General features: G+C 73.6%; 97 protein-coding genes and 1 pseudogene. 52 read left to right on the plus strand and 46 right to left on the minus strand.

Features of this window, described 5'->3' with window-relative positions; translation table 11 throughout:
* The first annotated feature begins 774 nt into the window (after positions 1 to 774).
* The gene (locus AB0O53_RS32490) at positions 775 to 2,346 is read left to right on the plus strand and encodes a S8 family peptidase (RefSeq protein ID WP_350995917.1); all 1,572 of its coding nucleotides are present in this window, start codon (positions 775 to 777) and stop codon (positions 2,344 to 2,346) included.
* Between the two features lie 153 nt (positions 2,347 to 2,499).
* On the plus strand, positions 2,500 to 3,558 hold the full coding sequence (locus tag AB0O53_RS32495; protein ID WP_350995914.1) for a DUF2804 domain-containing protein: 1,059 nt from the start codon (positions 2,500 to 2,502) through the stop codon (positions 3,556 to 3,558).
* A 49-nt stretch (positions 3,559 to 3,607) separates the two neighbouring features.
* Here AB0O53_RS32495 and AB0O53_RS32500 read toward each other — a convergent pair whose 3' ends face one another.
* From AB0O53_RS32500 to AB0O53_RS32515, 4 genes are all read right to left on the minus strand, one after another.
* Positions 3,608 to 5,551, minus strand: coding sequence for a hypothetical protein (locus AB0O53_RS32500; RefSeq protein ID WP_365200417.1), 1,944 nt, complete (start codon positions 5,549 to 5,551; stop codon positions 3,608 to 3,610).
* Positions 5,552 to 5,607: 56 nt separating this feature from the next.
* Positions 5,608 to 6,051 (minus strand): STAS domain-containing protein, encoded by a 444-nt coding sequence (locus AB0O53_RS32505; protein WP_350995908.1) that lies wholly within the window; start codon positions 6,049 to 6,051, stop codon positions 5,608 to 5,610.
* Positions 6,048 to 7,118, minus strand: coding sequence for a cobalamin B12-binding domain-containing protein (locus AB0O53_RS32510; RefSeq protein ID WP_350995955.1), 1,071 nt, complete (start codon positions 7,116 to 7,118; stop codon positions 6,048 to 6,050). Before AB0O53_RS32510 ends, AB0O53_RS32505 begins: the two co-directional genes overlap by 4 nt.
* Before the next feature lie 77 nt (positions 7,119 to 7,195).
* Positions 7,196 to 8,854, minus strand: a complete 1,659-nt coding sequence (locus AB0O53_RS32515) for a PP2C family protein-serine/threonine phosphatase (RefSeq protein ID WP_403142596.1) — start codon at positions 8,852 to 8,854, stop codon at positions 7,196 to 7,198.
* A 272-nt stretch (positions 8,855 to 9,126) separates the two neighbouring features.
* On the opposite strand from AB0O53_RS32515, the gene AB0O53_RS32520 reads away from it, so the two are divergent.
* The 4 genes from AB0O53_RS32520 (at position 9,127) to AB0O53_RS32535 (ending at position 11,631) form a co-directional block, all read left to right on the plus strand.
* A complete protein-coding gene (locus AB0O53_RS32520) occupies positions 9,127 to 9,474 on the plus strand; it encodes an STAS domain-containing protein (RefSeq protein WP_350995905.1) in 348 nt (115 codons plus the stop codon).
* A gap of 67 nt (positions 9,475 to 9,541) precedes the next feature.
* Positions 9,542 to 9,973 carry an ATP-binding protein gene (locus AB0O53_RS32525; RefSeq protein WP_350995903.1) on the plus strand — a complete coding sequence of 144 codons (432 nt, stop codon included), beginning with the start codon at positions 9,542 to 9,544 and terminating at the stop codon, positions 9,971 to 9,973.
* Positions 9,974 to 10,064: 91 nt separating this feature from the next.
* A complete protein-coding gene (locus AB0O53_RS32530; protein WP_365200420.1) occupies positions 10,065 to 10,778 on the plus strand; it encodes a phosphatase PAP2 family protein in 714 nt (237 codons plus the stop codon).
* Between the two features lie 43 nt (positions 10,779 to 10,821).
* Positions 10,822 to 11,631 carry a phosphatase PAP2 family protein gene (locus tag AB0O53_RS32535; protein WP_365200423.1) on the plus strand — a complete coding sequence of 270 codons (810 nt, stop codon included), beginning with the start codon at positions 10,822 to 10,824 and terminating at the stop codon, positions 11,629 to 11,631.
* Positions 11,632 to 11,942: 311 nt separating this feature from the next.
* On the opposite strand, the gene AB0O53_RS32540 is transcribed toward AB0O53_RS32535, so the two are convergent.
* Both AB0O53_RS32540 and AB0O53_RS32545 read right to left on the minus strand, forming a co-directional pair.
* On the minus strand, positions 11,943 to 12,236 hold the full coding sequence (locus tag AB0O53_RS32540; protein WP_365200426.1) for a DUF1905 domain-containing protein: 294 nt from the start codon (positions 12,234 to 12,236) through the stop codon (positions 11,943 to 11,945).
* A 296-nt stretch (positions 12,237 to 12,532) separates the two neighbouring features.
* Positions 12,533 to 13,033: a MarR family winged helix-turn-helix transcriptional regulator gene (locus tag AB0O53_RS32545; protein ID WP_350995891.1), complete on the minus strand. Its 501-nt coding sequence runs from the start codon at positions 13,031 to 13,033 to the stop codon at positions 12,533 to 12,535.
* A gap of 101 nt (positions 13,034 to 13,134) precedes the next feature.
* Between AB0O53_RS32545 and AB0O53_RS32550 the strand changes: the two genes are divergently transcribed.
* The 8 genes from AB0O53_RS32550 (at position 13,135) to AB0O53_RS32585 (ending at position 21,093) form a co-directional block, all read left to right on the plus strand.
* Complete coding sequence (locus AB0O53_RS32550; protein WP_350995888.1) at positions 13,135 to 14,352, plus strand: PP2C family protein-serine/threonine phosphatase; 1,218 nt, start codon at positions 13,135 to 13,137, stop codon at positions 14,350 to 14,352.
* Between the two features lie 88 nt (positions 14,353 to 14,440).
* Positions 14,441 to 14,992, plus strand: coding sequence for a MarR family winged helix-turn-helix transcriptional regulator (locus AB0O53_RS32555; RefSeq protein WP_350995885.1), 552 nt, complete (start codon positions 14,441 to 14,443; stop codon positions 14,990 to 14,992).
* 169 nt (positions 14,993 to 15,161) lie between these two features.
* Entirely contained in the window at positions 15,162 to 16,454 is a 1,293-nt protein-coding gene (locus AB0O53_RS32560; protein ID WP_350995882.1) for a PP2C family protein-serine/threonine phosphatase, read from the plus strand.
* Positions 16,451 to 18,124, plus strand: a complete 1,674-nt coding sequence (locus tag AB0O53_RS32565) for a sensor histidine kinase (protein ID WP_365200432.1) — start codon at positions 16,451 to 16,453, stop codon at positions 18,122 to 18,124. Before AB0O53_RS32560 ends, AB0O53_RS32565 begins: the two co-directional genes overlap by 4 nt.
* Positions 18,121 to 18,579, plus strand: coding sequence for a response regulator (locus AB0O53_RS32570; RefSeq protein WP_350995877.1), 459 nt, complete (start codon positions 18,121 to 18,123; stop codon positions 18,577 to 18,579). Before AB0O53_RS32565 ends, AB0O53_RS32570 begins: the two co-directional genes overlap by 4 nt.
* A 22-nt stretch (positions 18,580 to 18,601) precedes the next feature.
* Positions 18,602 to 18,964, plus strand: coding sequence for an STAS domain-containing protein (locus tag AB0O53_RS32575; protein ID WP_350995949.1), 363 nt, complete (start codon positions 18,602 to 18,604; stop codon positions 18,962 to 18,964).
* 147 nt (positions 18,965 to 19,111) lie between these two features.
* Positions 19,112 to 19,873, plus strand: coding sequence for a restriction endonuclease (locus AB0O53_RS32580; protein ID WP_365200435.1), 762 nt, complete (start codon positions 19,112 to 19,114; stop codon positions 19,871 to 19,873).
* Positions 19,870 to 21,093, plus strand: a complete 1,224-nt coding sequence (locus AB0O53_RS32585; protein ID WP_350995871.1) for a phospholipase D-like domain-containing protein — start codon at positions 19,870 to 19,872, stop codon at positions 21,091 to 21,093. Before AB0O53_RS32580 ends, AB0O53_RS32585 begins: the two co-directional genes overlap by 4 nt.
* Before the next feature lie 21 nt (positions 21,094 to 21,114).
* On the opposite strand, the gene AB0O53_RS32590 is transcribed toward AB0O53_RS32585, so the two are convergent.
* Entirely contained in the window at positions 21,115 to 22,950 is a 1,836-nt protein-coding gene (locus AB0O53_RS32590; protein WP_350995869.1) for a glycoside hydrolase family 15 protein, read from the minus strand.
* A gap of 217 nt (positions 22,951 to 23,167) precedes the next feature.
* Here AB0O53_RS32590 and AB0O53_RS32595 point away from each other — a divergent pair, with 217 nt between their 5' ends.
* The gene (locus tag AB0O53_RS32595) at positions 23,168 to 25,291 is read left to right on the plus strand and encodes a protein kinase domain-containing protein (protein WP_350995867.1); all 2,124 of its coding nucleotides are present in this window, start codon (positions 23,168 to 23,170) and stop codon (positions 25,289 to 25,291) included.
* Positions 25,292 to 25,345: 54 nt separating this feature from the next.
* Here AB0O53_RS32595 and AB0O53_RS32600 read toward each other — a convergent pair whose 3' ends face one another.
* The 4 genes from AB0O53_RS32600 to AB0O53_RS32615 form a co-directional block, all read right to left on the minus strand.
* Positions 25,346 to 27,718 (minus strand): bifunctional serine/threonine-protein kinase/ABC transporter substrate-binding protein, encoded by a 2,373-nt coding sequence (locus tag AB0O53_RS32600; RefSeq protein WP_365200438.1) that lies wholly within the window; start codon positions 27,716 to 27,718, stop codon positions 25,346 to 25,348.
* A 58-nt stretch (positions 27,719 to 27,776) separates the two neighbouring features.
* Positions 27,777 to 28,370, minus strand: coding sequence for a DUF4291 domain-containing protein (locus AB0O53_RS32605; protein ID WP_365200440.1), 594 nt, complete (start codon positions 28,368 to 28,370; stop codon positions 27,777 to 27,779).
* An 80-nt stretch (positions 28,371 to 28,450) separates the two neighbouring features.
* Complete coding sequence (locus tag AB0O53_RS32610; RefSeq protein WP_350995859.1) at positions 28,451 to 29,578, minus strand: mechanosensitive ion channel family protein; 1,128 nt, start codon at positions 29,576 to 29,578, stop codon at positions 28,451 to 28,453.
* Positions 29,579 to 29,773: 195 nt separating this feature from the next.
* The gene (locus AB0O53_RS32615) at positions 29,774 to 31,051 is read right to left on the minus strand and encodes a PA0049 C-terminal domain-containing protein (protein ID WP_350995856.1); all 1,278 of its coding nucleotides are present in this window, start codon (positions 31,049 to 31,051) and stop codon (positions 29,774 to 29,776) included.
* Positions 31,052 to 31,227: 176 nt separating this feature from the next.
* On the opposite strand from AB0O53_RS32615, the pseudogene AB0O53_RS32620 reads away from it, so the two are divergent.
* The 5 genes and pseudogenes from AB0O53_RS32620 to AB0O53_RS32640 all read left to right on the plus strand — a co-directional run bounded on the left by AB0O53_RS32620 (position 31,228) and on the right by AB0O53_RS32640 (position 36,657).
* Positions 31,228 to 31,300 (plus strand): annotated as a pseudogene (locus tag AB0O53_RS32620).
* A gap of 72 nt (positions 31,301 to 31,372) precedes the next feature.
* Entirely contained in the window at positions 31,373 to 32,512 is a 1,140-nt protein-coding gene (locus AB0O53_RS32625; RefSeq protein ID WP_350995853.1) for a leucine-rich repeat domain-containing protein, read from the plus strand.
* Positions 32,509 to 34,188, plus strand: coding sequence for an ankyrin repeat domain-containing protein (locus AB0O53_RS32630; RefSeq protein ID WP_365200443.1), 1,680 nt, complete (start codon positions 32,509 to 32,511; stop codon positions 34,186 to 34,188). The genes AB0O53_RS32625 and AB0O53_RS32630 overlap by 4 nt, the downstream gene beginning before the upstream one ends.
* The gene (locus AB0O53_RS32635; protein WP_365200446.1) at positions 34,185 to 35,402 is read left to right on the plus strand and encodes an AAA family ATPase; all 1,218 of its coding nucleotides are present in this window, start codon (positions 34,185 to 34,187) and stop codon (positions 35,400 to 35,402) included. Before AB0O53_RS32630 ends, AB0O53_RS32635 begins: the two co-directional genes overlap by 4 nt.
* Before the next feature lie 16 nt (positions 35,403 to 35,418).
* The gene (locus AB0O53_RS32640) at positions 35,419 to 36,657 is read left to right on the plus strand and encodes a vWA domain-containing protein (protein WP_365200448.1); all 1,239 of its coding nucleotides are present in this window, start codon (positions 35,419 to 35,421) and stop codon (positions 36,655 to 36,657) included.
* 6 nt (positions 36,658 to 36,663) lie between these two features.
* Here the strand turns inward: AB0O53_RS32640 and AB0O53_RS32645 are convergent, their stop codons facing one another.
* Positions 36,664 to 37,395, minus strand: a complete 732-nt coding sequence (locus AB0O53_RS32645) for an alpha/beta fold hydrolase (protein ID WP_350995842.1) — start codon at positions 37,393 to 37,395, stop codon at positions 36,664 to 36,666.
* Positions 37,396 to 37,481: 86 nt separating this feature from the next.
* Between AB0O53_RS32645 and AB0O53_RS32650 the strand changes: the two genes are divergently transcribed.
* A complete protein-coding gene (locus AB0O53_RS32650; RefSeq protein ID WP_350995839.1) occupies positions 37,482 to 37,937 on the plus strand; it encodes a hypothetical protein in 456 nt (151 codons plus the stop codon).
* Here the strand turns inward: AB0O53_RS32650 and AB0O53_RS32655 are convergent.
* The gene (locus AB0O53_RS32655) at positions 37,934 to 39,454 is read right to left on the minus strand and encodes a hypothetical protein (protein WP_365200452.1); all 1,521 of its coding nucleotides are present in this window, start codon (positions 39,452 to 39,454) and stop codon (positions 37,934 to 37,936) included. The two genes, AB0O53_RS32650 and AB0O53_RS32655, sit on opposite strands and share 4 nt — an antisense overlap.
* A gap of 79 nt (positions 39,455 to 39,533) precedes the next feature.
* Here AB0O53_RS32655 and AB0O53_RS32660 point away from each other — a divergent pair, with 79 nt between their 5' ends.
* The 4 genes from AB0O53_RS32660 to AB0O53_RS32675 all read left to right on the plus strand — a co-directional run bounded on the left by AB0O53_RS32660 (position 39,534) and on the right by AB0O53_RS32675 (position 43,805).
* Entirely contained in the window at positions 39,534 to 40,253 is a 720-nt protein-coding gene (locus AB0O53_RS32660) for a VanZ family protein (RefSeq protein ID WP_350995833.1), read from the plus strand.
* 40 nt (positions 40,254 to 40,293) lie between these two features.
* The gene (locus tag AB0O53_RS32665) at positions 40,294 to 40,989 is read left to right on the plus strand and encodes a response regulator transcription factor (protein WP_350995830.1); all 696 of its coding nucleotides are present in this window, start codon (positions 40,294 to 40,296) and stop codon (positions 40,987 to 40,989) included.
* Positions 40,982 to 42,073 carry a sensor histidine kinase gene (locus AB0O53_RS32670; RefSeq protein ID WP_365200455.1) on the plus strand — a complete coding sequence of 364 codons (1,092 nt, stop codon included), beginning with the start codon at positions 40,982 to 40,984 and terminating at the stop codon, positions 42,071 to 42,073. The genes AB0O53_RS32665 and AB0O53_RS32670 overlap by 8 nt, the downstream gene beginning before the upstream one ends.
* A gap of 343 nt (positions 42,074 to 42,416) precedes the next feature.
* Positions 42,417 to 43,805, plus strand: a complete 1,389-nt coding sequence (locus AB0O53_RS32675) for an eCIS core domain-containing protein (protein ID WP_350995946.1) — start codon at positions 42,417 to 42,419, stop codon at positions 43,803 to 43,805.
* A 78-nt stretch (positions 43,806 to 43,883) separates the two neighbouring features.
* Here the strand turns inward: AB0O53_RS32675 and AB0O53_RS32680 are convergent, their stop codons facing one another.
* A complete protein-coding gene (locus AB0O53_RS32680; RefSeq protein WP_030850667.1) occupies positions 43,884 to 44,291 on the minus strand; it encodes a PPOX class F420-dependent oxidoreductase in 408 nt (135 codons plus the stop codon).
* A 189-nt stretch (positions 44,292 to 44,480) separates the two neighbouring features.
* On the opposite strand from AB0O53_RS32680, the gene AB0O53_RS32685 reads away from it, so the two are divergent.
* Entirely contained in the window at positions 44,481 to 45,842 is a 1,362-nt protein-coding gene (locus AB0O53_RS32685; RefSeq protein ID WP_365200458.1) for a hypothetical protein, read from the plus strand.
* Positions 45,843 to 45,849: 7 nt separating this feature from the next.
* Here the strand turns inward: AB0O53_RS32685 and AB0O53_RS32690 are convergent, their stop codons facing one another.
* Both AB0O53_RS32690 and AB0O53_RS32695 read right to left on the minus strand, forming a co-directional pair.
* On the minus strand, positions 45,850 to 46,335 hold the full coding sequence (locus AB0O53_RS32690) for a hypothetical protein (RefSeq protein ID WP_350995819.1): 486 nt from the start codon (positions 46,333 to 46,335) through the stop codon (positions 45,850 to 45,852).
* 277 nt (positions 46,336 to 46,612) lie between these two features.
* Positions 46,613 to 47,044, minus strand: coding sequence for a GNAT family N-acetyltransferase (locus tag AB0O53_RS32695; RefSeq protein ID WP_350995817.1), 432 nt, complete (start codon positions 47,042 to 47,044; stop codon positions 46,613 to 46,615).
* A gap of 94 nt (positions 47,045 to 47,138) precedes the next feature.
* On the opposite strand from AB0O53_RS32695, the gene AB0O53_RS32700 reads away from it, so the two are divergent.
* Positions 47,139 to 47,627 (plus strand): hypothetical protein, encoded by a 489-nt coding sequence (locus tag AB0O53_RS32700; protein ID WP_365200462.1) that lies wholly within the window; start codon positions 47,139 to 47,141, stop codon positions 47,625 to 47,627.
* A gap of 22 nt (positions 47,628 to 47,649) precedes the next feature.
* On the opposite strand, the gene AB0O53_RS32705 is transcribed toward AB0O53_RS32700, so the two are convergent.
* From AB0O53_RS32705 to AB0O53_RS32720, 4 genes are all read right to left on the minus strand, one after another.
* Entirely contained in the window at positions 47,650 to 48,327 is a 678-nt protein-coding gene (locus AB0O53_RS32705) for a glyoxalase (RefSeq protein ID WP_365200465.1), read from the minus strand.
* 75 nt (positions 48,328 to 48,402) lie between these two features.
* Entirely contained in the window at positions 48,403 to 48,783 is a 381-nt protein-coding gene (locus AB0O53_RS32710) for a toxin Doc (RefSeq protein ID WP_350995809.1), read from the minus strand.
* Positions 48,784 to 48,785: 2 nt separating this feature from the next.
* Positions 48,786 to 49,031 carry an antitoxin MazE7 gene (locus tag AB0O53_RS32715; protein WP_350995806.1) on the minus strand — a complete coding sequence of 82 codons (246 nt, stop codon included), beginning with the start codon at positions 49,029 to 49,031 and terminating at the stop codon, positions 48,786 to 48,788.
* 62 nt (positions 49,032 to 49,093) lie between these two features.
* Positions 49,094 to 50,134, minus strand: coding sequence for an ABC transporter permease (locus AB0O53_RS32720; RefSeq protein ID WP_365200469.1), 1,041 nt, complete (start codon positions 50,132 to 50,134; stop codon positions 49,094 to 49,096).
* Between the two features lie 108 nt (positions 50,135 to 50,242).
* Between AB0O53_RS32720 and AB0O53_RS32725 the strand changes: the two genes are divergently transcribed.
* On the plus strand, positions 50,243 to 50,875 hold the full coding sequence (locus tag AB0O53_RS32725; protein ID WP_365200472.1) for a TetR/AcrR family transcriptional regulator: 633 nt from the start codon (positions 50,243 to 50,245) through the stop codon (positions 50,873 to 50,875).
* 35 nt (positions 50,876 to 50,910) lie between these two features.
* Here AB0O53_RS32725 and AB0O53_RS32730 read toward each other — a convergent pair whose 3' ends face one another.
* Positions 50,911 to 51,330: a hypothetical protein gene (locus tag AB0O53_RS32730; RefSeq protein WP_365200475.1), complete on the minus strand. Its 420-nt coding sequence runs from the start codon at positions 51,328 to 51,330 to the stop codon at positions 50,911 to 50,913.
* A gap of 136 nt (positions 51,331 to 51,466) precedes the next feature.
* Positions 51,467 to 51,781, minus strand: coding sequence for a hypothetical protein (locus AB0O53_RS32735; protein WP_350995795.1), 315 nt, complete (start codon positions 51,779 to 51,781; stop codon positions 51,467 to 51,469).
* A 168-nt stretch (positions 51,782 to 51,949) separates the two neighbouring features.
* Between AB0O53_RS32735 and AB0O53_RS32740 the strand changes: the two genes are divergently transcribed.
* Positions 51,950 to 53,143, plus strand: a complete 1,194-nt coding sequence (locus AB0O53_RS32740; RefSeq protein ID WP_365200477.1) for a LuxR C-terminal-related transcriptional regulator — start codon at positions 51,950 to 51,952, stop codon at positions 53,141 to 53,143.
* Positions 53,144 to 53,279: 136 nt separating this feature from the next.
* Here AB0O53_RS32740 and AB0O53_RS32745 read toward each other — a convergent pair whose 3' ends face one another.
* The 7 genes from AB0O53_RS32745 to AB0O53_RS32775 all read right to left on the minus strand — a co-directional run bounded on the left by AB0O53_RS32745 (position 53,280) and on the right by AB0O53_RS32775 (position 61,013).
* Entirely contained in the window at positions 53,280 to 53,924 is a 645-nt protein-coding gene (locus AB0O53_RS32745; RefSeq protein ID WP_350995790.1) for a response regulator transcription factor, read from the minus strand.
* The gene (locus AB0O53_RS32750; protein WP_365200480.1) at positions 53,876 to 55,195 is read right to left on the minus strand and encodes a sensor histidine kinase; all 1,320 of its coding nucleotides are present in this window, start codon (positions 55,193 to 55,195) and stop codon (positions 53,876 to 53,878) included. The genes AB0O53_RS32745 and AB0O53_RS32750 overlap by 49 nt, the downstream gene beginning before the upstream one ends.
* 1 nt (position 55,196) lies before the next feature.
* The gene (locus AB0O53_RS32755; protein ID WP_365200483.1) at positions 55,197 to 56,060 is read right to left on the minus strand and encodes a CPBP family intramembrane glutamic endopeptidase; all 864 of its coding nucleotides are present in this window, start codon (positions 56,058 to 56,060) and stop codon (positions 55,197 to 55,199) included.
* A gap of 160 nt (positions 56,061 to 56,220) precedes the next feature.
* Entirely contained in the window at positions 56,221 to 57,243 is a 1,023-nt protein-coding gene (locus AB0O53_RS32760; RefSeq protein WP_365200485.1) for a GNAT family N-acetyltransferase, read from the minus strand.
* Complete coding sequence (locus AB0O53_RS32765; protein WP_350995780.1) at positions 57,240 to 58,505, minus strand: MFS transporter; 1,266 nt, start codon at positions 58,503 to 58,505, stop codon at positions 57,240 to 57,242. The genes AB0O53_RS32760 and AB0O53_RS32765 overlap by 4 nt, the downstream gene beginning before the upstream one ends.
* The gene (locus tag AB0O53_RS32770; RefSeq protein WP_365200489.1) at positions 58,502 to 59,725 is read right to left on the minus strand and encodes an ATP-grasp domain-containing protein; all 1,224 of its coding nucleotides are present in this window, start codon (positions 59,723 to 59,725) and stop codon (positions 58,502 to 58,504) included. Before AB0O53_RS32770 ends, AB0O53_RS32765 begins: the two co-directional genes overlap by 4 nt.
* A 34-nt stretch (positions 59,726 to 59,759) precedes the next feature.
* On the minus strand, positions 59,760 to 61,013 hold the full coding sequence (locus tag AB0O53_RS32775; RefSeq protein ID WP_350995775.1) for an ATP-grasp domain-containing protein: 1,254 nt from the start codon (positions 61,011 to 61,013) through the stop codon (positions 59,760 to 59,762).
* Between the two features lie 218 nt (positions 61,014 to 61,231).
* Here AB0O53_RS32775 and AB0O53_RS32780 point away from each other — a divergent pair, with 218 nt between their 5' ends.
* From AB0O53_RS32780 to AB0O53_RS32795, 4 genes are all read left to right on the plus strand, one after another.
* Complete coding sequence (locus AB0O53_RS32780; RefSeq protein ID WP_365200491.1) at positions 61,232 to 62,671, plus strand: coproporphyrinogen-III oxidase family protein; 1,440 nt, start codon at positions 61,232 to 61,234, stop codon at positions 62,669 to 62,671.
* The gene (locus AB0O53_RS32785) at positions 62,668 to 63,726 is read left to right on the plus strand and encodes a DUF1152 domain-containing protein (RefSeq protein ID WP_365200493.1); all 1,059 of its coding nucleotides are present in this window, start codon (positions 62,668 to 62,670) and stop codon (positions 63,724 to 63,726) included. The genes AB0O53_RS32780 and AB0O53_RS32785 overlap by 4 nt, the downstream gene beginning before the upstream one ends.
* Before the next feature lie 202 nt (positions 63,727 to 63,928).
* Positions 63,929 to 68,203, plus strand: coding sequence for an nSTAND1 domain-containing NTPase (locus tag AB0O53_RS32790; protein ID WP_365200496.1), 4,275 nt, complete (start codon positions 63,929 to 63,931; stop codon positions 68,201 to 68,203).
* 77 nt (positions 68,204 to 68,280) lie between these two features.
* Complete coding sequence (locus AB0O53_RS32795) at positions 68,281 to 68,652, plus strand: CU044_2847 family protein (protein ID WP_365200499.1); 372 nt, start codon at positions 68,281 to 68,283, stop codon at positions 68,650 to 68,652.
* Positions 68,653 to 68,664: 12 nt separating this feature from the next.
* Here AB0O53_RS32795 and AB0O53_RS32800 read toward each other — a convergent pair whose 3' ends face one another.
* The 3 genes from AB0O53_RS32800 to AB0O53_RS32810 form a co-directional block, all read right to left on the minus strand.
* Complete coding sequence (locus AB0O53_RS32800) at positions 68,665 to 69,231, minus strand: GNAT family N-acetyltransferase (protein WP_350995762.1); 567 nt, start codon at positions 69,229 to 69,231, stop codon at positions 68,665 to 68,667.
* An 82-nt stretch (positions 69,232 to 69,313) separates the two neighbouring features.
* Complete coding sequence (locus tag AB0O53_RS32805) at positions 69,314 to 70,762, minus strand: DUF7824 domain-containing protein (protein ID WP_350995759.1); 1,449 nt, start codon at positions 70,760 to 70,762, stop codon at positions 69,314 to 69,316.
* A 70-nt stretch (positions 70,763 to 70,832) separates the two neighbouring features.
* Complete coding sequence (locus tag AB0O53_RS32810) at positions 70,833 to 71,621, minus strand: ATP-grasp domain-containing protein (protein WP_350995756.1); 789 nt, start codon at positions 71,619 to 71,621, stop codon at positions 70,833 to 70,835.
* A gap of 252 nt (positions 71,622 to 71,873) precedes the next feature.
* Between AB0O53_RS32810 and AB0O53_RS32815 the strand changes: the two genes are divergently transcribed.
* A complete protein-coding gene (locus AB0O53_RS32815) occupies positions 71,874 to 73,517 on the plus strand; it encodes a purine-cytosine permease family protein (RefSeq protein WP_350995753.1) in 1,644 nt (547 codons plus the stop codon).
* A gap of 47 nt (positions 73,518 to 73,564) precedes the next feature.
* Here the strand turns inward: AB0O53_RS32815 and AB0O53_RS32820 are convergent, their stop codons facing one another.
* The 3 genes from AB0O53_RS32820 to AB0O53_RS32830 all read right to left on the minus strand — a co-directional run bounded on the left by AB0O53_RS32820 (position 73,565) and on the right by AB0O53_RS32830 (position 77,816).
* Positions 73,565 to 75,265, minus strand: a complete 1,701-nt coding sequence (locus AB0O53_RS32820; RefSeq protein WP_365200504.1) for a PKD domain-containing protein — start codon at positions 75,263 to 75,265, stop codon at positions 73,565 to 73,567.
* A gap of 287 nt (positions 75,266 to 75,552) precedes the next feature.
* Positions 75,553 to 76,716: an ALF repeat-containing protein gene (locus AB0O53_RS32825; RefSeq protein WP_365200507.1), complete on the minus strand. Its 1,164-nt coding sequence runs from the start codon at positions 76,714 to 76,716 to the stop codon at positions 75,553 to 75,555.
* Between the two features lie 182 nt (positions 76,717 to 76,898).
* The gene (locus AB0O53_RS32830; protein WP_350995744.1) at positions 76,899 to 77,816 is read right to left on the minus strand and encodes a LysR family transcriptional regulator; all 918 of its coding nucleotides are present in this window, start codon (positions 77,814 to 77,816) and stop codon (positions 76,899 to 76,901) included.
* Between the two features lie 78 nt (positions 77,817 to 77,894).
* Here AB0O53_RS32830 and AB0O53_RS32835 point away from each other — a divergent pair, with 78 nt between their 5' ends.
* The 4 genes from AB0O53_RS32835 (at position 77,895) to AB0O53_RS32850 (ending at position 82,190) form a co-directional block, all read left to right on the plus strand.
* Entirely contained in the window at positions 77,895 to 79,424 is a 1,530-nt protein-coding gene (locus AB0O53_RS32835) for an aminotransferase class I/II-fold pyridoxal phosphate-dependent enzyme (protein WP_365200551.1), read from the plus strand.
* A 107-nt stretch (positions 79,425 to 79,531) separates the two neighbouring features.
* The gene (locus tag AB0O53_RS32840) at positions 79,532 to 80,488 is read left to right on the plus strand and encodes an ABC transporter substrate-binding protein (RefSeq protein ID WP_365200511.1); all 957 of its coding nucleotides are present in this window, start codon (positions 79,532 to 79,534) and stop codon (positions 80,486 to 80,488) included.
* A gap of 117 nt (positions 80,489 to 80,605) precedes the next feature.
* Positions 80,606 to 81,013: a YciI family protein gene (locus AB0O53_RS32845; protein ID WP_350995738.1), complete on the plus strand. Its 408-nt coding sequence runs from the start codon at positions 80,606 to 80,608 to the stop codon at positions 81,011 to 81,013.
* Positions 81,014 to 81,020: 7 nt separating this feature from the next.
* Positions 81,021 to 82,190 (plus strand): RNA polymerase sigma factor, encoded by a 1,170-nt coding sequence (locus AB0O53_RS32850; protein ID WP_350995735.1) that lies wholly within the window; start codon positions 81,021 to 81,023, stop codon positions 82,188 to 82,190.
* Positions 82,191 to 82,203: 13 nt separating this feature from the next.
* Here the strand turns inward: AB0O53_RS32850 and AB0O53_RS32855 are convergent, their stop codons facing one another.
* The 4 genes from AB0O53_RS32855 to AB0O53_RS32870 form a co-directional block, all read right to left on the minus strand.
* Complete coding sequence (locus tag AB0O53_RS32855) at positions 82,204 to 82,761, minus strand: pyridoxamine 5'-phosphate oxidase family protein (protein WP_350995732.1); 558 nt, start codon at positions 82,759 to 82,761, stop codon at positions 82,204 to 82,206.
* Between the two features lie 214 nt (positions 82,762 to 82,975).
* A complete protein-coding gene (locus tag AB0O53_RS32860; RefSeq protein ID WP_350995729.1) occupies positions 82,976 to 83,959 on the minus strand; it encodes a deaminase domain-containing protein in 984 nt (327 codons plus the stop codon).
* A gap of 130 nt (positions 83,960 to 84,089) precedes the next feature.
* Positions 84,090 to 85,322 carry a serine hydrolase domain-containing protein gene (locus tag AB0O53_RS32865; RefSeq protein WP_365200515.1) on the minus strand — a complete coding sequence of 411 codons (1,233 nt, stop codon included), beginning with the start codon at positions 85,320 to 85,322 and terminating at the stop codon, positions 84,090 to 84,092.
* Between the two features lie 40 nt (positions 85,323 to 85,362).
* Entirely contained in the window at positions 85,363 to 86,259 is an 897-nt protein-coding gene (locus AB0O53_RS32870; RefSeq protein WP_365200518.1) for an alpha/beta hydrolase, read from the minus strand.
* A gap of 210 nt (positions 86,260 to 86,469) precedes the next feature.
* Here AB0O53_RS32870 and AB0O53_RS32875 point away from each other — a divergent pair, with 210 nt between their 5' ends.
* Together AB0O53_RS32875 and AB0O53_RS32880 are read left to right on the plus strand one after the other, a co-directional pair.
* Positions 86,470 to 87,201 carry a DJ-1/PfpI family protein gene (locus AB0O53_RS32875; RefSeq protein WP_365200554.1) on the plus strand — a complete coding sequence of 244 codons (732 nt, stop codon included), beginning with the start codon at positions 86,470 to 86,472 and terminating at the stop codon, positions 87,199 to 87,201.
* Positions 87,202 to 87,255: 54 nt separating this feature from the next.
* Entirely contained in the window at positions 87,256 to 87,489 is a 234-nt protein-coding gene (locus AB0O53_RS32880; protein ID WP_350995720.1) for a hypothetical protein, read from the plus strand.
* Between the two features lie 84 nt (positions 87,490 to 87,573).
* Here the strand turns inward: AB0O53_RS32880 and AB0O53_RS32885 are convergent, their stop codons facing one another.
* On the minus strand, positions 87,574 to 88,941 hold the full coding sequence (locus tag AB0O53_RS32885; protein WP_350995717.1) for an acyl-CoA synthetase: 1,368 nt from the start codon (positions 88,939 to 88,941) through the stop codon (positions 87,574 to 87,576).
* Positions 88,942 to 89,121: 180 nt separating this feature from the next.
* On the opposite strand from AB0O53_RS32885, the gene AB0O53_RS32890 reads away from it, so the two are divergent.
* Positions 89,122 to 89,610: an anthrone oxygenase family protein gene (locus AB0O53_RS32890; RefSeq protein ID WP_350995714.1), complete on the plus strand. Its 489-nt coding sequence runs from the start codon at positions 89,122 to 89,124 to the stop codon at positions 89,608 to 89,610.
* A 38-nt stretch (positions 89,611 to 89,648) separates the two neighbouring features.
* Here the strand turns inward: AB0O53_RS32890 and AB0O53_RS32895 are convergent, their stop codons facing one another.
* A complete protein-coding gene (locus AB0O53_RS32895) occupies positions 89,649 to 90,260 on the minus strand; it encodes an anthrone oxygenase family protein (RefSeq protein ID WP_365200522.1) in 612 nt (203 codons plus the stop codon).
* A gap of 250 nt (positions 90,261 to 90,510) precedes the next feature.
* On the opposite strand from AB0O53_RS32895, the gene AB0O53_RS32900 reads away from it, so the two are divergent.
* Positions 90,511 to 91,953, plus strand: coding sequence for an MFS transporter (locus tag AB0O53_RS32900; protein ID WP_350995709.1), 1,443 nt, complete (start codon positions 90,511 to 90,513; stop codon positions 91,951 to 91,953).
* A gap of 77 nt (positions 91,954 to 92,030) precedes the next feature.
* Here AB0O53_RS32900 and AB0O53_RS32905 read toward each other — a convergent pair whose 3' ends face one another.
* Both AB0O53_RS32905 and AB0O53_RS32910 read right to left on the minus strand, forming a co-directional pair.
* Positions 92,031 to 92,726: a response regulator gene (locus AB0O53_RS32905; protein ID WP_365200525.1), complete on the minus strand. Its 696-nt coding sequence runs from the start codon at positions 92,724 to 92,726 to the stop codon at positions 92,031 to 92,033.
* A 10-nt stretch (positions 92,727 to 92,736) separates the two neighbouring features.
* Positions 92,737 to 94,125 carry a sensor histidine kinase gene (locus AB0O53_RS32910; RefSeq protein ID WP_350995703.1) on the minus strand — a complete coding sequence of 463 codons (1,389 nt, stop codon included), beginning with the start codon at positions 94,123 to 94,125 and terminating at the stop codon, positions 92,737 to 92,739.
* 295 nt (positions 94,126 to 94,420) lie between these two features.
* Here AB0O53_RS32910 and AB0O53_RS32915 point away from each other — a divergent pair, with 295 nt between their 5' ends.
* The 3 genes from AB0O53_RS32915 (at position 94,421) to AB0O53_RS32925 (ending at position 96,187) form a co-directional block, all read left to right on the plus strand.
* Complete coding sequence (locus AB0O53_RS32915) at positions 94,421 to 94,855, plus strand: hypothetical protein (RefSeq protein ID WP_350995701.1); 435 nt, start codon at positions 94,421 to 94,423, stop codon at positions 94,853 to 94,855.
* Between the two features lie 67 nt (positions 94,856 to 94,922).
* Positions 94,923 to 95,963: a DUF8688 domain-containing protein gene (locus tag AB0O53_RS32920; RefSeq protein WP_365200529.1), complete on the plus strand. Its 1,041-nt coding sequence runs from the start codon at positions 94,923 to 94,925 to the stop codon at positions 95,961 to 95,963.
* 89 nt (positions 95,964 to 96,052) lie between these two features.
* Positions 96,053 to 96,187 (plus strand): hypothetical protein, encoded by a 135-nt coding sequence (locus tag AB0O53_RS32925; protein ID WP_365200532.1) that lies wholly within the window; start codon positions 96,053 to 96,055, stop codon positions 96,185 to 96,187.
* Between the two features lie 17 nt (positions 96,188 to 96,204).
* Here the strand turns inward: AB0O53_RS32925 and AB0O53_RS32930 are convergent, their stop codons facing one another.
* Complete coding sequence (locus AB0O53_RS32930; protein WP_365200535.1) at positions 96,205 to 96,555, minus strand: hypothetical protein; 351 nt, start codon at positions 96,553 to 96,555, stop codon at positions 96,205 to 96,207.
* A 69-nt stretch (positions 96,556 to 96,624) separates the two neighbouring features.
* On the minus strand, positions 96,625 to 96,780 hold the full coding sequence (locus tag AB0O53_RS32935) for a DUF6131 family protein (protein ID WP_266504640.1): 156 nt from the start codon (positions 96,778 to 96,780) through the stop codon (positions 96,625 to 96,627).
* Positions 96,781 to 97,028: 248 nt separating this feature from the next.
* Here AB0O53_RS32935 and AB0O53_RS32940 point away from each other — a divergent pair, with 248 nt between their 5' ends.
* Both AB0O53_RS32940 and AB0O53_RS32945 read left to right on the plus strand, forming a co-directional pair.
* Positions 97,029 to 97,208, plus strand: a complete 180-nt coding sequence (locus AB0O53_RS32940; protein WP_350995691.1) for a CsbD family protein — start codon at positions 97,029 to 97,031, stop codon at positions 97,206 to 97,208.
* Between the two features lie 292 nt (positions 97,209 to 97,500).
* Positions 97,501 to 98,931 carry an amidohydrolase family protein gene (locus tag AB0O53_RS32945; RefSeq protein WP_365200538.1) on the plus strand — a complete coding sequence of 477 codons (1,431 nt, stop codon included), beginning with the start codon at positions 97,501 to 97,503 and terminating at the stop codon, positions 98,929 to 98,931.
* Positions 98,932 to 98,967: 36 nt separating this feature from the next.
* On the opposite strand, the gene AB0O53_RS32950 is transcribed toward AB0O53_RS32945, so the two are convergent.
* Complete coding sequence (locus AB0O53_RS32950; RefSeq protein WP_365200541.1) at positions 98,968 to 99,276, minus strand: hypothetical protein; 309 nt, start codon at positions 99,274 to 99,276, stop codon at positions 98,968 to 98,970.
* Positions 99,277 to 99,403: 127 nt separating this feature from the next.
* Here AB0O53_RS32950 and AB0O53_RS32955 point away from each other — a divergent pair, with 127 nt between their 5' ends.
* The 5 genes from AB0O53_RS32955 to AB0O53_RS32975 all read left to right on the plus strand — a co-directional run.
* A complete protein-coding gene (locus AB0O53_RS32955; protein WP_350995682.1) occupies positions 99,404 to 99,745 on the plus strand; it encodes an avidin-fold protein in 342 nt (113 codons plus the stop codon).
* A 403-nt stretch (positions 99,746 to 100,148) separates the two neighbouring features.
* On the plus strand, positions 100,149 to 101,354 hold the full coding sequence (locus AB0O53_RS32960) for an acyl-CoA dehydrogenase family protein (RefSeq protein ID WP_350995679.1): 1,206 nt from the start codon (positions 100,149 to 100,151) through the stop codon (positions 101,352 to 101,354).
* A 73-nt stretch (positions 101,355 to 101,427) separates the two neighbouring features.
* On the plus strand, positions 101,428 to 101,886 hold the full coding sequence (locus tag AB0O53_RS32965) for an RrF2 family transcriptional regulator (protein WP_350995676.1): 459 nt from the start codon (positions 101,428 to 101,430) through the stop codon (positions 101,884 to 101,886).
* A gap of 153 nt (positions 101,887 to 102,039) precedes the next feature.
* Positions 102,040 to 102,141, plus strand: a complete 102-nt coding sequence (locus AB0O53_RS32970; RefSeq protein ID WP_350995673.1) for a putative leader peptide — start codon at positions 102,040 to 102,042, stop codon at positions 102,139 to 102,141.
* A gap of 324 nt (positions 102,142 to 102,465) precedes the next feature.
* The coding region (locus AB0O53_RS32975) for an ABC transporter substrate-binding protein (protein ID WP_365200547.1) at positions 102,466 to 102,827 on the plus strand (362 nt) is incomplete at its 3' end.

Below are 102,827 nucleotides of genomic sequence, written 5' to 3' on the forward strand. Positions count from 1 at the left end.
CACCATCCCCGGCCACCACCTCACCGACCTCCCCACACCACCCCACCACCAAGCCGCCCTCGCCACCCTCACCACCTGACACCCCCCACCACCCGGCCGAGCCACACCGTCGCCGCGCGCGACCGCGCCGGGCCGCTCACGAAAATTTCACAACTCGCCTCCCGGGTCCGGTCGTAGGCGATGCGCGCCGGCTTCGCAGCACCGAGCCCCCTCTCCCGGGCCGGGCGTCGATGCCGTCCGCAGGGGGCCTCCACGGACGTCGCCCCGCGCCGTCGGGTGCCGCCGGGGCAGCCCGTCGGAAGCGCGCCGTGGCTTGAATCCGTTCCGGGCGCAGGAGCGGTGGAGGGTGTCGCTCCGCCAGGAGACGTCCGGAAAGACTCAGGCAGGGGCGGCGGCGAGCCGTGACGGTGCGGGAAGGATCCCCCGTCGCGGCGTTCCGGGGCCACCGCCGCTTCCGGCGTGAATGCGCGCCCTCCGGGTCACCGCGGTTCGGGCAGCGCACACGATGGCGAATTGCGGTCGGCGCGCCTGCGGCACCCGGGCCGGGCCCGCGGGCCGTGCCCGCGTCATGTGCGGCACGTCTTTGCTCTTTCATGGCCGGAGCATGGCAAGGATGTTACGCGGCCGTCGGCCTCTTGTGGGCGAGCCAGGGGTGGGTCAACCTTTCGAGGGCAGAGGCGAGTTGACGGGTTGTCATGTGCATGGCCATGGCCTGTCCTGCGGTCGCCTCCGCTTCATCCCCGCAGTGCACCACCCATGAGGAGGACCCCCCACATGTCCGTGATGCGTCACACCCGCCGGAGGTTCGCCGGCATCAGCGCGACCGCCGTCGCGGCCCTCGCGCTCGGCGCGGCCGCCGCACTGCCCGCCTCGGCCGCCGACACCGGCGCCCAGGGCGTCATCGAGAACGCCGGCGCGGCCGGAAGCATCTCCGGCAGCTACATCGTGACCCTGAAGGACTCCGCGGCCCGCTCCACCGCCGACAGCGGCAAGGCCGTGGCGAAGCGGTACGGCGCGAAGATCGACCGGACCTACAGCGCGGCCCTCAACGGCTACTCCATCAAGGTCTCCGAGGCGCAGGCCAGGAAGCTCGCCGCCGACCCGGCCGTCCAGTCGGTCGTCCAGGACCGGGTCTTCACCGTGGACGCGACCCAGCCGAACCCGCCGTCCTGGGGCCTCGACCGGATCGACCAGCGCGCACTGCCGCTGAACCAGAGCTACACCTACCCGGACAAGGCGGGCGAGGGCGTCACCGCGTACATCATCGACACCGGTGTCCGCATCACGCACCAGGACTTCGGCGGCCGCGCCTCCTACGGCTACGACGCCATCGACAACGACAACACCGCCCAGGACGGCCACGGCCACGGCACGCACGTCGCCGGCACCGTCGCGGGCGGCGCGTACGGCGTGGCCAAGAAGGCCAAGATCGTCGGCGTCCGCGTCCTCGACAACAACGGCTCCGGCACGACCGCCCAGGTCGTCGCGGGCATCGACTGGGTGACCCGCAACGCCGTCAAGCCGGCCGTCGCCAACATGTCCCTCGGCGGCGGCGCCGACTCCGCGCTCGACACGGCCGTCCGCAACTCCATAGCCTCCGGCATCACCTACGGCGTCGCGGCGGGCAACGAGTCCACGAACGCCTCCACCAAGTCCCCGGCGCGCGTGACCGAGGCCATCACCGTCGGCGCCACCACGAACACCGACGCCAAGGCGAGCTACTCCAACTACGGCAACGTCCTGGACCTCTTCGCCCCCGGATCCTCCATCACCTCCGCGTGGGGCACCGGCGACACCGCCACCAACACCATCTCCGGCACGTCCATGGCCACGCCGCACGTGGTCGGCGCGGCGGCCCTGTACCTGTCGCAGAACACCTCCAGCACCCCGGCGCAGGTCCGTGACGCCCTGGTCGCGGCCGCCACCCCGAACGTGGTGACCAGCCCCGGTACGGGCTCCCCGAACCTGCTGCTCAACGTCGGTGAGGGCGGCACCGTCCCGCCGGGCAAGCGCTTCGAGAACACCGCCGACTACGCGATCAGCGACAACGCCACCGTCGACTCGCCCGTCACCGTCAGCGGTGTCGCCGGGAACGCCCCGGCGGCGCTGAGCGTCGCGATCGACATCAAGCACACCTACATCGGCGACCTCAAGGTGGACCTGGTCGCACCCGACGGCACCCTCTACAACCTGCACAACCGCTCCGGCGGCAGCGCGGACAACATCATCAAGACCGTGACCGTCAACGCCTCCTCCGAGGTCGCCAACGGAGTGTGGAAGCTCCGCGTGAACGACAACGCGAACCTCGACACCGGAAAGATCGACTCCTGGGCCCTGACGTTCTGAGCGCAGCGCGAGCAGTCGGCGCGTGACTCCTGAACCGCGGTGAACGGATGAACAGGCGGGGGCGACCACGGGGTGGTCGCCCCCGCCGCACGTTCCCGTCGCCGGGGCACGGGCCCCTCGACCGCCCCGCCCGCGGCCGCGTAGGGTCCGCGCATGGCCACGTACGAACGTGAGATCACCGGTCCGGTCGGCCTGTGCCGCCCCGACGGAAGGCTCGATCCCGCTGCGGTCGGCTGGTCCCGACGGCCCCTGCACCACGCGTCGATCCCGGGCTGGGGCCGTACCAAACGGTGGGAGTACTGGTGCGTCACGACACCGACGCACCTGGTCGCCCTCACCGTCAGCGACCTGGACTACCTGGCCCTGAACTCCGTCTACGTGCTGAAGTTCGGGCCCGGCCGGCGGCGCGAGTTCGAGCGGGCCGCGATCGTGCCCGGCGGCCGCGGCGTACACCTGCCCGACACCGTCGCCGGCTCCGCGGGGACGCGTCCCCTCGTCGTGGGGCCCGAGCGGCCCGTACGCGGCCAGGTCCGCATCGAGATCGGCGGGGATCCGGGCGGCACCCGGCTGAGGGCGCGCTGCGCGGGGCCCGGCCGGGTGCCCGTCGAGGTGGACCTGTACGCCGCGCTGCCGGACGGGCACGAGACCCTGTCGGTGGTCGTCCCCTGGAGCGAGCGGCGCTTCCAGTACACCTCCAAGCACACGGCTCGCCCCGCGTCGGGCACCGTCACCGTCGGGGACGACGTCCTGGAGTTCGGGGACGGAGCGTGGGCCGTACTGGACCACGGGCGCGGGCGCTGGCCCCGGAACGTGCGCTGGAACTGGGGGGCCGCTTCGGGGCGTACGGGCGGGCACACCGTCGGGATCCAGCTCGGCGGGCAGTGGACGCGCGGCACGGGCTCGACCGAGAACGCGCTGTGCGTGGACGGCAGGCTCACCAAGATCGGCCGGGAGCTCGTCTGGGACTTCGCCCCCGGCGACCCCCTGGCACCGTGGGCCGTCCACGACGGCCGGGACCGCCGGGACGGGCAGGTGGACCTGCGGTTCACACCGTTCCACGTACGGCGCGTCCGCACGGACGTCGGGCTGATCGGCAACCGTACCGACCAGTGCTTCGGGCATTACACGGGCACCGTCCGCGACGACGCCGGCAGGGAGATCGCGGTCGACGGGCTGCTGGGCTGGGCGGAGGACGTCCGCATGCGGTGGTAGCGGCCGGGAGGCCGGGGCCCGGAACCGGGCCCGGGCCCACGCCTGCCGGTCAGTCGCGGCCGCCTGCCCCTCCGTCGAGGGCCGTGACGGTGCCGCCGCCGGCGAGGGTGCCCGTCAGGGACACCGGGCCGTCCGGGCCGGTCCAGGGGGCGGCGAGGGTGCGTTCGGCCGTGCCGGCGCGGAGCGCACCGGTCGCCGTGATGCCCGCGATCTGCCGGCTCCCCGCGGCCAGCAGGTACCAGCGGCCGGCCGGGGAGCGCCAGCGGAAGCCCGCGAGGAGGTGCTGCCCGAACCGGCCGCAGGCGGCGGTGGACCGGGCCCGTGCCACGTCCTGCGGTGCTCCGGCCTCCAGGCGCAGCCGGACGGTGACGTCGCCGGGCCCGGCCCAGCCGGAGGCCCGTGTGCAGGACCAGACGGCACGGCCCGCGCCGTCGGGCAGTTGGGCGGCCGCGAAGTCCCAGACGTTGACGGCCCGGTACGCGCCCCCGCGCAGTTCGCCGAGCCGGCAGGCCAGCCGTGCCCAGGCCGCGCGGGCCTCGGGGCCGGTGGCTTCGCGCGGCTGGCGGGCGGGGACGGCGGCCGGGCCGTCCGGCAGCGGCGTGTAGGTCAGGTGTACGGGCGACAGCGCGCCGAGGTCGGTGAGGACGAAGGAGTGCTTCTCGACGATGCGGGTCGAGGAGGTGAGTTCGAGGACGGGCCAGGAGGCGCAGGGTCCGCCGGCCGGGGGGACTGCGGCCGGGGCGGTGACCCCGTCGGCGGCGACGGCGAGCGGGTGGCCCGTTTCGCCCGCCCGGAGCAGGTCGCGGGCGGCGGCCGTCGCGATCCAGGGGGCGAGGAGGTAGCGGGCCGAGGCCCCGTCGGAGGTCCGGGACAGAGTGAGGACGGCCGCCGTGGTGACCCCGGCTTCGTCGGTGCGGGTGACGTCGAGGGTGCGGCCGCCCCCGGAGCCGGTGGTGGTCTCGCCGTAGCGCACGACGCGGTCGCCGTCGCGCAGGAGCACCACCGCGCGGCCGTCCAGCTCACCGGCGTAGAGGAGTTGGGGCGGCCGCGCGGGCGGTTCGGCCGTGGTGCCGGGCGCGGTGGCGACCGGGGTCGTGCCCGGCGCGGCCCAGGTGCCGAGGGCCCGGGCCAGCAGGGCGCGGTCGCCGGTCCGGCCGCCGCGGGCGGGCCAGGCGGTGAAGTCGACCCGGGCGGTGTCGGACCACGCCTCGGCGGAGACGCGCTGGAGCCGGGCGGGGTCGAGCGACCCGGAGGCCGCGGGCCCGGCGGCCGGCCGGATGCCCGGATCCGGGCCGGAGCCGTGGACGGACAGCACCGTGAGGGTCAGCGCCAGGGTGGCGAGACCGGCCCAGCAGGCCCGTGCCCTGCGGCGCCGGCGCAGCAGGTCGGTGGGGCGGGCGCTGACCACGCTGGCGTCGAACTCCGGTCGCCGCAGGGCCTGGAGCAGTTCCGCGCCGACGGGCAGGGCGAGGGCCTCGCGTACGGCGTCCGCCGGATCGGCGGCCCCGGCCCGGCGGAGCAGGCGTTCGGTCGCCCCCTGCGGCAGGTCGTCCAGGTGGAGCAGGACGAACGCCGCCCGCATCGGTGCGGGGGCACTGCCGAGCGTCTGGGCGGCCTCGTCGATCCCGCCCGCGGGCGGCCACAGCCTCAGGCCCCACACGAACGGCGGGACGGGCGGCCGGCCGATGCGGGCCCAGGCGCCGCGGGCGGGTCCCGCCGGGACGAGGGTGGCGCGCAGGACGCGGGAGCGGACCAGCGCGAGATGCGGGTCGGGCTCGTCCGTGCCGCGGTCAGCCGGGGCTGGCGCCGCCGGTGTGCCGGCGCGGGGCAGGGCCCGCTGCACGGCCTTGTGGGCCAGCAGGACCCGGGTGTGCCGGCCCAGCGAGTCCGGGAGCGTCAGGTAGGCGAGCCGGACCAGTCGGGGGTAGTGCTCGACAAGGACCGCTTCGGCGTGTTCGACGGCGTCCGAGCCGAATCTCTGAGAGGTGCTCACGCCCGCGTCAAACGAGTGAATCCTGCGATGGTCACACACCGCGCCCGCGAACCCCGCTATTGCGGTGCAGGGCGGGGCTCCGGGGCGCCGGAGGGGGACGTGGGGTGGTTCTCCTCCCCCGGGCCGCCGCGCGCGGCGCCGGTGCGGCGCAGGGGCTGCGGGCCGGCGCCCGGTGCCGTGAGGTGGTCCAGGGTGCCGGTGATCTCCAGGATCCGGTCCAGCTGTACCGTCCGGCCGTCGATGTGGAGCCCCGCGCCCGCCTTGTCGGTCAGGCGCCGGACCATCAGCAGTGCCGCCAGGCCGCTGGAGTCGACGGACGACAGCCCGGCGCAGTCCAGCCGCAGGTCCCTCAGCCCGGGGTGCACGGCGAGGAGGCGGTCGACGGCGTCGATCAGCCGGTCGGCGTGGAGGTGGTCGAGGTCGCCGCTCAGCTCGACGTGCACGGCCTCGTGCGAGGAGGTGTACGTCAGGCCGAGCGGGGCGGAGGGCAGTCTCGTCATTCGGCGGTCCCGGCAGCGGTGAGGAGGGTACGGGTCAGGTCGGCGGCTCCGGCCCGCAGGGTGGCGGTGGTGCGGGGGAAGTCCCGCAGTTCCCGCTCCAGGAGCTCCAGGGCGGGCAGCAGGGAGGCGGCCGGGACGCCACGGGCGTCCAGGACGCCGGCGGTCCACAGCAGGAAGCCGCCGAAGAGGTCCTCGTCGCCGGTGTAGAGGGCGGCGGCCAGGAACTCGACGATGTGGGAGAGGTCCTCGGCGGTGCGCTCGCGCTGCGCCTCGCTGTAGGCGCGCATCGCCGGGTAGGCGTTCTCCAGCTGGTGGAACACGGCCCGGACCAGCCGCGGCCGGCTCCGGGCGACCAGCGTGTACTCCTGGTCGTCGAGGTGGGGCAGGTCGTCGACGGCCTGGTGGCCGGGCCGGGGCCGCGGCAGGGGGCCCCGGGCCAGGTCGTCGGCTGCGGCCCGCGCGTCGGGGGCCCAGGCGTCCGCGCCCAGCAGGCGGGCGTAGCGGCCTTCGGGCCCGAAGGCGGCGCCGCCCACGATCACGGGGGTGCCGACGGCCTGGCAGGCGGTGATGGTCGCGTGCGCGGCGGGCAGCCGGGTCGCGAGGGAGCCGGAGAGGGCCACGGCGTCCGGGCCGGTGCGGTGCAGGTGGGCCACGAGGTGCGGGGCGGGGACCTGCGCGCCGAGGTAGTCGACGCGCCAGCCCCTGATCCGCAGCACCTCGGCCAGGAGCCGGGCGGGCAGGGCGTGCCATTCGCCGTCGACGCAGGCCACCGTGACCCGGCCGCGCGTCGGTTCGGCGCGCGCCGACGGGTGCAGGGCGACGGCGGCGACGGCGCGGTCGTTGATGGCGGTCGCGGCGTGTTCCTGGGCGACGGTGATGCGGTTCGCCGCCCACTCCCGGCCGACCCTGCCCTGTACGGCCGCGATGACGTCGAGCAGGACGTGCTCCGCGCCCGCACCGTCGTCCAGCGCGCGCAGGACCGTGGCGACCGTGGCGGCCTCGTCGAACGCCATCACCGACTCCCAGACCCGTGCCCGCAGTTCCTCCGACGCGGAGGAGGAGAGCATGGCGGCGCAGGTGCCGGCGGAAGGAGCAGGGGCGGTCGAAGGAGCGGTGGCCGGCGCCAAGCCGGTGTCGGACGGGCTCACGCGGTGAACCGCCCGCGGGTGTGGCCGTCGACGGCGCTGAGGTGGTTGGTGCGCGGCGCCGAGATCACGACGACGGCCATGTCGTCGTGGCGGCCCGACCCCACCCACTGCGAGGTGAGCATCTGCACGTGCTCCACGACGGCCTCGGCGGGCATCGCCGCGCACTCCGCCAGGGCGCGGCGCAGCCGCTCCTCCCCGAACATCGCGCCGCCCATGGGCCCTCCCCGTGCCTCGCTGATCCCGTCGGTGTACAGCACGCAGGTGTCCCCCGGCGCCAGTGTCACACAGGCCGTCTCCGTGGTGATCTCGGGCAGCGCGCCGACCAGCGTGCCCTTCGTCCGGGCCTCCTCCACCCGGCCGTCGGAGCGCAGGATCAGCGGGGCGGGGTGTCCGGCGCTCGTCAGGCGCAGTCGCACCGCGTTGCCGTCCCGGGCGGCGGAGGCCAGCACCATGGTGGCGAAGCGGGTGCTCTCGGAGTTGAGCAGTGAGGTGTTGAGCAGGCTGAGGATCCGGTGGTGGTCGTCGGCCATGGGCAGGAGGGCGTGCAGCGTGTTGCGGATCTTGCCCGTCATCACGGCCGCCTCCAGCCCCTTGCCGCACACGTCGCCGAGTACGACGAGGGAAGCTTGGCCCTCGTCCGCGGCCGGGTGCACGTCGTAGAAGTCGCCGCCGACCCGCTCGTGGTCCTTCGACGGCCGGTAGCCGCCGGCGTACTCGACCCCGGAGACCTGGTGCAGCGGGGGCGGCAGGAGCTCGCGCATCAGGGTGTCGGTGATCGACGCCTGCTCCGCGTAGAGCCGGGCGGCCGACATCGCGGCGCCGGCCCGGGCGGCGAACAGGCGCGCGAACACCTCCTCGCCCTCCGTGAACGCGTCCGTCCCGTCGGCGCGCAGCAGTACCAGGGCGCCCGCGGGCACGCCGTGCCCGGGCAGGGGCGTGATGACGATCGACCCGACGGTGTCGAGGCCGTCCGGCACCAGCCAGGCGGGGGCGGCCGACGGGTCGAGCCAGCGCGAGGGTACGGGCGGGAAGCCCTGGAGCGCCTCGGCCAGACCCGGTACCTCCTCGGGGTCGACGGCCGCTCGGGACACCGCGGGGCTGCCCCCGCGGACGCACGACACGATCGGCAGCCCGGATCCGTGGAGGGGGGCGAACACCAGGGCGGCGTCGGCGAGGTGGTCGGCCGCCATCTGGGCCGTGACGTCCATGCACCGGTCGAGGTTGAGGGACGAGAGCAGCAGGTTGGAGGAGCGGACCAGGAACTCGGTGCGTTCCCGTTCCGTCCACAGGGCTTCGCGGGCCAGCCGGTGGTCGGTGTCGTCCACGAGCCACCACACGACCGTCCCGTCGTCACCGGGGGTCGGATGCGCCTCGTACGAGCGGTCGCCGACGGCTCCCCGGACGCTGCCGGTTCCGGCGGGCGGGCGCTGGGCGGGCAGGGGCGCGGTGTGGCGCGCGTGGGCCGAGACCAGCCATCCGGGGACCGCGTCCGCCAGGGCCGAGCCCGGGCGGGCGTCCGGGAACACCAGGCCGGCGGCCTCGTTGGCGTGGACCACGACGGCACGGGCGTCGGCCACCAGCACCGGGTAGGGGGCCTTGCTCCACGACAGGCCCTCGGCGGGCGAGTTCGGCGTCGTCTCGGTGGAAGGAACCAAACGTTGAAGGCCCGCTGCGCGGACCCCTCACCTCTTCATCGTGTTCATCACGTTCATCATGTCGGAAGGACCTGGAACAACCTCGGCACAACAGTTGTCCTACGGCAACCATCCTCCATGGGGCGTGCACCGTGCAACCGGGCCCGGTGCGGACGTGGTGTCGAGGGCTCACCCCCGCGGGTGCCGGAGCGCCGGAATGCCGGACAGCCGGATCATGTGCCGGTATGGAGACCCGGTCACCGGACCCCGCCGCGATGTAGGAGGATGTCCCGGTGACCGGAGAGGAAGCGGTCGTCACCACGACCACAGATCATGACGCGACCGTCATCAGCCTGCACGGCGAAGTCGACGAGGACGGCGCGCCGTTCCTGGCCCGCGCCCTCGTGCGGGCCGCGTCGGCCGGCCTGCCGCGCACGGTGGTGGACCTGTCGGGCGCTCCCTTCGTGGACTCCTCCGTGCTGCACGCGCTGCTCGACGCGCAGCGGGCGCACGCGGCCGCCGGGGCCCTGCTCGTCCTCGCCGGACCGCTGCACACCGCCGTCCGGCGCCTGTTCGAAGTCACCGGGTCCGCGCCGGCGTTCCGCATGGCGGACAGCGTGACCACCGCGATGACATGCTGACCCCCACCCCACGTTCCCGAACGGGTTGTCACGGTATGACCCGTGCCTCCATGGGCAGGCGATGAGCATGAACCCACCCCCGCCGTCCGAAGCCCCCCTGGGCTCGCAGCGGTGCCGCGAGGACGCCGTCGGCGACCGGCAGGCCGCGCCGCCCGCCTCGGCGGCGGCCGCCCGTGAGCACGTCCGCGCACTGCTGCTGCTCGCGGGCGTGGACCTCGACAGCGTCACCGCGGCGGACGCGCTGCTCGTCACGTCGGAGCTGGTGACCAACGCGATCCGGCACGGTGACGGGGTCACGGCCTTCCGGGCCGACATCGCGGACGACGTCCTGCGGCTGTCCATCGCCGATGCCAGCCCCCGCCTCCCCGCGGCCCGTACGGGGACGGTCGACCACCCCGGCGGGTACGGCTGGCCGCTCATCCAGCGGCTGGCGGAGCACGTCGACTGCAGCACCCGCCCCGACGGCAAGACGATCACGACGGCGCTCCGCCTGAGCTGACCCGTCCCGGGAGGGCCGCGGCCGTCCCGCTCCGCCGCCCGGCCACAGGGGCGGGCGCATCATCGGGGCGCGACGGGCAACAAGGGCCTCCATGACGACGGAGAACGGCGGGACCGCGAGGCTCTTGCGGCCCATGTGGCTCGTGACGGCCCAGACCACCTCGATGGTGCTGCTGGGTCTGTGGGTGACGCACGTGGCGGTCGGCCATGGGCCGCTCGCCTTCGAGGACCGATGGTCCGAGGCCTTCGCCGCGCATCGCAGCCCGGTCGGGAACGCCCTCACCGCGGGCCTGTCCCTGCTGGCCGATACGCGGACCGTCGTCGGTGTGACGCTGGTCTGCGTGGCCGCGCTGCTGGTGCTGCCGTCCGCCCCCCGGTGGGCGGAAGCCGTTTTCCTGGGCGCCTCGGTCGCCGTCCAGTCGGCGGTCTTCCTCGTCGTCACGTTCTTCGTGGAGCGTCCCCGCCCCGACGTCCTCCCCCTGGACGGGGCACCGCCCACGTCGAGTTTCCCCTCGGGGCACGTCGGCGCGTCCGTCGCCCTGTACGGAGGGCTGGCGGTCCTCGTGCTGAGCCGTACGCGCGGCCCCTGGCGGTACCTCACGGCCGGGGTGCTGCTGCTCGTGCCGGCCGCGGTCGGGCTGTCCCGGGTCTACCGGGGGATGCACCATCCGTCCGACGTGCTGGGCGGCCTGCTCAACGGCGCCGCGACCCTGTTCGTCCTGGGGTCCGCGGTGCTGTCCGGCGTACCCGAAGGCACCTCGCGCACCTCGCGCACCTCGCCCGCCGCTCCCGCCGCGCACCGCTGAGGCGACCGACCGCGCACCCGCACCGAAGGCAGGTACCACGCTCATGGCACAGTCCACGGCCCGTTCCCGACGCCTCGGCACCGTCCGGGCGGTGTTCGCCAGGCACGCGGGGCCCGACGCGGCGTTCGGCCGCAGACTGGTGCTGGCGGTGACGGCCACGGCCGCGGTGGCGGTGCCGTTCGCCCTGGCCCTCGTACTCGTCGAGTCCCGGTGGCCGCCGCTGTACCGGCTCGACCGGGCCGCCGCGGAGCGGCTGCACCGCACCGCCCTCGAACACCCCTCCTGGGTGCGCGTCCTGGACTTCTTCAGCGGTGTGGTGTGGGACCCGGTGACCATGCGGCTGCTGGTGGCGGGACTGGTGGTGTGGCTCCTGACCCGGCGGGCCTGGCGGCTGGCGATCTGGGCCGCGGTCACGGCGACGTCCGGGGCGCTGATCGGGTTCCTGGTCAAGAACGTGGTGGAGCGGGCCCGTCCGCATCTGCCGGAGCCCGTCGCCCACGCGCCCGGCTTCTCGTTCCCCTCGGGCCACGCCATGGCGGCCACGACCTCCTGCGCCGTACTCCTCATGGTGCTGCTCCCGCTGGTCCCCCGCGCCTGGCGGCCGTTGCCGTGGGCGCTCGCGGCCACCGCGGTCCTGGGCGTGGGCTACACCCGGGTCGCCCTGGGGGTGCACTGGGTGAGCGACGTCGTCGGGGGCTGGCTGCTCGGCGCCGCCGTGGTCACGGCGACGACGTTGGTCTTCGCGGCCTGGCGGGCCGACACCGGGCGCCCCCGTACGGCGGTGGGCGAGGGGCTGGAGCCCGAGGTCGCGTCCGCCGCCGACCCGGAGGGCCCTTCCCGCCATGCATCTTGACGTCTCCTCACATCTGTTGTGAACAGATGCGTTTGAAGGCGGGCTTTCGGGTCAGACGCGTGGTGTCGGAAGTCAACGGCTTCCGGTGCGGGCCCCACCGCACGGCGTCCCTTCCCCCCGGCGCCGTGCGGCCGGCCCGGCTGAACGACGGGCTGCCGCCGGACCCGTACGGCACCCGGACACCCCGCCCGCCCCGGCGCCTCCCGCGCCGGCGGGGCCGGTGTCCGGCGAACCCCCGGCGCCGGCGCTCGTACCGCCGCCCCCGGGCAGCGGGCCACCGGCGGCACCGGCCCGGAACTCCCCGATCCGCGTCAGCCCTGCAGGCGTACGGTCATCTCGACGGTGACCTCGTTCCCCGCCACCAGACCCATCGGCTTCCGAACGGCGTTCTTGACGGGCAGCCAGTACCCGCCGTCCTTCGGGAACAGCGACGTCTCGAAGGTGACTTCGCCGATGCGGGCCTCCACCGGCACGACGCCCCAGCCGTACGTGGCCATCGCGGCGACCTGCTGAACGTCGGCGGCCTGTTCTTCCGGGACGGGGACGAAGTAGAACGGCGCGGGTCCGCGCCACTCCACCACACGGCCGTCGAAGACGATGTGCACGGGTGTTCCCTCCTCGGGACGGCTAGGCCGTCTCTTTCGGATCTTGTCGGCCGAGCCCGCGTTGTCCGGTGCCGTGCATCGCAAGGCGGAGGAGCTCCTCGTGTACTGGCCGTACTCGGGAGCCCCGACAACCTGGGGGTCCCCCCGGACGGAGTCTGGGGGATGAGGTGCGGTGCCGGGCAGCGCGGGCCCGGCAAGATCCGAAAGAGACGGCCTAGGGGAGCGCGGTACGGCGGGCCCACCCTACGCGAGGGCCTGTTCCCGGTCCCGGGACCGTGCTCGGCCCCGGGCCCGGGTCAGGCGGTCCTGCTCGGCCAGGACTCCGGGGGCGCCAGCCGCAGCGGCTTCGCGACCGCCGCGCAGAAGTCCGCGAGCCCCGCCGCGAGCGCGGCGCGCGAGGCCTGCGGCATCGCGGCCATCGCCTCGGCCAGCACCTCCTGCCTGCGGGCGCGCAGCCGTTCGAGGTACGTGCGGCCCGCGGGCGTCAGCTGCAGGAGCACCTCGCGGCGGTCGTCCGAACCCGGGTGCCGTTCGAGGAAGCCGACGGCCTGCAGGCGGTCGCACAGCCGGGTGACCGACGGCGGGGCCGCCTCCAGCAGCCTGCCGAGCTCGCGCAGGTTCATCTGGTCGTTCCCCTCGACGAGGAACAGCACCCGGGCCTGAGCGGAGGAGACGGGCGGGGCGCTGGCGGTGTCCCGGCCGCGCTCCCAGACCACCTCCAACAGCTCGATCAGCTCGCTCATTTCCGCAACCGCCGACACGGCGGGCCGCGGGGAGCCGATCGAAGGCTGACTCATGTGACACTCCCTACCGGACGTACGCGCAGCCCTTCCCCGGCGGACCGGCGGCTTCGTCGTCCCCCATCTTGGCAGCTACGAGGAAGACAGGTACGGGTCCGGTGACTGAAGGCGAACGCGGCGGGGGCGCCGGGTACGTGGAACGCCTGCTGCGCGACGCGGCGCCGCACGAGCTGTTCGAGGAGGTCCGCGGCGTCCTCGTCCGCGACCACGGGGCGAGCGGCGCCGAACTGCTGATGGCGGACTACGCCTCCGCCCGGCTGCAGCCCGTCACGGCGCGGCCGTTCACGGCCGATTCCGTGTCGGCGTACAACAGCCCCGAGGGCCGGGCCTTCGGCGCCCAGGAGCCGCACGTGGTGTCCGGGGCGGACGGGACCACCGTCCATCTGCCGGTGAGCGTGCGCGGTGACCGGCTCGGGGTGCTGAGCGTCCGCTGTCCGGCCGGTGCCGGGGTCGGCGGGCTCCTCGGCCCGCTGCAGGACGTGGCGGACGCGCTGGCCCACGAGATCCTCGTCGCCGACCGCGACACCGACTTCTTCCTCCAGGCGCGCCGGGCCAGGCGTCTCACCCTGGCCGCCGAGATGCAGTGGGAACTCCTGCCCGGGCGCTCCTGCTCACGGCCCGAGTACGACCTCGGGGCCCAGTTGGAGCCCGCGTACGCCATCCACGGCGACAGCTTCGACTGGTCGGCCTCCGCCGACCACCTGACGCTCACCGTCAACAACGGCATGGGCGAGGGCATCGACGCGGCGCTGCTGACCAGTCTCGCCGTCAGTGCCCTGCGCAACGCCCGGCGGGCCGGCCTCGGCCTGGCCGACCAGGCGGCGCTGGCGGACCAGGCGCTCTACGGCCAGTACCAGGGGCGGCTGCACCTGGCGATGCTGCTGCTCCGCTTCGACCTGGACACCGGCGAGGTCGAGGTCATCGACGCCGGGTCGCCCCGGGTCTGGCGGCTGCGCGGGGGGACGCTGGAGCCCTTCGGCCTGGAGGCGCAGCTGCCGCTCGGGATGTTCGAGGACACCGTCTACACCTGCCAGCGCTTCCGGATGCTGCCCGGGGACCGGCTGTTCTTCCTGAGCGACGGCGTCTACGACGTCCTCTCGCCGGCGGGCGAGCGCTACGGCCTGCACGCCCTGGCCCGGGCCGTCACGAACACCCGGCTGCTGCCTCCCTCGCAGGTGCCCCGCGCCCTGCTGGAGGAGCTGCCGGGGTTCCGCGGCGGGGTGGACGCCACCGACGACGCGATGGTGGTCTGTCTGGACTGGCACGGCCGGCCCGGTACGGCCACGACGACCGGTACGGCGCCCGGCGAGCCGTGAGCGGCGGGCGCGGCGGCGCGGCGCGGTGGGCACGGCGGTGAGCAGTGAGCGGCGGGCCACCCGGACGGGACGGTGGCACAGTGGTGGCATGGCCCGTCCCGGCCGTTCCGGCGCACACGAAGACCCCGCCGCGGCCCTCGACGCCGCGGCGGAGCTCTTGGCGGTGCTGCACGCCAGGGGCCAGGACGGTGTGAAACCCGCCGTGTCGCCGTCGCAGCTGCGGGCGCTGCTCGCCGTCGAGGGGGCCGAGGGCATCAACCTGCGGACGTTGAGCGACGTGCTCGGTTCGCGCCCGCCGTCGGTCACCCGGCTCTGCGACCGGCTGGAGGCCATGGGGCTGCTGGTCCGCTCGCCCCGTCCGTCCAGTCGGCGCGAGGTGGAGGTGCGGCTCACCCCGCGGGGGCAGGCGCTGCTGGACGAGCGGCGGGCGATCCGGATGCGCGAGCTGTCGGCGGTGCTCGGCCGGATGGCGCCGGAGGCCGTGGACGCGCTGGTCGCGGGCCTGAAGGCGTTCCGGGAGGCGGCCGCGGAGTCGTACCCTGCCGACGGCACTTCCGCCGCCGGTCAGGCCTCCGCCGCGCCGTCGCCCCCGGGGCCGGCGACGGCGCCCGCACCGGGCCGGGTCCCGGACACCGCCTGACGGCCGACCGGTTCGCGGGGGCGGTACCGGAGGCGTCCGCACGCATGACAGAATCATTGAGTTCGTAAAATATTGCCTACCGGCAAATGATCACTCTAGGCTTACCCGACGCAACCAGGCGTCCGTCGGGCGTCCACCGTCCGATACGAGAAGGGGCAGACGCCACGCCATGGTGAGCATTTCCGGGCTGGGTGCCCAACGCCCGGCCGCCCGCACACCCCAGCAGGCGGTGATCCCGCCCCGGCAGGCGTCCTCCGGTCATCCGGACGACTCGCTGGCGCTGTGGAACGGCGTACCGCCGTACGTCCTGCTCATCGAGGACGACGAGGGCGACGCCGTCCTCGTCGAGGAACTCGTCGAGGACAGCGGGATCGAGGTCCGCCTCGGCCGGGCCCGTTCCCTGACCGACGCCCTGCGCCTGGTGGAGGCCGAGGCACCCGAGTGCGTCCTCCTCGACCTGCACCTGCCGGACGCACAGGGCCTGGACGGCCTGGAGAAGGTCCTCGCCGTGTGCGCCGAGGCCGCGGTCGTCGTCCTGACCGGCCTGTCGGAGGAACGGGCGGGGCTGACGGCCGTCGCGGCCGGAGCCCAGGACTACCTGGTCAAGGGGCGTCTGGAAGCGGACGTCTTCATGCGCGCCATCCGGTACGCGATCCAGCGCAAGCGCACCGAGCTGGCCGCCGTCGCCCTCCAGGCGGGCAAACTCCGCGCCGAGGAGAACGCGCGCCTCGAACGCGGCCTGCTGCCCACACCGCTGCTCCTCGCCGACGCGCCCGACGCCGTCAGCGTCTGCGCCCGCTACCACCCCGGGCGCGCCCAGACCCTGCTCGGCGGGGACTTCTACGACGTCGTCCAGACGCCCGACGGGGCCACGCACGCCGTCGTCGGCGACGTGTCGGGCCACGGCCCCAGCGAGGCGGCGCTCGGCGTGTGCCTGCGCGTGGCCTGGCGCTCCTTCGTCATGGCCGGCGCACGCGGAGCCGAACTGCTCGGACTGCTGGAGCGGATCCTGCTGGCCGAGCGCTCCGGTCCCGAGATCTTCGCCACCCTCGTCTCCCTCACCCGTCCCGGCGGCACCCACGCCGTCCACGTACAGCGCGCCGGCCACCCCGGATTCCTGATCCGCACCGCGGCCGGCGTGGAGCTGCGCACCGTCGCGGGAGGTCCGGCGCTGGGCATGGTGCCCGGCTGGGGCGCCGGCTGGCCCGTCACCGAGGTGCCCGTGGAGGCGGGCGGCGCCGTGATGCTCTTCACCGACGGCCTGATCGAGGGGCGCGTCGGCCCCGGCTCCGACCGCCTCGACGAGGCGGGCCTCCTGGAGATCGCCCGCCGGCACGCCGGCCTGCCCGCCGAACCGTTCGTCGACACCCTCATCCAGGAGGCGCAGGGCCTCGCCGCGGACTGGGGCGGCCTGGCCGACGACGTCGCCGTCCTCCACCTCGAATGGAACTCCCCCACGTGACCACCCCCGCGCATCCCCCCGAAACCCACCGAGGACGCACCCCGCAGCGCCACGGCCCCAGCCTCCAGGCCTGGCTGACCGGTGTGCTGGTCGTGCTCGCCCTCATGGTCGTCGGCACGGGCGCGCTCGGCGCCGCCCTCCTGTCGCACACGACCACGGCCGGGAACCGGCTCGTCGACGGGATCCTGCCCGCCCAGCGGGACGCCCTGCGGCTGGAGACGGCCCTGCTGGACCAGGAGACCGGGGTCCGCGGCTACCTGCTGGCCGACGAGCCCGCCCTCCTGGAGCCGTACCAGCGCGGCCTGACCAACGAGACCGCGGCCGCCCAGCACCTGGAGACGGTCCTCGACGGCGACACCGGCGTGCAGGAGGACCTGGCGGCCGTGCAGGAGGCCGCCCGGACCTGGCGCGAAGAGTTCGCGGCCCCCGCCATCGCCTCCGTGGAGAACGGCACCGCCCCGCCGTCCCTCCAGACGGGAAAGGACCGCTTCGACGAGGTCCGCCGCCGCATCGCCGCGCAGCAGACCCGCCTGGACCGCATCCAGGCCGAGGCCCGCACCACCTTCGGCGAGGCGCGCTCGCAGCGCGACCACATCCTGCTGGCGATCGTCGTGGCCTTCCTGCTGGCCGCCTCCGCCCTCGCCGTCCTGCTCCACGTGGGCGTGCTGCGCCCGCTCGCCCTGGTGCGGACCACTTCCCAGCGCGTCGCGGACGGCGCCTTCGACGACGAGATCCCCCTGCGCGGCCCCTCCGACCTGCGGGACCTGGCCGGGGCCGTGGAAGCGATGCGGCGCCGGACCGTCGCCGAGCTGAACGCCTCGCGGCGCAATGCCGAGCGCCTCGACCGCATCGCCGCCGAACTCGACGCCCAGGCGGTGGAGCTGCGCCGTTCCAACGCCGAGCTCGAGCAGTTCGCGTACGTGGCCTCCCACGACCTGCAGGAGCCGCTGCGCAAGGTGGCCTCCTTCTGCCAGCTGCTGGAGAAGCGGTACGGGGACCGGCTCGACGAGCGCGGCACGCAGTACATCGGCTTCGCCGTCGACGGTGCCAAGCGGATGCAGGTGCTGATCAACGACCTGCTGACCTTCTCCCGGGTGGGCCGGGTCCAGGACGCGCGGGAGACCGTCGCGCTGGACGGACCGCTGGACCGGGCGCTGCGCAATCTGGCCACCGCGGTGGAGGAGAGCGGCGCGGAGATCACCCGGCCCGACCGTCTTCCCGACGTGGTGGGCGACCCGACGCTCCTGACGATGCTCTGGCAGAACCTGGTGGGCAACGCCGTCAAGTTCCGCTCGCCCGACCGCCCTGCGCGCGTCGAGGTGGCCGTGGTCGACGATCCCGCCGCGGAACCGGGCTTCCGCACCTTCGCCGTCACCGACAACGGCATCGGCGTGCCGGCCGAGTTCGCCGAGAAGGTCTTCGTCATCTTCCAGCGGCTGCACGGCCGGGAGACCTACGGCGGGACCGGCATCGGCCTCTCGCTCTGCAAGAAGATCGTCGAGCACGCGGGCGGGCGCATCCGCATCGACACCGAGCACCAGGAGGAGGGCACCCGGATCGTCTTCACCCTCCCCAACGCTTCCGCCACGACCGCCTCCACCGCCCCGGCCGGCGACACGGCCGATACCGCGCCGCCCGCCCCCGTACCGACACAAGGAACCAGCCGATGAGCAGCCCCGCAGACCGGCCCCAGGCCACCCCCGCCGAAGTCCTGCTGGTCGAGGACGACGCGGGCGACGAGCTGATGACCCGAGAGGCCTTCGAGGACAACAAGATCGGCAACGTGCTGCACGTCGTGCGGGACGGCCTGGAGGCCCTGGACTTCCTCTACCGCCGCGGCGAGCACGCGAACGCCCCGCGCCCCGACCTGATCCTGCTCGACCTGAACCTGCCCAAGTACGACGGCCGGCAGGTCCTCGAACGGATCAAGACGGACCCGGACCTCAGCCACATCCCCGTGGTCGTGCTCACCACCTCCGCCGCCGAGGAGGACATCCTGCGCAGCTACAAGCTGCACGCCAACGCCTACGTGACGAAGCCGGTGGACCTGGACCAGTTCATCCGGGCGATCCAGCAGATCGACGACTTCTTCGTCACCGTGGTCAAACTCCCCCGCACAGGGTGACGAAGAGGAGGACGTGAGCAGCATGGACACGTACAGCGCCGAGGCGCGCAGCCAGGTCGAGACACGGTCGGACGGTGACGTGCGCATCGTCGTGATGGCCGGCGAGTTCGACATCGACAACGTGGCCGATCTGCGGATCGCGTTGAATCCCGCGGCGCCGGACGTCACCCGGTTCGTCCTGGACGTCGCCGCGGTGACCTTCGTCGATTCGGCGGCGCTCGGCATCATGTTGCAGCCCGCCCTGGACCGGCCCGTGGTCCTGGCGGGCACCGTGCCGCGCCGGCTGGCCCGGCTGCTGGAGCTCACCGGCGCCGACCTGGTCTTCGCCACCGCGCCCAGCGTGGCCGAGGGCACGGTCATGGTCGTCCCGCCCCGGCGGGGTTGAGCGGGCCTTAGGGGGTCCCCGACCGGTTTGAGAGCCGGAATCCCGGCCATACGGGCGTCGAACAGGCTTCGGCGTCCGCCGCGGTCCCCGTTCCGGCACCGGTCGGGGCGGGGACCGCGGTGTGCCGGGCGAGAGGGGGAGACAGTGATGACCACACCCGAGGAGGACGCGCCCGTGTCCGTACGGGGCACCGGTTCCGCGCGGCGGGCCGGGTCCCTGGGCCGGGACGCGGTGCTCGCGCTCGGGCTGCTCGGCACCGGCATGGCGGGCGTCGCGGCCTTCCTGAAGGCCGCTGCCGCCACGGACGCGGGCAGGCTGCCGGTGGCCCCGGTCGCCGCACTGGCCGTCCTGCTGCTCGGCGCGCTCCTGGCGAAGTGGAGCTTCGCCCCGGTCCGGCGCCGGGTGCGTGCCCCGCGGCCCACGGCGTACGCGGAACCGCCTGCGGAGCTGCCCGATGTCGGGTGCGACGCCCTCGACCACGCCGCGGTGGACGCCGACGGCTTCGAGCACACGGTGGCCGCCCTCTGCGCGCGGGACGGATGCACCTCGGTGGAGGTGGTCGGCGGCGCGGGCGACCTGGGCGCGGACGTCCTCGCGACGACGGCGGACGGACGGCGGGTGGTGCTCCAGTGCAAGCACTACGCCGAGGACAACCGGGTCGGCTCGCAGGACCTGCAGCGCTTCGGCGGAACCTGCTTCGCGGTCCACGGGGCCGATGTCGCCGTCGTCGTGACGACCAGTTCCTTCACCGCGCCGGCCGCCGAGTACGCCGACGCCTGCGGGATCATCTGCGTGGACGGTGACGGGCTCGCCGCCTGGACCGACCTCGGGGCGCCTCCCCCGTGGGAGGCGGCCGCCGACGCACCCGAGCCGTCCCCGTCCACCCCTGCCCGAGGAGCCACGTCATGACCAGCGCCGAGCACGGCAACACCACCACCCCGGCCGAGGGCGCGCAGGCACCGGGCGCCGGAGCCGACGAACGCATCCACCGCATCCGCCGCCGTCTGGAACGCCTCATCGGCATCGCCGCGACCGAGGGGAACTCCGTACGGCCGCTGCGCAACGGCGACGAGATCTTCGCCTCGATGCTGGACGCCATCGCCTCCGCGCGGCACACCGTCGACATGATGACCTTCGTCTACTGGCAGGGCGACATCGCGCGGCGGTTCGCGGAGGCGCTGGCCGAGCGGGCCCGTGACGGGGTGCGCGTACGGCTGCTCCTGGACGGCTTCGGCAGCCGGCTGATCGAGCAGGACCTGCTGGACCGGATGAGCACGGCGGGGGTGGACGTCGCGTGGTTCCGCAGACCCGCCTTCCTCTCGCCGCTCAAGCAGAACCACCGCTGCCACCGCAAGGTCCTCGTCGTCGACGAACGGACCGCCTTCACGGGCGGCGTGGGCATCGCCGAGGAGTGGTGCGGTGACGCCCGCAACCCGCACGAGTGGCGCGACACGCACGCCGAGGTCCGGGGACCGGCCGTCGACGGGATCGCCGCGGCGTTCGCCCAGAACTGGGCGGAGTGCCATCCCGAGCTCTTCGACGACCGGGACCGCTTCGTGACCCACGAGCCGGCCGGCTCCGCCGTCGTCCAGGTGGTCCGCGGCTCGGCCGCCTTCGGGTGGCAGGACATGCAGACGCTGATGCGGGTCGTCCTGGAATCGGCCGAGGAGCGCGTGCGCCTGGCGACCGCGTACTTCGCCCCCGACGACTACTTCGTCGAACTGCTGTCGGCCACCGCCCGCCGGGGCGTCACCGTGGAGATCCTGCTGCCCGGCCCGCACACCGACAAGCGGGTGTGCCAACTGGCGGGCCAGCACCACTACGAGGCGCTCACCGCCGCCGGGGTGCGCATCCACCAGTACCAGCCGACGATGATGCACGCCAAGATCATGACGATGGACGGGGTGGTCTCCCTCATCGGCTCGTCGAACTTCAACCGCCGCTCCCTCGACCACGACGAGGAGGTCATGCTGGCCGTCATGGACCCGGCCGTCACGCGGACCCTCGACGGGCACTACGACGAGGACCTCCGGTCGAGCACGCGCATCGCCCCGGAGCGCTGGCGCCGCCGCTCCGTCCTCCAGCGCGCCCGGGAGCTTTCGGTCCGGCCGCTGCGCCGCTTCCTGTAGCGGGCGGCGCTGCTGCCACCGTCAGCCCAGTGCGCGGTCGAGGTTGAAGGCGGCGCTGATCAGTGAGAGGTGGGTGAAGGCCTGCGGGAAGTTGCCCAGTTGTTCGCCGGTCGGGCCGATCTCCTCCGCGAACAGGCCGAGGTGGTTGGCGTAGGTGAGCATCTTCTCGAAGGCGAGGCGGGCCTCCTCCAGCCGGCCCGCCCGGGCCAGTGACTCCACGTACCAGAACGAGCAGATCGAGAAGGTGCCTTCGGGGCCGTGCAGGCCGTCCGGGCTGGCGGTCGGGTCGTAGCGGTAGACCAGGGAGTCGGAGACCAGGTCGGTGCCGAGCGCGTCCAGGGTGGAGAGCCACTTGGGGTCGGTGGGCGAGATGAACTTGGCCATCGGCATCATCAGGAGCGAGGCGTCCAGGACGTGGTCGTCCAGTCCCTGGACGAACGCCCGGCGTTCGGCCGACCAGCCGCGCCGCATGATCTGCCGGTAGATCGCGTCCCGGGACTCGCGCCAGCGGGGCAGGTCCGCCGGCAGACCCCGGCGGTTCGCCATGCGCATGGCGCGCTCCAGCGCCACCCAGCACATCAGCCGCGAGTACACGAAGTCCCGCCGGCCCGCCCTGGTCTCCCACACCCCCTCGTCGGGCTGGTCCCAGTGCTCGCACAGCCAGTCCACCACGGCACCGACCTCGTCCCAGCGGTCACTGCTGATCGGCTGTCCCCACTTGTCGTAGAGGTAGATCGAATCGATCAGCGCGCCGTAGATGTCCAACTGGAGCTGACCGGTGGCGGCGTTGCCCACGCGGACCGGCCCCGAGCCCAGGTATCCCTCCAGGTGGGAGAGCTCGTACTCGGGCAGTTCGGTACGCCCGTCGATGCCGTACATGATCTGCAGCGGGCCGGCCTCCCCGGTGCCGCGCAGGATGCCCCGCTCGGAGATGAACCCCATGAACGCCTCGGCCTCCGTGGTGAAGCCCAGGCGCAGCATCGCGTAGACGCAGAACGCGGCGTCGCGGACCCAGACGTAGCGGTAGTCCCAGTTGCGTTCGCCGCCGATCTGCTCGGGCAGGCTGGTGGTGGGTGCGGCCACGATCGCGCCGGTCGGCGCGTAGGTGAGCAGCTTCAGCACCAGGGCGGACCGGTTGACCATCTCGCGCCACCGCCCGTGGTAGCGCGAGCCCGCCAGCCAGTGGCGCCAGAACCGGACGGTCGCGTCCGCCTGTTCCTGTGCCTCGGCGCGCGGGCACGACCGGGGCGGGGCGTCGTCGCCGACCTGGTCGAGGGCGAACACGTTCGACTCGCCCTCGACGAGCTTGAAGTGCGACCACACGTCCTGGCCGTCGGTTTCCAGGGGTGTGGTGGCGGTCAGCGCGAGCGTGAGCGACGGGGAGCGGAACACCGCCGTGCGCCCTTCGAGGTGCGTGGTGTGCGCTTCGGCGCCGTAGCCGAAGCGGGGGGCGATCCGCGCCCTGAAGGGGAGGGTCCCGCGCACGCACACCACCCGCCGGATCAGCCGGTGGCGGTCTGCCTCGCGCGACTCGTCGACCACGGGCATGAAGTCCTGGATCTCCGCCACTCCGTCCGCGGCGAAGAACCGGGTGATCAGCACGTTCGTGTCGGGGAAGTAGAACTGCCGGGTGCGGGTCGGGACCTCGGCGGCCAGCTCGAACGCCCCGCCCCGATCGGCGTCGAGGATGGCACCGAAGACGCTGGGCGCGTCGAAGCGCGGGCAGCAGTACCAGTCGATCGTGCCGTTCGTGCCGACCAGAGCGGCCGTACGCAGATCGCCGATCAGTCCGTGCTCGGATATCGGGATGTAACGGCCGCCGTACCCCTGCTCGAAACCAGCCGTGCCGAACGCCATACCGCCCTCCCTGCCGCTGTGGCCGGGACCTGGGGATGAAGCACTGCTCTCCATGCTAGACCGCTGTGCGCGGCGGGGCCGGGCGAGCCGTGCTCACCGGGACGCCGCTCCCTGCGGGCATCCCGGGTCGGGTCGCGCGAGGACCCCGCTTGACTGGTGGTGGACGCGACGGGTAAGGAGAGGCTGTTCATTGCGCAAGGTGTGAAACGGGGGACATATGAAGCCGCTCGAAGCGGGCGATCCGACCTCGCTCGGCGAGGGCCGGTACCGGCTGGTGGGGCGGCTCGGCCAGGGGGGCATGGGTGTGGTCTACCTGGGCCGCTCCCAGTCCGGGCGTGCGGTCGCCGTCAAGGTCGTACGTCCCGAGCTGAGCACCGAGCCCGGCTTCCGGCGCAGGTTCGCCGACGAGGTCGCCGCCGCGCGGCGGGTCGGCGGCTTCCACACCGCGCCGGTGGTCGACGCCGACCCGGACGGGGAGCCGGCCTGGCTGGTGACGGCCTTCGTGCCCGGTCCCACCCTGCAGGCGGTCCTCGCGCGCGTCGGATCGCTGCCGCCGGACACGCTCACCGTCCTGGCCGCAGGCCTGGCCGAGGCGCTGGAGGCGATCCACCGGGCGGGCGTCATCCACCGCGACCTCAAGCCCGCCAACATCATCATCGCGGAGGACGGGCCGCGGGTCATCGACTTCGGCATCGCGCGCGCCCTGGACGGAACGTCCCTGACGCAGACCGGCCTGCAGGTCGGCACGCCGGGGTTCCTGGCGCCGGAGCAGCTCACCGGCACGCGGGCGCTCACCCCCGCGGTCGACATGTTCGCCCTGGGGGTGGTGCTCACCCAGGCGGCGGGCGGCGCGCCCTTCGGCGACGGCCCGTCCGCGGCCCGGCACTACAAGGTGGTCTACGAGGAGCCGGACCTGACCGCCGTGCCCGCCGAACTGCGCGCGGCCATCGCCGCCTGCCTGGCCAAGGACCCGGCCGAGAGGCCCACCCCGGCCGCCTTCCTCGACACGCTGACCGTCCGCCACCCGGACGGTGCCTCCTGGCTGCCGGAGGCGGCGACGCAGCTGCTGCCGCCCGCGGAACCGACGGTGCGGGCCACCACGCCGGACGGCCCCTCGGTCAGCCCGCCGGACGGCCGGTCGGGCGGCGCCCCGGACACCGCCCAGGACCCCGCGGCGGGCCGGACCGGACCGGACGCCGCCCCGCCCGCCGTCGCGGGGCCCCCTACGGAGCAGTCGCGGACCGTGACCGGCCCGGCCGCCCGGCTCTCCCCCGTCCCCGAGCAGGGGCCGGAGCCGGTTGCGCAGCCCGTTCCCCAGCCCGCTCCGCAGCCGCCTGCGCAGCCGGTTGCGGGGACGCCCCGGCGCCGCCGCGCGGCGGTGGCCGCGCTGCTCGTGGTGGTGCTCGCGGCCGGCGGGTTGTTCGTGTGGCAGCCGTGGAAGGGCTCGGCCCGGGACAACGCCAAGCCCCCCGCCGACCGGGCCACCGAATCCGCCTCCACCCCTGCCCCGTTCCCGACCGATCCCCTGCTGATCCGCCAGGACACCGCTCCGGGCTGGCCCGGGACGTGCCACAGCGCCATCGCCCGCCGGGACGTCGACAAGGACCAGCCCGTGCAGGTCATCGCCGCGGGCGCGGGCGTGTGCGACACCCTGCCCCAGTGGTCCCCCGACCGCAGGTCGTTCGCGTTCACCCGCACCACCTCCGAGGGCACGGCCGTCTGGACCGCCGACGCCGACGGTTCGAACGCGCGGCGGATCACCTCCATCGCCGGTGGCCGGGTGTCCTGGTCGCCGGACGGCAGCCGGCTCGCCGTACTGCGCAACAAGGACGGCGTACAGCAGCTGTTCGCGGTCACCGTCGCCGACGGCACGGCCCTGCAGCTCACTTCGGGCCGGGGCCCGGTCGAGGACCCCGCGTGGTCGCCGGACGGCAGGAGCATCGCCGTCTGCCTGCAGACGGAACCCGAGAACTGGCAGATCCACCTGGTCGACCTCGCCGACCCGAAGCGTGCCCCGCAGCAGGTGACCAGCCTGCCCCATCCGGCACTCGACCCGGTGTGGTCGCCCGACGGCACCACTTTCGCCTACACGGCCGGGACGTACGGCACGGGCACGCAGGGCGACATCCGCCTCGTGGACTCCGACGGCAGTGACGACCGTGAACTGGTCGCCACGGACGCCCACGAGATGGACCCCGCCTGGTCCGCCGACGGCACCTGGGTGGCCTTCGTCCGCGGCCCGTACGAGAAGCCGGTGATCTGGGCCGTGCGCGCGGACAAGTCCGGTGAGCGCTCCCTCACCGCCGACTCCGGTGCCGAGGGACATCCCTCCTGGCGCTGAGGACGTGGCCGGCGCACCGGGCCGGGGCCTGCGGACCCGGTGCGCCGGCGGGGGTCAGCGGGGGGCGGGGCCGCTCGTCGCGCTCACCCAGGTGCCGCCCTTCACGCCGTACACCGTCAGGGTGCGGTTGACCGGGTCGCCGGCCGCGTCGAAGGCGACGCGGCCCGTGACGCCGTCGAAGGCCAGCCCCGCCACGGCCGGCTGCATCGCGGCCCGGGCGTCGGACGGCAGGTTCCCGTCGTTGGCCTTCACCACGGCCTTGACCGCCTCGATGAGGGCCCAGGTCGCGTCGTAGGCGTAGGGGCCGTACCAGCCGGCCGCCTCCGGGTACCCGGCCTCCTGGTAGCGGGCGAGGAACGCCCGCCCCTGCGCCGACTCCTCGGCGGGAACGCCGATGTTGGTCGCGAGATCGCCCTCGGCCTTCGGGTTCGACGTGAGGTACTGCTGGTCGAAGATGCCGTCGCCGCCCATGACGGGGGCGGTCACCCCCGCCTGCTTGAGCTGCTGGGAGAGCGGCGCCGCGGTGTGGTAGTAGCCGCCGAAGTAGACGGCGTCGGCGCCGGAGGAGCGGGCCCTCTCGGCGAGGCCCGCGAAGGCGCGTTCGGCCGGATCGACCTGCTCGGTGCCGACGACGGTGCCGCCGAGCTTCTTGAGCTCGGCGGTGAAGCCGGTGGTGAGGGCGGTGCCGTGGGGGCTCGCGTCGTCGACCACGTAGAGCTTGGTCTTCTTCAGCCCGCCGTACAGGTACCGGGCGGCGTACGGCCCCTGGTCGACGTCCGTGCCGATGGTACGGAAGTAGGTGGAGTGCGGACGGGACGTGGTGCCCGCGGCCCAGTCGGGGCCCAGTGTCAGGACGGGGTCGGTGTTGCCCGGTGACACGTTGACCACGCCCGCCTGCGCGAGCGGCGCCACCAGGGTCCGGGCGACACCCGAGTTGAGGGGTCCCACGACCCCCAGCACCTGATCGTCGGACACGAACGCGGCAGCGTTGGAGGCCCCCTTGGCGGGGTCGGCCCCGTCGTCCAGTGCCTTGATCTCGAAGGTGACGCCGGGGACGTGCTCGGTCTCGTTGGCGGTCCTGACCGCCAGTTCGGCGGAGTTCTTGATACCGGCGCCCATCGGGGACAGCCCGCCGCTCAGGGGCGCGTCCACGCCGATCACCACGGTGACGGAGGAGTCCTTCGCGCCGCTGCCGGCCGCCCCGCCGCCGGGTTTGTCACCGCCCTGGGTGAGGGTCCAGGTCAGGACGGAGCCGGCGGCGAGCGTGGCCAGTGCCGTGCCCAGGATGACGGAGCGCCTGGTGAGGGCGCGCGCTGCCCGCTTGGGGGGCGTCGCCGGCTCGTCGTGCTCCCGCGTGGGGGTCTCGCCCAGGGTGACCGGCTCTTCGGCCGGGGGCGCGGGCGGTCCGGTCGGCCGGTCCGGGACGGGGCCGCCGCGGGGGTCGGCGCCGGACCCCGGGTCCAGGAGCGTCCGGGTCCGGTCCGCCGGGGCGTCCGGTGCGGGGGTGGACCTCGGGTCGGGGGCCGGCGCGGGTACGGGGGTGGAAGCGGGGGCGGGTTCGCGGCCCGGCTCGCGTCCGGGGGGTGCGTCGGTGCCCGTCGCGCAGGAAGCCAGCACCGATGCGATCATCTCGGCCGCTTCGGCCGCGCCGACGCGTTGTGCCGGGTCCTTGGTGAGGAGCGCGTCCAGTACGGGCGCCAGCGGGCCGGCGTGGACCGGCGGCCGGTGCGGGCGGGTGAACACGGCAACGGCGAGGGCGTGCAGCCCCTCCACGTCGAACGGCGGGCATCCTTCGACGGCATGGTAGAGGGTGGCTCCGAGGGCCCACAGGTCGTTGGCCGCGGTCGGACGCTTGCCCTCCAGCTGCTCCGGAGGCATGTACTGCGGCGTGCCGATGACGATCCCGGTGTGGCTGAGCCTCGTCGTGGCGTCCGTGAGGTGGGCGATGCCGAAGTCGGTGAGGACGACGCGGTCCTTGGTCAGGAGCACGTTGTCCGGCTTGATGTCCCGGTGGACGATGCCCGCGCGGTGCGCCTCGGCCAGGGCGTCGAGCATGACGGCGCCGATCTCGGCCACACGCCGCGCGGGCAGCCGGCCCCGGCTGCGGATGGCCGCGGCGAGGGACTCCCCGCGGATCAGCTCCATCACGATGACGGGCGCGCCGTCGTGCTCGACGACGTCGTGGATGGTGATGATCCCGGGGTGGCTGATAGTGACCGCCGCGCGGGCCTCGCCGGTGAACCGCCGGAGCAGCGCCGCACGGTCGCCGTCGTCCATGCCGGGCGGGAAGAGGATCTCCTTGACGGCGACCTCGCGCCCGAAGAGCTGCTGGTCGACACCCCGCCAGACCCGGCCCATGCCGCCTTGGCCAATGCGTTCGACCAGCTGGTACCGGCCGGCGATGAGTTCGGGATTCTGCTCGGTCACGCGCACACTCTAGATCCTGTTGAGCCGATCAGGTGACGAAAGAATGGCCTGATCACCCCTACGGTGTCGCCCGGACGCCGGGTCCGCGGTCCCGGTCGGGGCAGAGGGCCTCCAGTTCCCTCGGGAGGGGGTAGGGGCGCTCCGCGGGAAACAGTCTGCGGGCCTTGTCGGCATGCCCGGCCTGCATCAGGGCGGCGACCTTGCGGACCTGAGGGGTGAGGTCGGTCAGGCCGACGATCCAGTCGTCGGTGAACGTACGGATCAGGTGGCGGCCGATGCCGACCTGGATGCTGTAGTGGTTCAGTGCCGCTCCGCGGGGCGAACGCTCCGGGTCCCACTGGACGTGCACGGCCGCCCGGGCCACGGCCGCCGGGTCCGCGGTCGTGAGCACGGCCCGGGACAGGGCCTGCTCCCATCCCTCCCGGGTCATCCGCACTCCGAGGATGCGCTCCTGGCCCGGCTTGCGGGCCCAGTTGCTGCGGTGCATGAGCCACAGGAACGAGGGCTTGATCCAGGTCATCCGGTGGAACGAGAACGGTGCGACGAAGCGGCCCGCCCGCAGCGCGGCGTCGGCGATGGCCGGACTGTAGGCCTGGTAGACCACGATCGTGCGGGCGTCGTGGTCGGCGCGGATCTGGTACTGGGAGGTCACGCGACGTACCCTGCCGAGCGCTCCCCCTCCCCCGCAATCGGATTGTCCGCCGCCCGGAGGCGGCGGGCTCCGGCGGTCGGTCAGTTCCGCGTGTCCGTCAGTTCCGTCGGGGACGACGGGGACGACGGGGAGGACGTGCGCTGGTGGGGGACGGGGGCGTGCGGGAACAGCGCCGCGGCCTCGTCGTGCTGCAGGGCGATCGTGTGGGTCGGGGCCGGGATCGAGATGCCCTCCGTACGGAAGCGCTGGTGCAGGCGCTTGATGAACTCGTGCTTGATCCGGTACTGGTCGCTGAACTCGCCCACGCCCAGGATCACGGTGAAGTTGATGCGGGAGTCCGCGAACGTGTGGAAGCGGACCGCTCCTTCGTGGTCGGGGACCGCACCGTTGATGTCCGCCATCACACCGTCGACGACCTCCAGGGTCACCCGCTCGACGTGCTCCAGGTCGCTCTCGTAGCCCACCCCCACCTGGACCATGATCGAGAACTGTGCTTCCGGCTGGGTGAAGTTGGTCATGTTCGTCCGTGCCAGACGCCCGTTGGGGATGATGACCAGGTTGTTCGACAGGTTGCGCACCACGGTGTTGCGCCAGTTGATGTCGACGACGTAGCCCTCCTCGCCGCTGGTGAGCCGGATGTAGTCACCGGGCTGCACGGTCTTCGAGGCCAGGATGTGCACGCCGGCGAAGAGGTTGGCGAGGGTGTCCTGGAGGGCCAGCGCCACCGCCAGACCGCCCACGCCGAGGGCGGTGACCAGCGGCGCGATGGACACGCCGAGGGTCTCCAGGGCGACGAGGACGCCCATGACGAGCACCACGATGCGCGTGATGTTGACGAAGATGGACGCCGAGGCGGCCACTCCGGTGCGCGTCCCCGCCACCGACTGGACGAGGCCCGCGACGACCCGGGCCGTGCTGAGCGTGGCGATGAGGATGAGCAGCGCCGTCAGGGACTGGTTGACGAAGCCCGAGACGCGCGCGGTGAGCGGCAGCGTCGTGGCCGCCACCGCGGCGCCCGCGATGAGCGCGGCGCCGGGGGCGATGGTGCGCAGTGCGTCGACGATGATGTCGTCGCCGCGCCAGCGGGTGCGCTCGGCGTGCCGGCCCAGCCACTTCAGGAGGGCGCGCAGGAGCAGTCCGGCCGCGGCGCCCGCCGCCAGGGCGATGCCCGCGACCAGCCAGTCGTGCAGGACGAGATCCCGGTTCAACGGACCCCCTCCGCTGCGCGGCGCCGGCCGGTGGATGCGGCGGCGGGCGCCGCCGGCCGTCGTATGAGGTGTGTCGTCACCTTGTCACCTGTCAGTTCGTCGTGCTGTAAGCCGCGTTCGGGCGTGTGTACGCATCCGGAACGGGCTGCCATCCTGCCCCATGCCGGGGTGACGCACCGCAGGCGGGGGCGGTGACTAGCGCCGCACGGCGGCGTGTTCGAGGACCGCGCGGACCTCGGCGGTGATCGCGCTCTCGTTGCGTTCGAACTCGGGGCCGGTCAGTTGCCGGGGGTCGGCGGGGAGTCCGGTGAGAACGGGGGTGTGGAGGTGGCCCCCGGGCAGGTGCGGGGCGAGTTCGGCGCGCAGCCGGTTGGAGCGGTAGGCGACCTCGTTGGACAGGTAGCCGCCCCCGCCGCCCGCGACGGCGCGGGAGCCGGGCGTCGGCCCGTCGGTGCGGTCCACGGGGGCCGTGCCGCCCGCCGGTATCTCGGTCACGTCGCTGTTGAGGAGGACCGGGTACGGGGTCTGTACGGCGGCGGTCACGGCGGCGGCGGGGAGCGTGGTGCGGATGAACTCCGGGCCGGGGCCGAGGCCGGGGGCCGTCACCGGGCGTTCGCGGGTGCCGCCGGAGAGGGCGCGGGCGTTGTCGGGGTAGGGATCGGCGGAGCGCGCCCGTCCCGCCCAGTCCTCCAGGGTGAAGATGCCCGGGTAGCCCTGGCTGACGGTGGTGATGATGTCCGCCGCGCCGGGGCCGGCGGCCAGGTGCGGGGCGAAGGCCCGCTCCACCATGCCGGCGTCGAAGTCGGCGTACCGGACGGGCAGGACGACGGCCCGGATCTCGGCCCGGGTGCCGTCGGCGAGGGTGATGCGCCGTCCGTTGAGCTGGAGGGCGGCCGATCCGGAGGGGTTGGCGCGGCGGAGTTCCGCGTCGAGCCCGAAGGGGTCGAATCCGCTGATGAAGATCCTCCGTACGCCGGGTTCCGGCCGGAAGGCGTTGTCGGTGAGGCCGCGGGAGGCGTCCTCGAATCGGGCGCGGAGCGCCGCCTTGTCCGCGGGGAAGTCCGGCTGCCAGCCGGCGAGCGCTGCGGTCATCGCGAGCCGCGCCCAGTACAGCGGACGGTCGTCGCCGGGGGCGAGGTCACCGCCCGGGCGCTGGCTCTGGGCCCGCCGTACGGAGGCCTGCCATAGGGCTTGACCCCAGGTGTCGAGGAGCCGTTCGGCCTCGCCGCGGCTGCGCGCGGTGCACAGGGCGGCGGGGAAGCGCCGTACGAAGTCCGCGAGGCCGCCGCGTTCGACGAGGGCGGTGGTACGGGGGTCCGCGAGCCTGGACTGTTCGGCGTCGAGCGGTACCGACGCCGGGGGCCGGCAGCCGGCCGCGCCGTCGGCGGCGGCGTGCGCGGGCGGGGCGATCGTCAGGGGGAGGACGGTGGCGAGGAGGGCTGCGGCCGATGCCGCACGACGTAAGAGCATCATGCGATGTGACATTACATAGCACCCCCCACCCCCACCAGGCACACCGGCCGCAGCCGTCCGGACTGGCTCAACTACGCCGCTGACACGTCCGGTTCGGCATCAGAAGACCTAAGGCTCCCGGCGACCCAAACTGGTGATCGATTTTCGGCCGACGTGTGGGTATGATCGCCGCCAGCAAGGCCGTAGCGCAGAGGTCGTCGCGCCCACGCATCGAGCTGGAGGACGTCGGTTCGAATCCGACCGGTCTTGCGTCTACCTCCGCAGTACGCAGTACGTCGTGATGGACGCCGGGCACCGGCGAAGGAAACCGGTGGAGTGGTGATGACACAGCCGACACCCGTGCGGTGCCCCGCGATCGAGCACCCCGACCTGCCGCCGGCCGATCCGGCCGGCCTCGACCCACTGCTCGCCCGGCTCGCCGCCGACCGGCCCGTCGAGACCGATGAGACCTTCCCCCTCGGCACCCTGCGCGCCGACGGCCGCGTCGACCTCTGCAAGCAGGGTCTCGGCCCGGCCGGGGCGGCCCGGCTGCTGCCGGCCGCGGCCTCCTCCGCGCACGCCACCCACCTCCTCCTCGGCACCAACGCCATCGGCGACGCGGGCGCCCGCACCCTGGCCGAGGCCCTCGCCGCCGACGGCCACGGGCTGCACACCCTCTACCTCGGGTGCAACCGGATCGGACCCGACGGGGTGGGCTCCCTCGCCGGTGCCCTGGCCGACGACACCACCGTCCGCGCCCTCTGGCTCAAGCGGAACCCGCTGCACGAGGACGGCACCCGCATCCTCGCCGCGCTGCTGCGCCGCAACACCGCCCTGCGCACCCTCGACCTGGTCAACACCGGAATCGGCGGCGACGGCGTACGCCTCCTGCTCGACGCCCTGCTGGAGCGCGAACTGCCCCTGGAGCGGCTCTTCCTCGGCGGCAACGGCCTCGGCCCCGAGACCGCCCCGCTGCTGGCCGCCCTGATCCGCGAGGCAGGCGTGCGCGAGCTGTACGTCCCGGCCAACCACCTCGGTGACGCGGGCGTCTCCGTCCTCGCCGCCGCCGCGGCCGACTGCGCGCACCCGGTCCGCCTCGGGCTCGGCGGCAACGGGATCGGTGCCGCCGGAGCGCGCGCGCTGGCCGCCTCCCTCGGCGGCATCGAAGCGCTCGACCTCGGCCGGACCCTGTCCGAGCGCAGCCTCGGGGCCCCCGGCAACCACCCCGGCGACGAAGGGGCGTACGCCCTGGCCGAGGCCCTGCCCGGCAGCCCCCTGCACCGGCTGGAACTGCGCCACACCGGCCTGACCGGGCGGGGCGCGAAGCGCCTGCTCGCGGCGGTGCGCGAGGACAGCCCGCTGGAGTACGTGGGCCTGGGCCCCGGCCTCCCCCGCCGTGTGAAGCGGTCCTTCACCGAACGGCTGCGCCCCGCCCGGGCCGCCCACCCCGACGTACGCGCCATCGGCAGCGTGTACCGGTGAGCCCGGCGAACGCGGAACTCTGCGGCGCCTTCACGGTGGAGGACGCCCCGGCGTGGCAGCGGATCCGCCGCCACGCCGTGCCCGGTTGGATGATCGAGCGGGCCACCGCGCACCGGCTGGCCGGTGACTGGCGGGCGGCCTGCGCGGCCGCCGCCGTGGACATCGGTTTCGAGCTGTCCGACATCGAGGCCCGCCACGGCGCCGCCGTGGCCGGGGCCGTGGCGGAGGACCTGCGGCATCTCGCCCCGGACCTGCTGCGCTGGCACCTGCCCCGGCTCCTGGGCGGCCGGACCACCCTCGCCACCGACCTGCGGATCGTGCTCGCCACCTACGGCGGCCCCGGTGGGCCGGCCCTGTCCGTCACCACCCCCCTCATGTCCGAGGGCCCGCAGCGGCTGCGGCTGCACTGCGCGCCCGTCGCCGCCGAGTACAACACGTACACGGGGCGGGGCTTCGTCCCGGAGGACTGGACCGCGATCCGGCCGTTCTGGGACGCCCGTCACGCGTCCGAACTCGGCGCGCGCTTCGCCCAACCGGAGGGCCTCGCCGGGCGGATCGCCCGGCTGCGGGCCGCCGGGGACACGATCGGCGCCTTCGCGGCCGCGGGCATCACCTGCGACCTGACCGTCCCCACTCCGCGGTCGTACCAGCGTCCGGCGGACCCCGCCGCCCTCCTCGCGCAGCTCCCCGTGGACCTCACCCGGCTCGCGCCGGAAACCGTGCGGCTCGTCGCGGCCGGGGCGGGCGACCGGTACCGGATCCCCGTGAACTGGCGCTGCTCCCTCCTGCTGGAACCCGACGGGCCCGGCGCGCTGCGCGCCCGCGTCATCGAAGCGGCAGAGGCCGCCACCGTCCCGCTCCTGCCCCGGTACGCCTGGCAGCGGCTCCCCGATCTCGAACTGGTGCGGACCGGCCGGATCTCCCCGCGCGCACTCCACCCGCTGGTGGCCGCCGCGCTGTTCCCCGAGGCCGGCCCGGCGGCCGGCCCGCCCGGCCCCGAGGCGGGCGGGCCCGTACGGGTGCGCTGTCGCGGAGGGTGGCACGAGGTCCGCTCGCGGGGCGGCGTACTGGACGTGCCCCACACCCCCGAGGAGCAGCAGCGGGAGCGGGCGATGCGGGCCTTCGGCGGCGCGGTGTCGGGCTGCTTCGCCGTCCAGCAGATCTGGACCACGGGTGAGGGACGGCTGCCGCGCGGCCTCCGGGCCCAGCGGCACGAACTCTTCCTGCGCGTCCAGCACGGCGACACGCCCGGTGTGCTGGCGCTCCTGGACGCGGGGCTGGACCCCCGGGTCCGGGACGCCCGCCGGCGCGGACTGCTGCACGGGCTCCACCTGCTCGACCACGAGGTGCTGCTGCCGCGGCTGCTCGCGGCCGGACTCGACCTGGAGGCCCGGGACGAGGCCGGGCGCACCCCGCTGATGTCGGCGGTGCACTGGGGCGGTTCGGCGGACCTGGTACGGGCCCTGCTGGCGGCCGGCGCGCGGATCGACGTCATCGACGAGATGGAACTGTCGCTGTCCCAGGAGGTCCGCCGCTACAAGCGCACCGATCTCGCCTTCCTCCGGGACCGGGTCGACGAGGAGTTCCCCAGCATCGGCGCCGACTGGTTCGACGAGCACATGGAGTACCGGGAGGCAGAGGAGAACGAAGAGGACGAAGAGGACGACGACGCATGAGTGCGCAGACGCACCCGAACGGCAAGCAGGTACGGCCGGCCCGGGCCCTGGCCGCCGCCGACGCCTTGGGCGCCCGGCTGAGCGCCACCCGCACCGAGCCCGCCACCAACCCCCAACTGGAGGCTCTGGCACTGGCCGTGACGGCCAATCAGCCCGTGCTCCTGTGGGGTGAGCCGGGCATCGGCAAGTCCGCCGGCATGCAGCAGCTCGCCACCGCCCTCGGCGTTCCGCTCGAAACCGTCATCGCCAGCGTCCACGAGCCCTCCGACTTCGCCGGGCTGCCGATCGTCGGTGACGACCCCGCCACCACCGGGGTCCCGATGGCGCCGCCGGACTGGGCGGTGCGCCTGGCCCGCACCGGGCACGGGCTGCTGTTCTTCGACGAGCTGTCCTCCGCCCCGCCGGCCGTGCAGGCGGCCCTGCTGCGCGTGGTCCTGGAGCGCCGGGTCGGCAGCCTCGAACTGCCGGCGGCGGTACGGATCGTCGCCGCGGCCAATCCGCCCGCCAGCGCCGCGGACGGCTGGCACCTCAGCCCGCCGCTCGCCAACCGCTTCGTCCACCTCGACTGGACGCACGACCCGCGCACCGTCGCCCGCGGCATGGCCGGCACCTGGCCCGAAGTGGCCATCCCGGCCGTCGATCCCGGCCGGATCTCCGGGGCGGTCGCCCGGGCCCGCGGCGCCGTCTCCGGTTTCCTCACCGCCCGGCCGGGCCTGGTCCACCACATGCCGGCCGAGGCCGCCGGGCGGGGCCGGGGCTGGCCCTCGCCCCGTACCTGGGAGATGGCCCTGCGGCTGCTGGCCACGGGGGACGCGGCCTCGACGGGCCGGGAGGCGCTGGCCGCCGCGCTGACGGGCGCCGTCGGCGAGGCCGCCGGGATCGAGCTGCTCTCGTACCTCGAACACCTCGACCTGCCCGACCCGGACCGGGTCCTGGCCGACCCGGACGCCTTCGCCCTGCCCGAGCGCGGCGACCGGCAGCTGGCCTTCCTCATCGCCGTGGTCGCGGCCGTGCAGAGCGAGCTGACCCGCCCCCGGTGGGAGGCGGCCTGGGCGGTCCTCGCCAAGGCCGTGGACGCGGGCGTGCCCGATGTCGCCGCCCGCGCCGCCGCCGACCTCGCCGCCATGCGCGACCTCGACTGGCCGGTGCCCGCCGGCATCGACGCCTTCGTGGAGCTGCTCCGGCTGTCCGGCGCGCTGCCGGGCGGCGGCTGAGGCCGGGCCGTCCGCCGTGCACTCGGAACCCGCCCCGGACCCGGCCCCGCACCCGCGCGTGGTCCTGGACCGTGCGAAGCTGCTGGCCGCGCGCTACAAGGCGGCCGAGGCCCGCCCGTACCTCGCCTCCGCCCTGTACGCCCTGACGGTGGTCCCCTCGGCCCGGGTGCGCACCATGGGCGTCGACCGGCACTGGCGCTGCTACGTCTCTCCCGCTTTCGTCGAGGCGACCGGAGTCGTCGAACTGGCGGGGGTGTGGATCCACGAGGTGGCGCACCTGCTGCGCGACCACCACGGCCGGGCCGAGCGGCTGCCCGCCGCCGACCAGCGCGACCACGTCCGGGTCAACATCGCCCAGGACTGCGAGATCAACGACGACCTGCTCGCCGACGGGCTGGCGCTGCCCGAGGGCCGGATGGAACCCAGGCTCTACGGCCTGCCCACGGGCGGCCTGTTCGAGACGTACCTGCCGGGGATTCCCCCGACGCCCCACGGGCCGGACTGCGGTTCCGGCGCCCACGGCACCCCCGCGCCCTGGGAGCTGGGCGAGGGGGTCGGTCCCGCCCGGGTCGGCCGGGTCGAGGCGGAGGCGCTCCGCCGGCAGGCCGCCGAGGCCGTACGGGCCCACCGGCGCGCCCGGGGCCGGGTCCCCGCGGGCTGGGCCCGCTGGGCCGAGGAGCTGCTGGAACCGACCGTCGACTGGCGCCGGGCCCTGGCGGGGGCGGTCCGCGAGGCCGCCGCCTGGGCGGCCGGCGCGGTGGACTACACCTACCGCCGCCCCTCGCGCCGCACGCCGGCGCTCGGCGGCCGGGTGGTGCTGCCCAGTCTGCGCAGGCCGCTGCCGCGGGTGGCCGTCGTCGTCGACACCTCCGGTTCGATGGGCCCGGACGACCTCGCCGCCGCGCTCGCCGAAGTCACCGGCGTCCTGCGGGAGGTGGGCCTCGGCGGCAACCGGGTCGCCGTCCTCGCGTGCGATGCCGACGTGCACGCCGTGACCCGGGTGCGCAGTGCCGGGGAGGTGACCCTGGCCGGCGGCGGGGGCACGGACATGCGCGTCGGCATCGGGGCGGCGCTGGCCCTGCCCGACCGGCCGAACGTGGTGGTCGTGCTGACCGACGGGTACACGCCGTGGCCGGACGAGACGCCGTCCTGCCGGCTGATCGCCGCCCTGATCGGCGAGGATCCGCCCGCTCCCCCGCCGTGGGTGGAGTCCGTGCGCGTCACCGGCTCCGGCTCTGGCTCCGGCCCGGCATAGACCGGATCAGCAGCGCACCGGCAGGTCCAGGGCGAAGCGGCGGACGGCGTCGGTGAACGCCCCGGGATCGTCGAAGTTCGCGAGGTGTCGCGCCCGTGGGATCAGTTCGATGCGGGCGCGGCCGTGCGCGCGGGCGAACTCCCGCTCGCCGGAACGGAAGACGGTGTCCTTCTCACCGTTGAGGATGAGCACGGGGGCGTCCACGTGGCGCATCGCGTCCGCCTCGAAGCGGCCCAGGACCTCGCCCCAGGCGGCCGGCAGGGTGTGGAAGGCGTAGCCGGCGCGGATGGTCGCCCCCACGACCTCGGGAGGGTAGAGACGGCGCAGCAGCCGGTCGTTCCACCGGGTCAGCCGGTCCGCCGGGACGCGTGGGACGAGCCCGGCGACCAGCCGGTACGGGATCGCCCACGCACCGGTCGTGGAGACGCTGGCCCCCGCGAGGACCAGCCCCCGCAGCAGTTCCGGGCGGCGCCGTGCGAACTCCAGCGCGGCGTACCCGCCGAGGGAGTGCCCCACCACCAGGGCGGGGCCGCGGTCGAGGGAGTCCACCGCGGCCGCGATGACCTCCGAGGCCGCGGCCAGGCTCCAGGGCTCGGCGGAGCGGGAGCCATGACCCGGCAGGTCCACCGCGGCCACCGGGAAGTCCGCGCGGAGTGCGTCGAGTTGCGGGCTCCACTGTCCCGCGCTGAACCGTGTCCCGTGCACGAGGACGATGGGTGGTGCGCCGACAGCCGTCATGGGTCCCCCTTGATCCACGATCTCCTCGAACCCACCCTACCCGCGGGTCAGTTCGCGGACGGGCCCGGTGCGGCATGATGTGGATCATGACGCATCACCCCCACCTGCCGACCACCGAGTCGGCCGTCACCGCGATACGGTCCGTCGCGGCCGAGTACCGACGGGCCATGACCGTCACCGAGGACATCGGCGCCGACCGGACGTCCCGACGGAGTTCAGCGCCGCTGTTCTCCGTCACCGATCCCGACGGTTCCCTGCCCCACGAGGCGTTCGTGGAACTGGACGGCAGCCCGGCGGTCGACGTCCGGCTCTTCCCCGACGGCGACGCGGCGATCACGGTGGACGGGGTGGAGTTCCAGGACCTCCCCCGCGACTGCGTCCCGCCGTTCCTGACGGCCGTCTACGGCGGACTGGCCTTCGTCAAGGGCCGGTTCTTCCCTCCGGGCTACCAGCTCTGCGTCCCCCTCCCCGGCGACGAGACCTACAAGGAGCTCGTCCCGGGCGTCTCGCTCACACCCTGGCTCTCCGGCCGGGTCCGCTAGCGGGGCAGGTGCGCCAGGTCCAGCAGGGTGTGCAGGCGGGCGGCCGGTAGGCCCGGGTTGGCCGCGGCGCCCTCGGCCGTGGCCGGGTCGTGGAGCAGTTCCTCCAGGGCGTCCGCGGTGAAGAGCGGGTTGGCTGCGGCGGCCCGGCGGACCCGGTCGTCGGGGTCGGTGAGCAGGTCCGCGGGAGGCCGCCCGAGGGTCGGATCGGCGGCGGCCAGCGCCCGTACCTCCGGGTCCTCGTGGTCCAGCAGGTGGGCGAGGCCGGTCCGCGGCAACCGGGACTGCAGGAGCAGGTGGGGGCGTTGCCGGGGGCGGGCGACGAAGGCGGCGAGGACGGTTGCGGCGGGCGCCAGCGGGTGCCAGGAGGCCAGCCGGTGCCGGACCTCCTCGTGCGGGTCGGCCGCCAGCCGTGCCACCAGATCGGCGGGCAGCGCGGGCCACTTCGCGGCCGCCAGGCGCAGCATCACCTCCCCGGACTCGGCGCAGGCCCGGTACCAGTCCGGATCCGGCACCGTGTGCGGCTCCAGCACCAGGCAGAGGCAGTCGTGGGCGCTCTCACCCGTCTCGTGGTCGACGGCGCGGCACTCGGCCTGCGTGCGGGGCAGCGGTTGCACCCGGGCCCGGACGCGCACCCGCTCGTCGGGGTCCCCGGTGAGTTCGGCCCACACCGCCGGATCGAGGTCGGCCCGGGCGGCGACGCGCTCGCGCACCGCGGGGTCGGCGTCGCGGGCGAGCCGGGCGACGGCGTACGGGGGCGTGTGGGGGTTGCCCGCGACGGACCGGCGGAATTCCGGATCGGCCAGGGCCTCTTCGAGAACGGTCTCCGAGAGGGCGTAGTTGTTGAGGACCAGCCACCGGTAGTGGCCGGGCGCGGGGAAGACGGCCCCGATACCCGCCGGGTCCGCCGCGCTGACCCAGTGCTCGGCGGATTCCCGGACGTCCGGGTCGGGGTCGTCCAGCAGTGCCTGCCGCTCCTGGGCGGTCAGCATGTCCCACACGCCCGTCGCCAGGCCTCGTACGGCGGGGTGTTCGTGCCCGCGCATCCGGTAGCGGAAGGAGGTGGTCACCTGCCAGGAGGAGAGGAGTTCCTGGCGGACCTCGGCGGCCGTGAGCAGTTCGCGTTCGCCGCCGTCCTCGGCGGTGAGCAGGGTCACGAGGACGTCGTCCGGCAGCGGTCGCTGCTGGCGCGGACGCGGGCGGGGTCCCCCGGCGACCGTGGCGCGGACCAGGACGTGCGGGTCCGCGACCAAACGGCCGCGGACGGCGGGCGCGACACGGGCGTTGCGGGCCAGGGACCGGCGGACCTTGAAGTCCGGGTGTACGACCACCGCGTCCACGACCTCGTCGGGCAGCTCGCGCTCCTCGCAGAGGATCTGCCGGGCCGCTCCGGCGGCCGGGTCCAAGAGGCGCAGCAGGACCTCGGCCGGGGCCCCCGGGTTGGCCGCGACGCCGCGCAACCACAGGTCGGTCGGGGCGGAAGCGGAGGGGGCCGGGGAAGCGGCAGGCGATCGGGACATCGGGGCATCTTCGCGTGTATCGCGGGTGTATCGAAAACCCCATACGCCACGGCAACGGCCCTGCGTCTGGAATGGGGGCATGAACGATGACGCACCCCTGCCACGACCGCCCCGCCGCCGCACGCGCGGACTCCTGCTGGTCGGCCCGGCGGTCCTCGCCCTGGCGGGCGCCGCTTTCGTGCTGCGGGGGCCGCTCATGATGTCCGCTCCGACGTGCCTGGCCGGTCGGTGGCACGGCTGCTACGACACCTTCAACGGGGTGGTGCTCATGACGCTGGTCACGCTGCCGTTGGCGGTGCTGGTGGCGTGGGTCCTGGCGCGCCGTCGCCGTGCCGCGGGCCTCCCGTCGGCGTGGCGGCTGTCGCTGGCCGAGGTGGGCATGGTGCACGGAACGGTGCCGTGGGTGTGGATGATCCTGATGCCGGGCGCGGGGGCCGGCGTCGTCCCGGGCCGGGTGAGCCTCGTACCGCTGCGGGATCTGGTGACGATGGGGCCGCTCGGGATCGTGGGCAACCTGCTGGTCTTCGCCTCGCTGGGGTTCTTCGGTCCGGTGCGGTTCGCGGCGCTGGCGTCCGTACCGCGGGTCCTGGCGCTCGGGGCGGGCTGCTCGGTCCTGGTGGAGAGCGCGCAGTACGTGCTGTGGCTGGACCGGGTGTCGTCGGTCGACGACGTACTGGTCAACGCGGCCGGTGCCGCGCTGGCCGCGGTGGCGTCGCGCCGCTGGTGGCGCACGGCGGAGCCGGATCCGTCGGACGGTCCGCAGCCCGCCCCGGCACCCGCCGCGACACCGGCGGGCTGAGCATACGCGGGCGATATGGAGCGCAGCTTAGGCTTCCGACATGCGCGTATTGATCGTGGAGGACGAGCCCTACCTGGCCGAGGCCGTCCGTGACGGTCTGCGGCTGGAGGCGATCGCCGCCGACATCGCCGGCGACGGCGACACCGCCCTCGAACTGCTCGGCGTCAACTCCTACGACCTCGCGATCCTGGACCGCGACATCCCCGGCCCCTCCGGCGACGAGGTCGCCCGGCGCATCGTCGCCTCCGGCAGCGGCATCCCGATCCTCATGCTGACCGCTGCCGACCGCATCGACGACAAGGCCTCCGGGTTCGGGCTGGGCGCCGACGACTACCTGACGAAACCGTTCGAGCTGCGGGAGCTGGTGCTGCGCCTGCGGGCGCTCGACCGCAGGCGCGCGTACGCCCGGCCCCCGGTCCGGGAGATCGCGGGCCTGCGGGTCGACCCCTTCCGCCGGGAGGTGTTCCGCGACGGACGCTACGTCGCGCTCACCCGCAAGCAGTTCGCCGTGCTGGAGGTCCTCGTGGCCGCCGAGGGCGGGGTCGTCAGCGCGGAAGGACTGCTGGAACGGGCCTGGGACGAGAACGTCGACCCGCTCACCAACGCCGTACGCATCACCGTGTCCGCGCTGCGCAAGCGGCTCGGCGAACCGTGGATCATCGCGACGGTGCCCGGAGTCGGCTACCGCATCGACACCGGTACGGACACCACGGCCCCCGGCAGCGCGCATGCCTAGGCCGTCTGGGCGGCCGGGGTCGAGTGCCCGCCTGAAGCTCGCCCTCAGCTATGCCGGATTCCTCTTCGTCGCCGGCGCTCTCCTGCTCGCCGTGGTGTGGTGGTTCCTGCTGCGCTACGTACCGGACAACTCCCAGGGCCTTCTCGGGGTCTCGCCCAACCGCTACCTGCTCGTGCGCACCTTCGCCCCCGCCGCGGCCGTGGCGATGGCCTTCCTGCTCGTCTTCGGCCTCGTGGGCGGGTGGATCCTGGCCGGCCGGATGCTCCGGCCCCTCGCGCTGATCACGGATGCGGCGCGGGCGGCCGGGCGGGGCTCGCTGTCGCACCGGATCCGCATGGAGGGACGCCAGGACGAGTTCCGTGAACTCTCCGACGCGTTCGACTCGATGCTCGACCGGTTGGAGTCCCACGTCGGCGAACAGCAGCGGTTCGCCGCGAACGCCTCCCACGAACTGCGCACCCCGCTCGCGATCTCGCGGACGCTCCTCGACGTCGCCCGCAAGGACCCCGGGCAGGACCACGGTGAGCTCGTCGAGCGCCTGTACGCCGTGAACACGCGGGCGATCGGCCTCACCGAGGCCCTCCTGCTGCTCTCCCGCGGCGACCGCGGGAACTTCACCCACGAGGACGTCGACCTCTCCCTGGTCGCCGAGGAAGCCGTCGAGACGCTGCTCCCCCTCGCGGAGCGGCGTCGGATCACCCTCGACGTGACCGGCGGCGCGGCCCGGACCAGCGGCTCCGCGGAACTGCTGCTGCGGATGGTCACGAACCTCGTGCAGAACGCCGTCGTCCACAACCTCCCCGCCGGCGGCACCGTGGCGATCCACACGCAGGAGTACGGCGGAACGAGTGTGCTGCGCGTCGAGAACACGGGCCGCGCGCTCCCCGCGGACCTGGTGGCGACCCTCACCGAGCCCTTCCGGCGCGGAACGGACCGCGTGCGCGCCGACGAGCACACCGCCGGTGTCGGCCTCGGCCTGGCGATCGTGCACAGCATCGTCCGCGCCCACGGCGGCACCCTCGACCTCACCCCGCGTCCCGCCGGCGGCCTCGTCGCCACGGTCCGGCTCCCCGCCGTGACGTAAGCCCCTCTTTCGGATCCTGCCGGGCCCGACCGGTCTGCCTCAACGGGCACTCCCGTTGCACGGCCCGTTGTACGTCCGGGCAGAGACTCGGCGCCAGGGGGCGATCACGGCCTCCGCGTGGGCATGCTGGCTGATAATGCTTCAGAACCCCTGGTCAGGACGGGTGACCGGCCGCGGGGGTGTGATCCGGCAGCCGTGCGCAGCGGCTTCCCCGACGTACCGAAAAGGCGATCGCGTGAGTCCCAGGCACCCCCGCCCGACGCAGAAGACCGACGAGCAGTTGCTGCAGGCGACCCGGCGTTCCGCGGCCCCGCAGCAGGAAGCCGCGGCGCCCGTGGGGCTGATGGGGCTCCAGGCGAGTGCGGGCAACGCCGCGGTCGTCCAGATGCTGCGGCGGGCCGGTCACGGGCAGGACCAGGAACAGGAGCAGCACCGGCACACCGACGGGTGCGGACACCAGCAGTCCGAGCAGCCCGCGGTGCAGCGGTCCGCCGTCCACGACGTCCTGCGCGCGCCCGGACGCCCCATGGACGCCGCCACCCGCAGCGACATGGAGGCCCGCCTCGGTGCGGACTTCTCCGACGTCCGCATCCATGACAGCAGTGCCGCCAAGGCCTCCGCCGCCGAGGTGGGGGCCCGCGCCTACACCTCGGGCAGCCATGTCGTGATCGGCGCCGGCGGCGGCGACAAGCACACCCTCGCCCACGAGCTCACCCACGTCATCCAGCAGCGGCAGGGACCGGTCGCGGGGACCGACAACGGATCGGGGCTGAAGGTCTCCGACCCGTCGGACCGGTTCGAGCGGGAGGCGGAGGCGAACGCCAGCCGGGTCATGGCGCCGGGTCACCGGGCCGCCACCGCTGACGTGCAGCGTCATGCGGTGGCGTCGGCCTCGGCCTCGTCCGGTTCCCACCATGCGGTGCAGCGCGTCGCGAACCCGCAGGACCTGTTGACGGTCGAGCACTGGGAGAACCAGGCGGGACTGGGCGGATCCACCAGCGCCGCCGCCAAGTCCAGGACCAAGCAGATCGCAGCTTCCAAGAAGAACGCGAAGGGCTGGAAGGCCAGCAAGCCTCCGCGCAGGATCGATGATGTCATCGCGACGGTCGGCCCCAAGCTCCTGGCCGATCTGGCGAAGAAGCCTGCGGATTCCGGTCGGATGGAGCTGTTCCGCTCCATGAGCTTCGAGGAGGCCCACAGCGCCCTCACCTACTGGGGTGACACAGCCTCACGGGCCGCGATGATGGAGTACATCGAGGGCGGCGGGGGCACGGCGAAGGAGTTCAGGGAGAACGGGTTCTCCGGCCTGACGATCGGGGCCCACCTCGGGGACCAGGGCCAGGCCGATGCGTACTACAACACCCAGGGTGCTCCCTACGCGGTGCAGCTGAAGTTCACCCTGAAGCCCGGCGCCCACGAACTCCTCTTCAACCAGGACCACATGGCCCTCGGGCCGGGCTACAAGAACGACCTGATCCGCGAGGCGAACGGCGGCGGCTACCAGAACGCGAGCGCGAACGAGGGCACGCTGGGCGGCTACGTCGGCGTGAAGGCCGAGGACAACGAACCGTACAGTCTGGGCATCGCCCAGGGCGCCAACGGCAAGAACGGTCGTGAACTCGGCGCGAGCCAGCTGCTCTTCCAGCTGTTCGTCGAGAACGTCGAACTCGTCAAGAACAGGTCCGGGGAGGAACTGCCCGGCGCGGCCGCCCAGCAGGAACTGACCGCCTAGTCATGGCCCGCCGCGGATGCACCCGGGCCGGGTCGACCCCGGCCCGGGGACATCCGCCGGTCCCGCCCGGCTAGCCGGCTAGATCGAGCCGACGACCTTGCGGGGCGATACCCGGACCACGACACGTGTGGCGTCGTCGACGGAGGCGGGGTTGAAGTCCCGGTAGTCCTTGCCCGTGTACTTGCGCGAGAGCTCGTTGATCAGCTCCTGGCCGCCCTCCGTGGTCAGCTCGGCGGTGCCGCGCACCTCGGCGTAGGTGTACGGGGCGTCCGGCGGGTTGATCATCACGGTGATCCGCGGGTCGCGGCGCAGGTTCTGTTCCTTCCGACGGCCCTCGGTCGTGGAGATGAGCAGGTCGTCGCCGTCCCGCATGAGCCAGGTCACGGACAGTTGCGGGCTGCCGTCGGGCTGGATGGTCGCCACCGTCGCGAACATGGGGGAATCGTCGATGATGCGCTTCAGATCATCGGACAGTGCAGCAGACACGGCGCAAGCCTTTCCGGAAGGACGTCCCGTGCCCACGGCACGGAACCGACAACATCTGACCCTGGGTCACCATAGACCCGCAAGGGCGCGACCCAGCGTGACGGCACGGCGTGCGGTGCCGGTGTCGGTCCACCGACGGGTCCCGAGCCCCCGGGGCTCGAACCCGCGGGGCCCGGCTAACGTGGGCGCATGGTCCACCTCAAGCAGCCTCGCCTCTCGGGGCTGGGACAGAACCCGGCCGCCCCGACGGACGTCATGGTGCGCCTGGCCGCGCACCCGGCCGGTCGGTCCGGGCTGAGGACGCGCGAGGGCCGGCTGCCCGATGAGGTGGCCGAGGCCCTGCTGACGCACGGCGACAGCCGCTCGGCGGTGGCCCTGCACGGGCGCCGGGTCTCGCCGGCGATGCGCCGCCGGATCGCCGAACACCCCGACCCCGCGGTCCGGAACGCCTACGCGGACTTCGTACGGGACATGCTGGAGCGCGGGGTACCGATGGACTTCACGGACCTGGTGGAAGTACATGGCCGGTCGCCGGCCGAACTCGCGGCCGACCCGGACCCCTTGGTGCGCGCGACGGTGGCCGCGACCTGGGCGGACCGGCCCGTCCCGGTGCAGGTGGCGTTCCTCGCCGACCCCGATCCCAAGGTGCGGGCCGCGGCCACGCGTGCCGAGCGCCCGGGTGTCCCTCCGGAACACCGTGATCGCTGCCTGGCCGACCCCGCCGTACGGGCCAATGTCGCACGTCGTGTCCCGTTGACCCCCGACTCGTTCGCCCGGCTGCTGGCGACCGGGGACCAGGAGGTGCTGCACGCGGTGGCCGCAAACCCGTACCTGACCGCCGACATGGTGGCCGGGCTGCAGGACAGCGAGGATCCGGTCGTCCGCGTCGCGGTGGCCTGCAGCCGGCACGTCACCCCCGAGACCCGGGACCGGTTGCTCGCCGTGGTGGAGGCCGAGGAGGCGGCGGGCAGCGACGACGCCGCTCTCGCTCTCCGCTGGTTCCCCCCTGCGCCGGACTGGCTGCGGGACGCGCCGCTCGCCGAGCGACTGACCTACCTGGACTGCCCGCACCCGGTGTTCCGGCAGGTACTGGCCACAGGACGGGACCTGCCGGATCGGGCATGGCGGCGGCTGGACGACGACCCGGACCCCACGGTGCGGCGCAACGCCGCCCGTCGGCCGGACGCCCCGCCCGAGGTCCTGCTGCGGCTGCTCCGCGAGCACGGCGACGTCCACCACGTGCGACCGATGCTGGTGGACCACCCCAACTTCCCCCGTCGGGCCCTGCGCGGCTTCGTGGACGACCCCGATCCACGGGTACGCGTCCTCGCCCTGCGGGATCCCGATCTGCCCCTCGCGCAGCTGCGACAGCTCGCGGCCTGCGGGGAGCCGTTCCTGCGGGTCGGTGTGGCGGGGCATCCCGCGCTCGGCGCGGAACTGGTGGAAGAGCTGCTGGCCGACCCGGAGCCCGACGTCGCGCACGCGGCGGCCGCCCATCCCGTGCTCCCCCGGGCCCGGATGGACCGCATTCTCGCGCAGGCCGGCCTCTGACGGCCGGCTAACGCCCCTGGGGGCGGTCCGTCAACGCCGTGCCGCAGCCGCTGCAGTAACGGGCGTCCGCCTCGATCGCGTGCCGGTGGCACCGGCCGCACACCAGGTGCAGCGGGCACGGCTCGGGCGCCACGTCAGGGGTGGTCCGTCCGATGCTCATCCCGCGCCGCCTGTGGTGCACGGTCAGTACGAGCAGCCCCTCGGGGCCGGCCAGCAGCGCCCGCGAGGTGCCGCGCGGCAGCAGTCCGATGAATCCGGGGGCCAGCACGGACTTGGCGCCGTCCAGGGTGAGGGTTCCGCCGCCCCCGACGACGACCAGCATCACGTCGACCTCGTCCTCGACGTACGCCGCCCCGCCGGTCCCCGGCAGGTGGCGCACCAGGTTCGCGTCCAGTTGCCGGTCGGCGCCCTCAAGGCGCCACAGCGCGCCGCTCTCCCCCTGCGCCACCGCCGCGACCAGCCCCGCGACCGTTACGAACTCCGCCTCCCGCACAGCCTGTCTTTCCTTCACACCCGAGCCGAACCGCACCGCACCACACCCTCATGATCTCTCACCCGTCGCCCGGGCGGCGAATCACCGGGAGCCCGCGCGAGGGCGGCTCCCGTCAGGGGACGTCCGTGTACAGGTGCGTCCGGCCGGTTTCGAAGAGGGTGGCGGGCTCGGACGAACGGTCCAGGTGCTCGTCCTCGCCGCAGGCGGGCCGCCACCCACCGGGCTCAGGCATCCGAACCGTCCAGCCGGTCACCTCGGACTCTCCTCGCCCGCAACCTCACTGCCTGCCCAGCGCCATCCACCGCTCGGGCGCCTCCAGCGGGAGGAAGCCGATCTTGGCGTAGATCTCGTGCGCGTCCGCGGTGGCCAGCAGGACGCGGCGCAGGTTGTACGGGGCGAGGTGGTCGCGCACCGCGGTGACGAGCGCGGTACCGATGCCCTTGCCGCGCACCTGCGGGGAGATGTAGACGTCGCACAGCCAGGCGAAGTCGGCCTTGTCGGTCACCACGCGGGCGTAGCCGACCTGTTGGCCGGAGGCCCGCTCGTACACCCCGAAGTTCAGGGAGCCGGCAATGGCCCGGTCCTGCTTCTCCCGGGACCGGTCGCGGGCCCAGTACGCGTCCTGCGAAAGCCATTGGTGGACCAGGGCGGCATCGATGCGGGCGGAGTCGGCGGATATCTCGTATTCAGCGGGAAGATCAGTGGTCATGGCTGCATCCAAGCAGTTCCGGCCGCTCCCCCGCCGCTGATTTCCGTACCGCGAGATGATCTCCTCACGGGGTCGGCGTGCGAGGATCCACGTCATGGATCATGAGATCGCCTGGACGAAGGGAACACCGGGCGGGCCCTCCGGCGGACCGGAGGACGTGCTGCCCCTGCTGCGGGGCGCCGTCCGCGCGGAGCCCGGCGGTCGCCTGGAGGTCCTCGTCGCCGAGTGCGGGATGTGCGGGTCCGGCGAGGTGGAGTTCGAGGTCGCCAAGGGCGAGTGCTTCTGCGTGGGTTGCTGCATCCCGCTGGGGGTCTCCGACGGGTACGCGCACCCCGACGCCCCCTACCCGTGGCGGCTGGAGTCCTCCGGGGTGCCGCTGCCGCCCGCGTCACCGGGCCCGGGGTACGAACCGTCGGACTTCCCCCGCTGCCCTACGGGACACGACGTCTTCCACGTGGCGCTCGCCCTGGCCTTCGCCTCGGACGGGGCACTGCGGGGCATCTCGGTCGGCCTGCGGTGCCCCGAGGACGGGGCGCTGTGCCTGTACGTGGACAACGCGCGGGTGGTGGCGCGCGCGGCCTGACCCGCCCTCGCCCGGCGGGGGCTCAGGGCTGCGCGGGGGCGGGCGGTTCGGGTGCCTCCCAGGTGAACCCGTCCGGGTCGGTGAAGGCTCCGCAGGTGCCGGGGGCGGCGCCCATGACGACGCGGTGCGAGCCGGTGCCGTCGGCGGGGACGCCGAGGTCCTTGGCCAGGGCGCGGCGCTTGTAGAGCGCCAGCTTGACGGGGGCGCGGTCGCCGGCGGTGAACTCGGCGTACTTGCCGCCGAAGCTCTTGGCCACGGTCAGACCGCGGGCGACGTAGAACTGGCGGGTGGCCTTGACGTCCTCGACGCCGATCAGCAGGACGACCTCGTCGATCTCGCGGGTGGCGGGTCCGGTGTCCTTCTTCGCCGAGGTGGCGATCTTCCAGATCGTCCCGTCGGGTGCCTGGACGACGCCGCCGTAGCCCCACAGGGACTTCACGGCGGGCTTCAGCACCGTGGCGCCGGCGTCCACCGCGGCGGCGACGAAGCCGTCGACGGTGGCGGGGCCGGAGACGGTGAGCCCCAGGGTGAAGCCGCGGAATCCGGTGGAGTGCGCATCGCCGGCCCGCAGGCGTACGTGCGCGTCGACGCCGAAGGCTCCGTAGAAGCGGCGGGCGGCCTCGACGTCGGCCACTTCGAGGGTGACGGACGCGAGGGACGCGGGGGACGTGGAGGCCGTGGTGTGCGTGGTGGTTGCCATGTCCCTCACGCTAGGCGCCGCACGGCGGCCGTGGCTTCTCCATTCCTGACCGGTCCGGGGCCGGACCGGGGCCGGTCAGGGATCCGGGCGCATCGCGCGCAGCCGGTCGGCCACGTCGTACACGTTCAGACGCAGGCCGCGGATGTCGGTGATCAGGTCGCGCCACGGTTCGAAGGCGGTGTCGACGTCCCTGCCGGAGGCCCTGATGTAGGCCACGGCGACGCCGTAGGCGAAGTACTCGTTCCTGGCGGGCAGCGGGCGCAGGAGCACGATCTGCTCCAGTAGCGCCGCCGCCCGCCAGTACGCGTCGGGCGGGTCGGTGGCCAGCGCGGGCAGGGTCACGCGGTGCCGCGCGACGGCGGCGACCAGGCCCGAGTAGTCGAGCACGCCGAGGTCCTGGCCGAGGAGTTCCTCCTGCCGGTCCAGGAGCCACCGGATGTCGATGTGCAGGTCCAAGGTCAGGCCGCCCGGTCCGCGCGGGCGGACGGCGGAGGCCCGCCGAACTCGCGGTCGAAGGCCTCCGCGATGCCCGGCCGGCCGACGACCTCGCGGAACACGGCGGTCGCCCTGCCGAGTGCGAGCTGGTTCTCCTCCTCGATGGCCAGCTCCGCGAGGTACGCGCGGACGCTCATGCCCCGGGCGGCGGCCACCGCGGCGAACCGGTCCCGGGTCGCCGCGTCGATCTTCACAGTGGTGTCTGCCATGACCCGAGTATGCACCGGTGAATACCTTCATGAATACCGTACGGGGACCTAGGGTCCCGGCGTCACGACCGGGGAGCGGAGGCCGGGACCTCGTGCACAGCGGCCGGGGCCGAGGGCGCCGGGAGGACCGGTGCGGCCGGGGCGGTGCGACGGCCCGCGAACAGGAGGGCGGTCAGGCCCAGCACGGCCCACACGGACAGGACCAGGGCGGGCCCGGCCGCGCCGGCGCCGTCGAAGAAGGCGACCGAGCGGAGCAGGGAGGCGCCCGCGCCGGGCGGCAGCCACTGGCCGATGAACCCGGCGGGCTCGGGCAGCAGCTGCGGCGCTCCCGCGGCGCCGGAGAAGGGGTTGCCGAGCAGGACGATCAGCAGGGCGCCGAGGCCGATGCCCGCCTTGCCGAGGAGGGCGTGGAGCCCCGCGACGCCGCCGGCGATGGCCGCGACGGTGAGGGCCAGGACCCCCGCCTCGGCCCACCAGTTGCCGGTGAGGACCCCCAGCCAGCTGTGCGCGAGCGCGGCTCCGGTCAGGCCGACGAGGGTCGCGGCGCCGAGTACGGCGGTGACGGCGCGGCCGCCGCGCAGGCCGCTGAGGGAGACGAGGGCTCCGGCCGCGACCCCGGCGAGGGCGAGGGGCAGGATGCTCGCGCCGAAGCCGGTGCCGCGGGCGTCGGCGGCGGGTGCGGGCACCACGTCGGTGACGGGCACGGCCTGCGCCCCGGCCGGGGCCTGGGAGGTGAGGGCCTGCGTCAGCAACTGCGCGACGGCGGGGCCGGCGGCGGACGCGGTCAGCAGGTGCGGGCCCTGCGGGGTGGCGACGACCGCGCCGTAGACCTCGCGGTTCTCCAGCGCGGTGCGGGCGGCGGCCTCGTCGGCGTAGCGGTGGATCTCGAAGGCGCCCTCGTGGGAGGACAGCCGCTGCTCCAGCGGGGCGGCAGCGGCGGCGGGTCCGGCCACGCCGAGGGGAAGGTCGCGGGGGGCCATCCGGGTGGCGGGCCAGGCGAAGGCCCAGAGGGCCAGCGCGGCGAGCAGGGGGACCATCACCATCACGGCCAGGACGCGGCGCGAGGCCGGGACCGTGTGGGGGGAGGCGGGTGTCACGGGCATGGCGAGGACTCGATTCAAAGAGAAGGATCGTTCGTTTTACGTCCTGGGCCCACTGTGGGCGGACGCCTTCTCCTTGTCAAGAATGAATATTCGTTTTAGATTGGTGGCATGGCACGTGTATCCCAGGCGCACCTCGACGCCCGCCGCCGGCAGATCCTCGACGGCGCGACCCGCTGCTTCACGCGCAACGGCTTCCACGCCACGTCCATGCAGGACGTGCTGAAGGAGGCGGACCTGTCCGCCGGGGCCGTCTACCGCTACTTCCGCAGCAAGGAGGAGCTGATCGTCGCGATCGCCGAGGAGACGTTCACGCTGATCCGCGGCGCCTTCGAGGCGGCGGCGGAACAGGACCCGCCACCCGCTCCGGACCTGCTGATCTCCGAGGTCCTCGGCACGATCCTGGAGGTGCGGGCCGGGGAGCCCGGAGCCGATCCCCGGGACTTCCCCCGGCTCATGCTCCAGGTCTGGACCGAGACCCTGCGCAACGAGGAGCTCGCCGCCCTGCTGCGCCGCGGCTACGAGGAGATCAGCGGGGGGTGGGTGGGGCTCGTGGAGGGCTACCGGAAGGCGGGCATGCTCGCCTCCGACGTCCCCGCGGAACACATCGCGCGGACCCTCATCGCGGCGGCCCAGGGGTACATCACCCAGCAGGCGCTCTTCGGCGGGATCGATCCCGGCATGCTCCGGGACGGACTGCGCGGCCTGATGTCCATGGACGACGGCGCCCCGGCACACCGTTGACCCCGGCGGGATCGGATCCCGCCGGGGCTCCGGGGTCAGCAGTCCGGGATGGGGACCCAGCGGCTGCCGTTCCAGTAGTCGGCCTGGTCGTTGCCCTGGCCGGACAGGTAGTAGGCGGACACCCAGCCGCGGCTCCCGGCCGGGGTGTCGAGGTCGGTCAGCAGCCACCAGCGGTTGTGGTTGCCCCGGCCGTCGTTGACCTCGGCTCCCCACGCCCGGCAGTTGACGTAGTTGCTGCCCGCGTAGAGGTAGCCGTTGGGGCCGCACGGATGTCCGTTGCCCGTGCCGCAGACGGTGTTCGGGTACCCGTTCGCCTGGGCGAACGTCGTGATCCAGTACCTGCCGTGGGCGTGCGCCCGCGGTGCTGCGAGGGAGACGTCCGCCGCGAGCGCGAGCAGCAGGGCGGTGAGCAGCGCGACGGTGTTGCGTACGGTCGTGGCGGCGTTGAAGGGCATCGATCCTCCAGATGACGTGGGGCGAGCCGGGGAAGACCCGGCCGCCCCTGCCGCGGACGGTGGAACCCCCGTTCCCTCTCCACCGGCCTCGTGGGCGGGGGCGGCCGTGCGGGTGACCGCGCCGGCCGGACGGCGGCTACGGCTTGATGGTCACCGAGACGCACTCGTCCCAACCGACCGTGTCCTCGCAGATGTTCATGTACGTGTATCCGGTGATGTACCCGTTGCCGCAGCCGCCCTGGCTTCCGTTGGCGTCGCCGTACTGTCCGGTGTCACGGCTGCCGTAGGTCCTGCTGAAGTACACGTAGACCCCGTTGCCGTCCTGCTCCATGTCGCAGACCTCGAACCAGCCGTTCGAGGTGTCATAGGTCGCGTAGTCGGACCCGTGGTGGACGGAGTGCCTGGCCGCGTGGGCCGACAGTGCGGTGCCCAGGGCGAGCGCGGACGCCATGGCGAGTGTGGCAGCGGTTCTGAGTACGGCTCGTGCGGCCCTCATCGGTCCCCCATCGGTGGTGGATGCTCGTGTGGTGACGCGATGACGCTAGCTCCGCCGTCCGCAAGCGTGCGATCCCCGGAAGTGGGGGTTTCGCAGGCCGGAGCGGTGCGGTAACAGACCCGCGTGACCCCCTCGAACGTGGCCCCGCCGAGCGCCTCCGCGCTGCGCCGCGCCCAGGCACTGATCGCGCGGCTCCGCCGGGAGTCACCGGACCCGACGACGCTCTTCGCCCGGGTGGCCGACATCGTTCCCTCGGTGGTCGGGACCGACGGTGTGTGCGGGCTGACGCTCGACCCGGCCACCCTCCTGCACACGGGCGGCTTCCACCACCGGGGCGTACCGCACACCCACCTGCCGCGGCTGCTGCAGATCGAGTACGGCGAGGAGGACGTGAACCAGTTCCCCGCTCTGGTGCGGACCGGCGGGACCGCCGCGGGGCTCTGGCACGCCACCCGCCGGCGGCCCCAGTCCAGTTCCCGCTACCGCGACGTCTACCGCCCGGCCGGAATGGGTGACGAGATGCGCGTGCTCCTGCGCACCGGCCGGACCGTGTGGGGTGCGCTGGTGCTGCACCGCGGCGGTGACCGCGCGCCCTTCGGCGACGACGAGATCGCCGCGCTGACGACGCTCGCTCCGCCCGTCGCCCAGGCGCTGCGCGGCGCGTACCTGAGACACGACGCCCTCGCCGCCGCCGATGGTGACCTCCCTTCCGCACCGGGCCTGTTGACGTTCCACCCGGACGGACAGCCGGACCGGGTCACCCCGGCGGGGCATCAGTGGCTGGAACAACTGGCCCTGGTCCCGGGCGGGTCGGCCCCGCTCCCGCAACCCGTGCTCCACGCGCTGAGCCGGGCCCGCACGGCGGGTGACGCCTCGCTGCGCATGCGCAGCCGGACCGGCCTGTGGGTCTCCGTCACCGCCACGCGCATGGACGCGGAGGGCGGCGTCGCCGTCATGATCCAGCCCAGCAGTCCCGAGCACGTCATCGGGATCCTGATGGACGCGTACGGACTCACCCTGCGCGAACAGCAGGTCGCCCAGCTGGTCACCTACGGAATGTCCGACACCGACATCAGCCGACGGCTCGGGATCTCCCCGCACACCGTCAGGGACCACCTCAAGAAGGTGTTCGACAAGACCGGGACGAACAGCCGGGGACGGCTCCTCCAGCTCCTCTACTTCAGCCACTACCAGCCGGACATCGACAACGGCCGCACCATGGGCCGGCACGGCTGGTTCCGTACCGCTCAGGTCCGAGGTCCCGCCGTCGAAAATCATCATCCGGGCGCACCGGCCGGAGGACCGGCGCCGCAATGATGCCGGTCATGGCACACGAACGCGCAACCCTCGCCCGGCAGACCGCGGACCGGAACGCGCGTCCGCACCCGGTTGACCCGGCGCCCGGACGATCGCACTCCGCGAAGGCCTCCCGCCTGCGGGCCGTCGGGCGCCGCTACCGCTTCAGGTAGGCCAGGACGGCCAGGACACGGCGGTTGTCGTCCGCGGACGGATCGATGCGGAGCTTGGTGAAGATGGCCGCGGTGTGTTTGGCGACCGCGCTCTCGCTGATGAACAGGGCCGCCGCCACGGCCGCGTTGGAGCGGCCCTCGGCCATGAGGCGCAGGACGTCCAGCTCGCGCGGCGTGAGCTGCGCCGTGGTGCCGCGGGCGTCGCTGCGGGCCAGCAGCCGTGCGATGACCTGCGGGTCCATCACCGTGCCGCCGGCGGCCACGGTGCGTACCGCGTCGACGAACTGGGCGGTGTGCGTGATCCGGTCCTTGAGGAGGTAGCCGATGGCTCCCTGGCCTCCGGCGAGCAGTTCGTGCGCGTAGAGCTGGTCCACGTACTGGGACAGGACGAGGACCGGCAGCGCCGGCCGGGACCGGCGGGCCTCCAGGGCCGCCTGGAGGCCTTCGTCGGTGAAGGTGGGCGGCAGCCGGATGTCGACCACGGCCACGTCCGGCTCCTCCTCCAGCAGCGTCCTGAGCAGGGCGGGGCCGTTGTCGACGGCTGCGACGACGTCGAAGCCATGCTCCTGGAGGGTGCGCGTCAGCCCGTCCCGGAGGAGGAAGAGGTCTTCGGCGAGGACGACGCGCACGGTATCTCCAAGGTCGCGGTGGTCGGCCCGCCCCGCGGGCTGTGCAGGACGAGGGTTCCGTCGAAGGGTTCGATGCGGCGCCGCAGGCCCCGCAGCCCGCTGCCGTCGGGGTCGGCGCCGCCGCGGCCGTCGTCGACGACCGTGACGCGCAGGACGCCCGCCGTGTGGCTCAGACGGATGCGGACCTCGGGGGCGCCCGAGTGTTTGGCGGCGTTGGCGAGCAGTTCCGCGACGGCGAAGTAGCCGGCCGACTCCACGGCCGCCGGGAGCCGGCCCGTCAGGGCCGCCTCCACGTGCACGTCGAGGTGGCTGTCGAGGGCGAGCGAGCGCACCGCGTCGCCCAGGCCCCGGTCGGCGAGGACCGGCGGCAGTACGCCGTGGACGAGCTCGCGCAGGTCCTGGAGGGCCCGCTGGGACGTGGCCCGTACCTCCTGCAGCAGGGCGCGGGCGGCCGGCAGGTCGTGGTCGAGGAGGCGGGTGGCCTCGTCCAGGGTCATGCCCAGGGCGACCAGCCTTGCCTGTGCCCCGTCGTGCAGGTCCCGTTCGATGCGCCGCAGTTCGGCGGCCTGGACGTCGAGGACGTCGGAGCGGGATCCCGCGAGGTGCTCGATGCGGCGGACGAGTTCGGTGGTGTACGGGGCGGCCAGCAGCCGTCCGCTCCAGGCGGCGTGCAGCCGCAGGACCGCGGGGGCCAGGCGCAGTCCGGCCACGGTGAACCCGAGGCCGAGGACGAGTGCGGCGAGCATCCCCGTCGTGGAGTCGACGAGGACGAAGGCGTACCAGTTGCCGTCGCCGAGGAGCCGCCAGACGAAGGGCTGGACGGCCGCGCCGAAGAGCCCGTACCAGACGAGGGCCGGCGGGACGGTGGCGAGCAGCGCTCCGGTGCAGGGTTCCGCCCAGGCCCAGCGCAGGTCGTGCCAGAAGCCGGCGTCGCCGAGGAGCGCGAGGGCCCGCCGTCGGTGGCCTCCGGGGCCGGTGGGGTGGGGCGGGAGCGGTCGCGGCGGGCTGATCACCGTCCCCGCCCGGCGGCCGGCCAGGTCGCGGTAGCGGTCGGACAGCCGGCGCAGGGCCGTCGCGGCGGGCGGGAGCAGGACGAAGCCGACGCCGACGGGCAGGAGCAGCAGGGCCCCGACCACGAGGGCGCCGGCCCCGGACACGGCGAGCCCGGCGAGGGACAGCAGCTGGCAGTGCAGGAGGGCGGTCGACGCGCTCCTGATGCCGGTCCGCCGCCCGCCCTCCCGCGCCGCCATCGCCACCCGTCGTCCCGTCATGTCAGCGCGCTCCGGGCGCCGTTGTGACGATGATCTTATCCGGCGTCGCGTGCGGCGCCCGGCGGGCGGTGGCGATCCACGCGAGTGCGGCGGCGAGGCTCGCGGCTCCGAGGATCAGCATCGGTGCCGTCGCCGCGGCCGTCTCGTCGGTCACGTACAGCATGCCGAGGTTGATCAGGGTGTGGAAGCTTCCCGCGAGCAGCAGCCGGTTGCTCCGTACGCCTTCCAGGGCCAGGCCGAGGACGACGGACATCGCGGTGGTGGCCAGCAGGAACCCGGCCGCGAAGGCCGGTTCCTGCGCGAAGACCGGTACGTGCCACAGGCCCCAGACGACGCCGACCAGCGCGGAGGCCGTGACCGGGCCGAAGCGGGTGCGCAGCAGCGGCTGGAGGTGGCAGCGCCAGCCGATCTCCTCGGCGCAGGCGCCGAGGAACTGGGCGGCCACGACCAGGGGGACGGGGTGGGTGAAGGCCCGGGGGGCGGTGACGGGGAGCGAGCCGGAGGTGAGCAGGCCGCCGCCCACGCACAGGGCGGTGATCAGTACGGGGGTGAGCAGCAGGGCAGCCCGCCGCTCGGCCGCCGCGCCGACCCGTTCGCGGGCGGGCAGGGTGCCCGCGAGCCGGTCCCTGATCCGGCCCGGCCACAGCAGGGCCACGGCCGCCACGGCGACGGCGGGCCCGAGCTGCGTCAGCTGCACCACCTCGGGCGGGATCCCGGTGGCGGGCTGGAGGGCTCCGCACGCCCCCGCCGCCACGAGGGCGACCGCGAGGAACACCCCGGCCTCCGCCGCCCACGGCGCCCGTGGCCGCCCCTGCCCCTGCCCGTCTGCCTGTGCCTGTGCCCGTTCCCGCTGCTGTTCCGGCATGCTGCCCGGCCTCCCCCGTGGTCGTCCTGGGGCGTGCGTGTCACGCCCCACGACGACTCTGCCGGGGCGGGCCCGACGGGGCCTTGTACGTGGATGCCGAGGCGGGGTGTACCCAGGTACACCCCGGAGCCGAGAACGGCCCGAGCCCACTGCCCCCGGTTCAGGCTCCCGCGGCCCGCCCCTGCCGGTCGGCCAGGGCGTACAGGCCCGAGATCGCGGCCCCGCGGCGGCGCTTGGCCTCGACGGTCGTCATTCCCGCGTGCAGGGCCGTCGAGCCGTGGGCGTAGGCGTCCCGGATGGGCAGGTAGTACATGAGGTTGAAGTACAGGTGGGGTGCGGCGTGGGCACGGTCGACGGCGACCGCGCGGATCCACGTGGTGGACGCGTAGTGGTAGTACAGGCAGAAGCCCACCATGCGCCCGCCGTCGTGGGCGGCCACCACGCGCGCCGCGCTGCCCATCGCCGCCGCCTGCCGCTCGAGCAGGTCGGTCATCGCGTCGGTGCCGTCCTGGTCGTGGCCGTGGTCCTGCTGGTGTCCGGCGAGCAGGGCCCCGGCCTCCTCGGCGCAGTCCGCGAGGGCCAGGTGCCGTACCTCCGGTCCGCTCGCGGTGAATGCGCGGTGTTCGCGGCGCACGCCGACGCGGCGCCGTGAGGGCAGGGAGGCGACGTACCCCTCGAAGTCCGTGCCGGGCAGCGGGATGAGGGCGTCGTCCTCCAGGTGGACGGGTTCGTCGGGGTAGAGGGGGGCGAGCCGGGCGGTGGCCCCGGCGGTGAGGTAGGGCCACCAGTGCGTGGTGCCGTTGCGGTCGGCGAGGTCGCGGGCGGCGTCCCGCAGCAGGGTGAGGCAGGTCTCGTGCCGTACGGGGTCCAGGCCGGGGGCGGTGAGGGGGGTGTTGTGGTAGCCGCGGCGGGCTCCGGCGATCACCCGGGGCCGCAGCGGCGGGGGCAGGACGTCACCGGGCCGGTAGGCGTCGTTCGGTTCCTCGTGCACGAGGTGGAGGGGTGTCGCGGCGACGAGCCGCCCGTCGTCGTCCCGGACGAGCGCGTACGAGACGCTCGCGGTCGGATCCTCCTCTTCCGCGGCGAGCCACTGGTGGGAGAGGTATAGGCCGGCCGGGCGGGCGAGCCACTCCCACTCGGCGGCCGGGACGGCGTGCACGGACTCGACGAGCGTCGTGATCAACGGGGGTCCTTCCGGCGGTGGCGGTTGGCGGACTTCAGGGCGGGAGCGGCGGCCATGGCGATCAGGCAGGCGACGGCTTCGGCTCCCCAGGGCAGCAGGGGCCCGGCCTGGAGGAGCAGGGTGAACAGGGCGGGGGCCGCGACCATGCCGACGGCCCAGGAGAACTGGTAGAGGCCCTGCGTGAAGCCCCCGGCGGCGTCGGGGGTGAGGGTGACCGAGAGCTCGCTCAGTGCCGGGCCCAGGAGGATCTCGGCCACGCTGAACAGGGTGATCGCGGCGACGAGGGCCACCCAGGCGGTCACGGCGAGGGAGGACGAGGAGGAGGGGGAAAACAGCGCCGGCAGCATGAAGGCCCCCGTCGCGGCGGCCATGACGAGGTATCCGACCGCGACGGCGCGGCGCGGTGCCTTCGGGGCGAGGTGCGCGGTGACCAGCGTCGAACACCCGGACACGAGCACGGTGTTGACGACGAACAGCAGGCTGGCCGCCGACGCGGGGAGCCCGAGGGCGCGGGTGGTGTAGAGGGCGACGAGGACGGACAGGGCGGCCTGGGCGAGGACGTAGGGCAGGTTCACCGCGACGAGCAGCAGGTAGCGGCGGGTGTCCTCGGTCCGGGTGGCCTGCCGGCCGGGCGGGGTTCCGGCCGGCTCGGGCGGTTTGGTGGCGAGGGTGGCGAAGCAGAGCGCGGCCAGCAGGTAGGTCGCGGCGTCGACCGCGATCAGCCACCACAGGGCGCCCTTCCCGAACACCGTCAGGGCCCCTGCCGCGGCCGCGGCGCCGGCGGCGAGGCCGATGTTGCGCAGCGAGCCGGTGAAGGCGAACCACGCACGCTCCTGGCCGGGTTCGGTGACGTGCAGGACCAGGGTGCGCTGGGCGGTGAAGTACATGTTGATCCCGGACTGCACCAGCACGTGGACGGCCGCGACCTGCCACAGCCGGTCGGCGAACAGGAACAGGGTGAATCCGAGGGCGGAGACGATGTTCGCCGCGACGACGACCGGCCGGGGACCGAGCCGGTCCATGAGGCGGCCGGCGAGGAAGGTGACGGGCAGGGCGACGGCCTGTCCCACCGTCATGGCCATGCCGACGTGCGCCGGAGGCAGGCCCTGTACGTCGGTGAAGTAGAGCAGTCCGAGGGGCAGCAGCATGCCGTTGCCGACGGAGTCGATGAGGTTGCCGGTGACGAACCGGCCGTGCCCCCGCAGCTCGGGCAGGCCCAGCCGGGACGCGGCGGAGCGGCGGGTGCCGGTGACCGCGCTCATCGGACCAGCAGGGCGGTCAGCTTGCCCAGGACGCCGGCCGAGGGGAAGCCGGTCCGCGCGTGCAGGTCCGTCAGGGCCCGTACGGTGGCGGCCTCCTGCCCCTCGGGGAGGGTGAGGACGACGATGTCGCCGCGCGGGGATCCGTCGATGACCAGCTCGTGCGCGGTGACGACGGTGACGTGTTCGCCGAGTTCGGCCAGCGCCGCCGGGGGGACGGGGCCGTCGGTGAGGAACTCGACGGCCCACCCGGTACGCCGTGCCGGGCCGCCGTCCGGTGGGAGGCCGCGGGCCATGCGGGCGAGGGTGGCGAAGGTGTTGGTGCCCGACGCGGCGCAGGACAGGGTGGTCGCGCCGCCGATGCGCGGGTTGACCTCCAGGATCACGAAGCGTCCGCCCGTGTGGACCATGTCGACGTTGACCGAGCCGTACACCCCGAGTTCCCCGCAGAGCCGGACCAGGGCGCGGGCGACGCCGGTGAACGCGGCGTCGGCCTCCGGGTGGGGCCCGCACCAGCGCAGGTCGGCGAAGGTGAACACCGGGTCCGCTCCCGCGCGTCCGGTCCAGCACAGCGGCAGGACCCGGTAGGAGCCGGGCCGCCCCACGATGTCCACCGTGCACAGGTCGCCCTCGACGACCTCCTCCAGTACCGCCGAGGCGTCCGGGGAGCCGGCCAGCCAGGCGTCCAGGTCGGCCGGGGTGCGCACGGTGCGGATGCCGGAGCTGGTGGAGTCCCAGACGGGTTTGGCCATGAGCGGGTAGCCGAGCCGGGCGGCCTGTGCGCGCAGTGCGTCGCGGTACGCGGGTACGGGCAGGCCCCGGCCGGCCAGCAGGCCGGAGTCGGCGCGGACGCCGTCCGGCACGTCGAGGCCGGCCCGTCTGCAGAGCTGTTTGGTCTCCCACTTGTCCACCAGCAGCATCGTCGCCGCGAGGGGGGTCATGACGGTGGGGATGCCGGCGGCGTCGAGGAGGGAGGCGGCCGTGGCGTCGCGCAGCGCGTTCTCACAGGGCAGCGAGATGGACACGGCGGCGTCCGCCCCCCAGGCGGCGACCGTGTGGGCGAGCTGCCGGGGGGTGACAGCGCGGTCGAGCCGGTGCCGGTGGCCGGGGAAGTCGTCGTCACCGGGGCTGCCGCTGGTGTGGAAGAGGCCGGCTTCGATGCCCTGGGCGGCGAGGCCGCGTACGGCCTGCTGGATGTAGGGATCGGCGCGGCGGATTCCCACCGACCGAAGAAATGCGATCTTCCGCATCGGTGCGTCAGCCCACTTCCACTCGGGACCGCTCGGCGACGCCGGCCGCCAGGTCGCGGGCCTGCCCGGCGGTTGCCGCGCGGGCCACCACGTGTCCGATCCGGCACGCGGAGTCCGCCGGCTCCGGCACCGTGTCACCGGGTTGCATGTGCAGTTCCGCGTGCGTGCCGGGTGCCTGCGGTACGGAGGCCCGGCGCAGCACCCCGCCGTGTTCGGGCAGCAGGAAGCGGATCGAGGCGGCGCCCGCGGTGGTGGCGACGGTGTCGGGGACCCGGCCGAGGACCGCCTGGAGGTGGGCCACGGCCTCGCTGATGCCCGTCGCGGCCTCCACGACCTCGCACAGGTTGTCCCCGGGCAGCCGGGCCCCGGTCTCGATCACGTGCGGCGTCCGCGAGCCCGGGGGGATCTTCAGCTCCGTGTGCGCGATGCCGTTGCGGACTCCGACGGCGAGCGCGGCGCGCGCCGCGGTGTGCTGCACCGCCCGTTCGAGCGGGCCGTCCAGCCCGGAGGGGCAGGTGTGCCCGGTCTCGATGCGGTACCGGCCGCGGGTGGTGTCCTTGGCCACGACGGGCAGCGGATAGGCCACCCCGTCCGCGACGACGGTCTCGCAGGAGTACTCCGCCCCGGGGACGTACTCCTGCAGCAGGGCCCTGGTGTCGAGCGGCAGGCCGTGGGGCTGCGCGTGGGTGAAGCGCTGCGCGCCGGTGACGGCGGCGGTGAGCCGGTCGGGCCCGTCCACCACGGACACCCCCCACGAGCCGCCCTGTTCGGCGGGTTTCACGACCAGGGGCCAGCCCAGCCCGCCGGTCCGTGCCACCCGGTGGGCCTCGTCCGCGTCGTGCGCGACCGCCCAGCGGGGTGCCGGGATCCCGGCCGCGACGAAGGCCTCGCCCATGAGGATCTTGTTCCTGGCCGCCCGGGCGAGGCGCGGGTCGTTGCCGGGCAGGCCGAGCCGTTCGGCCAGCAGTGCGGCGAGCGGGGTGAACAGCTCGAAGCAGGCGGCGACCCCTTCCAGGGCGTGGCCGCGGCAGAAGGCCTCCATGTCGGCCAGCGCCCTCGGGGTGTCCGTGAGGTCCGTCGCGCACACCCCGGCGAGTGCGTCGCGCAGTCGGCCGGGGTAGCCGTCGTGGACCTCCTCGTGGGTGGCGGCGTACAAGCGCAGTCCCAGACGGTCAGCGGCCTCGACGAGGAAACGTCCGGCGTTCCCCATCGGCTCGATGACCAGTATTCCCGGGCCGCCCGGGCCCGCACCGATAGTCATGGGCCCAGCAAAGCCGCAGGCGGGACGGGGCGGCTATCGGCCTGACCGACGAAAATAACTCGCCTCAAAGCATGGCGACTTGGAGCAAAGCCCAATCAACCGGTGAGTAACGGGGCGTCATTTGGTGCACACGCCCCATGGAGCGGCGCACGCGTCCCGTGGTCGGATCGCCGGGCCAGGTAAACCGAAACCCGCGACCCGAACGGGGCACGAGCACAGTGACCAGCCTGCGCCAGCAGCTCGCCGACCAGATCGAACAGGGCGTCATACCGCCCTACCAGTATTCCTATCCGCCGCGCTCCACCTACCGCCCCCTCCCGGAGGGCAGGTGGAGCATCCCCGACGTATGGGCCCTGGACCTCGCCAACTACCAGGTCCCCGAGCTCAACCTGTACCTGCACGTCCCCTTCTGCGACCGCAAGTGCGGTTTCTGCAACCTCTACACGATCATCAGCACCGACGAGGACGTCTTCGACGCCTACACCGACGCGCTGTGTACGCAGTTGGAGGACCACGCCGAGATCATCCGGGCCCGCCGGCTGCGCACCGTCTACATCGGCGGCGGGACCCCGGCCCTCCTCAAGCCCCGCCACTTCGAGCAGATCTTCACCACCCTGGGGCGCATCTACCCCAACTGGCGCTCCACCGTGGAGGAGGTCGCCGTCGAGGCCACCCCGTCCTCCATCGCGGACGCGCCCCACGAGTTCAAGGCCCTCATCGACATGGGCCTCACCCGCGCCAACGTCGGCATCCAGTCCCTCGTGCCCCGCGAGATCCGCGAGGCCGGCCGCGGCGGCGAGGACGAGGCCGTGATCCGGCGCGCCGTGCGCACCGCGCAGGAACTCGGCCTGCCCGACCTGTCCACGGACCTCATCATGGGCTTCGCCGGGCAGACCCCCGAGACCTGGCGCCACAGCGTCGACGAGCTGGCCGCCCTGCGGCCCACCACCATCAGCACCTACTTCCTCACCGTGCGCCCCGACGCCTGGTTCTCCAAGACCGGCGCCTACCAGTACATGTGGCAGCCCGAGCTGTACGAGCGCTACGACTACGCCCGCCGGGTCTTCCTGGACCACGGCTACGTCCAGGAGGGATCCGTCCGCTACAAGATCCCGGGGCGCGGCGGCTACGCGCAGAAGGTGCTCACCTTCCACGGCGTGCCCCTGCTGGGCCTCGGCGTCGGCGCCCGCTCGTACACCAGCGTCCTCGACTACATGACCGGCAGCGTGAAGCCTTCGACGGGAGAGGTGGCCGACTACATCAGGAAGGCCCGCAACCACGAGATCGCCCCGGTCACCGGCATCGAGCTGACCGGCGAGGAGATCGTCCGCAAGCGCCTCGTCCTGGACTCCTTCGACCTCGACCTCGGTGAACTCGACCGCTTCGGCTATCAGAAGCACGCCGCGGAGTTCGAGCCGATCCTGGACGCCGCCGAGGCCAACGGCCTCCTCCACCGGCTGGGCCGCCGCATCCAGCTCACCCCGAAGGGCTTCAAGTACCGCGACGTCCTGTCCTGGATGTTCTACTCCGGGGCCGTCAAGGGGCTCGACCGCGAGTACTACGAGAACCTGCACGCGGCGAACGCGCGCGCCCGCAAGAACATGGGGGCCACTCCCGTGCGGATCACCGGCGTCGACCTGCGCGAGGGCGTGGCGTGAGCGACCTGTACGTCGCGGCGGGCGGGGGCGGGGACCCCCTCGGCACCCTGATCGCCGCCCGGACCGTCGGCGCGGGCCCGGAGCGGGCGCGGGTCGCCACGTACGCGTGGGAGCGCCCCGAGGTCGATCCCACGCACGGCCCGCTCGGGGAGGAGCACTTCACGGGGCTCGTCCGAGAGGCGGGCGGCGCTCCCGCCTTCACCGCCGCCACGCGTGCCCGGCCCCCTGCCGGGTCCACCCTGCCCGCGCTGGCCCGGGACCTCCCGGCCCGGCTGCTTCTGCTCGACCCCTCGCGGGGGCTGCACGCCCTGGCCGGGCAGCTCACGGCGATGGCGACGGCCTCGGGCGGGCGCATCCGCATCGTGGACATCGGCGGCGACATCCTCACGCACGGCGACGAGCCGGGTCTGTGCAGCCCGTTCGGGGACGCCCTCACCCTCGCCGCCTGCCACCTCACCGGACTCCCCACGACCGTCCACGTGGCGGGTCCCGGGCTCGACGGGGAGATCGACGAGCGGTCCCTGCTCGGGCGCCTCACCGGCTCCCGCCCCCTCACCCCGGCGGCGGCCGCGGTCTCGGCCGCCGCCCGGGCACTGGCCTGGCACCCCTCCGAGGCATCGGCCCTGTGGGCCGCCGCCGTCCTGGGGGCCCGCGGCCGCGTCCGCAGCGTGGGCCACGCGCTCGAACTCACCGAGGCCTCACCGGGCCTGTACTCCCTGCCCCTCGCGGAGGCCGTCGGCCACAACCCGGTCGCGCGGGCCCTCATCGACGAGCGGCCCGCCACCCTCCAGGAGGCGGCCGACCTCTCCCACCGGCTGACCGGCATCCACGGGCTGGCGCCCGAGCACGCCCGGACACCCGGGCCGGACCGGCCCGCCGGCGGGATCGCCCTCCTCGACCGGGAGACGGCGCTGAAGGCCCTCCACGAGGCCGCCGACGGCGCCGGCCACGTCACCCTCCGGTTCGCCGCCCGCGCCCTCGGGCTCGCCTGGACCGACATCCCGGCCCTGCGCGGACTCCTGGGCTGCGACACCCCGCTGCTCCGGCTGCCCTGAACCGCGGCCGGGCCCGGCCGCACCACCGTGCGACCGCGCCCGGCTCCGGCCCCCGCGGGGCGACGGCCCGCCGGACCACGGGCCGGCTCCCTGGACGGAATCCGGACACTTTCGATCGCCTCCGGTGTGCGGCCGGTACGGGTGTTGCCCGTGACTGCGGTGTGACGGATGCTGGCCCGAGCCTGGGAATCGGGGGGAATCCATGGCCGCGGTACGCGGGAGCGCTGTGCTCGACGCCTCGCAGGTGAGGATCAGGAGCGCCGACGGGGAGGTCGTGGGCGCCGGATTCCTCGTCGCTCCGGACCTGGTGTGCACCTGCGCCCACGTCATCGGCCGGGCCCGCGGGCCCGCACCCGGGGACGACCCCGCCGCAGGGTCCGTGGACCTCGACTTCCCGCTGGTCGAGGGCCGGCCCGCGGCCCGGGCGGGCGTGGTGTCCTGGCGCCACGAAGGCCGGGACGTCGCGCTGCTGCGGCTGAACGCACCCGTGGCGGGATCCCGCCCGGCACCGCTCGTCGACGGCACCTCCGTCTGGGGCCACACGTTCCGCGCGCTGGGCTACCCGTACGGAGCCGACCAGGGCGTCTGGGCGTCCGGGGTGCTGCGGGCCGGGCAGGGCTCCGGCTGGGTGCAGATGGAGGTCCGCGGGAGCGGTCCGGCCATCGTGGGCGGGTTCAGCGGATCACCCGTGTGGGACGACGCCCAGGACGGCGTCGTCGGTATGACGGTCGCCGCGCACCAGGGCGATCGCACCGCCTACCTCCTGCCCTCCGCCGATCTGGTCGACGGGCGGACGCTGCTCCCCCGCTGTCCGTTCCAGGGGCTGGCCCCCTTCGCCGAGGACGGGGCGGAGTTCTTCCACGGACGCGACGACGACACCCGGCGGGTCTTCCGGGCGGTGTTGCGACGGCCCGTCACCCTGGTCGTCGGCCCCTCGGGGTGCGGTAAGTCCTCGCTGGTCAGGGCCGGGGTGCTGCCGAAGGTGCGGGGTGCGGGGATGGACGTCTCCGCAGTGCGCGCGGTACCGGGCGTACGGGCCGCCGCGGTGCTGGCCCGGGCCCTGACCGACCTGCTCGACCCGGCACCCGGCGAGGTGGAACGGCTCGCCCGGACCGAGGAGCTGGCCGGGCTGCTGGGGGCCGGCCGTGACCTGCCGGCCGAGCTGCGGGCCCGGCTGCTGTCCAGGCCCGGCGCCGCGCCCGCCGGGCACCTGCTCTTCGTGGACCAACTGGAGGAGTACGCGGTCGGCGCCCCCGAGGACGCCCGCGAGCTGTTCCGGCTGCTGGCCGCCCTGGCGGGCCGGGAGGGCGGCGCGCTGCTGCGGGTGGTGGCCACCGGGCGCCCGGGCTCGCTGGAGGCCCTGGTGACACCGGAGACCTCCGAACTGGCCGGAGAGGCCGTCGAGTTCCTCGCGCCCTTGGACGGTGAGGCGCTGGAGCGCGCGGTGACCGCGCCCGTCGACGGCGAGCCCGGTCTGTGGTTCGAGCCCGGGCTGCCCCAGCGGATCGTCGCGGACGCCGGCGACGCCCCGGGACGGATGACCCTGGTGCAGTTCGCACTCACCCGGCTGTGGGAGCGCCGCAGCCGCTCGATGCTGACGCATGCCGCCTACGACGAACTGGGCGGTGTCGCGGGCGCCCTGGTCGGATACGCCGACGAGAGTCTCGAAGCTCTGACGGACCGGGAGCGCCGCTCCGCCCGACGGCTGTTGGTCCAGCTGGCCCGGCCCGAAGGGGACGGCTTCGTCCGCAGGCCCACCCGAATCGGTGAGCTCCCGCCGGAACTCTCCTCGGCCGCGCGGGAACTGGCGGCGGGCAAGCTCGTCGTCCTCTCCCCCGCCCCGGACGGCTCCGGTGAGATCGTCGACCTCGCGCACGAGGCCCTCACCCGGCTGTGGCCGCAGCTGCGCCGGTGGCTCACGGACAGTCGCGGGTTCCGCACCTGGCAGGAGCAGTTGCGGACCGACCTGCGGCGCTGGGAGGCCCACGGGCGTGAGGCCGCCCGGCTGCTCGGCGGCACCGACCTGGCGGAAGCACAGCGGCGCCTCGTCGACCACCCGGACGACACCACCGCCGAGGAGACCGACTACGTCCGGCTGAGCACCCGGGCGGCCCGGCGCGGCGCCCGGATCCGGCGCGCCGCCGTGGCCACGCTCGCCGCCCTGACCGCCCTCGCGGCGATCCTCGCCCTCCTCGCCTGGCAGGGGTTGCAGCGCACCGAGGAACAGCTCCGCGTCCAGGCGGCCGGCCTGCTCGCCCAGGCGGCCGACGACATGCCGGGCCGCGAACCGGCCACCGCACTGCAACTCGCGCTCGCCGCCCGGAGCACCAAGCCGACCACCAAGACCGCCGAGGCACTGCTGCGGCAGTACGTGCGCCAGCCGGACCTCCTGCACTCCTACCCCGCCGTCTGGGAGGGGAACGTCACCGGCCTGGACGCCACCCCCGACGGCCGGACCCTGGTGGTCTCCGCCCGACCGTCCGGGGGCGGCGACCGGTTCGTGTTCACCCTGGTCACCGGCGCGCTCGACGGCCGGGTCCGGACCCGGAGGCTGGGCGGCGAGATCCAGGCGCGGTACGAGAGCGCCATCAGCCCGGACGGCGGCCTGTTCGCCGTGTCCTCGCCCGATGCGGTGCGGCTGTGGCGCCTCGACGACCCCGAGCACCCCGAGACGCTCCCGCTCCCCGCCCGCGAGACGCCCCAAGGAGCGGGCAGTTCCATCGACTTCAGCTCGGACGGCACCCGCCTGCTGCGCACCCTCACCGACCACACCGTGGAGTGCTACAACGGGACCCAGCCCTGCGTGGCCGCGTTCGCCGACGCGTGGGAGGTGCCCTCCGGCCGGCGGCTGAGCGTCGCCGCCGACCTGCTGCCCCCGACCCGTGTGGGGAAGGTCGCCTTCACCGGCGACGCCGATGCGGTGGTCATGGGCATCTCCGACTCCAAGGCCCCGCAGCTGCTCACGGTCAAGGACCTCGCCACCGGACGGACCCTCTACACGGTGGGCCCCTCCCCCGACGCGCCCGACGGGACGTCCGAGCCCGAGGCGGGCGGCGAGCTCGCCTTCTGGATCGAGGGGGGCCGGGCCTACAGCCGCCCGCTGGGCCGTACGCCGGGGGCGGTCACCGAACTCCCCATGTTCGCGTCCGGGCAGGGAGGGCCGGACACACCAGGAGACTACAAACAGTTCTCGCCCGGGCTCGGTTACGAGGAGAACACCCCCGGCGGTTACGCCGACACCGGCCTGCTCGATCTCCGGACGGGGCGGACCTTCAACGCCCGCCTCCCCAACCCGGGCGACGTACAGGGCGCGCGCGGGGTCTTCGCCGTGGCACCGGGTACGGGAGGCGGGACCGTGGTGCTGGTCCCCGTCGGGACGTCGCTCGTGGTCGTGGGCGCAGCCCCCGCGGGCACCGAACGGTTCCAGGGCGGGAGCACCAACGACGGGGAGTACGCCCTGGCCCCGGACCGCGGTGCGATCGCCCGCCTCACGCGCGACTCCCTCCAGGTACTGGACGCCTCCCGGACACACCGCCGCTCCGTCGCCCTGGCGTCGGACAAGGACGGCACCCGGGTCAGCTGGACCGCCGACGGCCGGTGGATCGTGGTCTGGCGGCCGGACGACGGCCTCCTGCGCGCCTACTCGGCAGCCGACCTCGGCAGGAGCGTGGATCTGCCCCGCCTCCTCAAGAAGGAGGTCGGCATCGACAGCCTCGTCGGCCTCCAGGGCTCGGAGATCGCGCTCCTCGGGACGGACGGTACGGTGGCCCGCCTGGACGCGGCGACGGGTGCCGTCCTCACCCCCGCCTTCTCCGCCCAGGAGGACCCCGAGGACACGGACCGCCAGCGGGACATGTGGGGGGAGGGGCGGATCGTGCCCAGACCGGGGCACCCGGGGCAGGCCGCCGTCGTGAGCCGGGCGGGCACCACGAACGGGGAGATCGGCCTGTGGGACCTGCGCACGCAGAAGCGCTTCGCCGCGCCCCTGCACGGCCTGGCGGTCGGTACCACGATCCTGAAGAGTCAATGGCACGGCGACCCGATGGTCTTCAGTGCCGACGGGACCCGGCTGGCCGTGATTCAGGGCGACGGCCGGGTCCCCGTCTGGGACGTCGACACCGGACGGCAGCTGCCCGGCCCCCTCACGGTGCCCACCCTGACGAACCTGGTCGGCTTCGGGCCGGGCGGCACCCTCGTGACCTGGAACGCCAAGACCCTCACCGTGCACGACCCGGCGCGGGGTACCGCCGTCACCACCGAGGTGAAGCTCGCCTACGACATCGAGGTCAACACGGCGACGGCCGCGATCACGGCGGACGGCCGGCTGCTGCTCGAGGACGGGGAGCGGGCCCGCGTGCTGGACCTGCGGCCCGACGTCCAGTTCCGGGCGCTGTGCGCCGCGGCCGCACGCGACTACACCCCGGCCGAACGGAAGCTGCTCCCGGACGGCACCCCCTCGAAGGCACCCTGTACCTGAGCCGGGCATGCCACGATTGTGTAACCGATCACCCGAACGGCAGGTCCGTCCCGCCGTCCCGAACGCACCATTGCCCCATGACCAGTACCGAGGACATCAGCGAGAACATCGGCCTGGAGGACGGCTCCACCGTCCGTTTCCTGCTCTCGGGGCCCGCCGCGGGGGCACCGGCGTTCGGTGAGGGCCTCGGCCCCGTCGTGCCCGTCGGCAGACGGGCCGAGGCGGTCGCCGCCTTCGCCACCGACGCGCTGCGCGCCACCCTGAAGCCGCTCGGGGCCCTCGTCCGCGAGGTCCACTCCTCGATGACCTCGGTGCCCGTTCCCCCCACGGAGGTCAGCGTCACCTTCGGCCTCCAGCTCACCCAGGACCTCCAACTGGGCATCGTCAACGGCAACAACCAGGCGCACCTGACCGTCACCGCCACCTGGACGCCGCCCCCGGCCGGCTGACCGCCGTACTCCTTACCCCTCGCCCCTTGCTGCGTACGCACCCGGCCATTCCGTGCGCAGCATCCCGAACAGCACGCTGTCGTGGCGCTCGCCCGCGACCAGGACCGCGGCCCGGCGGCGGCCCTCCTCGCGGAACCCCGCCCCGGTGAAGGCGCGGACGGCCCGCTCGTTGCCGCTCCAGGTGTCGAGTTCGACGCGGTGCAGCCCGAGGGCTCCGAAGAGGTGCCCCACCAGCAGGCGCAGCGCGTCGGAGCCGTGGCCGCGGCCCCAGCGGTCCCGTTCACCGATGGTGACGCCGACCGTGGCGAGCCCGGCGACCGGATCCAGGTCGCGGTAGTCCACCATGCCGATCACGCTGCCGTCCGCCAGGTCCTCGACCGTGAAGACGGCGGACTCCCGCGGGTTGAGCCGCAGCATCGTCTCGAACGCGAGGCCCACGGCCTCCGCGGTGACCGGTCCGAAGAGGGGGTCGCCCCCGGTGGCCCAGTGGACCACTTCCGGGTCGTTGCGCCATCTGAGGTGGTGTTCGGCGTCCTGCGCGCGCAGTGCGCGCAGCCTCACCAGCTTTCCTTCGATCATGCGCGTGATCGTAGTGGGCGGCGCGCTGTGATGATCTTGATTTTCGGTGGCCGCCGTGAGGCGGCGGCCGGCCCGGTCCGGCTCACCCGGCGGTGAGGGCGGCGCTCAGCCTGCGGGCCTCGGTGACCAGTGCGGACGTGCCCCGGCGGGCGGCGGCGGCCGCCACGGCCTGCGGGACCGGGCCCGTGGCCGCGGAGTGCTCCGCGCAGGAGGCGGCGACGGCCAGTACCTCGCCCGCGCCGCGTACCGAGGGCAGGAGGGCCGGGAGCACTTCGGCGAGGACGGTCCACATCGTCGCGTGCGCGCCCGCCGCCGCGGCGCACCGGGCCGCGTCCGCGAGCCGGTTCGGCTTGACCGTGCCCAGGGCCGTCATGGCGGCGAGCTCGCGGCCGAGCAGCGGGGCGTCGAGTTCGCCCCGGGCGGCCAGCACCAGCAGGGCCTCCACCGCCGGGCGGCGGCTGTCCGCGTACCGGCCGCCCAGTCCGGCCGCCACGGCGGCGTGCAGGGCCGGTCCGGCGGGCCCGCCCAGCAGGGCGAGGTGCGGCAGCATCCACGCGCCGCCGTGGTCGTCGGCCGTCGCGGCCAGGGTGATGTGCGGAAGGAGCCAGGCGGCCTGGGTGTCCCGGTCCTCGGGCAGCACCGATGCCCGTACGGGGTGCCCCTGGTGCCAGTGATAGCACTGGGTGAATCCTTCCTGCGGACGGCCCAGTCCGTGGAAGGAGTCCGGGAACTCCGCCTTCAGGGCGGGGCGTTCACTGGTCAGGAAGGCGACCTGCGCAGCGGTGGTGCCGATCCTCTGCCAGGCCCGGTGCGCCTGCGGGTCCGGTTCGACGACGCGGCGCAGCACCGGGGCCGGTTCGCCGTCCGGCCCGAGCCAGGCGGCGAGCCGGGTGCCTTCGGCGGTGCCGAGGCGGGCCGCGGCTTCGGCGGCCGCCCCGGCCGAGGGGTCGTCGCGGCGTATGCGCAGCAGCGCCTGCCCGAAGTCGGCCGGGCCGGGCCGGACGCCCAGTTGCCGGTAGTCGGTGAGCCGTTCCACGAGTTCGGCCGCCTCCAGGGCGCCCGTGTCCCAGGTGGGCGTGGACAGCAGGAACGGCAGCGGGTCCTTGGACATGAGGGTGTACCCGATCTCGCGCACGCGCGCGGCGATCACCACCTCCAGGCCCTCCTGGGCGCATTCCTCGTGTCCCCGGTGGCGCCGCACGTACTCGGGCTTGAGGCTGTAGCCCGGGACCAGCCACAGCAGCGAGGCCACCACGGTGTCCACCCCGCCGAGGCGCTGCGCCTCGATCTCCTGCTCCTTGTAGCGGTGGCCCAGGCTCTCGGAGAGGGCGCGCGCGAGCGGGTGGCGGTCGCGGTGGGCGTGCCGTACCAGCCCGTCGAGGGACCGCTCGAAGTCCGCCACGGTGTGGGCGCGGGAGTCGAGGTGGGCCGCCGTCAGCTCGACGGTCTCGGCGAGGGAGTCGGGCGCGGCGTCGAGCCTGCGCGCGGGAGGCACGGGCGGGAGGGTGTCCTTGGCGGCGGTCCAGATCATGGCGCAACGCTAGACGGCTCCACTGACACCCCACCGGTCGCCCGTGGCCCGGGCCGCCCCGTGTGCGGCGTCAGGCGTCCGGCACGTGTTCCGGATGTGCCGCCGGCCTGCTCAGGTACGGCCGGTCCCGGGCCGCGACCGCGTCGATCGGGCCGGCGGACCGGAGCACGGTGTCGAGGACGCGGTCCGGGTCGGCCGCGTAACAGTGGGCGTACCAGGCCATGTTGGCCTCGACCACCGCCCAGTCGCCGTCGGCGAGCCGGCCGACGTCCAGACACACCGCGCTGGGCAGGCCGGCGGCCGCGGCGTCCAGGACCGTACGGGCGAAGGCCCGGCTCCCGGCGTCCAGCGGGGCCGGATCGAGGCGTCCGTGGACGGCGTAGCGGCTGCCGGTGACGGCCTCGCCGTCGAGGACGAACAGCCTGTACTCCGCGGCGAACTCCACGACGTCGCTCACCAGGACCGGCGTGGAGCCGTCGAGCCCGGCGGGCAGGCCGGTCCCGTCCTCGTGAACGGCGGCGGGAAGCAGGTCGATCTTGGCGGAGGGCGGCTTCACGAAGACCCGCTCCCTCAGCTGCCGCGCCTCGTCGAGGGTGGTGAGCCGTACGCGCCGCCGCAGGAGCGGGTGCGGCAGGTGCGCCAGCCAGTCGTCGGCGGGTTCGAGCAGCCCGAGGCGCAGCGGGCCGGCGAGGCGTGCGGCCGCGCGGGGGCCTCCGTACCAGTGCGCTCTGCGGCCTTCGGCATCCGCTGCCCGGTCGGTCACGTCGTAGCCCCGCCGGACCGCCGCCGACGCGATCAGTTCGGCGGTCGACGTGCGGGCGGCGGACAGGAGGAGGACGGCCGGGGCGCAGGTGTGCACGCAGTGAGCCTAGCCCGGTCCGTACGGAGCCGCGGCAACGGCCGCGTCACGCACGGCAACACGGTGTTCACCGCATCGCGCGCCCGGGGTAACACGCTCTTCCTACCGTGACCGACCGTGGGTCCCGCGCCTTGGACAGGTTCGTCGGAGCCCTTCATGACGGCTCGTCATCACCCCGTCCTGCCAACGGCGTCATGCGGGGCTCCGCACGTCATCGCAGCACCTGCACCCAGTCCCACCGGGAGGCGTGGCATGAGCACCACCGAGTCAGCACGGACTTCCTCGGCCCCGGCCGGCCCGGCCGACCCCGCCAAAGAGACGCTGGAGGACTACACCCTCCGCTTCGCACCGCGCAGTTACCGCCGCTGGTCCCCCATGGTGGTGGCCACCACGGCCCTCGGCGGCATCGCCTACATGGCCGACTTCTCCATCGGCGCCGGCATCGGGCTGGCCCACGGCGCCGGCAACGCGCTCCTGGCCATCGGCCTCGCCGCGGTCGTCATCTTCGTCACCGGCTTCCCCCTGGCCTACTACGGCGCGCGGTACAACATCGACCTGGACCTGATCACCCGCGGTTCGGGGTTCGGGTACTACGGTTCGGTCCTGACCAGCATCATCTTCGCCAGCTTCACCTTCATCTTCTTCGCCCTCGAAGGCTCGATCATGGCGCAGGGCCTCGAAATCGGCCTCGGGCTGCCGCTGTGGCTGGGCTACGCCGTCTCCACGCTCATGGTGATCCCCCTGGTCGTGTACGGCATGAAGGCGCTGAGCAGGCTCCAGGTGTGGACCACCCCGATCTGGCTGCTGCTCATGGTCGCCCCGCTGGTCTACCTGATCGCCGACGACCCCGGCACGGTCGACCGCTTCCTGGCCCACCCCGGCACGGACGGCGGCGGCGCCGTCAACACCGCCTCGGTCATGCTGGGGGCGGGAGTGTGCCTGTCCTTGATCGCGCAGATCGGCGAGCAGATCGACTACCTGCGCTTCATGCCGCCCAAGACCGAGGCCAACAAGCGCTCCTGGTGGACCGCCGTGGTCATGGCCGGTCCGGGGTGGGTCGTCCTCGGTGCGCTCAAGCAGGCCATCGGCGTGTTCCTCGCCGTGTACATCCTCGCCCGGGTCGGACCGGCCTCCGCCCCGGAGCCCATCCAGCAGTTCCGCGGTGCCTTCGAGGCGATGATGCCGTCCTGGCTGGTCGTTCCGCTGGCGGTGGTCCTGGTGGTCATCAGCCAGATCAAGATCAACGTGACGAACGCCTACTCCGGCTCGCTGGCCTGGACGAACTCCTTCACCCGTGTCACCGGGCACTACCCCGGCCGGATGGTCTTCGTCCTGGTCAACCTCGCGTTCGCCCTGGTGCTGATGGAGGCCGACATGTTCAGCTTCCTCAACAGCCTGTTGGGCTTCTACTCCAACTGCGCGATCGCGTGGGTGGTCACCGTGGCGACCGACATCGGCGTCAACAAGTACCTGCTGAAGCTGTCCCCGCTCCGGCCGGAGTTCCGCCGCGGCATGCTGTACGCGGTCAATCCGGTCGGAGTCGTGGCCTTCGCGGCGGCCTCGGGCCTGTCGATCGCCATGTACTTCCACGTCTTCGGCGACGCCCTCCAGCCGTACTCGCCGGTGGCCGCGGCCGTCATCGCCTTCGTGCTCACCCCGTTGACGGCCGTGGTCACGAGGGGCCGCTACTACCTGCGCCGCACCGACGACGGCATCGCCGAGCCCCTGCTGGACGGCGACGGCAACCCGAGCGGGGTCACCTTCGACTGCCACGTCTGCGCCCAGTCCTACGAGCGTCCCGACCTGACGGCCTGTGTGGCCCACGACGCGGTGGTCTGCTCGCTGTGCCTGAGCACCGACCGGGCCGGGGCCCACGTCCTGCCGGCCACCGCGTAGTCCCCTGCGGGAGGGTGGCGCGCCGGTGCGCGCGCCACCCGGGCGGGTCACTTCGTCTGGTAGACGCCGAAGACGTCGAGCACGAGGTCGGCGTCCTCGTGGCCCTGGTTCCAGAAGTTGATGACGCCGTGGTCGCCGTCGCTCGCCTGCACCAGGTTGGGCACGGTCGTGCCGACCGTCCAGTTCAGGGTGGAGGAGACCGGGCGCGTCGCGGCGGGTGCGGCGGGCTCGCCCGCGGCCGGCAGCGCGGAGGGGCTGGGTGCCACCGAGAGGAATCCGGTGCCGCCGGTCTCGGTGACGGTGGCGTTCAGCACGTACGCCTCGACGCCCGCCGCGGTCGCGTTCTCGGGGGTGAACCCCTGGGTGATGTACTCCCTGGCCCGGAACCTGCCGCCGGGCCAGCCGTAGGCCTCCTGCCGGGTGTCCAGCGTCCGGAAGGGGGTGAAGGGCAGGAAGGCGGCCTTGCTCTCCTTGCTGTAGTAGCCGACGACGTCGACCACCACGTGGGTCGGCGACCAGGCCCCGTTGAAGATCTTGATCGTTCCGTCGGCGGCCACGGGCACGATCACGGCGTTGGCCACCGTCTGGCCGGGCACGAAGTTCAGGTTCGACGCCGTCGGGACGGGGCCGGTGCCGGAGAAGGCGGTCAGGTGGCCCGGCCCCTGGGGCTCGGTCACCGTGACGTTCAGTGCCACGGCCGTGATGTTCTGCGGCACCCCCTGCAGGCCGCCGATGCGGGTGGTGAAGGCGCTGCGGGAGGCGAGCATGCCCTTGGACGTGCCGATGCCCTCACGGGTGTCCACGAAGCGGGCGGGCGTCATCGAGGTGTAGCCGCTGTCCGAGGCCCGGGTGAAGTAGCCCGTGACGTCGGCGACGAGGTCCACCGGGCTCCAGCCGCCGTTGAAGAGCTCCACGTAGCCGTCCTCGCCCACCGGCACGATCACCAGGTTCGGAACGGAGTGGCCGGCCGTGTAGTTCAGGTTCGAGGTGATCGGGCGGTCGTAGCCCGCTCCGGGCCACACGGTCACGTGTCCGCTGTCGACGGTCTCGGTGACGGTGACGTTGAGGGCGACAGCGGTGACGCCGGCCGGGACGGAGGCGTTGCCGGCCACCTTGACCCGGGCGGATCCCTGGCCGGCGACCTTGCCCACGGGTGCGCCGGTGCCGTTGCGGGTGTCGAGGAGCCGGGTCGGGGCGTGCGGGGTGAAATCGGCGCCCGGGGTGAGGAAGGCCCCGCCGTTGGTGGCCTGGACGGCGTTGGCGGTGTCGGTCACCGTCACCTTCACCTGGTACTCGCCCGACTTGTCGTACGTGTGCGAGTGGTGGAGTTCGGTGGTGCCCTGGGCGGTGACCGTGTCGGTCTTGCCGTCGCCCCAGTCGATGACGACGCCGAGTGCGAAGTCGGCGCTCGTGATCAGGGTGGTGAGTTCGATCCCGTGCGCGGTGTAGCTGGTGCCGCTGACGTCCACCGCGAGGGCGGGGTTGGCTCCCGCGTCGAGCGCGGCCTGCTCGGCCGACGCCGCGGCAGCGGTCTGCGGTGCGGCGGCCTTGGCGTCGGCCCCCGTCTTCCCCTTGGCGGAAGCGGGCAGGGCGGTGCGGATCGTGCGGTCCGCGGGACTGTGGAAGCCCTCGGACGTGGATGCCTTGGCGATCGCCTCGGCCACGCCGGCCGCGACGGGTACGGGATCAGCCGCCTGCGCGGTGCCCGGAATGATGCCGAGACCGGCCGCCACGAAGGCAGCGGTCATTACGAGTCGGTGGTTGCGCACCGGCCCCCCAGGTGTGGTGATGAGCGAAGAGGGGCCACCGTATGGAAGGTTCCGGCCAAGGGTCACGGGGTTCCGGCACCGTTCACTCCATAGGGGCCAGTGCTTTACCGGGTGTGCGGTTTGCGATCGACCGGAGGGTGTCTGCCGTTCCGTCGGGGTGGCGGGAGCGGCCCGCCGGATCCGCGGCCTGCTCGAACACGGCCGAGGGCCGCCACCCGTGAGGGTGACGGCCCTTGGTACGCAGGGGTGCGACGGGCGGACCCCGGTCAGACCTTCGCGCCGGCCCGGCGCATGCGGGCGGCGAGCAGGAGCCCGGCGCCGGCGACGACGGCGGTGCCCGCGCCGCCCGCCATCAGGGTCGTGTTGTCGCCCGCGCCCGTGCTTGCGAGGGGCGCGCCGCCCCCGCCCTGGGCGGTGACGGCGGTGTTGCCGGAGCCGCTGCCGGACGCCGTGCCCGAGCCGTTGCCCTGGCCCTTGTCCTGGCCGTCCTTGCCCGGACCGGTCTTGTCCTTGTCCTTCTCCTTGTCCTTCTCCTTGTCCTTCTCCTTGGCCGCCTCGTCCTTGGCGCGGGCCTCGTGCTGGCCCGTCTTCAGGAACTCGGCCCGGTCGGCGGGCGTGCCCTTGAGCGCGGCGCGGCCCGCCTTGACGAGCTCGGGACCGCCGCCGTGGATGATCTGGGCGATCGCGACGCTGTTGTCCTGGTCGCGCAGCTCGTGCTGGGTCACCTCCAGGAAGTGGCGCAGCTCGGCCGGGGTCGGCGAGCCGTTCAGGAGCTTGCCGATCGCCTCGCTCAGGATCGGGCCGTCCCAGCCCTCGTCGATGCGCGCCAGCTCGACCCGGTCGTCCGAGGCCTGGGCGAGGTACCGGCCGGTCTTCAGGAAGGCGGTGCGGTCGGCGGGGGTGCCCTGGAGCGCCGTCTTGCCGGCCTCCTTCACCGCCGGGCCTCCCGTGCCGATCAGCCGGGCGATCTCGACCTTGTTGTCCTCGTCGCGCAGCTCGTGCTGGGTCACCTCGTAGAAGTGGCGCAGCTGGTCCAGGGTCTCCCCGCCCTTGAAGACCGACTCGATGCCCGCCTTGAGGGCGGGGCCCGCATCGTGGCTGAGCCGCATGATGGCCACGCGGTAGTCGTCGATGCGGATCCTGTGCTGGTCGACCTCGATGAACTTCCTCATGGCCTGCGGGCCGTCGGCGATGGCCTTGCGGCCGGCTTCCTTCATGTGCTCGCTGGCCATCGGGTGAGCGATGATCGCGAGGATGGTCTTGCGGTCCTCTTCGGCCTGGTCGGGCACGGACTGGTCCGGCGTGGTCGGAGCCGGCTGGTTGCCGGCGGCCGGAGCGTCCGAACCGGCGGCGAACGCCGGTGACGCGATGAGGACGGCCGGAGCAAGAGCGGCGGTGGTGACCGCTGCGGCGATCCGGGACAACTTCACAGACAAAACCCCCTGGAAACGTTTCTTCGCCACACCAGACACGTGAAACGCACCGATGGTTGCATGGGGGCGCCATTCTTTTGGCCGCTCCGGCGCTGCGGCCCCGCCGGTACCCGTCCCCCGTCCCCCGTCCCCCGTCCCCCGTCCCAGACTCTCCCGGCCTCCGCGTGCGGGTGACGGGGTCAGGTCGCGGCCCAGCGCTCCGTGATCAGGGCGGCCTGTTCCTGCAGGGCCGCGATCAGCTCCTGGGCGGCGGCGGCCGACGTGGAGCGCAGCACGGCGACGCTGATCTCGCGGGCGAGGTCGGGGTGGGCCAGGGGACGTACGGTCAGGTCGGGCCGGGGGTGTCCGAGGGCGAGCCGCGGTACGAGGGCCACGCCGGTCCCCGCGGCGACGAGGCCCTGGACCACCGCGTAGTCGTCGGTGCGCATCGCGTGCAGGGGTTCGTACCCCTCCTGGGCGCAGGCCCAGGCGAGCACGCGGTCGCACGGGTCGTGGGGGTCGGCCGCGCCCACCCACGCGGTGTCCCGCAGCTCGCCGAGGGGTACCCGGTCCAGCGCGGCGCACGGGTGGTCCTGCGGCATGACCAGGAGGAGCGGATCGGCCAGCAGGGGGTGGAGCTCGAAGTCGTCGTCGAGGTCGAGGCGGTCGCCGGGCTGGGAGAAGACGAGGGCCGCATCGAGCTCCCGCGCCTTCAACCCGCGCAGCAGCAGGGGGAGTTCGCCCTCGGTGAGCGAGATGTGCACCCCTTGGCGGTGGAGGCGCTTGACCGCGGGCGCGAGCAGCAGGGCGCCCGCGGTGGGGAAGGTGCCGATGTGCAGCGTACGGGTGCCGCGCTCGGCGAGGCCGCGCACCTCCACCTCGGCCTGACGCAGTCGCTCCAGTACCGCCTCGGCGTGCGGCAGCAGGGCCTCGCCGAGTTCGGTCAGCGTGGCTCCGCGCGGTCCGCGCTGGACGAGCCGGGCGTTGAAGTGGGCTTCCAGGGCGGAGAGGTGGTGGGTGATCGTGGGCTGGCTGTAGTGCAGTGCACGGCCGGCGGCGGCGAGCGAGCCCTCCTGCGCGATGGACCGCAGCACTTGGAGATGCCTGACGTCGAGCATATAGACATCCTATGGAGGGGTAACGAAAAATCCATCCTTCTTCGATGGGTCGAGGGCTGTCAGGCTCCCCCCGTGAACATGAGAACGACCGATCAGCCCACCCCGCACTCCCCCTCCCCCGCCCCCTCCGTTCCGGGCGCCGACCAGTGGGGTGCCCCGTACGCCGAAGCCGTGCTGCGCCATGCCGGACGCGACTGGCTCCGGCTGAACGTCCCCGGGCACGCCGCCACACCGGGCTCGGACCTCGCCGGCTTCTTCGGCGCGAGAATCACGGCCCTGGACTTCCCGCCGCTGCTCGACGGGATCGACCTCGGCCCGGACACCCCGCTGGACCGGGCTCTGGAGCTGGCAGCCGAGGCCTGGGGCGCGCGGCGCACGTGGTTCCTGACGAACGGCGCCTCGCAGGGCAACCAGATCGCCTCGATGGTCGCCCCCGCGCTGGGGCGCACGCTCGTCGTCCAGCGCAGTGTGCACTCCAGCGTGATCGACGGGCTGGTGCTGTCCGGCATGGACGCCGTCTTCGTCCAGCCGTCGGTCGACCGCGGGCAGGGCATCGCCCACGGTGTCACCGCCGCGGACGTGGCGGCCGCGCTGGAGCGGACACCGGACGCGGCCGCGGTGTACATCGTCTCGCCGAGCTACTTCGGCGCGGTCGCCGACGTACGCGCCGTCGCGGACGCCGCCCATGCCGCGGGGGTCCCGCTGATCGTCGACGAGGCATGGGGATCGCACTTCGGTTTCCATCCGGCGCTTCCGGCGAGTGCGCTGTCCCTGGGCGCGGACCTGGTGACCTCCAGTACGCACAAGCTGGCGGGCAGCCTGACCCAGTCGGCCATGCTCCACCTGGCGCGGGGCCCCTTCGCGGACCTGCTCGAACCACTGGTGGACCGGGCCTTCCGGCTGGTCCAGTCCACCAGCGCCAGTGCCCTGCTGACCGCTTCGCTGGATCTCGCCCGCAGGCGTCTGGTCACCGGCGCCGGGGCGACGGGCGACGGTGTGCGGGCCGCGGACCGGGTGCGCGCCGCCGTGCGCGCGCTGGGCCGCTTCACGGTGGTGAGCGACGGATTCCCCCGTTTCCCCGACATCGTCGGGGCCGATCCACTGCGGATAGCGATCGACACCCGTGCCGGCGGGATCACGGGCCACGAGGCCCGGCGCCGGCTCTTCCGGGACCACCAGATCATGGTCGAGGTGGCGACCGACGCGGCGGTCGTCGCCGTGATCGGTGCGGGCTCCGCGCCCGACACCGACCGGTTCGTCGAGGCACTGCACACCCTGCCCTCCCCGCTGACCGAGCCGCCCGCCGGTCCGCTCACCGGTCCGGGCGGAGCCGGCGGCATGCTGCGGCTGCCGGAGCCCGGTGCCACGAGGCTCACCGCCCGGGAGGCGTTCCTGAGCCCCACTCGCGTCGTGGCGGCCGAGGAGGCCGTCGGCCGGATCTCCGCGGACACGCTGGCCGCGTACCCGCCGGGCATTCCCAACGTCCTGCCGGGCGAGGTCGTCACCGCCGAGGTCGTCCGGTTCCTGCAGCGGACCGCGGCCGCGCCGAACGGCCACGTACGCGGCGCGCTCGACCCGGGCGTGACGCGCCTGCGCGTCGTCGCCTGAGAGAGCGGGCCGACCTCGCACCGGGCCACCCGGCGTCCCGTACCCCCTCCCCCCTGGACCCTTGCCCCCTTCACCCCCGCGCACCGTCCCCGAGAGAGAGCACTGCCATGGCCGTACGCATACCGACCCGACGGACCCTCGCCACCGTCCTCGCCGCAACCACCGCCGCCCTGCTGCTGAGTGCCTGCGGTGACCAGACCTCGGCGGGCGGGGGCTCCGGCGCCGGCGGATCCGGGGCGGGTGCCGCGAAGAGCGATGCCCCGCTGTTCGCCCAGCTGCCCGCGGACATCCGGGCGGCGGGTGTGATCAAGGTCGGCACGGACGCCACGTACGCCCCGATGGAGTTCGTCGAGAACGGACGGATCGTGGGTGTGGACCCGGACGTCGCCGCCGCGCTCGGCAAGCACCTGGGCGTCAGGTTCGAGTTCACCAGCGGCACCTTCGACAGCCTGATCACCTCCCTCAACTCCGGACGCCAGGACGTCGTGATGTCCTCGATGAGCGACACCATGGCCCGCCAGCAGGGTCTGGACGACAAGGGGCAGAAGACCGGCAACGGCGTGGACTTCGTGGACTACTTCGTCGCGGGCTCCGTCGTGTACGTGCAGAAGGGCAACCCCCAGCAGGTCAGATCGATCGCCGACCTCTGCGGGAAGAAGACCGCCGTGCAGCGGGGCACCACCTTCGAGGAGGTGGCCAAGACCCGGTCGAAGGAGTGCGAGGCCACCGGGAAGCCGGCCCTCGTGATCGAGTCCTTCCCGACGGACGCCGAGGCGCAGACGCGTGTGAAGGCGGGCGGCGCCGTCGCGGGCATCAACGACTATCCCGTGGCCGCCTACCTGGCCCTCAAGGCCGACGGCGGCAACGCCTTCGAGATCGTCGGCAACCAGATCGAGGCCGGCCCCTTCGGCATCGCCGTGGCCAAGGACGACCCCGAACTGCGCGATGCCCTGAAGGCGGCACTGGCGGCGAGCATCGCGGACGGCTCGTACCGGAAGGCACTCGACAAGTGGGGCGCGGGCACGGGGGCGGTCGCCACGGCGAACGTCAACACCGGCTCCTGAACCCCGGCGCGCTCCGCCGAAAAAATCTCGGGCCGGGATGTCGAGAAGCGGTTTCCTGCTCCGTCCCCGGTGTGAAGGCGACCAGAATGGGTCGCACCAGCACCGAGGAGATGCACCATGGCGAAGTACCTGCTGCTCAAGCACTACCGCGGCGCCCCCGCAGCGGTCAACGACGTACCCATGGCCCAGTGGACGCAGGACGAGATCTCGGACCACGTGCAGTACATGAACGACTTCGCGGCGCGGCTCGAGAAGACCGGCGAGTTCGTCGACGGGCAGGCGCTGGCGCCCGAGGGGGCCTGGGTACGGTACGACGGCGAGGGGCGGCCGCCGGTCACCGACGGGCCGTTCGCGGAGACCAAGGACCTGATCGCCGGCTGGATGGTGATCGACGTCGACAGCTACGAGCGCGCCGTCGAGCTGGCCGGTGAACTGTCGGCCGCCCCCGGGGCGGGCGGGAAGCCGATCCACGAATGGCTGGAGCTGCGTCCGTTCCTGTCCGCGCCGCCCACCATCACGGAGTGACCACGGGATGAACGAGGTCCTCCTGCGGAGCCTCACGCCCGGCGTCCTCGCCGTCCTCGTCCGCCGCGGAGCCGACTTCGCGGCGGCCGAGGACGCCGTGCAGGACGCGCTGGTCGAGGCGGTCCGCGTCTGGCCGGACGACCCGCCGCGGGACGCGAAGGGCTGGCTGGTCACCGTGGCGTGGCGCCGGTTCCTCGACGCGGCGCGGGCGGACGCCTCCCGGCGCCGCCGGGAGGACCTCGTCGACCGGGAGCCGGCACCCGGCCCCGCAGCCGTGGTGGACGACACGCTCCAGCTCTACTTCCTGTGCGCGCACCCGTCGCTGACGCCGTCGTCCGCGGTCGCCCTCACCCTGCGCGCCGTCGGCGGTCTCACCACCCGCCAGATCGCCCGGGCCTACCTCGTGCCCGAGGCGACCATGGCGCAGCGGATCAGCCGGGCCAAGCGGACCGTCTCCGGGGTGCGGTTCGACCGGCCCGGTGATGTCTCCACCGTGCTGCGCGTCCTGTACCTGGTGTTCAACGAGGGCTACTCCGGCGACGTGGACCTCGCCGCGGAGGCCATCCGGCTCACCCGGCAGCTGGCGGCCCGCGTGGACCATCCCGAGGTGGCGGGGCTGCTCGCGCTCATGCTGCTCCACCACGCCCGGCGGGCCACCCGTACCGCACCCGACGGCGGCCTGGTGCCGCTGGCCGAGCAGGACCGGGGCCGGTGGGACACGAGGATGATCGCCGAGGGCGTGGCGGTGCTGCAGGGGGCGCTGGTCCGGGACCGGCTGGGCGAGTTCCAGGCCCAGGCCGCCGTCGCGGCGCTGCATGCCGATGCGCCGACGGCCGAGGAGACGGACTGGCCGCAGATCGTCGAGTGGTACGACGAGCTCGCCCGCCTGACCGACAGCCCGGTCGTACGGCTCAACCGTGCGGTGGCCGTCGGCGAGGCCGACGGACCGCGGGCCGGCCTGGCGGCGCTCGCGGCGGTGGACGCCTCGCTGCCCCGGCACACCGCGGCGGCGGCGTACCTCCACGAGCGCGCCGGCGACCCGGCGACGGCGGCGCGGCTGTACGCGGAGGCGGCCCTGAAGGCTCCGAGCCTCGCCGAACGCGACCACCTGACGCGTCAGGCCGCCCGGCTCAACGCCCGGCTGGACGCGCGGCTGGACGGCGACCCGTCCGGTTGAGGGCCGGGCCCGCTCAGAAGGTCCAGCGGGTGTGGCTGTAGACGCCGCCGTCGCGGCCGAATCCGTACGCAGTGGTCGGGGCCACCGCGAACACCACCGCGTTTCCCTGCCGGATCGCGTCGTCGATGCCGTGGAAGGTGCCCTCGGGAGCGGTGACGTGCGGGCCGTACTTCGTGGCGTACGCCGTGATCACCTCCTCCAGCCGGGCGGGGTCGCCGACCTGCTGCGCCCTGCCCTCGACCACGAGGTCGAGTCCTTCGGTGAGCGCGTTCCCGCCGGTGGTCAGCGCGCAGTGGCCGTCGTGTGCCAGGTTCTTCGCCTTCTGCTCCCCCGGTCCGGTGGAGAAGTACATGGTCCCGTCGTGCCAGGCGGCGATCACGGGGGTGACGTGGAGGCGGCCGTCGGGCCGGACCGTGGACAACCAGAAGATCTCGGCGGCGCCCAGCTGCCTCTGTGCCTCCGACCAGGCGGTGGCGGTGACTTCGGAGGCACCCGGGCGGGGGTTGAGCGCGGAACTGTAGCGGGCGTCGAGTTCGGTCGTGGGCTGTTGGGCGGATCCCTGCGGCGGCATCGTCGGTCTTCTCCCTCTCCCCCGCGTCGGCTTCCGACGGGTCCGGCGGGGGGTCCGGCGGGTATCGGCGTCGGCTCGCTGCCGAGTGGGAGCGAGCTCGTGCATCCTCGCTCCTGCGCGTGCCCGGCGGCTCCGTACGCGGCCGCCGGACCGGCCGGGGTCACCCGGCCGGTCGCGTGCCGGAGCGGGCGCGGGATCCGGATCCGCGGCCCGGTCAGCGGCGGGCGGCGAAGGCCTTCAGCCAGGTGCCGTCCGGTCCCCGGGTGGCGTCGGCGTATCCGTAGCCGTCCGCCTGCGCGGCGGCGGCCTCGTAGGCGACCTCGACGCGGACCTTCGGGAAGTCCGCGACGAAGGCCGCGACCGCCGTCCGGCCGGCCTGGCCCGGTCCCCGCTCGCAGTCCAGCCGGACGGTGCCCTGGTCGATGCCGCGGATCCACTGCCGGAAGGACTGCGGGCGCATCTGCTGGCCGGGGGCCATCTGGTTGCGGATGGCCTGCGCGATCTTGTCCAGGACGGCGGTGGCCTCGTCGAGCGGTGCGGCGGTCGCGCTCGGCGCCGGGTACAGGTAGGGGGCGTGGGGCTGTTGGTCGACCGCGTCGAGCGTGCCGCGGAAGCGGTCGCCGTCCGGTCCGGCGACCTTGACGTCGAAGGTCGCGGTGGCCGCGGGCACGGGGGCTCCGGGATGGGACTTGACCCACAGTCCGTCCGGGCGCTGTACGGCGTCGCCGATGCCGTACATCCCGAACAGGCCGTCGCCGGCCGGGATCAGGGCGGCCGACCCGCCACCGCGCAGGGCGTTGCGGTAGCGGACGTCGATGGCGAGGGTCGGGAAGTCCCACCGGAAGTCCTTGATCACCGAGCGGCATGAGTGGCAGGGGCCCATGTCCGAGTACAGGTCGACGGTGCCCCTGCGGACGGCGCGGATCCGTGCCTTGTACTGCGCGGTGCTCTCGCATCCCAGGTGGCGGTAGATCTCGTTGGCGAGGAGGTTCACGACCCGCCGCTCCGCGTCCCTGCGGTGCTGGATTCCCCGGAGGGCGCCGGTCCAGTCCTTCGGTTCGGGCAGGTCCTGGTAGTAGTTGTCGCCCTTCGGCTCCTGGTGCGAGACGGCCTTGACCTCCCCCACGAGGTTCGCGTACCCGATGAAGGCGATCGAGTACGCCAGTCGCGCCTCGTTGACGTATGCGGCCGTGGTCATGCGGACCCCCACTCGCTCCCGGACACGGCGCGACCGCCCCACACGGCCGATTCCCCTCACCGCACCCGACGGCTCCACCGTGACACAGCGGGATAAACGAACACTCAACGTGTCGTCCCTCGCCGTCCCCTCAGGGGGAGGGCTCCGGGGTGGGAGCGCACATCGCCGTCCGGTAGAGCGTCGAGAGGGCGTCGTCGATGGGGTGGGGTTGCGGCTGCCCGGAGGAGTCGGGCCTGTTCCACCTCTCCAGATTGATGCCGACGGACATCTGGCGCTTTCCGTCGGCCCGGGTCAGGGACATCGTCCGGGCGCCCCACACCGAGCCGTCGTGGCCCCAGAAGGTGCCGCAGCCCGGCACCGTGACCTTGTGCAGGCCGAGGCCGTACTGGATGGTCGATCCGTCCAGGGCCCGGACCGGGATGGTGCGCTGCATCTCCGTCAGCGACCGCCGGTCCACGAGCCTGCCGTCGAGCAGCTTGGCGTAGAAGCGGTTGAGGTCCTCCATGGTCGAGACGAGGGCGGCTCCCGTGCCGGTCCAGGACATGTCGTAGACGCTGTAGTCGCGCGGCGGGTCGAGCACGCCGTAGAGGGCCTCGTACATCCGCGAGTGCGGTCCGTCGATGCGCGTTCCGGACGGGAACCCGGTGTTGCGCAGCCCGGCGCGTTCGATGACGTGGCGGGTGATGTACTCCTCCGCCGTGGTTCCGGTGACGTGTTCGATGAGTTGGCCGAGGAGGAGGTAGTTGGTGTTGGAGTAGACCCCGGTGGGGGCGCCCGGTTCGCCGGTGGGAGGCGCCGCGAGTCCCAGTGCGATGAGCTCGGCCGGGCGGAACGTCCGGAACCGGTTGTCGTCGAGGCTCTTGGCCGCGGTCGGCGAGGGAAACTCCTGCAGGGACGGGAAGGCGTAGGGGATGTAGTCCGGAATGCCGCTGGTGTGGTCGAGCAGCATCCGGACCGTGATCTTCCGCCCGCGCTCCCCGGGCACGAGAACCGGCAGGTGGTCGCCGATCGGGTCGTCGAGACGGATCCGGCCCCGCTCGACCTGCTGCATGACGGCGACGGCGGTGAAGGTCTTGGTGACGCTGCCGACGCGGTGGCGCATGTCGGGCCGTACGGGGCGGCCGGTGCCGAGGTCGGCGACGCCGGAGGCGCCGCGCCAGGTCCGGCCCGCGTTGCCGGTGCCGCCGCGGGAATCGCGTACTTCCGCGTACAGTCCCGGCACGCCGGCCGTGCGGACCGCCTCCAGGGCGGACTTCAGCGCCGCCCGGTCGGGGCCGGCCGAGGGGGCGGGGGCTGCGGCCGACGTGCCGGCGCAGGCGGTCAGTACGGCCAGGGCCGTGCACAGTGCCGTTCGGATCTTCATGGTGTCCGTGGTCCCTTCGTGTCGTGATCGGTGCGGGTGCTCACTCGGCGAGCGCGCGGCGCAGGGCCGCGGCGAGGTCGGCGTTCTGGCGCTGGGACACGGCGGCGGAGAGGATCGCCTGGGAGCCGTGGAAGGTGCCGGGGTACTGGTGCAGTTCCACCGGCACCCCGGCCTGCAGCAGCCGCAGCGCGTACGCGATGCCCTCGTCGCGGTTCGGGTCGAACTCCGAGGTGGCGACGTAGGCGGGCGGCAGGCCGGACAGGTCGCCGGCCCGGGCGGGCGCGGCGTAGGGGGTGGCGGGCTGCGGGCCGAGGTAGTGCCGCCACGCCTGGGCGATCTTGTCGCGGTCGAGCCAGGGGGTGTCGGTGAAGTGCCGGGCCGACCAGGTCTCCTGACGGTCGTCGAGGCCGGCCTCGTTGAGCAGTTGGAAGCGGATCGGCGGGCCCTGTTCGTCGCGCGCCCGCAGGGCCACCGCGGCCGCGAGCCCGGCACCGGCGCTGTGCCCCGCGACAGCGATCCGTTCGGGGTCGATGCCGAGCGCCGCGGCGTGCTCGGCCGTCCATGTCAGTACGGCGTACGCGTCGTCCAGGGCGGCCGGGAAGCGGTGCTCGGGAGCAGCCCGGTAGTCCACCGAGATCACCACCGCGTCGGCGCTGTCGGCGATCCGGGCGGCCCACGGGTGCTCGGTCTCCAGGTCGCCCATGATGAGCCCGCCGCCGCGGAGCCAGACGACGGCGCCACGGGCGCGGTGCGGGCGGTAGATCCGGACGGGCACGGCGGGGTCGCCGGGGACGGTGCGGTCCTCGATCTCCAGGCCGGCGAGGTCCGGGGCGGGGCGCGAGGCGGCCAGTTCGGCGTAGATCTTGCGGGCGGCGGGCGGGTCGGCCCAGTCGGTCTCGGGGAGGAAGGGGACGAAGGCTTCGAGTTCGGGGTCCATGACGACCATCCTCACGGCCGCCGCCCGGCGGATCACCCGTCAACTGTCGGACGTCCGGGGCCGATCGGCCGCCGATCGGCGCACGGGCGTGTGGGGTGCGCCACAAGATGCCGCGGGAACTGGGGCGTTGCCCGCGTCGACCCCTTGTGCGAGGCGCGGCACACCGGTTGTCGACCGTGCCCCGACCACACCGAGGAGAGCCGCATGAGTCTGAACCGACGGGTCCTGCTCCGGGCTTCGACCGCCCTCGGCGCCGGCGGCGCGGTCGCCGGCGCCGCAGCCGGGCTCGGCGCCGGCCCGGCCGCCGCGGCGAGTGGCCCCGCCGGAGCCGGCAAGCCGCTCAGGGTGCACGTCGTGATGTTCGACGGGGTGGAGGAACTGGACTTCGCCGCCCCGTACGAGGTCTTCTCGGCCTCCCGCTTCTTCACGGACCGGGCGGTCGAGGTCCGCTACGTCACCACCTCCCGCCCCGGTTTCGTACGGGCGTCGTACGGAACGCGGGTCGGCGTCGACCACGGCTGGGACCCGCGCGCGGCCGACATCGTCGTCGTACCGGGCGGCGGCTACGCCCGCCGCGAGGACCCGGGGGTGTGGGCGGAGATCCGGCGGGGCACCCTTCCGCGCGCGCTGGGGTCGGCGCCTCGACCGGGGCTCACCGTCGCGGGCCTGTGCACCGGTGTGATGCTGCTGTCGGCGGCCGGGCTGACCCGGGGCCGGCCGTGCACCACCCACCACAAGGCGCGCCCGGACCTGGAGCGGGAGGGCGGCGTGCTGAAGAACGCGCGGGTGGTGGACGACGGCGATCTGGTGACGGCCGGGGGCATCACCTCCGGCCTGGAACTCGCCCTGTGGCTCGTGCGCCGCGAACTGGGCGCCGACGCGGCGACCGGTCTCGAAACGATGCTGGAACACGAGGCCCGCGGCACGGTCTGGTCCCGCTGAGCCCGCCCCGGTCCGTCGAACGCGGGAGATCGAGCGGTGTGGGACGATCCCGGCATGCGACTGATCACCGACGGGATCACCCCGGTCCCCCGAATGATGCTGGTGGATGACCTCGAAACCGATGACGGCCGCTTCTGCGAACTGGACCGGCCGCTCTTCCTCCGGATCGGCGACCGGATCGACTTCGACGGCCGGACCCTGTCGGTGACGCCGAAGAGCGGCGAGGCCTTCTCGCCCAGTGGCGCTTGGGGCATCCGCTGCAGGCGGCGGGGCGGTCGCCGACTGTAGGCCACTGTAGGCGGCGTGCCGGGGAACCGTCGTCGGCGCCGGCTCCGCCTCCTGCGGTGTGGAGCGGTGCGGGCGCTGGGACGTTCAGGCGCGGTGGTCGGGGGCGGGGGTGTCCAGGAGGAGGCGTTTTTGGGGCTTGCCCATGGCGTTGCGCGGGATCGCCTCGACGAAGCGGACCTCGCGGGGGCGTTTGTGGACCGACAGGTGGGCGGCGACGAAGTCGGTGAGCTCGGCCCCGGTCACGCCCTCGGCGACGACGAACGCGACGATCCGCTGGCCGAGGTCCGCGTCGGGGACACCGACCACGGCCGCCTCCCGTACCCGGGGATGGTCCAGGAGGGCGTTCTCGATCTCGCCCGCGCCGATCCGGTACCCGCCCGACTTGATCATGTCGGTGGAGGCGCGGCCCACGATCCGGTGGACGCCGTCCTTGTCGTCGACGGCCGCGATGTCGCCCGTACGGAACCAGCCGTCCTCGGTGTAGGCGGCGGCGGTCGCCTCGGGCCGGCCCAGGTAGCCGGAGAACAGCGTGGGTCCGGTCAGCTGGAGTTCACCGATCTCCGCGCCCTCCTCGGCGGCGATGCGGGTGGCGATGCCCGGCAGCGGGGTGCCGACCGTGCCCGGGTGGAGTTCGCCGCCGGCCCGGCCGCTCACGGTGATCAGCGTCTCCGTCATCCCGTACCGCTCGACGATGCGGTGTCCACTGGCCTCCTCGATGTCCCGGAAGACCGGCGCGGGCAGCGCGGCGCTGCCCGACACCAGGAGCCGGGCCCCCGACAGGGCGGCCGCGGCGCGCGGCTCGCGGGCGATGCGGGACCACACCGTCGGCACGCCGAAGTACAGGCTCCCGCCCGCGGCCGCGTACGCCTCGGGCGTCGGCCGGCCGGTGTGCACGAGACGGCTGCCGGTGCGCAGGGCGCCGAGTACGCCGAGCACGAGCCCGTGTACGTGGAACAGCGGGAGGCCGTGGACCAGGGTGTCCTCGGCGGTCCACTGCCAGGCCTCGGCGAGGGCGTCCAGGTCGGCGGTGATCGCGGCGCTGCTGAGGACCACGCCCTTGGGGGCGCCGGTGGTGCCGGAGGTGTAGAGGATCAGCGCGGGATCCTCGGGGGTGCGTGCTGCGGCAGGGGCGGGCGTCCGGTCCGAGCGGCGGGCGAAATCGACCTCGATGGTGCGGGCGCCGGAGTCGCGCAGGATGTGTCCGCGCTCGGCCGGACCCGCGTCGGGCGGCAGGGGCACGCACGGCACGCCCGCGAGGAGGGCCCCGACCACGGCGGCCACCGTCTCCAGGGAGGCCGTCGCGTTCACCGCGAACGCGGGGACCCCCGATGCGGCGAGATCGGCCGCCACCTGGCGGGCGGCTCCCAGGAGTTCCTCGTAGGAAGCCGTGCGGCCGGCGACGCTGACGGCGTCCGCTCGGTCCCCGTGGACACCGGTGAGGGCGGTCAGCATGGCGGGCGGCTCCGTTCGGCGGTGACGAGAGGTGCGGGAGGAGAGGCGCAGCAGGAAAGGGACGCGAAGATCGGGCCAGCCTACGCGGGCCCGAACCGGTCCCGCGCACCCTATGATCGGCGGGACTTGACCGTTCGAAGACCAGTTCTTGGCCTGATTCTCGATCCGGGGGAGCACCACGTGGAAACGGCACGGTTGGCGACGATGATCGCCGCGACGATCACCGTCGGCTGGATGAGCGGCCTCTTCTACGGCTTCTCCGTATCGGTGATGCCGGGGCTCCGGGTCGCGGGCGACCGCACCGTCATCGAGACCATGCAGCGGATCAACGTGGCGATCCTGAACGGCTGGTTCCTGCTGGGCTACGTCGGCGCGCTCGTGTTCAGCGCGGCCGCGGTGGTGCTCCACGCCGTCGGCGGCGGCGGGCGGGACGCGCTGGGGCCGCTGATCGGCGCGCTCGTCGCGTACCTCGCGGCGATGGTCGTGACGGCCAGGATCAACATCCCGCTGAACAACGCGCTGGAACAGGCCGGACCGGTCGACCGCGTCGGCGACCCCGCGGCGGTCCGCCGCGCCTTCGAGGCGCCGTGGGTACGCGCCAACGTGTGGCGTGCCGTGCTGTGCACCGTCGCCCTCGGCCTCCTGGCCTGGGCCCTGGTCCTGCACTGACGCGGCGGGGCGCCCGGGCCGGCCGGACCGGCGGGCGTTCAGCGGGTGGCGCGGCCGTGGAGGAGCAGGGCACGGGCGAGGGCGGCCAGTGCGGTGGTGCACAGCAGCGTCCGGATGATGTTGGTGGTCACCCAGGTCGTCCTGAACCGCTCCACGATCTCGAAGTCCTTCATCCGAGCCACCTCACCCGCGTCCGCGAGCTCGTTGTTGAGCGGGATGTTCACGGTGAAGGTGATGAGCAGGACGACGAGGTAGGCCACTGCGGCCGCGCCCACCCACAGGGCGACCGCGCGCCGCCCGCCGCGGAACTCCAGGACCGCCGACAGCACGGCGGCCACCAGCGCCAGCACGAAGACCGTCCCGAAGAGCGGGTTGCCGTCGATGGCCTTGTTGAAGGCGCGCATCGCCGTGACGTACGTCTGCTCGTCCCCCGCGGCGAGTCCGGGCATCACGGACACGTCGAACGCGAAGAACAGCCCTGCCATCAGGCCCACCAGGACCGCGGCGACGGTCAGCACCGTGCCGGCCGGCCCGGTGCCCCTCGCGGGCGGTGCGGATTGCGCGGACTGTGCGGGCGGGCTGGGCTGTGCGGGTTGGGCGGGCGGGCTGGGCTGTGCGGGCGGTACGAACGGCGACGGACCGGCAGACATGCGGTGTACGTCCTCTCCCCGAGCAATGACGCGTTCCGGACACGAAGGCCCGATCCTGACATCAACTGATCACCATTCCAAAGGAGTTGGGGCGACGTTTGAGCGAATCTTTAGCCACCGCCCGGCGAGGGCCATGGGCCGTCCGGCGTGGAACTGCGGACCGACGCGGGCGCCTCCACAATGGGAAGAGGGCGCGCGTGCGGCCGCCGGCCGTGCCGCCGCGACCGTGTCGGCCGAGAGGACAGCCGTCATGCGCGCTGGGTCTTCGCCAGCCGCGCGGAGGAAGGGGGCCTTCGTCGCGGTCGCCCTCGCCCTGTTCTGCATCCAGCTCGACTTCTTCGCGCTCAACCTCGCCATTCCCGGCATCTCGGCGGAGCTCGGCGTCACGGTCTCGGCCGCGCAGTGGACCCTGTCCGCCTACATGCTCGCCATCGGCTGCTTCTTCATCGTCGGCGGCCGGGTCGGGGACGTCTTCGGCCGCCGCGGCACCCTGCTGGCCGGGACGGCCCTGTTCGCCGCCGGGTCCGTCGGCTGCGCGCTGGCTCCCGGCCTCGGGCCGCTGGTGGCGGCCCGGGTCGCGCAGGGGGTGGGCGCGGCGTTCGTCTTCCCCGTGTCCGTGTCCGTGATCACCAACACCTTTCCGGAGGAGACCCGGGCCAAGGCCCTGGGTGCGGTGTTCGGCGTCGCCAACATCGGAACCGCGCTCGGGCCCTTCGTGGGCGGAGGCCTCACCGAGGGACCCGGCTGGCGATGGATCTTCTGGCTGATGGCACCGCTGAGCGTGCTCTCGCTGCTGATCGCCCTCGTGTACGTACCGGACTCGCGCGACCCGTCCGCGCCGCGGCAGCTCGACCTCCTCGGCTGTGCCCTGATCGTGTGCTCGCTGGCGGCCCTGACTCTGGCCGTGGAGCGCGGCGACGCCTGGGGCTGGGCGAGCGCCCGTACCCTCGCCCTCTTCGCCGTGGCCGTGGCGGCCGGCGGGCTGTTCCTCGTACGGGAGCGGTCCGCCCGGCACCCGCTGGTCGATCTGCGGCTGTTCCGCAACGTCCCGTACGTGCTGGTCACCACGATGGGCTCGCTCACCAACATGGGCTACGGCGTCACCGTCTTCCTCGCCACGCTCTACCTCCAGGGGGTACGCGGGCTCTCGCCGCTGATGGCGGGCACGGTCTTCCTGGCCCCGGCCCTCCTGGTGGCGCTCAGCGGGCCGCTCGGTGTGCGGCTGGGCCGGCACCTGCGGGCGACCGCCGTGGTGGCGCTGGCGGGGGCCGTCGCGGGGACGGGGATGTACGCGCTGGCCGGGGTCGCCGCCTGGTGGCTGTACGTGCCGGTGTTCGCGTGGGCGGGTCTCGGCCTGGGGCTGGGCTGGACCTACTCCAGTGTGGCGACGCAGCAGGTCGTCGCGCCGGCCAGGGCGGGCGAGGCGTCGGGCGTCCTGCTGACGTTCCTGGTCACGCTGGGCGCGATCGCGCTGGCGGGGACGGCTGCGGCCATCTCGGCCATGACCCCGCAGCGGTCGCCCGAGGAGGCCTACGACGCGATCCTGCGGCTCGGCGGGGTGGTCATCGTCGTGGCGGCGGTGGCCGTCATGGTCGTACGCCACCGGCTCGTGGCGGCGGGCAAGCTGCCACCGCTGTCGATGCGGACCGGCGACGCGCCGCGGCCGCGGCGCGAGGCGCACCGGCGGCCCTGAGCCGGTCGGTGCCGGAGCAGTGCGGTCGGGACAGTACGGTCGGGACAGTGCGGTCGGGGCAGCGTGCGGGGCAGGGGTCAGGGCAGCGCGGTCGGGCCGCCCGGCGTCACGAGGGCGGTCTCGTAGGCGAAGACGACGACCTGGGCGCGGGTGGAGAGGCCGAGTTTGGCCATGGCCCGATTGAGGTGGGTCTTCACGGTGGCCTCGCTGATGAAGAGCTGCCGGGCGACGTCCGCGTTGGTCGCTCCCGTGGCCACGAGCCGCAGGACGTCGCGTTCGCGGCCGGTGACGGTGTCCCATTCCGGGGCGATCGTGCCCGGCGGGACCGGTCCGGGGTGGTACGCCTCGATCAGGCGCCTGGTGACGGTCGGCGCGAAGAGCATGTCGCCGGAGGCGACGGTGTGGATGGCGGCGACCAGCCGCTCCGGGGGCGTCTCCTTGAGGAGGAAGCCGCAGGCCCCGGCGCGCAGGGCGCTGTAGACGTATGCGTCGAGGTCGAAGGTGGTCAGGACGAGGATCCTCGGCGCACCGGTCCCGGCCCGGGCGCCGGTCCCGGTCCGGGCCAGGATGCGTTCCATGGCGGTGATGCCGTCGGTGCCCGGCATCCGGAGGTCCATGAGGACGACGTCGGGTGCGGTGGTCCCGGCCAGCCGGACGGCTTCGTCGCCGTCGCACGCCTCGCCGACCACGGTCAGGCCCGGCGCGGCGTTGAGCAGGGAGACGAGTCCGGCTCGGATCAGTACCTGATCGTCGACCACCAGTACCGTGGGCATCGGGGAATCCTCATCGGGAACGGACGTCCCCGGAACCCGGGGCCCGGCCACCGTCCGGCCGGTCACCGGTGGTGGGTGCCGGAAGGACGAGTCGCACCTCGAATCCACCGGGGGTGCGGGGGCCGGCGGTGACCGACCCGCCGTAGATCTTCGCGCGTTCGCGCATCCCGATCAAGCCGTGACCAGCTGTGATCACGTTCTTTGGCCGGAACGCGCCGCTTTCCCCGCCGGCTCTTCCCTCGTCGGTGACGGTCACGGCCACGCTGCGGCTCCCGTAGCGGATGGTGACGGCGGCGCGGGTGGGTCCCGCGTGCTTGAGGACGTTGGTCAGTGCCTCCTGGATCACCCGGTAGACGCACAGGGCCATGCCCTGCGGGAGACGTGCGGGGGTCCCGACGACCTCCATGGTGACCTCGGCCCCCGCGCCCCGCACCCGGTCGAGGAGCCTGTCGAGCAGGTCCAGCCCGGGGGCGGGGGCGTAGGCACCGCCGTCCTCCAGCCCCGGGGCGGAGTCGTCCGGATCCGCCTGTCCCGCCGACGGCTCCTCCTGGCCGACACGCAGCAGGAAGAGCATGCGGCGCAGTTCCTCCAGCGCCTCCCGGCTGGTGCCGGCGATGGTGTCCAGGGCCTGCCGGCTGGCCGCCGGGTCGGTGGGGAACACGTACGAGGCCATGCCGGCCTGCAGGGAGATCACGGACATGTGGTGCGCGACCACGTCGTGGAGTTCGCGCGCGATGCGCACCCGTTCCTCGGTGAGCGCCTGGCGGGCGTTCTCCTCCTGCCGGCGCCGGAGTTGGGCGGTGAGTTCGGCGAACTGCCGGTTCCGTTCGGCGAGTCGGCCCGAGCCGCGGCCGACGACGAACACCACGGCCGGGAACAGGACGGCCTGCGCGAGGACGGTGGGCATCGAGCTGTGCTCCGCGTTGGCCAGCCCGGCGTACACCCAGGTTCCGGTCACGGCCGCCGCGCACGCGGCGGACGTGCGCAGGGAGCGGGTCGCCGCCACCGTGTACAGGCCCAGGAGCGGTGGCATCGAGTTGACCACCGGCCAGTACCCGCAGGTGATGAAGACGATCCACAGCGCGCTGCTGGCGGCGAACGCCGCGACGGGCGCGATGCGGCGGGCGAGCAGCACCAGCCCCACCAGAACGGTCAGGACCGCACCGAGCTCGTCCAACGGCTGCCAGCCGGGCGGTGGTTGCTCCCGGCCGAGCAGAAGTCCCGCGCCGGCGTAGCCCAGTGCCAGCGTCGAGTCGATGGCCAGGGACCGGTACCGAAACGGGAACGCGGGCGCGAGCGCGCCCGGGAACCGGCGCCCGTGACCGTGATCGCCGTGCCCGTGATCGTGATCGTGATCGTGATCGCCGGCACCGTGACCGTCCGCGCGCCTGTCGCGCAACCCCCATCCTGCGTGCATCGGCGCAGCCTACGGGCCGTGGCCCGGCCGGGCCATGGGACTGCGGCAGGACGGGCCCCTACCGCGTCCGCATGCCCCTGATACCGCCGGAGTTGCAGGCCCCGGCGGCCGCCACCCGCCCCGGGTGGAGATCGGGATCATCCGGGTGCGTGCCGCGCGGCGGCCCGCGGCCCGCCTAGTTTTCTGTCTCGCCGGGCCGCCGGAGCACACCGGTGCGGTGGCGCGGCGCGTACCGATCCTCTGCATCCTCTGCATCCTCTGGAATGGAGTCCCTGCCATGACCATCGTCGTCAAGCGCGTGCTCGTCGGAGCCTCCGCCCTCGCCTCCGCCCTCGTGGTCGGGCTGGCCGGCACGGCCGGCGCCGCCACCATCGGCTTCCACAAGACCTCCACCAGCGGCAAGGCCGAGGTCGGCGGCACGTACGAGTACCACGTGTCGGGCTCGATCCCCGGTTCCCAGGAGAAGCTCTACGCCGGGTCGTTCCAGGGCGCCTACGCCAAGGACAAGGTGGCGGGCGACGGGTACGAGGCCGTGCTCGCACTGTCCTACCAGGACTGGGTGGGCGGCGCCTGGGTGTCGGTGAAGAACAAGGTGGCGGTGGTCAACGGCTCGAAGAGCTGGACCTTCAAGAACAAGAAGGATGTGAAGGCCTACGCCTGCGACCGCAAGGTGGGCACCACCAAGCTCGTGAACTGCCGCGCGGCCTTCTAGCCACCGGAGAGGGGGCGGGCACGGCCGCGGCCCCGCCCGCCCCGTCCCGGCCTGCTTGAATGGCCGGATGGATCTTGAGGTGTTCCGGGCCCTGATGACGGACGAAGGCCGGCGGCTGCTGGCCTGTCTGCAAGCCGGCGGCCCGGCCGGGGAGGCCGCCGCGGCGCAGGCCCTGCGGGGCGGGCATCCCGCCGCACTGGTGTCCGCCGCCCGGGAGCAGGTCCGGTTGCGCCGGCGGGCCGCGGCGAAGTACGGGGAGTACGCGGCCCGCCTGTACTTCACCCCCGACAGTGTCGAGCTGTCGTCCCACCTCACCGTGTCCGAGTACAAGCTGGACCGCGTCCTGCACGAGCTGGGCGTCGTACTGATCGACGCGATGTGCCTCGGCAGCGGCGCCGACGCCCTCGTACTGGGCTGGTCGCACCACACCGACGCCGTCGACGCGGACCCGCTGACCGTCGAGATCGCCAAGGCCAACCGGCCGGGCATGCACGAACCGATGCTCTACCCGCGCTGTGAGGACGTCAGGGAGTTCGACAGTCAGGGCGAAGCGGTGTTCATCGACCTGATGCGGCCGGACGGGCCGGACCGGCTGGACCGGACCTCGGATCCCGAGGCCTATGATCCGCCGCTGTCCTGGGCGTTGGACCGGGTACGGACGACCGGGTACGGCTGGGTCAGGCTCGCGCCGGGGATTGCGGACCGGGTACCGCCGGGCACCCTGGCAGGGGCCGACGAGGTGGAGTGGATCTCCCATGAGGGACGGATCCAGGAGGCGGTGGTGTGGTTCGGCCTGGACGCGCGGCGGGCTCCCGCGCAGCTCCCGGTGCGCAGGGCCACCGTGCTCCCCTCCGGAGCGTCGCTCCTGGGCCGCCGCGACCTGCCGGCGCCGGACGTGCGGCCGTTCGGCCGGTACGTGTACGTGCCCGACCCCGCTGTCGTCCACGCCCGTCTGGTCGGCGAACTCGCCCGGCACATCGGCGGCGGCCTTCTCGAAGCGGGCGGTTGCCTCGTCACCTCCGACGAGCTGCACCGCACGCCCTTCGCCAGCGCCTACGAGGTCAGGAACGTACTGCCCCTCGACGGTACGCGCGTCCCCCCAGGGTGAGGGGGGAGGACCGGGCCCGAGGGCCGATTTCGGTGCGCGCGATGCGTTGTCCGGCGCGGCGCGGGCAGGCGCAGTGCATGACGACTGCAATGACGACTGCAATGACGACCGCGAGTACGACAGCGAGTGCGAGTGTCGTGGACGCCCCGGTCTGGGTGCACCTGGCCGTGATGGTGGCGGCGATCCTGATCCTCGTCCACAACCTGGTGGGGGACGGCCGGTAGCCGGTAGCCGGTGGCTCTCAGAGCCGGCGTCGTGCGGCCTCCAGGCTGTCACCGACGCCGGTGTTGAACGCGATGGCCGCATCGGGCGCATGGCGGTGGATCAGGTTCACGATCTGCTCGAAGAGCGGGAGCAGCGGCTCCGCCTTGCGGATTCCGGCACCGACCACCACGACGTCCCAGTGACGTGCCGTCAGCGAGGCCCCGAGGGTCGATTCCACCGTGCCGTCGAGGACGACCCTGGTCATGGCCGCGTCGATGCCGTGCTCGGCGAAGCGGGCCAAGTCCGCCTCCAGGGCACCGCGAAGGGCCTGGACGTCGATGCCGGGTATCGCCTGCGGGTCGTAGCCGATGACAAGTACGGAGCTCATGCGGCTCAACGTACCGAGGCCTGCCCGGTCATGATCGACCGGACAGGCCCGATTCGGCCACCTCTTGGTCTACCAGTAGTGGCGTCGGCCGCCGACCGCGTGGCCGACCGAGCCCAGGATCCACAGCGCCGCGCCCACCACGAGCAGGATGACCCCGAGGGTCCACAGGACGGAGACCCCGGTGAGGAATCCGATGAGCAGGAGGATCAACCCGACGGCAATCATGAGTACCTCATTCTCGCTTTGGAACGGCGGCGGAACCGTTTGATCCGCCGTGGCGCTTCAGTCGCCGTCTGCCCGCGAAAGCTTCTTCCATCCGTGCCCGCGCCCATTTCCCCGCGACTGGTGGGAACCCGTCCCGCCGGGCCGCCGGACCAGGGCTGGGAACCGTACGGTCCAGCGTGCGTTGCGGGCCCCTCCCGGCGGACGCATGGTGGGCAGTGCATTCCCCCTCACCCAAGGAGCACTTCGTCATGAGCAAGGCAAAGGGCAAGGCCAAGCAGATCAAGGGCAAGCTCAAGGAGACCGCGGGCGACGCGATGGACGACAAGCGCATGCAGGCGGAAGGCAGCGCCGAACGCATGACCGGCAAGGCTGAGGAGATGGCCTCGGAGGCCGCGGACAGGACCAAGAAGGGCATGCGCAGGTCCTGACCGGCGCAGCCGCGCGACGGCGCGCCCGCGCGCCCGCGCGCCCCAGGCCGAGGAGGGGGCCGGGCCCGTCGCCCCGACGGACCCGGCCCCTCCCCCGTCACCCCGCCGGCCCACGGCAACATGGCCGGTTCATGTCTGGCGGTCGACGGGAACGGAAAAAGTTTTCCGATGGCGCCCATCGAATGGCCGTTCGCCGGGAATGCTGCGTGTGATCTCCCGCCCCTCACCGACGCCCCGTCAGAGCGTCACCCGGGCGGGCCTTCCGTTCTGCGCCCTCGGGAGGTAACACGTCATGCATTCCACCCCCACCCGGCCCCCGTTCCCCAGCCGACGCGATCTGCTCACCGGCCTCGGGCTGGCGGCCGCCACGCCGCTCCTCCTCGGGGTCACCGACCGCCCCACAGGCCCCGACTCCCTGCCCGGACGACCCGCGCCGACCGGCGGGACCGTCCTGCTGCGCGGGGCGTCCCTCCTCCTCACCATGGACCCCGCCCTCGGCAGCGGGCCTCTCGGGGCTCTCGAGAACGCCGACGTACTGATGCGCGACGGCGCCATCGCCGCCGTCGGCACGGCTCTTCAACGGCCGCCCGGAACCAGGGTGGTGGAGGCGTCGGGCAAGCTGGTCATGCCGGGGTTCGTCGACACCCACACGCACCTGTGGCAGGCGGTGATCCGCGGCGGCTGCAGCGACCGCGACCTGTTCGGCTGGTTCTCGGGGTGCACCGACCCCCAGCGGGGACGGCTCACACCCACGGCCCTCCACAGCTTCGTACGGCTCGCCGCCCTCGACGCCGTCCAGTCGGGTGTCACCACGCTGGTGGACTGGGTCGACATCTTCGCCTACGACCTCGTCGAGAGCTACGTACGAGCCCTGGCCGGCACCGGGGTGCGCTTCACCTACGCGATGTTCCCGCCCAAGCCGGACGCGGCACTCGTCACGAAGGTGAAGAAGGAACTCGTCGATCCGGTGCCGCTGGGATCCTTCCAGGTGGCCACGCACGCGGCGCGGGCCGTCCAGGACCTCAACCGGGCACATTGGGAGGCCGCCCAGGAGCTGGGCGTCATGCTCAACTCCCATGTGCTGGAGCGCCCCGAGCAGCGGGCGGACGACCCGATCGGGGTCCTCGGCGACATCGGCGCACTGGGTCCGCGGCTCCTGATCAACCACGCCGTCCACCTGACCGACGCCGAGATCGCCGCCGTCGCCGAACACGACGTACGGGCCGCCCACTGCCCGCTCAGCAACATGCGCCTGGCCTCCGGCATCATGCGACTGGCCGAGTTCGAACGTCGTGGTGTGAAGGTCGGGCTGGGTCTGGACGGCGGGACCAACGACAGCTCGGACTTCCACGCGCTGATGAAGACGGCCATCGGCCTGCAACGCGCCCGGGCCACGGACGCCGGGGTGTTCCCGCAGGTCCAGGACGTCCTGCGGATGGCCACACTGGGCGGCGCCGAAGCGCTCGGTATCGCCGACCGGGTGGGCTCGCTGACGCCGGGCAAGCGGGCCGACATCGTGGTCGTCGACCCGGCCGCCCTGAACTTCGCGCCGCGGTTCGACTGGGTCGGCCAGATCGTCTTCAACGGACGGCCCGAGAACATCGACGCGGTGTTCGTGGACGGACGGGCACTGAAGTTCGACGGGCGGCTGGTCGACATCGACACGCAACGTGTCGTCCGCGAGGCGGAGTCGGCCGCCACCCGCCTCCGCGCGGCCGGATAGCCCGGAGGGGCCGCGCCGGCTCCCCGCGTCCAGGGCCTAGGAGCCGGCCTGCCGGTTCCTGCGGGCCGTGAGCTGGCCCTGGACGTAGGCGTCGGTCTCCGGCGCGTAGGGGCCGCCATGGTCGAAGAGGAGGTCGGTGATCCGTCGCCATTCGGCCACGGTCGCGCGGGTCGCGGTGTCCGCCGCGTCCAGGTCGCCCGCGGACTCCTCCGCGTCCTCCAGCGCGTCCGCGGTCTGGTGGTGCGTCATGCCGGTGGCCCGTCGGCGTACCCTGTCGCGGGCCGTCCGCTCCTCGGGGGTCGGCTCGTGCGGTTCGTTCGTCGCGGTCGCGGCGTCCTGGGTCATGGATGGTTCGCCTTCCGTCACCGGGCCGTCGGCGGCCCCTCGTCCTTCCTTCCGGCTACCCGCGGCGGCCCGTTTCATCTCCGGACGGTCCGGCCCGGACCGGACCGTCCTCCTCCAGGAGTCACGCATGGCGCGCTCGCTCGACGGCCTCGTCTTCGTCCCCGTGGCCGACCAGGCCCCCGGCCAGGTCGGGCGGCGGACCCGGTTCGAATACCACGAACGCGACGGTCTCGTGTGGGCCGACTACCACGGCGGAGACGTGGTCAAGGGGCACCTGATCGGCACCCGGGCGGGCGACACCGTCGACTTCCGCTACGTCCAGCTGCGCCTCGACGGCACGACCGCGTCCGGACGGTGCACCTCGCTCGTGGCCGAACTCCCGGACGGCCGGCTGCGCATGGAAGAGACCTGGAGCTGGGAATCGCAGGAGGGCAGCGGCACGAGCGCGGTGGAACAGCCGCTGGACTGAGCCGACGGCGCGCCCCTGACCAGCGCGTCTCTCGCTGCAAGACGGTCCTGTCCACGATGCGGGCGCGGTCTTGCTGAGGTGGCCGCCTTCGGAGAGTATCCCTATCAATCCGATAGGGAAGGTGGGATTGAGTTGCCCCGCGGCTTCCTGCCACAGCGCCGTTCCCGTCGGCGCCCCTCCCGGCCGGGAGTTGCCGGGCGGGCCCGCCGCCGCCCGCACGCATGACGCCTCCCCCTCCCCTTCCCGGTCCCCCGCCCCGTGCTCCACACACCGCCCGGCACCAGGCCGCGGCCGTCCGACAACGTTCCGGAGTAGCCCCCATGACCACCGCCGTCCCGCATGGCCCCGCCGTCCGCCCAGCATCCGCACCCCGCCACGGCACCCCGGCCTGTCGGTGAAGTCCGTGGCGACGACACCGAGCACGGCTACGGCCTCGCGGTCCGGCGAAGAGCACCGCGCGCTGCTGCGCACCGCTCGCGACGTGGCGGACGACCTCGCCGCGGACGCCATCGCCCGTGAGCAGGCGGGCCGGCCGCCGACCGACGAGAGGACCCGGCTGCGCGAGGCGGGACTGCTCGCCGCCCTCACCCCGCCCTCGCCCGGCCGCGGCACGGACTGGCGTACCGGATGCGCCGTCATCCGCGAGGTCGCCGCGGCGGACAGCTCCGTCGGCGACGTGCTCGCGCGCCACTACGTGCACACCTGGAGCGGCCGGTTCTACGCGAGTCACCACCACGCGGCCACCCTTGAGGAGGCGTCGGTGCGCGAACAGTGGCTGTGGACCGGTGCGGTCCGCGCGCCCGCGCCCGACGAGGGCGGCGGCGACGGGCCGGACCTGACCCTGAGGCCCCGCGGCACCGGCTACGTGCTGAACGGGCGCCGCTCCGTCGACACGGCGGTGGCCGTCGCCGACCAGATCGTGCTGGACGCCGTCTGCGCCGCGACCGGTGACGTCCTGGTCGTACGGGTCTCTCCGCGCACCCGGGGCGTGAGCGTCGAGGCGGCCCACGACCGGCTCGGGCAGCGCGTCGCCGGCGCGGGCGAGGTCGTCCTCGACCGGGTCACCGTCGCACCGGGCCAGGTGCTCGGCCGCCGCCCGCACGACGAGGAGTCGACCGCGCCCTTCACCGCGCTCGCGGAGCCGGCGCTCCGGCTCGCCCTGTGCCACGTCGCCCTCGGCATCGTCGAGGGCGCGCTCACCGAGGCGCGCGACCTCAGCAGGGGCGGCCGCGCGCACAGGCTGCCGGGCGAGGACCCCGACCTCCTCCTCACGTACGGCGAGCTCGCCTCCGCCGCCCACACCGCCACCGCCGTGGTCGAGCGGGCGACCGAGGCGATGGCCCGGGCCCTCGAAGCCGGGACGCACCTCGACGCCGAGGAGCCCGCGGGCGTCGCCGCCCTCGTGGCCACGGCCGAGACGGTGACGTCCCGGGCCGCCCTGCACGTGACCACGCGCGTACTGGAACTCGCCGACGCGCCCGGCCTGGACCGGTTCTGGCGCAACGCCCGCGTCCTGACGGCCCACCGTCCGGCCGCGCACCGCCTCCGCTCGATCGGCGAGCACTACCTCAACGGATCGCACCGCGCGGTGGCGGCGGCCTTCCACTGATGCGCGGGTGGGCGGCGGTCCGCCACCGCCCACCCGCAGGACGCGGACCGCGGCCGTACGGGATAATGTCCGCATGCGGATCTCAGCCAGGGCGGACTATGCGGTGCGGGCCGCACTGCAGCTCGCGGTGGCACAGGACGACGGGCCCGTGAAGGCCGAAGCCATCGCCGATGCCCAGGACATCCCGCACAAGTTCCTCGAGGGCATCCTGAACGACATGCGCCGGGGTGGTCTCGTCCTCAGCCAGCGCGGCGGCAACGGCGGCTACCGGCTGGCGAAACCCGCCGGGGCGATCAGCATCGCGGACGTCATCCGCGTCGTGGACGGCCCCCTGGTCTCGGTACGCGGAGTCCGCCCTCCGGACCTGTCCTACAGCGGGGCCGCCCAGTCGCTGCTGCCCCTGTGGATCGCACTGCGGTCCAACGTGCGCGAGATCCTCGAGGGCGTATCCCTGGCCGACGTGGCGACTTCCGACCTGCCGGCCGACGTGTCCGCGCTGACGGACGTACCCGACGCCTGGACCAACCCCTGAGCCAGGGTCTCCAGCCCACCCCCCTCACCTGCACGTTCTCACAAAGCGAGACAAGCTCGTCCACTATATGGGCGACCCCTTGGGGCGGATGCCGCTGTCTGCCAATATGCCTACCAGCCAGGTAGGAAAACTAGGGATTCGGGGGTGAGGACCATGCGCACGCTGCATCACGCGGGCCTTCTGCAGCCTCGTCTCACCACCCGACGGCACATCGATCTGGTCCGTACCTCCAGCGCCATCTGTCAGCCTGCCTGACCCGGTGCGCGGAGCCCGCTGAAGCGCACCGGGAACCGCAGTGCGCTTCACCGTCCCGCCCCCGCTCGGCCGGACGGTCCCTCTCGGCCGACCTCGCCGCCCCGCAGCACCTTCGAGCGCGGCGCGCGATGACAGCGGCTGGACATCAGCCCCTTCGGCATCCGCGACCCCTTCGGTCCCCCGCGACGGCGGGTCCCACCACCGACCGGCCGTGGGCGCTGCGCGTGCCGACGACCTCGCACGGCGCACCTCCGCAACCGCGTGTCTCCACCGCTCGGCATCTCCACAGCTTCCCGAAGACCCTCCCCGTGAAAGGACACCTCCGTGTCTGCCGCCAGACCGCTCATCACCCTGCGCGCCATCGCCGTCACCGCCACGCTCCCCCTCCTCCTGACGGCCTGCGGCTACGGATCCGAGGCGAAGAAGGAAGACGACAAGGCCAACGTCGCCGCCACCGACGGCAAGAAGCTGTCGGCGTCGGAGGTCCGTATCGGGTACTTCCCGAACCTGACCCACGCCACCGCCCTGGTCGGTATCCAGGAGGGCCTCATCGAGAAGGAGCTGAACGGCACCAAGATCAAGCCGCAGACCTTCAACGCCGGTCCGTCGGAGATCGAGGCGCTCAACGGCGGTTCGCTGGACATCGGTTTCATCGGTCCCTCGCCGTCGATCAACGGCTACGTGAA

This window comes from Streptomyces erythrochromogenes, from assembly GCF_040684695.1.
GTDB lineage: Bacteria > Actinomycetota > Actinomycetes > Streptomycetales > Streptomycetaceae > Streptomyces > Streptomyces erythrochromogenes_C.

Excerpts from the sequence above, each read along its gene's own strand:
- AB0O53_RS32655 (WP_365200452.1), bottom strand. The coding sequence starts at position 39,454 with ATGTCCCGATCGCCTGCCGCTTCCCCGGCCCCCTCCGCTTCCGCCCCG.
- AB0O53_RS32525 (WP_350995903.1), top strand. The coding sequence starts at position 9,542 with ATGAACCCACCCCCGCCGTCCGAAGCCCCCCTGGGCTCGCAGCGGTGC.
- AB0O53_RS32750 (WP_365200480.1), bottom strand. The coding sequence starts at position 55,195 with ATGACGGGACGACGGGTGGCGATGGCGGCGCGGGAGGGCGGGCGGCGG.
- AB0O53_RS32900 (WP_350995709.1), top strand. The coding sequence starts at position 90,511 with ATGCGCGCTGGGTCTTCGCCAGCCGCGCGGAGGAAGGGGGCCTTCGTC.
- AB0O53_RS32650 (WP_350995839.1), top strand. The coding sequence starts at position 37,482 with ATGACGCATCACCCCCACCTGCCGACCACCGAGTCGGCCGTCACCGCG.
- AB0O53_RS32730 (WP_365200475.1), bottom strand. The coding sequence starts at position 51,330 with ATGCCCTTCAACGCCGCCACGACCGTACGCAACACCGTCGCGCTGCTC.
- AB0O53_RS32805 (WP_350995759.1), bottom strand. The coding sequence starts at position 70,762 with ATGATCTGGACCGCCGCCAAGGACACCCTCCCGCCCGTGCCTCCCGCG.
- AB0O53_RS32675 (WP_350995946.1), top strand. The coding sequence starts at position 42,417 with ATGGGGCTCCAGGCGAGTGCGGGCAACGCCGCGGTCGTCCAGATGCTG.
- AB0O53_RS32860 (WP_350995729.1), bottom strand. The coding sequence starts at position 83,959 with ATGACCACGGCCGCATACGTCAACGAGGCGCGACTGGCGTACTCGATC.
- AB0O53_RS32915 (WP_350995701.1), top strand. The coding sequence starts at position 94,421 with ATGACCATCGTCGTCAAGCGCGTGCTCGTCGGAGCCTCCGCCCTCGCC.
- AB0O53_RS32880 (WP_350995720.1), top strand. The coding sequence starts at position 87,256 with ATGCGACTGATCACCGACGGGATCACCCCGGTCCCCCGAATGATGCTG.
- AB0O53_RS32570 (WP_350995877.1), top strand. The coding sequence starts at position 18,121 with ATGAGCAGCCCCGCAGACCGGCCCCAGGCCACCCCCGCCGAAGTCCTG.
- AB0O53_RS32970 (WP_350995673.1), top strand. The coding sequence starts at position 102,040 with ATGCGCACGCTGCATCACGCGGGCCTTCTGCAGCCTCGTCTCACCACC.
- AB0O53_RS32905 (WP_365200525.1), bottom strand. The coding sequence starts at position 92,726 with ATGCCCACGGTACTGGTGGTCGACGATCAGGTACTGATCCGAGCCGGA.
- AB0O53_RS32775 (WP_350995775.1), bottom strand. The coding sequence starts at position 61,013 with ATGACTATCGGTGCGGGCCCGGGCGGCCCGGGAATACTGGTCATCGAG.
- AB0O53_RS32955 (WP_350995682.1), top strand. The coding sequence starts at position 99,404 with ATGGCGCGCTCGCTCGACGGCCTCGTCTTCGTCCCCGTGGCCGACCAG.
- AB0O53_RS32510 (WP_350995955.1), bottom strand. The coding sequence starts at position 7,118 with ATGCTCTCCTCCTCCGCGTCGGAGGAACTGCGGGCACGGGTCTGGGAG.
- AB0O53_RS32800 (WP_350995762.1), bottom strand. The coding sequence starts at position 69,231 with ATGATCGAAGGAAAGCTGGTGAGGCTGCGCGCACTGCGCGCGCAGGAC.
- AB0O53_RS32830 (WP_350995744.1), bottom strand. The coding sequence starts at position 77,816 with ATGCTCGACGTCAGGCATCTCCAAGTGCTGCGGTCCATCGCGCAGGAG.
- AB0O53_RS32615 (WP_350995856.1), bottom strand. The coding sequence starts at position 31,051 with ATGATGCTCTTACGTCGTGCGGCATCGGCCGCAGCCCTCCTCGCCACC.
- AB0O53_RS32755 (WP_365200483.1), bottom strand. The coding sequence starts at position 56,060 with ATGCCGGAACAGCAGCGGGAACGGGCACAGGCACAGGCAGACGGGCAG.
- AB0O53_RS32555 (WP_350995885.1), top strand. The coding sequence starts at position 14,441 with ATGGCCCGTCCCGGCCGTTCCGGCGCACACGAAGACCCCGCCGCGGCC.
- AB0O53_RS32965 (WP_350995676.1), top strand. The coding sequence starts at position 101,428 with ATGCGGATCTCAGCCAGGGCGGACTATGCGGTGCGGGCCGCACTGCAG.
- AB0O53_RS32660 (WP_350995833.1), top strand. The coding sequence starts at position 39,534 with ATGAACGATGACGCACCCCTGCCACGACCGCCCCGCCGCCGCACGCGC.
- AB0O53_RS32720 (WP_365200469.1), bottom strand. The coding sequence starts at position 50,134 with ATGCCCGTGACACCCGCCTCCCCCCACACGGTCCCGGCCTCGCGCCGC.
- AB0O53_RS32625 (WP_350995853.1), top strand. The coding sequence starts at position 31,373 with ATGACACAGCCGACACCCGTGCGGTGCCCCGCGATCGAGCACCCCGAC.
- AB0O53_RS32790 (WP_365200496.1), top strand. The coding sequence starts at position 63,929 with ATGGCCGCGGTACGCGGGAGCGCTGTGCTCGACGCCTCGCAGGTGAGG.
- AB0O53_RS32705 (WP_365200465.1), bottom strand. The coding sequence starts at position 48,327 with ATGGCAACCACCACGCACACCACGGCCTCCACGTCCCCCGCGTCCCTC.
- AB0O53_RS32670 (WP_365200455.1), top strand. The coding sequence starts at position 40,982 with ATGCCTAGGCCGTCTGGGCGGCCGGGGTCGAGTGCCCGCCTGAAGCTC.
- AB0O53_RS32645 (WP_350995842.1), bottom strand. The coding sequence starts at position 37,395 with ATGACGGCTGTCGGCGCACCACCCATCGTCCTCGTGCACGGGACACGG.
- AB0O53_RS32835 (WP_365200551.1), top strand. The coding sequence starts at position 77,895 with ATGAGAACGACCGATCAGCCCACCCCGCACTCCCCCTCCCCCGCCCCC.
- AB0O53_RS32935 (WP_266504640.1), bottom strand. The coding sequence starts at position 96,780 with ATGATTGCCGTCGGGTTGATCCTCCTGCTCATCGGATTCCTCACCGGG.
- AB0O53_RS32945 (WP_365200538.1), top strand. The coding sequence starts at position 97,501 with ATGCATTCCACCCCCACCCGGCCCCCGTTCCCCAGCCGACGCGATCTG.
- AB0O53_RS32580 (WP_365200435.1), top strand. The coding sequence starts at position 19,112 with ATGACCACACCCGAGGAGGACGCGCCCGTGTCCGTACGGGGCACCGGT.
- AB0O53_RS32505 (WP_350995908.1), bottom strand. The coding sequence starts at position 6,051 with ATGACGAGACTGCCCTCCGCCCCGCTCGGCCTGACGTACACCTCCTCG.
- AB0O53_RS32925 (WP_365200532.1), top strand. The coding sequence starts at position 96,053 with ATGACGACTGCAATGACGACCGCGAGTACGACAGCGAGTGCGAGTGTC.
- AB0O53_RS32695 (WP_350995817.1), bottom strand. The coding sequence starts at position 47,044 with ATGACCACTGATCTTCCCGCTGAATACGAGATATCCGCCGACTCCGCC.
- AB0O53_RS32885 (WP_350995717.1), bottom strand. The coding sequence starts at position 88,941 with ATGCTGACCGCCCTCACCGGTGTCCACGGGGACCGAGCGGACGCCGTC.
- AB0O53_RS32950 (WP_365200541.1), bottom strand. The coding sequence starts at position 99,276 with ATGACCCAGGACGCCGCGACCGCGACGAACGAACCGCACGAGCCGACC.
- AB0O53_RS32735 (WP_350995795.1), bottom strand. The coding sequence starts at position 51,781 with ATGGCGTCCGCGCTCGCCCTGGGCACCGCACTGTCGGCCCACGCGGCC.
- AB0O53_RS32585 (WP_350995871.1), top strand. The coding sequence starts at position 19,870 with ATGACCAGCGCCGAGCACGGCAACACCACCACCCCGGCCGAGGGCGCG.
- AB0O53_RS32815 (WP_350995753.1), top strand. The coding sequence starts at position 71,874 with ATGAGCACCACCGAGTCAGCACGGACTTCCTCGGCCCCGGCCGGCCCG.
- AB0O53_RS32940 (WP_350995691.1), top strand. The coding sequence starts at position 97,029 with ATGAGCAAGGCAAAGGGCAAGGCCAAGCAGATCAAGGGCAAGCTCAAG.
- AB0O53_RS32820 (WP_365200504.1), bottom strand. The coding sequence starts at position 75,265 with ATGACCGCTGCCTTCGTGGCGGCCGGTCTCGGCATCATTCCGGGCACC.
- AB0O53_RS32865 (WP_365200515.1), bottom strand. The coding sequence starts at position 85,322 with ATGAAGATCCGAACGGCACTGTGCACGGCCCTGGCCGTACTGACCGCC.
- AB0O53_RS32545 (WP_350995891.1), bottom strand. The coding sequence starts at position 13,033 with ATGAGTCAGCCTTCGATCGGCTCCCCGCGGCCCGCCGTGTCGGCGGTT.
- AB0O53_RS32845 (WP_350995738.1), top strand. The coding sequence starts at position 80,606 with ATGGCGAAGTACCTGCTGCTCAAGCACTACCGCGGCGCCCCCGCAGCG.
- AB0O53_RS32530 (WP_365200420.1), top strand. The coding sequence starts at position 10,065 with ATGACGACGGAGAACGGCGGGACCGCGAGGCTCTTGCGGCCCATGTGG.
- AB0O53_RS32590 (WP_350995869.1), bottom strand. The coding sequence starts at position 22,950 with ATGGCGTTCGGCACGGCTGGTTTCGAGCAGGGGTACGGCGGCCGTTAC.
- AB0O53_RS32635 (WP_365200446.1), top strand. The coding sequence starts at position 34,185 with ATGAGTGCGCAGACGCACCCGAACGGCAAGCAGGTACGGCCGGCCCGG.
- AB0O53_RS32920 (WP_365200529.1), top strand. The coding sequence starts at position 94,923 with ATGGATCTTGAGGTGTTCCGGGCCCTGATGACGGACGAAGGCCGGCGG.
- AB0O53_RS32765 (WP_350995780.1), bottom strand. The coding sequence starts at position 58,505 with ATGAGCGCGGTCACCGGCACCCGCCGCTCCGCCGCGTCCCGGCTGGGC.
- AB0O53_RS32575 (WP_350995949.1), top strand. The coding sequence starts at position 18,602 with ATGGACACGTACAGCGCCGAGGCGCGCAGCCAGGTCGAGACACGGTCG.
- AB0O53_RS32685 (WP_365200458.1), top strand. The coding sequence starts at position 44,481 with ATGGTCCACCTCAAGCAGCCTCGCCTCTCGGGGCTGGGACAGAACCCG.
- AB0O53_RS32700 (WP_365200462.1), top strand. The coding sequence starts at position 47,139 with ATGGATCATGAGATCGCCTGGACGAAGGGAACACCGGGCGGGCCCTCC.
- AB0O53_RS32855 (WP_350995732.1), bottom strand. The coding sequence starts at position 82,761 with ATGCCGCCGCAGGGATCCGCCCAACAGCCCACGACCGAACTCGACGCC.
- AB0O53_RS32560 (WP_350995882.1), top strand. The coding sequence starts at position 15,162 with ATGGTGAGCATTTCCGGGCTGGGTGCCCAACGCCCGGCCGCCCGCACA.
- AB0O53_RS32665 (WP_350995830.1), top strand. The coding sequence starts at position 40,294 with ATGCGCGTATTGATCGTGGAGGACGAGCCCTACCTGGCCGAGGCCGTC.
- AB0O53_RS32870 (WP_365200518.1), bottom strand. The coding sequence starts at position 86,259 with ATGGACCCCGAACTCGAAGCCTTCGTCCCCTTCCTCCCCGAGACCGAC.
- AB0O53_RS32535 (WP_365200423.1), top strand. The coding sequence starts at position 10,822 with ATGGCACAGTCCACGGCCCGTTCCCGACGCCTCGGCACCGTCCGGGCG.
- AB0O53_RS32930 (WP_365200535.1), bottom strand. The coding sequence starts at position 96,555 with ATGAGCTCCGTACTTGTCATCGGCTACGACCCGCAGGCGATACCCGGC.
- AB0O53_RS32840 (WP_365200511.1), top strand. The coding sequence starts at position 79,532 with ATGGCCGTACGCATACCGACCCGACGGACCCTCGCCACCGTCCTCGCC.
- AB0O53_RS32490 (WP_350995917.1), top strand. The coding sequence starts at position 775 with ATGTCCGTGATGCGTCACACCCGCCGGAGGTTCGCCGGCATCAGCGCG.
- AB0O53_RS32595 (WP_350995867.1), top strand. The coding sequence starts at position 23,168 with ATGAAGCCGCTCGAAGCGGGCGATCCGACCTCGCTCGGCGAGGGCCGG.
- AB0O53_RS32725 (WP_365200472.1), top strand. The coding sequence starts at position 50,243 with ATGGCACGTGTATCCCAGGCGCACCTCGACGCCCGCCGCCGGCAGATC.
- AB0O53_RS32495 (WP_350995914.1), top strand. The coding sequence starts at position 2,500 with ATGGCCACGTACGAACGTGAGATCACCGGTCCGGTCGGCCTGTGCCGC.
- AB0O53_RS32850 (WP_350995735.1), top strand. The coding sequence starts at position 81,021 with ATGAACGAGGTCCTCCTGCGGAGCCTCACGCCCGGCGTCCTCGCCGTC.
- AB0O53_RS32715 (WP_350995806.1), bottom strand. The coding sequence starts at position 49,031 with ATGGCAGACACCACTGTGAAGATCGACGCGGCGACCCGGGACCGGTTC.
- AB0O53_RS32895 (WP_365200522.1), bottom strand. The coding sequence starts at position 90,260 with ATGTCTGCCGGTCCGTCGCCGTTCGTACCGCCCGCACAGCCCAGCCCG.
- AB0O53_RS32795 (WP_365200499.1), top strand. The coding sequence starts at position 68,281 with ATGACCAGTACCGAGGACATCAGCGAGAACATCGGCCTGGAGGACGGC.